General features: G+C 74.5%; 102 protein-coding genes and 1 riboswitch (1 of these 103 cut by a window edge). Of the genes, 56 read left to right on the top strand and 46 right to left on the bottom strand.

Translation table 11 applies throughout. The features are described from left to right. The 3 genes from IE271_RS18060 to IE271_RS18050 form a co-directional block, all read right to left on the bottom strand. Positions 1-310, bottom strand: partial view of an ABC transporter substrate-binding protein gene (locus IE271_RS18060; RefSeq protein WP_190191369.1) — the 5' portion only. It extends 1,061 nt beyond the left edge of the window; only the first 310 of its 1,371 coding nucleotides appear in the window; its start codon is at positions 308-310; its stop codon lies off the left edge, out of view. A gap of 154 nt (positions 311-464) precedes the next feature. Beyond that, positions 465-1,259, bottom strand: coding sequence for a DeoR/GlpR family DNA-binding transcription regulator (locus tag IE271_RS18055; RefSeq protein ID WP_190191408.1), 795 nt, complete (start codon positions 1,257-1,259; stop codon positions 465-467). A 263-nt stretch (positions 1,260-1,522) separates the two neighbouring features. Then, positions 1,523-2,332, bottom strand: coding sequence for an NAD-dependent epimerase/dehydratase family protein (locus IE271_RS18050; RefSeq protein ID WP_190191368.1), 810 nt, complete (start codon positions 2,330-2,332; stop codon positions 1,523-1,525). A gap of 245 nt (positions 2,333-2,577) precedes the next feature. On the opposite strand from IE271_RS18050, the gene IE271_RS18045 reads away from it, so the two are divergent. The 15 genes from IE271_RS18045 (at position 2,578) to IE271_RS17975 (ending at position 19,777) form a co-directional block, all read left to right on the top strand. Continuing rightward, positions 2,578-3,555, top strand: a complete 978-nt coding sequence (locus tag IE271_RS18045) for a 5-dehydro-4-deoxyglucarate dehydratase (RefSeq protein ID WP_190191367.1) — start codon at positions 2,578-2,580, stop codon at positions 3,553-3,555. Beyond that, a complete protein-coding gene (locus IE271_RS18040; protein WP_190191366.1) occupies positions 3,552-4,715 on the top strand; it encodes a hypothetical protein in 1,164 nt (387 codons plus the stop codon). The genes IE271_RS18045 and IE271_RS18040 overlap by 4 nt, the downstream gene beginning before the upstream one ends. A gap of 252 nt (positions 4,716-4,967) precedes the next feature. Beyond that, positions 4,968-5,624 carry a GntR family transcriptional regulator gene (locus IE271_RS18035; RefSeq protein ID WP_190191365.1) on the top strand — a complete coding sequence of 219 codons (657 nt, stop codon included), beginning with the start codon at positions 4,968-4,970 and terminating at the stop codon, positions 5,622-5,624. After that, positions 5,621-6,538 (top strand): dihydrodipicolinate synthase family protein, encoded by a 918-nt coding sequence (locus IE271_RS18030; protein WP_190191364.1) that lies wholly within the window; start codon positions 5,621-5,623, stop codon positions 6,536-6,538. The genes IE271_RS18035 and IE271_RS18030 overlap by 4 nt, the downstream gene beginning before the upstream one ends. After that, positions 6,535-8,265, top strand: coding sequence for an L-arabinonate dehydratase (gene araD, locus IE271_RS18025; protein WP_190191363.1), 1,731 nt, complete (start codon positions 6,535-6,537; stop codon positions 8,263-8,265). Before IE271_RS18030 ends, araD begins: the two co-directional genes overlap by 4 nt. A 126-nt stretch (positions 8,266-8,391) precedes the next feature. Further along, positions 8,392-9,327, top strand: coding sequence for a carbohydrate ABC transporter permease (locus IE271_RS18020; protein ID WP_190191362.1), 936 nt, complete (start codon positions 8,392-8,394; stop codon positions 9,325-9,327). Beyond that, entirely contained in the window at positions 9,324-10,226 is a 903-nt protein-coding gene (locus IE271_RS18015) for a carbohydrate ABC transporter permease (protein ID WP_190191361.1), read from the top strand. The genes IE271_RS18020 and IE271_RS18015 overlap by 4 nt, the downstream gene beginning before the upstream one ends. Then, entirely contained in the window at positions 10,223-11,395 is a 1,173-nt protein-coding gene (locus tag IE271_RS18010) for a Gfo/Idh/MocA family protein (RefSeq protein ID WP_190191360.1), read from the top strand. Before IE271_RS18015 ends, IE271_RS18010 begins: the two co-directional genes overlap by 4 nt. Then, the gene (locus tag IE271_RS18005; RefSeq protein WP_190191359.1) at positions 11,395-12,234 is read left to right on the top strand and encodes a DUF6807 domain-containing protein; all 840 of its coding nucleotides are present in this window, start codon (positions 11,395-11,397) and stop codon (positions 12,232-12,234) included. The genes IE271_RS18010 and IE271_RS18005 overlap by 1 nt, the downstream gene beginning before the upstream one ends. Continuing rightward, positions 12,231-13,841: a glycoside hydrolase family 43 protein gene (locus IE271_RS18000; protein WP_190191358.1), complete on the top strand. Its 1,611-nt coding sequence runs from the start codon at positions 12,231-12,233 to the stop codon at positions 13,839-13,841. The genes IE271_RS18005 and IE271_RS18000 overlap by 4 nt, the downstream gene beginning before the upstream one ends. A 265-nt stretch (positions 13,842-14,106) precedes the next feature. After that, positions 14,107-15,456 (top strand): ABC transporter substrate-binding protein, encoded by a 1,350-nt coding sequence (locus IE271_RS17995; RefSeq protein ID WP_190191357.1) that lies wholly within the window; start codon positions 14,107-14,109, stop codon positions 15,454-15,456. 142 nt (positions 15,457-15,598) lie between these two features. Next, positions 15,599-16,066 carry an SGNH/GDSL hydrolase family protein gene (locus tag IE271_RS17990; protein ID WP_190191356.1) on the top strand — a complete coding sequence of 156 codons (468 nt, stop codon included), beginning with the start codon at positions 15,599-15,601 and terminating at the stop codon, positions 16,064-16,066. Between the two features lie 57 nt (positions 16,067-16,123). Next, positions 16,124-17,452 (top strand): pectate lyase family protein, encoded by a 1,329-nt coding sequence (locus IE271_RS17985; RefSeq protein ID WP_190191355.1) that lies wholly within the window; start codon positions 16,124-16,126, stop codon positions 17,450-17,452. Between the two features lie 2 nt (positions 17,453-17,454). Next, positions 17,455-18,573, top strand: a complete 1,119-nt coding sequence (locus tag IE271_RS17980; protein WP_190191354.1) for a pectinesterase family protein — start codon at positions 17,455-17,457, stop codon at positions 18,571-18,573. A gap of 148 nt (positions 18,574-18,721) precedes the next feature. Further along, entirely contained in the window at positions 18,722-19,777 is a 1,056-nt protein-coding gene (locus IE271_RS17975) for a dienelactone hydrolase family protein (RefSeq protein WP_229919393.1), read from the top strand. Positions 19,778-19,967: 190 nt separating this feature from the next. Here IE271_RS17975 and IE271_RS17970 read toward each other — a convergent pair whose 3' ends face one another. Then, a complete protein-coding gene (locus IE271_RS17970; RefSeq protein WP_190191353.1) occupies positions 19,968-20,564 on the bottom strand; it encodes a SigE family RNA polymerase sigma factor in 597 nt (198 codons plus the stop codon). A gap of 301 nt (positions 20,565-20,865) precedes the next feature. Here IE271_RS17970 and IE271_RS17965 point away from each other — a divergent pair, with 301 nt between their 5' ends. Continuing rightward, entirely contained in the window at positions 20,866-22,317 is a 1,452-nt protein-coding gene (locus IE271_RS17965; RefSeq protein ID WP_190191352.1) for an NCS2 family permease, read from the top strand. Between the two features lie 67 nt (positions 22,318-22,384). Here the strand turns inward: IE271_RS17965 and IE271_RS17960 are convergent, their stop codons facing one another. The 3 genes from IE271_RS17960 to IE271_RS17950 all read right to left on the bottom strand — a co-directional run bounded on the left by IE271_RS17960 (position 22,385) and on the right by IE271_RS17950 (position 25,219). Then, positions 22,385-23,845 carry a peptidoglycan D,D-transpeptidase FtsI family protein gene (locus IE271_RS17960; protein ID WP_190191351.1) on the bottom strand — a complete coding sequence of 487 codons (1,461 nt, stop codon included), beginning with the start codon at positions 23,843-23,845 and terminating at the stop codon, positions 22,385-22,387. Between the two features lie 129 nt (positions 23,846-23,974). Next, positions 23,975-24,442, bottom strand: coding sequence for a GNAT family N-acetyltransferase (locus IE271_RS17955; RefSeq protein WP_190191350.1), 468 nt, complete (start codon positions 24,440-24,442; stop codon positions 23,975-23,977). Between the two features lie 3 nt (positions 24,443-24,445). Then, the gene (locus tag IE271_RS17950) at positions 24,446-25,219 is read right to left on the bottom strand and encodes an IclR family transcriptional regulator (protein WP_190191349.1); all 774 of its coding nucleotides are present in this window, start codon (positions 25,217-25,219) and stop codon (positions 24,446-24,448) included. A 130-nt stretch (positions 25,220-25,349) separates the two neighbouring features. On the opposite strand from IE271_RS17950, the gene IE271_RS17945 reads away from it, so the two are divergent. The 5 genes from IE271_RS17945 to IE271_RS17925 all read left to right on the top strand — a co-directional run bounded on the left by IE271_RS17945 (position 25,350) and on the right by IE271_RS17925 (position 30,844). Further along, positions 25,350-26,882, top strand: a complete 1,533-nt coding sequence (locus IE271_RS17945; protein ID WP_190191348.1) for an aldehyde dehydrogenase (NADP(+)) — start codon at positions 25,350-25,352, stop codon at positions 26,880-26,882. A gap of 135 nt (positions 26,883-27,017) precedes the next feature. Next, a complete protein-coding gene (locus tag IE271_RS17940; protein ID WP_190191347.1) occupies positions 27,018-27,734 on the top strand; it encodes a DsbA family oxidoreductase in 717 nt (238 codons plus the stop codon). Positions 27,735-27,881: 147 nt separating this feature from the next. Beyond that, the gene (locus IE271_RS17935) at positions 27,882-28,931 is read left to right on the top strand and encodes an aminotransferase class V-fold PLP-dependent enzyme (RefSeq protein ID WP_190191346.1); all 1,050 of its coding nucleotides are present in this window, start codon (positions 27,882-27,884) and stop codon (positions 28,929-28,931) included. Positions 28,932-28,998: 67 nt separating this feature from the next. Beyond that, positions 28,999-29,616, top strand: a complete 618-nt coding sequence (locus IE271_RS17930) for an RNA polymerase sigma factor (protein ID WP_190191345.1) — start codon at positions 28,999-29,001, stop codon at positions 29,614-29,616. A 220-nt stretch (positions 29,617-29,836) separates the two neighbouring features. Continuing rightward, a complete protein-coding gene (locus tag IE271_RS17925; RefSeq protein ID WP_190191406.1) occupies positions 29,837-30,844 on the top strand; it encodes a maleylpyruvate isomerase family mycothiol-dependent enzyme in 1,008 nt (335 codons plus the stop codon). 112 nt (positions 30,845-30,956) lie between these two features. Here the strand turns inward: IE271_RS17925 and thpD are convergent, their stop codons facing one another. The 5 genes from thpD to IE271_RS17900 all read right to left on the bottom strand — a co-directional run bounded on the left by thpD (position 30,957) and on the right by IE271_RS17900 (position 35,989). After that, positions 30,957-31,844 (bottom strand): ectoine hydroxylase, encoded by an 888-nt coding sequence (gene thpD / locus IE271_RS17920; protein WP_190191344.1) that lies wholly within the window; start codon positions 31,842-31,844, stop codon positions 30,957-30,959. Between the two features lie 5 nt (positions 31,845-31,849). Further along, positions 31,850-32,248, bottom strand: coding sequence for an ectoine synthase (locus IE271_RS17915; protein ID WP_190191343.1), 399 nt, complete (start codon positions 32,246-32,248; stop codon positions 31,850-31,852). A 151-nt stretch (positions 32,249-32,399) separates the two neighbouring features. Continuing rightward, positions 32,400-33,674, bottom strand: a complete 1,275-nt coding sequence (ectB, locus tag IE271_RS17910) for a diaminobutyrate--2-oxoglutarate transaminase (RefSeq protein ID WP_190191342.1) — start codon at positions 33,672-33,674, stop codon at positions 32,400-32,402. Between the two features lie 111 nt (positions 33,675-33,785). Further along, complete coding sequence (gene ectA, locus IE271_RS17905; RefSeq protein WP_190191341.1) at positions 33,786-34,331, bottom strand: diaminobutyrate acetyltransferase; 546 nt, start codon at positions 34,329-34,331, stop codon at positions 33,786-33,788. A 560-nt stretch (positions 34,332-34,891) separates the two neighbouring features. Continuing rightward, positions 34,892-35,989 carry a pyridoxal-phosphate-dependent aminotransferase family protein gene (locus IE271_RS17900; RefSeq protein ID WP_190191405.1) on the bottom strand — a complete coding sequence of 366 codons (1,098 nt, stop codon included), beginning with the start codon at positions 35,987-35,989 and terminating at the stop codon, positions 34,892-34,894. Between the two features lie 181 nt (positions 35,990-36,170). On the opposite strand from IE271_RS17900, the gene IE271_RS17895 reads away from it, so the two are divergent. The 5 genes from IE271_RS17895 to IE271_RS17875 all read left to right on the top strand — a co-directional run bounded on the left by IE271_RS17895 (position 36,171) and on the right by IE271_RS17875 (position 41,058). Beyond that, positions 36,171-37,010 carry a transporter substrate-binding domain-containing protein gene (locus IE271_RS17895; protein ID WP_190191340.1) on the top strand — a complete coding sequence of 280 codons (840 nt, stop codon included), beginning with the start codon at positions 36,171-36,173 and terminating at the stop codon, positions 37,008-37,010. Beyond that, a complete protein-coding gene (locus IE271_RS17890; protein WP_190191339.1) occupies positions 37,007-37,837 on the top strand; it encodes an amino acid ABC transporter permease in 831 nt (276 codons plus the stop codon). The genes IE271_RS17895 and IE271_RS17890 overlap by 4 nt, the downstream gene beginning before the upstream one ends. Next, the gene (locus IE271_RS17885) at positions 37,834-38,682 is read left to right on the top strand and encodes an amino acid ABC transporter ATP-binding protein (RefSeq protein ID WP_308435185.1); all 849 of its coding nucleotides are present in this window, start codon (positions 37,834-37,836) and stop codon (positions 38,680-38,682) included. The genes IE271_RS17890 and IE271_RS17885 overlap by 4 nt, the downstream gene beginning before the upstream one ends. A gap of 79 nt (positions 38,683-38,761) precedes the next feature. After that, positions 38,762-39,853: an amidohydrolase family protein gene (locus IE271_RS17880; protein ID WP_190191338.1), complete on the top strand. Its 1,092-nt coding sequence runs from the start codon at positions 38,762-38,764 to the stop codon at positions 39,851-39,853. A gap of 305 nt (positions 39,854-40,158) precedes the next feature. Beyond that, the gene (locus tag IE271_RS17875; protein ID WP_190191337.1) at positions 40,159-41,058 is read left to right on the top strand and encodes an SCO1860 family LAETG-anchored protein; all 900 of its coding nucleotides are present in this window, start codon (positions 40,159-40,161) and stop codon (positions 41,056-41,058) included. A 407-nt stretch (positions 41,059-41,465) separates the two neighbouring features. On the opposite strand, the gene cobC is transcribed toward IE271_RS17875, so the two are convergent. From cobC to cobM, 4 genes are all read right to left on the bottom strand, one after another. After that, entirely contained in the window at positions 41,466-42,548 is a 1,083-nt protein-coding gene (gene cobC, locus IE271_RS17870; protein WP_190191336.1) for an Rv2231c family histidinol phosphate aminotransferase CobC, read from the bottom strand. Next, positions 42,538-43,467, bottom strand: a complete 930-nt coding sequence (locus tag IE271_RS17865; RefSeq protein WP_190191335.1) for a sirohydrochlorin chelatase — start codon at positions 43,465-43,467, stop codon at positions 42,538-42,540. The genes cobC and IE271_RS17865 overlap by 11 nt, the downstream gene beginning before the upstream one ends. Before the next feature lie 187 nt (positions 43,468-43,654). Next, positions 43,655-45,346 carry a precorrin-3B C(17)-methyltransferase gene (gene cobJ / locus IE271_RS17860; protein ID WP_190191334.1) on the bottom strand — a complete coding sequence of 564 codons (1,692 nt, stop codon included), beginning with the start codon at positions 45,344-45,346 and terminating at the stop codon, positions 43,655-43,657. Positions 45,347-45,563: 217 nt separating this feature from the next. Continuing rightward, positions 45,564-46,382, bottom strand: a complete 819-nt coding sequence (gene cobM / locus IE271_RS17855) for a precorrin-4 C(11)-methyltransferase (RefSeq protein ID WP_190191333.1) — start codon at positions 46,380-46,382, stop codon at positions 45,564-45,566. A 131-nt stretch (positions 46,383-46,513) separates the two neighbouring features. Here cobM and IE271_RS17850 point away from each other — a divergent pair, with 131 nt between their 5' ends. Beyond that, positions 46,514-47,242, top strand: a complete 729-nt coding sequence (locus IE271_RS17850; RefSeq protein ID WP_190191332.1) for a ZIP family metal transporter — start codon at positions 46,514-46,516, stop codon at positions 47,240-47,242. Positions 47,243-47,319: 77 nt separating this feature from the next. On the opposite strand, the gene cobI is transcribed toward IE271_RS17850, so the two are convergent. The 10 genes from cobI to IE271_RS17800 form a co-directional block, all read right to left on the bottom strand. After that, positions 47,320-48,069 carry a precorrin-2 C(20)-methyltransferase gene (cobI, locus tag IE271_RS17845; RefSeq protein ID WP_373308781.1) on the bottom strand — a complete coding sequence of 250 codons (750 nt, stop codon included), beginning with the start codon at positions 48,067-48,069 and terminating at the stop codon, positions 47,320-47,322. After that, entirely contained in the window at positions 48,054-49,694 is a 1,641-nt protein-coding gene (locus IE271_RS17840; RefSeq protein WP_190191330.1) for a cobyrinic acid a,c-diamide synthase CobB, read from the bottom strand. The genes cobI and IE271_RS17840 overlap by 16 nt, the downstream gene beginning before the upstream one ends. Further along, complete coding sequence (gene cobO / locus IE271_RS17835; RefSeq protein WP_190191329.1) at positions 49,691-50,290, bottom strand: cob(I)yrinic acid a,c-diamide adenosyltransferase; 600 nt, start codon at positions 50,288-50,290, stop codon at positions 49,691-49,693. Before cobO ends, IE271_RS17840 begins: the two co-directional genes overlap by 4 nt. After that, positions 50,290-52,341, bottom strand: coding sequence for a putative cobaltochelatase (locus tag IE271_RS17830; RefSeq protein WP_190191328.1), 2,052 nt, complete (start codon positions 52,339-52,341; stop codon positions 50,290-50,292). The genes cobO and IE271_RS17830 overlap by 1 nt, the downstream gene beginning before the upstream one ends. 169 nt (positions 52,342-52,510) lie before the next feature. Further along, positions 52,511-56,161, bottom strand: a complete 3,651-nt coding sequence (gene cobN, locus IE271_RS17825) for a cobaltochelatase subunit CobN (RefSeq protein ID WP_190191327.1) — start codon at positions 56,159-56,161, stop codon at positions 52,511-52,513. Beyond that, the gene (locus IE271_RS17820; RefSeq protein WP_190191326.1) at positions 56,158-57,678 is read right to left on the bottom strand and encodes a cobyric acid synthase; all 1,521 of its coding nucleotides are present in this window, start codon (positions 57,676-57,678) and stop codon (positions 56,158-56,160) included. Before IE271_RS17820 ends, cobN begins: the two co-directional genes overlap by 4 nt. Beyond that, positions 57,675-58,676: a cobalamin biosynthesis protein gene (locus tag IE271_RS17815; RefSeq protein WP_190191325.1), complete on the bottom strand. Its 1,002-nt coding sequence runs from the start codon at positions 58,674-58,676 to the stop codon at positions 57,675-57,677. Before IE271_RS17815 ends, IE271_RS17820 begins: the two co-directional genes overlap by 4 nt. A 107-nt stretch (positions 58,677-58,783) precedes the next feature. Next, a riboswitch (cobalamin riboswitch) is annotated at positions 58,784-58,904 on the bottom strand. 273 nt (positions 58,905-59,177) lie between these two features. Further along, positions 59,178-59,399, bottom strand: coding sequence for a hypothetical protein (locus IE271_RS17810; RefSeq protein WP_190191324.1), 222 nt, complete (start codon positions 59,397-59,399; stop codon positions 59,178-59,180). Positions 59,400-59,411: 12 nt separating this feature from the next. After that, complete coding sequence (locus IE271_RS17805; protein WP_190191323.1) at positions 59,412-60,653, bottom strand: inorganic phosphate transporter; 1,242 nt, start codon at positions 60,651-60,653, stop codon at positions 59,412-59,414. 178 nt (positions 60,654-60,831) lie between these two features. Further along, positions 60,832-61,569 (bottom strand): lysozyme, encoded by a 738-nt coding sequence (locus IE271_RS17800; protein WP_190191322.1) that lies wholly within the window; start codon positions 61,567-61,569, stop codon positions 60,832-60,834. A gap of 253 nt (positions 61,570-61,822) precedes the next feature. Here IE271_RS17800 and IE271_RS17795 point away from each other — a divergent pair, with 253 nt between their 5' ends. The 6 genes from IE271_RS17795 (at position 61,823) to IE271_RS17770 (ending at position 69,102) form a co-directional block, all read left to right on the top strand. Then, on the top strand, positions 61,823-62,515 hold the full coding sequence (locus IE271_RS17795) for a class II aldolase/adducin family protein (RefSeq protein WP_229919391.1): 693 nt from the start codon (positions 61,823-61,825) through the stop codon (positions 62,513-62,515). Positions 62,516-62,632: 117 nt separating this feature from the next. Next, the gene (locus IE271_RS17790; protein WP_190191320.1) at positions 62,633-63,760 is read left to right on the top strand and encodes an alpha/beta hydrolase; all 1,128 of its coding nucleotides are present in this window, start codon (positions 62,633-62,635) and stop codon (positions 63,758-63,760) included. Positions 63,761-64,117: 357 nt separating this feature from the next. Further along, positions 64,118-65,572: a hypothetical protein gene (locus IE271_RS17785; protein WP_190191319.1), complete on the top strand. Its 1,455-nt coding sequence runs from the start codon at positions 64,118-64,120 to the stop codon at positions 65,570-65,572. A 316-nt stretch (positions 65,573-65,888) separates the two neighbouring features. Next, positions 65,889-67,487 carry an ABC-F family ATP-binding cassette domain-containing protein gene (locus tag IE271_RS17780; protein WP_190191318.1) on the top strand — a complete coding sequence of 533 codons (1,599 nt, stop codon included), beginning with the start codon at positions 65,889-65,891 and terminating at the stop codon, positions 67,485-67,487. A gap of 470 nt (positions 67,488-67,957) precedes the next feature. Further along, positions 67,958-68,179, top strand: a complete 222-nt coding sequence (locus tag IE271_RS17775) for a helix-turn-helix domain-containing protein (RefSeq protein WP_004002281.1) — start codon at positions 67,958-67,960, stop codon at positions 68,177-68,179. Between the two features lie 131 nt (positions 68,180-68,310). Then, entirely contained in the window at positions 68,311-69,102 is a 792-nt protein-coding gene (locus IE271_RS17770) for an enoyl-CoA hydratase/isomerase family protein (RefSeq protein ID WP_190191317.1), read from the top strand. A 163-nt stretch (positions 69,103-69,265) separates the two neighbouring features. On the opposite strand, the gene IE271_RS17765 is transcribed toward IE271_RS17770, so the two are convergent. Then, positions 69,266-70,144 (bottom strand): nucleopolyhedrovirus P10 family protein, encoded by an 879-nt coding sequence (locus tag IE271_RS17765; RefSeq protein WP_190191316.1) that lies wholly within the window; start codon positions 70,142-70,144, stop codon positions 69,266-69,268. An 88-nt stretch (positions 70,145-70,232) separates the two neighbouring features. Here IE271_RS17765 and IE271_RS17760 point away from each other — a divergent pair, with 88 nt between their 5' ends. The 5 genes from IE271_RS17760 (at position 70,233) to amaP (ending at position 72,702) form a co-directional block, all read left to right on the top strand. Beyond that, positions 70,233-70,730, top strand: a complete 498-nt coding sequence (locus IE271_RS17760) for an Asp23/Gls24 family envelope stress response protein (RefSeq protein ID WP_190191315.1) — start codon at positions 70,233-70,235, stop codon at positions 70,728-70,730. 115 nt (positions 70,731-70,845) lie between these two features. Continuing rightward, positions 70,846-71,031, top strand: a complete 186-nt coding sequence (locus tag IE271_RS17755) for a hypothetical protein (RefSeq protein ID WP_190191314.1) — start codon at positions 70,846-70,848, stop codon at positions 71,029-71,031. A gap of 5 nt (positions 71,032-71,036) precedes the next feature. After that, positions 71,037-71,429, top strand: a complete 393-nt coding sequence (locus IE271_RS17750; RefSeq protein ID WP_190191313.1) for an Asp23/Gls24 family envelope stress response protein — start codon at positions 71,037-71,039, stop codon at positions 71,427-71,429. Continuing rightward, positions 71,426-72,118, top strand: coding sequence for a DUF6286 domain-containing protein (locus IE271_RS17745; protein ID WP_190191312.1), 693 nt, complete (start codon positions 71,426-71,428; stop codon positions 72,116-72,118). Before IE271_RS17750 ends, IE271_RS17745 begins: the two co-directional genes overlap by 4 nt. Beyond that, positions 72,115-72,702, top strand: a complete 588-nt coding sequence (gene amaP / locus IE271_RS17740) for an alkaline shock response membrane anchor protein AmaP (RefSeq protein WP_190191311.1) — start codon at positions 72,115-72,117, stop codon at positions 72,700-72,702. The genes IE271_RS17745 and amaP overlap by 4 nt, the downstream gene beginning before the upstream one ends. Before the next feature lie 139 nt (positions 72,703-72,841). Here the strand turns inward: amaP and IE271_RS17735 are convergent, their stop codons facing one another. The 9 genes from IE271_RS17735 to IE271_RS17695 all read right to left on the bottom strand — a co-directional run bounded on the left by IE271_RS17735 (position 72,842) and on the right by IE271_RS17695 (position 84,663). Then, positions 72,842-73,597 (bottom strand): SDR family oxidoreductase, encoded by a 756-nt coding sequence (locus IE271_RS17735; protein ID WP_190191310.1) that lies wholly within the window; start codon positions 73,595-73,597, stop codon positions 72,842-72,844. 4 nt (positions 73,598-73,601) lie between these two features. Beyond that, a complete protein-coding gene (locus IE271_RS17730; RefSeq protein ID WP_190191309.1) occupies positions 73,602-75,386 on the bottom strand; it encodes a glycoside hydrolase family 15 protein in 1,785 nt (594 codons plus the stop codon). A gap of 381 nt (positions 75,387-75,767) precedes the next feature. Next, positions 75,768-76,601, bottom strand: coding sequence for an SURF1 family cytochrome oxidase biogenesis protein (locus IE271_RS17725; RefSeq protein ID WP_190191308.1), 834 nt, complete (start codon positions 76,599-76,601; stop codon positions 75,768-75,770). Between the two features lie 58 nt (positions 76,602-76,659). After that, positions 76,660-76,893, bottom strand: coding sequence for a metallothionein (locus tag IE271_RS17720; protein ID WP_190191307.1), 234 nt, complete (start codon positions 76,891-76,893; stop codon positions 76,660-76,662). A gap of 157 nt (positions 76,894-77,050) precedes the next feature. Further along, positions 77,051-78,073 (bottom strand): DEDDh family exonuclease, encoded by a 1,023-nt coding sequence (locus IE271_RS17715; protein WP_190191306.1) that lies wholly within the window; start codon positions 78,071-78,073, stop codon positions 77,051-77,053. Positions 78,074-78,392: 319 nt separating this feature from the next. Then, positions 78,393-79,529 carry a CopD family protein gene (locus IE271_RS17710; protein ID WP_190191305.1) on the bottom strand — a complete coding sequence of 379 codons (1,137 nt, stop codon included), beginning with the start codon at positions 79,527-79,529 and terminating at the stop codon, positions 78,393-78,395. A gap of 127 nt (positions 79,530-79,656) precedes the next feature. Continuing rightward, entirely contained in the window at positions 79,657-81,132 is a 1,476-nt protein-coding gene (locus IE271_RS17705; RefSeq protein ID WP_373308784.1) for a CoA transferase, read from the bottom strand. Between the two features lie 257 nt (positions 81,133-81,389). Beyond that, entirely contained in the window at positions 81,390-82,937 is a 1,548-nt protein-coding gene (locus IE271_RS17700; protein ID WP_190191304.1) for a S8 family peptidase, read from the bottom strand. 199 nt (positions 82,938-83,136) lie between these two features. Beyond that, a complete protein-coding gene (locus IE271_RS17695) occupies positions 83,137-84,663 on the bottom strand; it encodes a S8 family serine peptidase (RefSeq protein WP_190191303.1) in 1,527 nt (508 codons plus the stop codon). Positions 84,664-85,032: 369 nt separating this feature from the next. On the opposite strand from IE271_RS17695, the gene IE271_RS17690 reads away from it, so the two are divergent. The 3 genes from IE271_RS17690 to moaA all read left to right on the top strand — a co-directional run bounded on the left by IE271_RS17690 (position 85,033) and on the right by moaA (position 88,222). After that, positions 85,033-85,389 carry a DUF485 domain-containing protein gene (locus tag IE271_RS17690; RefSeq protein ID WP_190191302.1) on the top strand — a complete coding sequence of 119 codons (357 nt, stop codon included), beginning with the start codon at positions 85,033-85,035 and terminating at the stop codon, positions 85,387-85,389. Beyond that, positions 85,386-87,023 carry a monocarboxylic acid transporter gene (locus IE271_RS17685; RefSeq protein ID WP_190191301.1) on the top strand — a complete coding sequence of 546 codons (1,638 nt, stop codon included), beginning with the start codon at positions 85,386-85,388 and terminating at the stop codon, positions 87,021-87,023. Before IE271_RS17690 ends, IE271_RS17685 begins: the two co-directional genes overlap by 4 nt. A gap of 209 nt (positions 87,024-87,232) precedes the next feature. After that, a complete protein-coding gene (gene moaA, locus IE271_RS17680) occupies positions 87,233-88,222 on the top strand; it encodes a GTP 3',8-cyclase MoaA (protein WP_190191300.1) in 990 nt (329 codons plus the stop codon). Positions 88,223-88,240: 18 nt separating this feature from the next. Here moaA and IE271_RS17675 read toward each other — a convergent pair whose 3' ends face one another. Next, positions 88,241-88,501, bottom strand: coding sequence for a hypothetical protein (locus IE271_RS17675; protein ID WP_373308783.1), 261 nt, complete (start codon positions 88,499-88,501; stop codon positions 88,241-88,243). Positions 88,502-88,784: 283 nt separating this feature from the next. After that, positions 88,785-89,162 carry a DUF3099 domain-containing protein gene (locus IE271_RS17670; protein WP_190191298.1) on the bottom strand — a complete coding sequence of 126 codons (378 nt, stop codon included), beginning with the start codon at positions 89,160-89,162 and terminating at the stop codon, positions 88,785-88,787. 235 nt (positions 89,163-89,397) lie between these two features. On the opposite strand from IE271_RS17670, the gene IE271_RS17665 reads away from it, so the two are divergent. Continuing rightward, on the top strand, positions 89,398-89,685 hold the full coding sequence (locus IE271_RS17665; RefSeq protein ID WP_190191297.1) for a GlsB/YeaQ/YmgE family stress response membrane protein: 288 nt from the start codon (positions 89,398-89,400) through the stop codon (positions 89,683-89,685). A gap of 233 nt (positions 89,686-89,918) precedes the next feature. Here IE271_RS17665 and tyrS read toward each other — a convergent pair whose 3' ends face one another. The 3 genes from tyrS to IE271_RS17650 form a co-directional block, all read right to left on the bottom strand. After that, a complete protein-coding gene (gene tyrS, locus IE271_RS17660) occupies positions 89,919-91,193 on the bottom strand; it encodes a tyrosine--tRNA ligase (RefSeq protein ID WP_190191296.1) in 1,275 nt (424 codons plus the stop codon). A 107-nt stretch (positions 91,194-91,300) separates the two neighbouring features. After that, entirely contained in the window at positions 91,301-92,695 is a 1,395-nt protein-coding gene (locus IE271_RS17655) for a metallopeptidase TldD-related protein (protein WP_190191295.1), read from the bottom strand. After that, a complete protein-coding gene (locus IE271_RS17650; protein ID WP_190191294.1) occupies positions 92,692-94,215 on the bottom strand; it encodes a TldD/PmbA family protein in 1,524 nt (507 codons plus the stop codon). The genes IE271_RS17655 and IE271_RS17650 overlap by 4 nt, the downstream gene beginning before the upstream one ends. 349 nt (positions 94,216-94,564) lie before the next feature. On the opposite strand from IE271_RS17650, the gene fabG reads away from it, so the two are divergent. The 3 genes from fabG (at position 94,565) to IE271_RS17635 (ending at position 96,575) form a co-directional block, all read left to right on the top strand. Continuing rightward, positions 94,565-95,269, top strand: a complete 705-nt coding sequence (fabG, locus tag IE271_RS17645; protein WP_190191293.1) for a 3-oxoacyl-[acyl-carrier-protein] reductase — start codon at positions 94,565-94,567, stop codon at positions 95,267-95,269. A gap of 5 nt (positions 95,270-95,274) precedes the next feature. Continuing rightward, on the top strand, positions 95,275-96,042 hold the full coding sequence (gene fabI / locus IE271_RS17640; protein ID WP_190191292.1) for an enoyl-ACP reductase FabI: 768 nt from the start codon (positions 95,275-95,277) through the stop codon (positions 96,040-96,042). A gap of 194 nt (positions 96,043-96,236) precedes the next feature. Further along, positions 96,237-96,575 (top strand): hypothetical protein, encoded by a 339-nt coding sequence (locus tag IE271_RS17635; RefSeq protein ID WP_229919390.1) that lies wholly within the window; start codon positions 96,237-96,239, stop codon positions 96,573-96,575. Here the strand turns inward: IE271_RS17635 and IE271_RS17630 are convergent. After that, positions 96,559-97,254 carry a FadR/GntR family transcriptional regulator gene (locus tag IE271_RS17630; protein WP_190191291.1) on the bottom strand — a complete coding sequence of 232 codons (696 nt, stop codon included), beginning with the start codon at positions 97,252-97,254 and terminating at the stop codon, positions 96,559-96,561. The genes IE271_RS17635 and IE271_RS17630 overlap by 17 nt on opposite strands. 106 nt (positions 97,255-97,360) lie before the next feature. Here IE271_RS17630 and IE271_RS17625 point away from each other — a divergent pair, with 106 nt between their 5' ends. The 4 genes from IE271_RS17625 (at position 97,361) to IE271_RS17615 (ending at position 100,521) form a co-directional block, all read left to right on the top strand. Beyond that, positions 97,361-98,767, top strand: a complete 1,407-nt coding sequence (locus IE271_RS17625) for a CynX/NimT family MFS transporter (RefSeq protein ID WP_373308779.1) — start codon at positions 97,361-97,363, stop codon at positions 98,765-98,767. Between the two features lie 302 nt (positions 98,768-99,069). Continuing rightward, positions 99,070-99,186 (top strand): SGM_5486 family transporter-associated protein, encoded by a 117-nt coding sequence (locus tag IE271_RS43330; protein WP_268256198.1) that lies wholly within the window; start codon positions 99,070-99,072, stop codon positions 99,184-99,186. 213 nt (positions 99,187-99,399) lie between these two features. Next, positions 99,400-99,606, top strand: coding sequence for a hypothetical protein (locus tag IE271_RS17620; protein ID WP_190191290.1), 207 nt, complete (start codon positions 99,400-99,402; stop codon positions 99,604-99,606). A gap of 396 nt (positions 99,607-100,002) precedes the next feature. Further along, positions 100,003-100,521: a SixA phosphatase family protein gene (locus IE271_RS17615; protein ID WP_190191289.1), complete on the top strand. Its 519-nt coding sequence runs from the start codon at positions 100,003-100,005 to the stop codon at positions 100,519-100,521. A gap of 99 nt (positions 100,522-100,620) precedes the next feature. Here IE271_RS17615 and serB read toward each other — a convergent pair whose 3' ends face one another. Both serB and IE271_RS17605 read right to left on the bottom strand, forming a co-directional pair. Beyond that, positions 100,621-101,826: a phosphoserine phosphatase SerB gene (gene serB, locus IE271_RS17610; protein ID WP_190191288.1), complete on the bottom strand. Its 1,206-nt coding sequence runs from the start codon at positions 101,824-101,826 to the stop codon at positions 100,621-100,623. Between the two features lie 543 nt (positions 101,827-102,369). Beyond that, entirely contained in the window at positions 102,370-104,571 is a 2,202-nt protein-coding gene (locus IE271_RS17605; RefSeq protein ID WP_190191287.1) for a streptophobe family protein, read from the bottom strand. 241 nt (positions 104,572-104,812) lie between these two features. Between IE271_RS17605 and IE271_RS17600 the strand changes: the two genes are divergently transcribed. Further along, positions 104,813-107,350 carry an ABC transporter ATP-binding protein/permease gene (locus tag IE271_RS17600; RefSeq protein WP_190191286.1) on the top strand — a complete coding sequence of 846 codons (2,538 nt, stop codon included), beginning with the start codon at positions 104,813-104,815 and terminating at the stop codon, positions 107,348-107,350. 92 nt (positions 107,351-107,442) lie between these two features. On the opposite strand, the gene IE271_RS17595 is transcribed toward IE271_RS17600, so the two are convergent. Next, positions 107,443-108,195, bottom strand: coding sequence for a transglycosylase SLT domain-containing protein (locus tag IE271_RS17595; RefSeq protein ID WP_190191285.1), 753 nt, complete (start codon positions 108,193-108,195; stop codon positions 107,443-107,445). 542 nt (positions 108,196-108,737) lie between these two features. Between IE271_RS17595 and IE271_RS17590 the strand changes: the two genes are divergently transcribed. The 3 genes from IE271_RS17590 (at position 108,738) to IE271_RS17580 (ending at position 110,940) form a co-directional block, all read left to right on the top strand. Next, positions 108,738-109,883 carry a GAF domain-containing sensor histidine kinase gene (locus IE271_RS17590; protein WP_190191284.1) on the top strand — a complete coding sequence of 382 codons (1,146 nt, stop codon included), beginning with the start codon at positions 108,738-108,740 and terminating at the stop codon, positions 109,881-109,883. Further along, positions 109,876-110,517: a response regulator gene (locus IE271_RS17585; protein ID WP_190191283.1), complete on the top strand. Its 642-nt coding sequence runs from the start codon at positions 109,876-109,878 to the stop codon at positions 110,515-110,517. The genes IE271_RS17590 and IE271_RS17585 overlap by 8 nt, the downstream gene beginning before the upstream one ends. Before the next feature lie 174 nt (positions 110,518-110,691). After that, positions 110,692-110,940, top strand: a complete 249-nt coding sequence (locus IE271_RS17580; protein ID WP_190191282.1) for a chaplin — start codon at positions 110,692-110,694, stop codon at positions 110,938-110,940. A 152-nt stretch (positions 110,941-111,092) separates the two neighbouring features. On the opposite strand, the gene IE271_RS17575 is transcribed toward IE271_RS17580, so the two are convergent. Then, the gene (locus IE271_RS17575; RefSeq protein WP_190191281.1) at positions 111,093-111,941 is read right to left on the bottom strand and encodes an Rv1486c family protein; all 849 of its coding nucleotides are present in this window, start codon (positions 111,939-111,941) and stop codon (positions 111,093-111,095) included. 123 nt (positions 111,942-112,064) lie between these two features. Here IE271_RS17575 and IE271_RS17570 point away from each other — a divergent pair, with 123 nt between their 5' ends. From IE271_RS17570 to IE271_RS17560, 3 genes are all read left to right on the top strand, one after another. Next, positions 112,065-112,862, top strand: a complete 798-nt coding sequence (locus IE271_RS17570) for an ABC transporter ATP-binding protein (RefSeq protein ID WP_190191280.1) — start codon at positions 112,065-112,067, stop codon at positions 112,860-112,862. 71 nt (positions 112,863-112,933) lie between these two features. Next, positions 112,934-113,362: an NfeD family protein gene (locus tag IE271_RS17565; protein ID WP_190191279.1), complete on the top strand. Its 429-nt coding sequence runs from the start codon at positions 112,934-112,936 to the stop codon at positions 113,360-113,362. Between the two features lie 130 nt (positions 113,363-113,492). After that, entirely contained in the window at positions 113,493-114,440 is a 948-nt protein-coding gene (locus IE271_RS17560; protein WP_190191278.1) for an SPFH domain-containing protein, read from the top strand. Positions 114,441-114,490 lie beyond the last annotated feature (50 nt).

Genomic DNA, 114,490 nt, shown 5'->3' with positions numbered 1-114,490 from the left:
TGCTGAGGGTGGCGACGTCGTACTGGCCGGCCTGGTTGGCGAAGTCCTGGCTGATCTTGTCGCGGACGTCGTTCTCCGGCAGCACGGTGAAGTTCACCTTGATGCCGGTCTGCGCGGTGAAGTGGGCCTTGGTGAGCTTCTGCAGCTCCACCATCTGCGGGTTGTTCACCATCAGGACGTTGATGGAGTCGCCGCCGGAGCCCGCCCCGCCGGCTCCGGTCCAGCAACCGGAGAGCAGAGGGGCGAGCAGCGTCCCTGCGGCGGCCGCGACTAGCGCTGTGCGCGGCCTCCGTCGGCTCTGGGTGCGCATGGATTGCTCCTGGACTTATGGGGATCAAAGGGGCGTGTCGGCGATGCGGGGTGCCCCGGGGGGAGTCGTGCGTGTGTGAGGGGTCGTGCTGTGTACGGTGATCGGCTGATCTGCTTACGGAACCAAAGGGGAGGCGGCGTCCGGGCCGGGCGGCTCAGACCCGGATGACCTGGGGGCCCTGCAGCGAGTAGCGGTGGGCCTCGGACGCCGGGAGGTGGGTGCTGGTGACGATCGCCTCCAGAGCGCTGACCTCGGCGAACCGGCAGAAGCTGACGGCGCCGAACTTGGTGTGCACGCCGGCGAACACGGTGCGCCGGGAGGCCCGGATCGCCTGCGCCTTGACCTCGCTGACGGCCGGGTCCGGGGTCGTCAGCCCGTGCTCGCGGGAGATGCCGTTGGCGCCGATGTAGGCCAGGTCGACGACGAAGCCGGCCAGCATCTTCGTCGTCCAGTGGTCCACCGTCGCCAGCGTGCCGGCCCTGACCCGGCCGCCGAGCAGCAGCACCGTGATGTTGTCCGCCTCCGCGAGCGAGCCCGCGGTGGCGAGGGAGGCGGTGACCACGGTGAGCGGCCGGTCCCGGGGCAGCGACTCGGCGATGAGCTGTGGGGTGAAGCCCTCGTCGACGAAGACCGTCTCGGCGTCGCCGAGCAGGTCGGCCGCGGCGGCCGCGATCCGCCGCTTCTCCGGCACGTGCATGGTGGTGCGGAAGGCGAGGGTCGTCTCGAAGCCCGCGCTCTCCACGGGGTAGGCGCCGCCGTGGGTGCGGCGGACCAGGCCGTGGTCCTCCAGGGCGCGCAGGTCCCGCCGTACGGTCTCCTTGGCGACACCCAGCCGGGCCGCGAGCTCGTTGACGTCGACGGAGCCCGTACGGCGGGCGGTCCGGACGATCTCCCGCTGCCGTTCCTCCGCGCTCACGGCGTCACCCACCCTTGTCTGCCCGCGCACCATTGCCCGTTCGGGCCCGGTCGGGCCCACGGGGGAAGTTCTACCCTGGGTACGCGAGGCTGACCAGGTCTGTTGCACTTCCGATGGTGCCCGTCTGTGCCCGTTCGCGGGCATCGGGGGTGTCGCCGGACCTGGGGCGGGGCGCGATTCGGGCAGACCGCCTGCCCGAACGGCGGGCGGGCGGGCCCGTTCGGTGCCCGCCCGCCTCTTGCGCCGGTCTCGTCGCCGTGCTTGTGCGGCCGCCGTGTCAGGGCGGCGGCCGGACGTCAGTACGGCCAGATCGGCGGGTTCGTGGTGAAGTGGCCGCCGAGGCACGCGTGGTCCGGGTTGTCCGGGTCCAGCTCGCCCTGCTCGGCGATCAGCTTCTCGGCGTACGGCTCGGAGTCGTCCTGCGGCTCGTAGCCGAGCGCGCGGGCGGACGAGAGGTCCCACCACAGGCGGGTATTGGCCGACGAGCCGTAGACGACGGTGTGCCCGACGCCCTCGGCGGTCAGCGCCGCGTGGAAGAGGCGGGCGCCGTCGGCGGGGCTCATCCAGACCGACAGCATGCGCACGCTGGTGGGCTCGGGGAAGCAGGAGCCGATGCGCACGGAGACGGTCTCCAGGCCGTGCTTGTCCCAGTAGAGCTGGGCCAGGTCCTCGCCGAAGGACTTGGACAGGCCGTAGAAGGTGTCCGGGCGGCGCGGGGTGCCGACCGGGATGAGCGGGTCGCCCTCGCGCGGACGGGGCGTGAAGCCGACCGCGTGGTTGGAGGAGGCGAACACGATCCGCCGCACGCCCTCCTCGCGCGCGGCCTCGTAGAGGTTGTACGTGCCCTGGACGTTGGCGGCCAGGATCTTGTCGAAGGAGGACTCCAGGGAGATGCCCGCCAGGTGGACGATCGCGTCGGCGCCGCGCACGGCCTCGCGCAGCGCGTCCCGGTCGGCGAGGTCGGCGGTGATCGCGCCGGGCGCGTCGTCGAGGGGGCGCACGTCGAACAGGCGCAGCTCGTAGCCGTATTCGGGCAGCAGTTCCCGCATCAGGGTGCCGAGTCCGCCGGCGGCGCCGGTGAGCAGGACGGTGCGGGGAGCGGGCATCCTCGGTCTCCTTGCCATTCCAGCTGTATTCATGTACGGCATTCACATCCGTGGACACGCTAGGGAGCGGGGCCCCTGTGCGTCAAGAGGCGCGACGGGGCGGGAAATCCGCTCCTGAAAGGGATGTTTCGCCGCTTGACCCCCCTTGGAGGGGCCCTTAGCGTGGGCGCGTTCAGAAATATGGACATGGATCAGAGACATGCACGGGCGTCCGCCCGTGACCGCCTGCCTGCCCAGGAGGGCCCGTGACGTCAGCCTCCCTCGCCGCCCGGCTCGGCATTCCCAGCGGGCCGCTGTTCTTCCCCGTCACCGCGTACGGACCCGACGGCTCCGTCGACCTCGGCGTCTACCGCGAGCACGTGCGGCGCGGCGTCGCGGCCGGTGCCGCCGCCGTCTTCGCCTGCTGCGGCACCGGCGAGTTCCACGCCCTGACGCCCGAGGAGTTCCGGGACTGCGTCCGGGCGGCCGTGGAGGAGGCCGCCGGGCGGGTGCCCGTGGTGGCCGGCGCCGGCTACGGCACCGCGCTCGCCGTCCGCTACGCGCGGCTCGCGCACGAGGCCGGCGCGGACGGCCTCCTCGCCATGCCGCCCTACCTCGTCGTCGCGGGCCAGGAGGGGCTGCTGCGGCACTACCGCGAACTGGCCGCCGCGACCCCGCTCGACGTGATCGTCTACCAGCGCGACAACGCCGTGTTCACCCCGGGGACCGTCGTCGAACTGGCCCGCACGGACGGGATCGTCGGCCTCAAGGACGGCCTCGGCGACCTCGACCTGATGCAGCGGACCGTGAGCGCGGTGCGCACGGAGGTGCCCGGCGACTTCCTCTACTTCAACGGCCTGCCGACCGCCGAGCTGACCGGACTCGCCTACCGCGGCATCGGCGTCACCCTGTACTCCTCCGCCGTGTTCTGCTTCGCCCCCGAGATCGCGCTCGCCTTCCACCGCGCGCTCAACGCCGGCCCGGCCGGCGACGCCGCGGCGAACCGGCTGCTCGACGGCTTCTACCGGCCGTTCACCGAACTGCGCGCCCAGGGCCGCGGCTACGCCGTCTCGCTGGTCAAGGCGGGCGTACGGCTGCGCGGACTCGACGTCGGGCCCGTGCGCCCGCCGCTGCACGAACCGGCCGAGGGTCACGTCAAGCAGCTGGCGCAGCTGATCGACCGCGGCTACGGACTGCTCGCGGAGCAGGAGCAGGAGCGGAAGACGGCGGGGGAGGGCGCGTGAGGGCGTCGGCGTTCGTCTACCCCTGGGACGTCGACGGCGACCCCGAGGCCCCGGCGCGCATCGCCGGACTCGGCGTGGCGCAGGCGACCCTGGCCTCCGCGTACCACTCCACCCGGGCGCTGACGCCGCGTCATCCGCGCCACCGGGTGGTGACCGCCCCGCACGCGGCCGTGCTCTACCCGGCGGACGGGGCGCGCTGGGCCGGCCGCCGGCTGCGCCCGTACCCGGCGGGGGACTGGGCCCCGGGCGACGCCTTCGGCACCGCCGCCGAGGCGCTGGCCGGAGCGGGCCTGGAGGTGCACACCTGGGTGGTCCTCGCCCACAACTCCCGCCTGGGCGAGGAGTTCCCGGACACCTCCGTCGTCAACGCCTACGGGGACCGCTACCCGTGGGCGCCGTGCGTCGCGCAGCCGGAGACGCGCGAGTACCTGGTCGACCTGGCGGCGGAGGCCGCGGTCCGGCCGGGCGCGAGGGGGACCGAGCTGGAGTCCCTGGGCTGGTACGGCCTGGCCCACCTGCACGCGCACGACAAGATCGCGGGGGTGGGGCTCGGGGAGGCCGGCCAGTACCTGATGTCACTGTGCTTCTGCCCCGCCTGCCGGGACGGGTACGGGCGGCACGGGCTCGACCCGGACGAACTGGCCGCCGCCGTGCGGCGGGCCCTGGAACCGGTGTGGCGCGGCGAGGCGTCCGACGCCGGGTGGGAGACCGTGGAGAAGCTGCTCGGCGCCGGGCCGGCCGCCGCCACCCGCGCGTGGCGGGACGCCGTCGCGCGGGAGCTGCAGACGGACGCCGTCACGGCGGTGCGGGCGGCCGCCCCGGACGGCTTCCGCATCCTGCTGCACGCGGACCCGGTGTCGTACCACTGCGGCGCCAACGCGGGCGTCGACCCCGCGCACGTCCTGTCCGTCGCCGACGGCGTGGTCGTGCCGTGCACGGGGAGCCCCGCCCTGCTGACGCCCTTCGCCGAGCAGGGGCGGGGCATCCTGGCCGCCAACCTCACCGTGGTCCGGGGGATGGGCGGCAGCCCGCACACGCTGGCCGCGGACGCGGCCCGCGCGGCCGCCCTGGGCGCGCGCGAACTGCGGCTCTACCACGCCGGCCTGGCGTCGGACGAGGACCTGGAACAGGTGCGGGAAGCCCTGCGAGAGCTTCGGTAAGCGCTTCCGCGCAGGAGCCGTCCGTCCACTGGTGAGGTGGGCGGACGGCCCTTCGGCATGCCCGTGTATGGGATGCACGGTGATAGCAAGCGCTTTCAAATCATGCGGACTTTTCTTGTCAGAAGCGTTGACGGGGCCTTCGCGCGCTCCTACCTTCGTCGCGTCGTACTTCGTACGTCATATATGAGACGCGATACGCGAGTTCGGGATTCCTCCCCCTTTTGTGCCATCCGTGCCCTTCGAGAGGCCCGTATGACCTCTGTGCCCCTGCCGATCCCCTCCCGCACGCAGTACGTGCTGGAAGGGATCAAACACCGCATCCTGACCGGGCAGCTGACCTCCGGGCAGGCCCTGGTCGAGACCGAGCTGGCCGCCCAGTACGGCGTCTCCAAGACGCCCGTGCGGGAGGCACTCAAGACCCTGGCCGGCACCGGACTCGTCGTGATGAGCCAGTACAAGGGCGCCACGGTGCGCATGGTCGACGCGGACATGGCGCGCGCGGTCTACGACGTGCGGCTGCTGCTCGAACCCGAGGCGCTGCGCCGCTCCGTGCGGCGCGCCGCGTCCCTGGAGGCGGCCCGCACGGCACTGCGGGACGCCGACGACGCCGCGGACACGGCGCGGCGCTCGCTGGCCAACCGCGCCTTCCACCGCGCCCTGTACGCGCCCTGCGGCAACCCGCTGCTGGCCCGGATGCTCGACGAGGTCCGCGACCAGGCCGCGCTGGTCTCGGCGGTGGCCTGGGCGGCCGACCCCTCCTGGGAGCGGGAGGCGGCCGAGCACCGGGAGATCCTGCGGCTGGCGCAGGAGGGCGACGCGGACGGGGCCGCGGGGGCCCTGCACGCGCACATCGCGTCGTTCGTGCGACGGGCCTTCCCCGGGGCCCCCGGAAAGGGTGAGCAGGCATGACCGCGACCACAGCCACGTTCGAGGACCGGCGGACGGCCCTCGCCGACGTGGTGGCCATCCCCGTGACCCCCTTCGCGGCGGACGGGACCGTCGACGCGGACGTCCAGCGCGTCCTGCTGCGCCGGCTGCTCGACGGCGGCGTCCGCGTGCTGACGCCGAACGGGAACACCGGCGAGTTCTACGCCCTGAACCCCGACGAGCGGCGGCTGGTCACCGAGCTGGCCGTCGAGGAGGCGGGCGGCCGGGCCGCCGTGCTGGCCGGCGTCGGCCACGACATCCCCACCGCCGTCGCCTCGGCGCGCCACGCCCGCGAGGCCGGGGCGGACATGGTGATGGTCCACCAGCCCGTCCACCCCTACGTCTCCGACGGCGGCTGGGTCGCCTACCACCGGGCCGTCGCCGAGGCCGTGCCCGAGCTGGGCGTCGTCCCCTACGTCCGCAACGCGCGGCTGCCCGGGGCGCGCCTGGCCGAGCTGGCCGACGCCTGCCCCAACGTCATCGGCGTGAAGTACGCGGTGCCGGACGCCGCGCGGTTCGCGGGCTTCGCCCGGGACGCGGGCCTGGAGCGCTTCGTGTGGATCGCCGGCCTCGCCGAGCCGTACGCGCCCTCGTACTTCTCCGCCGGCGCCACCGGGTTCACCTCGGGCCTGGTCAACGTCGCGCCGGCCGTCTCCCTGGACATGATCGAAGCGCTCCGGTCGGGCGACTACACGGGCGCGATGAAGGTGTGGGAGCAGATCCGCCGCTTCGAGGAGCTGCGCGCCGCCCACGGGTCCGCCAACAACGTGACGGTCGTGAAGGAGGCGCTGGCCTCGCTCGGCCTGTGCCGCCGCGACGTCCGGCCGCCGAGCAGCCCGCTGCCGGACGCCGAGCGCGCCGAGATCGCCGCCATCGCCGCGGGGTGGCCGGCATGAGCGACAGCAAGGAGCCGAGACGGCTGCGCAGCCACCAGTGGTACGGGACCGACGGACTGCGCTCCTTCAGCCACCGCGCCCGCACCCGCCAGCTCGGCTACCTGCCCGAGGAGCACCTCGGCAAGCCGGTGATCGCGATCCTCAACACCTGGTCCGACATCAACCCCTGCCACGTCCACCTGCGCGACCGGGCGCAGGCGGTCAAGCGGGGCGTGTGGCAGGCGGGCGGCTTCCCGCTGGAGTTCCCGGTGTCGACGTTGAGCGAGACCTTCCAGAAGCCGACCCCGATGCTCTACCGCAACATGCTCGCGATGGAGACCGAGGAGCTGCTGCGCTCCTACCCGGTGGACGGGGCCGTGCTGATGGGCGGCTGCGACAAGTCCACGCCCGCGCTGCTGATGGGCGCCGCCTCCGTCGACCTGCCGGCCGTGTTCGTGCCCGCCGGGCCCATGCTGCCGGGCCACTGGCGGGGCGAGGTCCTCGGCTCGGGCACCGACATGTGGAAGTACTGGGACGACAAGCGCGCCGGGCTCATCGGCGACTGCGAGATGGCCGAGCTGGAGAGCGGTCTGGCCCGCTCGCCCGGCCACTGCATGACGATGGGCACCGCGTCCACGCTGACGGCCGCCGCCGAGGCGCTCGGCGTCACCGTCCCCGGCGCGTCCAGCATCCCCGCCGTCGACTCCGGGCACGACCGGATGGCCGCCGCGAGCGGCCTGCGGATCGTGGAACTGGTGCGCGGGGACCGGAGGCTGTCGCAGATCCTCACGCGGGAGGCCTTCGAGGACGCCGTCACCACCGTGCTCGGGCTCGGCGGCTCCACGAACGCCGTGATCCACCTGATCGCGATGGCGGGCCGGGCCGGAGTGAAGCTCACGCTCGACGACTTCGACCGCATCGCGCGCACGGTCCCGGTGCTGGCGAACGTCCGCCCCGGCGGACGGAAGTACCTGATGGAGGACTTCCACTTCGCGGGCGGGCTCCCCGGGTTCCTGTCCCGGATCGCCGACCTCCTCCACCTGGACCGGCCGACGGTGGCGCACGACACGCTGCGCGAGCAGATCCGGGGCGCCCTCGTGCACGACGACGACGTGATCCGCCCCCGGGACAACCCGGTCGCGAGCGAGGGCGGGGTCGCCGTCCTGCGCGGCAACCTCTGCCCGGACGGCGCCGTCATCAAGCACATCGCCGCCGAGCCGCACCTGCTCAGGCACACCGGACCCGCGGTCGTCTTCGACGACTACAGGACCATGCAGCGGACCATCGACGACCCGTCGCTGGACATCACCGCCGACAGCGTGCTGGTGCTGCGCGGCTCGGGTCCCCGGGGCGGCCCCGGCATGCCGGAGTACGGGATGCTGCCCATCCCCGACCACCTGCTCAAGCAGGGCGTACGGGACATGGTGCGGATCTCCGACGCCCGGATGAGCGGCACCAGCTACGGTGCCTGCGTGCTGCACGTGGCGCCCGAGTCGCACGTCGGCGGCCCGCTGGCGCTGGTGCGCGGCGGCGACCTCATCACCCTCGACGTCGCCGCCCGCACCCTGCACCTCCACGTGGACGACGCGGAGCTGGAGCGCCGCCGGGCGGCCTGGACGCCGCCGCCCGAGCGGTACGAGCGGGGCTACGGCGCCCTCTACGACGAACAGATCACCCAGGCGGACACCGGCTGCGACTTCGCCTTCCTGGCCCGCCCCGGCAAGGTCCCGGACCCCTACGCGGGCTGATCCGGCCCGCCCGCCCGACGCACCCGGTCCACGCCTGCCCGTCCGGCCGGCCGCCCCCGGCCGACCCGCCGGACACCACGCGCGAAGCGCTTCACCGCACGCACCCGTACGGAACGGAGAACAGTCATGGCCCAAGCCGCAGCCGTGGCGAAACAGCCCGCGCCACCCCGGCGGCGCCGTGGCTCGGCGACGCCCCGCAGACTCCCGTATCTGCTGATCGCCCCCGCCGGCCTGCTGATGCTCGGCTTCATCGCCTACCCGGTCATCAGCGTCTTCTACTACAGCCTGCGGCACCACAACCCCACCAAGCCCTGGCGCAACGGCTTCGCGGGCCTCGACAACTTCGTGCGCGCCTTCACGGAGGACCCGCGGTTCTGGGGCACGCTCACCTTCAGCGCCAAGTGGGTCCTCGTCGAGGTCGGACTCCAGCTGCTGTTCGGGCTCGCGCTCGCCCTGATCGTCAACCAGACGTTCGTGGGCCGCGCGCTCGGCCGCGCCCTGGTCTTCTCGCCCTGGGCCGTCTCCGGCGTCCTCACCTCCGCGATCTGGGTGCTGCTCTACAACTCCCAGACGGGCATCACCCGCTACCTCGCGGACCTGGGCGTCGGCGAGTACGGCACCAGCTGGCTGTCCGACACCGCCACCGTCTTCCCGGCCGCGGTCGTCGCGGACCTGTGGCGCGGCGTGCCCTTCTTCGCCATCCTCATCCTCGCCGACCTCCAGTCCGTCTCCAAGGACCTGTACGAGGCCGCCGAGGTGGACGGCGCGAGCCGGCTGCGGCAGTTCTTCCACATCACGCTGCCGCACCTGAAGGACGCCATCATCCTGTCCACGCTGCTGCGCGCGGTGTGGGAGTTCAACAACGTCGACCTCCTCTACACCCTCACCGGCGGCGGGCCCGCGGGCGAGACCACGACGCTGCCGCTGTACATCGCCCACACCAGCGTCGACGCGCACGACTTCGGCTACGCCTCCGCCCTGACCACGGTGGCGTTCGTGATTCTGCTGTTCTGCTCGGTCGTCTATCTGCGGCTGAGCAAGTTCGGAGGCGGCGACAAGTGATCACCAAGATCCCCGAGGCCACCGCGCCCGCCCCCGCGCCCGCGCACCGGGCCCCCGAACCGCCGCGCCCGGCCGGGCGCCGCCGTGCCTGGGACGAGGCGCCCCGCTGGCAGATCTACCTGCCGCTGTCGGTGTACCTGGTCTTCACCCTCGTCCCCTTCTACTGGATCCTGCTGTTCGCGCTGCGGCCGCCGGGCTCGACCTCGCTCGTGCCCTGGCCCATGACCTTCGAGCACTTCGAGAAGGTGTGGACCGAGCGGGCCTTCGGCACCTACTTCCAGAACAGCGTGCTCGTCGGCGTCGCCACCCTGGTGACGACCACGCTCGTCGCGCTCGCCGGCGGCTACGCCCTGGCCCGCTTCGACTTCCGGCTCAAGCGCGGCTTCATGCTGGCGCTGCTGTGCTCGCAGTTCGTACCGGGCGCGCTGCTGCTGGTGCCGCTGTTCCAGATCTTCGCCGAGCTGCGGATGATCAACTCGCTGGGCAGCGTCGTCATCGCCGAGACCGTCTTCCAGCTGCCGCTGTCGATGATCTTGATCAGCGGCTTCATCAGGAACGTCCCCTACTCGCTGGAGGAGGCGGCCTGGGTCGACGGCTGCAACCGCTTCAGCGCCTTCCGCGTCGTGGTCCTGCCGCTGCTGCGGCCCGGCCTGGTCGCCGTCGGCTCCTTCGCCTTCGTGCACTCCTGGAACCACTTCCTGTTCGCCCTGATGTTCCTCAGCGACCAGGACCGGCAGACGATCCCCGTCGGCCTCAACACCCTGATGAGCTCCGACAGCGTCGACCTGGGCGCGCTGGCCGCGGGCGGCATCATCGCCGCCGTCCCCGTGGTGATCGTGTTCGCCTTCATCCAGAAGTGGCTCATCACCGGCTTCAGCGCGGGGGCGGTGAAGGGGTGAGCGACACGACCGCCGCAGGGCGGGCCCCGCTGCCGGTCGTCCTCGCGGGCGCCCGCGGGCACGGGCAGTGGCACCTGCGCAACATCCGCCGCCTGCAGGACGCGGGCCTGGTCCGCCTCGCCGGCGTCTGCGAGCTGACGCCGCTCGGCGGGCCGGAGCTGGACGGGCTCGGCGACCCCCTGCAGTCCGCCGACTTCGCCGCGCTGCTCGACGCGACGGGCGCGGCCGCCGCCGTGGTCTGCACGCCCATCCCGACCCACACCGACCTGGCGCTCACCGCCGCCGCGCGGGGCGTGCACCTGCTGCTGGAGAAGCCGCCCGCGCCCTCGTACGCGGAGTTCCGCCGGATGGCCGACGGCGTGGCCGCGGCCGGGGTCGCCTGCCAGATCGGCTTCCAGTCGCTGGGCTCGCACGCCGTGCCCGCGATCCGGGAGCTGCTCGCCGAGGGCGCGATCGGGCGGGTCACCGGCGTCGGCGCGGCCGGGGCCTGGGCCCGTGACGAGGCGTACTACCGGCGCGCGCCCTGGGCGGGCCGGCGCCGCCTCGACGGCGCCGACGTCGTCGACGGCGCGCTGACCAACCCCCTCGCGCACGCCGTCGCCACGGCCCTGGCCCTGGACGGCTCCACCCGCGCCGAGGACGTGGCCGGCGTCGAGACCGAGCTGCTGCGCGCCAACGAGATCGAGTCCGACGACACCTCGTGCGTCCGCGTCACCACCGCGCGCGGCGGGCGCGTCGCCGTCGCCGCCACCCTGTGCGCCGAGGCGCCCGGCGAGCCGTACGTCCTCGTGCACGGCACCAGCGGCCGGATCACCTTCTGGTACAAGCAGGACCGCGTCCTGGTGCAGCGCTCCGGACACGGCCCGTACGAGCTGGAGTTCGGCCGGACCGACCTGCTGGAGAACCTCGTCGACCACCTGGCGGGCCGCGCCGGGCTGCTGGTGACGCCCGAGTCGACCGGCGCCTTCATGCGGGTCGTGGAGGCGGTCCGGCGGGCGCCGGACCCGGTCGCGCTGCCGGACGGCGCCTGGTACGCCGTCCCCGGGGAGAACGCCCCGCGCCGCGTCGTGCGCGGCGTCGACGCGCTCGTCGGGACCGTCGCCGACACCCTCGCCCTCTACTCCGAGCTGGGCGCCTCCTGGGCGCTGACCGACGAGGTGAGCACCTGATGAACGACTCCCCGGTCCTGCGCGTCGCGGGCCGACCGGTCGGCCGCTACGTCACCCGGCCGGAACTGCCGGCCCGGCTCTCGCCCCGCCCCTATCTGCACCCGGTCACCACGCGGGGCGGCACCGCCGTCACGGAGCTGAGCCCGGCCGACCACCTCCACCACCTCGGCGTCGGTGTCGCCGTTCCCGACGTCGAGGGGCACAACTTCTGGGGCGGGCGCACCTTCGTCCGCGACCGGGGCCCCACCGAGCTGGACAACCACGGGGCCCAGCGGCACACCGGCTTCCGGCTGTGCGACCCCGACGGGTTCGTGGCGGAGCTGCGCTGGGTGGCCGGGGGCGGCGAGCTGCTGCGCGAGCGGCGCACGGTCGCGGCCGTCGGACTCACCGACACCGCCTGGGCGCTGGACTTCACCTTCTCCCTCACCAACACCACCTCCGGCCCGCTGTCGATCGGCAGCCCCGCGACGAACGGCCGCCCGGGCGCCGCGTACGGCGGCTTCTTCTGGCGGGCCCGCAAGGAGTCCGCGCCGCCCGGCGTGTTCACCGCGCACGCCGAGGGGGAGGAGGCGGTGCACGGCCGGTGCGCCGACTGGGTCGCCCTGGTCGGCGGCGCGTGGACCCTGGTCTTCGCCGGGGCGACCGACCGCACCCGGCGGGACCCGTGGTTCGTGCGCACCGCCGAGTACCCGGGCGTCGGCTCCTCCCTCGCCCACGACGCGCGCCTGGAGATCCCGGCCGGCGGCACGGCGGTGCGCCGGGTCGTCACCGTCGTCGCCGACGGCCGCCTCGGCAGGGACGAGGCGGCGGCCCTGGCCGGGAAGGCGGTCAGCCCGTGAACGCGTCCTTCTCCGCCGACCTCGGCGACGGCACGTACCGCAACCCGGTCCTGGACGCCGACTGGTCCGACCCCGACGTGATCCGCGTCGGAGAGGACTTCTACCTCACCGCCTCCAGCTTCGGGCGCGCGCCGGGGCTGCCCCTGTTGCACTCCCGCGACCTGGTGAACTGGACCCTCGTCGGGCACGCCCTGGACCGCCTCGAACCGGCGCGGGAGTTCGCCGTCCCGCGCCACGACCGCGGGGTGTGGGCGCCGTCCCTGCGCCACCACGGTGGCCGCTTCTGGATCTTCTGGGGCGACCCCGACCACGGGATCTTCCAGGTCAGCGCCCCGGACGTACGGGGTCCGTGGACCGCGCCGCACCTGGTCAAGGAGGGCAGGGGGCTCATCGACCCGTGCCCGCTGTGGGACGGGGGGACGGGCGAGGCGTACCTCGTGCACGCCTGGGCCCGCTCCCGCTCCGGGATCAAGAACCGGCTCACCGGCCACCGCATGCGGCCCGACGCCACCGGCCTGCTCGACGACGGCAGGGTGATCGTCGACGCCGACCGCATCCCGGGCTGGTTCACGCTGGAGGGCCCGAAGCTGTACCGGCGCGACGGCTGGTTCTGGATCCTCGCGCCCGCCGGAAGCGTGGAGACCGGCTGGCAGGGCGCCTTCCGCTCGCGGGAGTTCTTCGGCCCGTACGAGGAGCGGATCGTCCTGGAGCAGGGCGGCACCGACGTCAACGGCCCGCACCAGGGCGCCTGGGTGGACACCCCGTCGGGCGAGGACTGGTTCGCGCACTTCCAGGCGCGGGGTGCGTACGGGCGGGTGGTGCACCTGCAGCCGATGCGCTGGAGCGGAGCCGGGGACGGCGGGGACGGCGAGGGCGGCTGGCCGGTGATCGGGGACGCGGGCGAACCCGTCCGCACGCACCGCAAGCCGGACCTGCCGGCGCAGCCGCCGGCCGCGCCCGCCACCGACGACGACTTCCCCGGCGGCCGGTTCGGGCCGCAGTGGCAGTGGACCGCCAACCCCCGCGACGGCTGGACCGTCCCGCACGCGGGCGACGGCCTGCGGCTGGCCTGCGTACGGACCGGGGGAGCGGACGACCTGCGCGCGCTGCCGCACGTCCTGACCCAGCGGCTGCCCGGCGTCCCCGCCGTGGTCACGGTGGACCTGAGCCTCGGCGGCACCGCGCCGGGCGCCCGGGCGGGGCTCGCCGTGCTCGGGGACGCGTACGCCTGGATCGGGCTGCGGCGGGAGGCGGACGGGTCCGTGCTGCTGGTGCACCGGTTCGCCGAGTCCGCGGCCGGGGCGCCGCCCGCGCCCCCGGAGCGGGACGCGGCGCCCCCGGTGGCGGCGCCCGCCGGACGGGCCCGGCTGTGGATCGAGACCGGCCCCGGCGCGCGCTGCCGCTTCTCCTACGACGTCGGGGACGGGCGCAGGCCGTCGTCAGGACCCGTCTTCGCCGCCACCCCCTGGCGCTGGGTCGGCGCCCTGCTCGGCCTCTTCGCCCGCGCGCCGGGCGACGGCCCGGGCGGGGCCGGAGAGGACGGCGGGGGCGCGGGTCCGGCCACCTTCACGCGGTTCCGCGTCACCCCCGCACCACGGGCCCGCTGAGGGCCCGCCGCACCCCGTCCCCGTACGGCGTCCGGGAGCCGCCATGACGCAGCACCGTCGTAGCAAGCGCTTGCCAGGGCCGGGCGGGACCCCGGCAGCCGACAGGACCGCCGACGACAGGACCGCTGACGGCGGGACCGCCGACACCGGCAGCGGGACCACCGGCGGCACGACCCCACCGCGCCGCGGGCTCCGGCCCCGCGCACGCACCCGCACCACCGTTCACCACGCCGCATCCGGAACGACCGGAAGAAGAGAGCCGACCATGAAGAGCAGCATTCGCAGGAGCAGCAGAGGCGGGCGACGCCCGGCCGCCGTCGTCCTGGGCGCCGTGCTCGCGCTGACCGCCACCGCCTGCGGCGACGACGGCAGCGGCGCCGCGGGCGACAAGGGAGGCGAGGGCTCGGGCAAGGGCGAGATCACCTTCTGGGACAACAACACCGCCGTCCGCCGCGACATCTGGATGGAGGTCATCGAGGACTTCGAGAAGAAGTACCCGGACATCGAGGTCAAGTACGTGGGCATCCCCGCGGCGGACGCCCAGTCCAAGTACGACACCGCCATCCAGGGCGGCGGCCTGCCCGACGTCGGCGGCGTGGGCACCGCGATGCTCGCGGGGATGGCGGCGCAGAACGCGCTGGAGCCGCTGGACGACCGGCTGGGAAAGAGCTCCCTGAACGGCAGGCTGAACGAGAACCTGGTCGACAGCAGCCGGGCCGCGGGCGGCGGGGACGAGCTGTACCAGATACCGACCTCCGCCAACAACGGCACGCTCTGGTACCGCACGGACCTGTTCGAGAAGGCCGGCCTGGACGCGCCGACCACCTGGTCGAAGTTCTACGAGGCCGCCGAGAAGCTCACGGACAAGGGGAAGAACGCGTTCGGCTTCACCATCCGGGGCGGCGAGGGGTCCATCGCGCCCGCCCTGGACGCGGTGTACGGCCAGACCGGCATCACCTCGTTCTGGGACGGCGACAAGACGACCGTCAACGACCCGAAGAACGTGGCGGCCCTGGAGAAGTACGTCGCCCTCTACAAGAAGAACACCCCGTCCGCGGACGTCAACAACGACTTCACGAAGATGGTCGCCCAGTGGGACAGCGGCACCATCGGCATGCTGAGCCACAACCTGGGCTCCTACCAGGACCACCTGAAGGCGCTGGGCGAGGGGAAGTTCAAGGGCATCCCCAACCCGACGCTGGACGACGGCACCCGCGTGCAGGTCTCCAACCCGGTCGACGGCCTGAGCGTCTTCAAGTCCAGCAAGAACAAGGCGGCCGCCTGGAAGTTCGTCGAGTTCGCCGTCTCGGCCGCGGAGAACTCCAAGTTCAACGAGTCGGCGGGCCAGGTCCCGGCGAACACCGACGCCGCCGGGGACGCCTGGATCCAGAAGGCGGAGCCGACGAAGCTCGCGGCCGAGGCGTTGAACAGCGACAGCACCGAGATCGTGCAGCTGCCGTACTACCTGCCGGACTGGAACACCATCTCCAAGGCCGACAACGAGGCCGACTTCCAGAAGGTCCTGCTGGGCAAGATGTCCGCCAAGAGCTTCCTGGACACGATGGCCGAGCAGCTCAACGAGGCCCAGGCGGAGTGGAAGGAACAGCAGGGCTGATCACCGGCCCGCTCCCCCCGGCGTACCCCACCGCCGCGTGCACGCCCCCACCGTGCACGTCCCGGGTGCGTGCGCGTGTCCCCGCGCGCGCACGCACCCTCCGCACCGGTCCGCTCCGCCCCCGAAAGCGAGACACACCGACGTGTCCCCCACCCGCAGACAGGTCACCGCGGCGACCGCCGCGTCCCCCGCGCCCGAGGCCGCGCGCGGCGCCCGCCGCCCGCGCACCGTCCACATCGCGGGCGACTCCACCGCCGCCCGGAAGTACGCCGACGCCGCCCCCGAGACCGGCTACGGCACCGCGCTGCCGACCCACGGGGAGTACCCGGCCGCGATGCGCGCCCTCGCCGAGGAGGAGCACGTCGCGCTGCTCGACGTCCAGGCACTCCCGCTCGCCCTGTGGCAGCGGCTGGGCCCGGAGGGGACCAAGACCTACTTCAACCGGACCGCCACCGAGCAGGACAACACCCACTTCGACCCGCCGGGCGCGATCGCCGTGGCCCGGCTCGTCGCCCGCGCGCTGCGGGACCGGCGGGTCCTCGCGCCCCACGACGTGCGCCGCCTGGGCGCCGAGGTCCCCGAGTCCTGGATCACCTGGCCCGAGGCGTAGGCCCGTACCGCCGCCCCGGCCCTTCTCACCCCTCAAGCTCCGAGAGGACCCCGTCTCATGCGTATCCATGCATGGCATGTACCTGCCACTCGCGTCACCGCCCTCGCCGGCTGCACCGCGCTCGTCCTCGCGGTCACCGCCACCACCGCCTCCGCCACCGGTCACGGCCGCTCCCGCGACCTCGCCCGGCAGACCCTCGCCGCGCACGACGGCTGGGCCTCCGAGGGCACCGGGACCACGGGCGGCGCCGCCGCCGGCAAGGACCACGTGTACACGGTCACCACCTGGGCCGGGTTCAGGGCCGCGCTCGCCGCCGGCGGCGACGCCCCGAAGATCGTCAAGGTGAAGGGCGTCATCGACCCCGTCGCCGAGGGCTGCGCCTCCTTCGAGGCCGAGGGCTACGACTTCGACGCCTACCTGGAGAAGTACTCCCCGGAGAACTGGGGCCTGGACGAGGACCTGTCCGGCGAGCCCGCCGACAGTCCCGAGGGCCTGCGCGCGGCCTCCGCCGCCGCCCAGGACGAGGCCATCAAGGTCGACGTCCCCTCCAACACCACCGTCGTCGGCGTCGGCAGGGGCGCGGGCATCAGAGGCGGCAGCCTCCAGATCAGGGACGCGGACAACGTCATCGTCCGCAACCTCACCGTCGAGGCGCCCCTCGACTGCTTCCCCCAGTGGGACCCGACCGACGGCGACGGCGGCGCCTGGAACTCCGAGTACGACGCGGTCGTCGTCCACGGCTCCACCCACGTGTGGATCGACCACAACACGCTCACCGACGGCCGCTACCCGGACAGCACGCTCCCCACCTACTTCGGCCGGACCTACCAGCGGCACGACGGCCTGCTCGACGTCGTACGCGGCGCGAACCACGTGACCGCGTCCTGGAACTCGTTCGAGGACCACGACAAGACGATGCTCATCGGCAACAGCGACGGCGCCGGTGCCACCGACGCCGGCAAGCTCAAGGTGACCCTGCACCACAACCGCTTCGAGGGCATCGTCGAGCGCGGCCCCCGCGTCCGCTTCGGCCAGGTCGACGCCTACAACAACCACTATGTGGTCACCGAGGACCAGAAGTACGGCTACTCCTTCGGCGTCGGCGCCTCCTCGCAGCTGTACGCCGAGAAGAACGCCTTCTCCCTCCCGGCCGGCGTCAGCGCCGCCAAGACGCTGAAGAAGTGGAGCGAGGCCCCGCTCACCGCGAAGGACAACCACGTCAACGGCAAGCGGACGGACCTCATCGCCGTGCACAACGCGGAGATCCCGGAGGAGACCCTCCGGCCGGGCGCCGGCTGGACGCCCACGCTGCGCACCAGGGTCGACCCGCCCCTGCTCGTGCCGGTGGTCGTCGCCCTGGGCGCGGGCGCCGGGAAGGTGAGGTGACCATGGAGCGGCCCTCCGTGAGCAGGAGGTCGTTCGTCGGCGCGGCCGCCGGTGCCGGCGCCGCGCTCGCGGTGGGACTCGCCCCGCCCGCCCGGGCCCGCGGACGGCGCTCCCCCTTCGGCCGGTACGGCTCCCCGCGCGCGCGGCTGAACGCGCGCACCCTGTACGTCCACCCCGGCGGCCTCGGCGACCACACCACCGTGCAGGCCGCCGTGGACGCGGCGGGCAGCGGGTACACGCTGGTCGTCGCGCCCGGCACCTACCGCGGGACGGTCGCGGTGGACGCCGCCCGCACGGAGATGACCTGGATCGGGGCCTCGGACGACGCCCGGGACGTCACCCTCGTGCACGACAACGCGGCGGGCACGCCGAAGCCGGACGGCTCGGGCACCTACGGCACGTCCGGGTCGGCCACCGTCACCCTGGCCGCGGACGGGTTCACCGCCCGGCACCTCACCTTCGCCAACGACTGGCTGCGCGCCGACCATCCGGGAGTGAGCGGCACCCAGGCCGTCGCGCTCAAGGCACAGGGCGACCGGTCCGCCTTCCACCACTGCCGGTTCCTCGGCCACCAGGACACCCTGTACGCCGACACGCGGGCGCTCTCCGCCTTCGCCCGGCAGTACTACGCGTACTGCCATGTCGAGGGCGACGTGGACTTCGTGTTCGGCCGGGCCACCGCCGTGTACGAGCACTGCCACTTCCGCACACTGACCCGCACGGACCTGGCCGGCGCCCCGTACGGCTTCGTCTTCGCGCCGTCCACCGCGGGCGCCAACCCGCGCGGCTACCTGGTGACCCGCAGCCGGGTGACGAGCGGGGCCCCCGACGGCTACTACAAGCTGGCCCGCCCCTGGGTGCCCAGCTCGGACACCACCGCCCGTCCGATGCTGACCGTGCGCGAGACCCGCCTCGGTCCCGGCGTCGACGCGGTGGCGCCGTACACGAACATGGCGTCCGGGTATCCGTGGCAGGACCAGCGGTTCGCCGAGTACCGCAACACGGGCCCGGGCGCGGTCGTCACCGTCCCGGAGAACCGGCCGCAGCTCACGCGCGCGGAGGCCGGAGCCCACACCCGGGAGGCGTACCTCGGTGACTGGACGCCCTGGAAGGGGCGCTGAGGTGCACCGGCGCGCCCTCCTCACCGGGCTCGCCGGCGGCCTGGCGGCGGCCGGCGCCACCCCCGCCCCGGCGGCGTCGCCGGGGCAGGGGGAGCCGGTGGTTCCGGCGGTCCCGGCCGCCGCGGCCGGCGGGGCGGCGTACGGCGTCGTGGAGGGCGACCTGCCCGCCTTCCACCAGCTCCTCAAGGACGAGCTGCGCTTCCCGCTCGCCTGGGGCACCTCGCCCGTCCGCGACTTCCGCGCCTGGCGGCGCACCGCCCGCGCCAAGGTCGAGGAGCTGCTGGTCGCGGGGGAGGACGACACCCCGTACGCGCCGGAGTACGGCGAGCGCGCGGAGGCCGACGGGTACACGCGCGAGCTGGTGACCTTCGCCCTGACCCGCTACGGCCGGGTGCGCGGCGCCCTGCTGACCCCGCACGGCCGGGGCCCCTTCCCGGCCGTGCTGCTCCTCCACGACCACGGCTCCAGGTTCGACATCGGCAAGGAGAAGCTGGTCGCGCCCTGGTACGACGACACGCGCCTCGCCTCCGCGCGGGAGTGGGCCGCGCGGTGCTTCAGCGGGCGGTTCGTCGGCGACGAGCTGGCCCGGCGCGGCTACGTCGTCCTCGCGGTGGACGCGCTGGGCTGGGGCGACCGTGGCCCCCTGACGTACGAGCGGCAGCAGGCGCTGGCGAGCAACCTCTTCCACCTCGGGTCCTCGCTCGCCGGGCTGACGGCCCGCGAGGACGTGCGGGCGGCCCGGTTCCTTGCCGGGCTCGGCCGGGTGGACCGGCGCCGGGTGGCCGCCGTCGGCTTCTCCATGGGCGCCCACCGCGCCTGGCAGACGGCCGCGCTCAGCGACGACGTGGCGGCGGCCGCGAGCGTGTGCTGGATGACCGGGCTCAAGGAGATGATGGTGCCCGGCAACAACACGCTGCGCGGGCAGTCGGCGTACTACATGCTCCACCCCGGCCTCGCCCGGCACCTGGACATCCCCGACGTGGCGAGCATCGCCGCGCCCCGGCCGATGCTGTTCTTCCACGGCGGCCGGGACACCCTGTTCAGCACCGAGGGCGTCAGGGCGGCGTACGGGAGGTTGCGCGCCGTGTGGCGCTCGCGCCGCGCCGGGGACCGGCTGGTCACCGAGGTGTGGCCGGATCTCGGCCACGTCTTCGCGGACCGCATGCAGGACGAGGTCTTCGCCTGGCTGGACGCCGTCCTGTGAGGCCCGGCCCTCCCCGGCCCCGGTGAGCCGTCGGTCCCGGCGAGCCGTCGGCGCCGGGCCGGGGAGCGCCGGGACGAGCGGCCCCGGGGCGGCAGCGTCACCCGGTGCCGACGGGACGCGGACCCGGCGGGGCACGGACCCGGCGGGACGCGGTCGCGGTCGGCACCGCGTCCCGGCCGCGACCGCGGTGTCAGCCGTGGCCGCGACGGGCCGGGCCGCCCTGCCGGGCCCGGCCGCTCCGCGCGGCCGGGCCGTCCGGCGCCGGGGGGCGCGGGGGCTCCTCCTCCGCGCGGAGCAGCAGCCGCCGCAGCTCGACGACCCCCTTCGACGTCTGGCTCTTGACCGTGCCGACGGTCACCCCCAGGGTCAGCGCGGTCTCCTTCTCCGAGAGGTCGCAGGCGTGGCGCAGCACCACGCACACCCGCTTGCGGAACGGCAGTCTGCGCAGCGCCCCCTGGACGTCCACCACCGCCGGCACGTCCGGGTCCTCGGCCCGCTCGCCGCGCCGCGCGCAGAACAGGGCGATCCGCCTGCGCTCGCGCGCGGCGCCGCGGATCCGGCTGCGGGCCAGGTGGGCGACCACGCCGCGGGCGTACGCCACCGGGTGCCGGGCCGCGCGCACCCGGTCCCAGTGGAACCACAGCGCCAGCAGCGCGTCCGCCGCCAGGTCGTCCGCGCCGTCCGCCCCGCCCGTCAGCAGCCGGGCCTGCCGGGCCAGTTCGGCGTGGTGCCGTGCGAAGAAGGCGTGGAACTCCGCGCGGACGGAGTCCTCCTCGACCGTGTCCACGGAGCGCCCCTCCCTGTCGGAACCGGTTGCCGCGCCGGACCGGCGGCCCGTGCGGTGGCGCGTACGACGGCCGTGCACAGCCCCTCCGGACACCGGCGGACGCCCCGGAACGGGCGGACGGACGGGAGCCGGGAGAAGTATCGGTGCGCGTGCGGTCCCTCGGACACCGTCTGGCAAGCCGAACTTCATTCCGTAACACGGGGAAAACCCGAAACCCGTTCACCACGGGAACAATCCAGCCAGCACACGCGCACCCGTACGCCCGGTACGACGGGCACGTCAGCACGGAGGAGCATCCGCCATGTCCGCAGCGCAGGAGACGGCCGGCCGCCCGGGGGGCGGGCCGCCCGCGGCGAGCCGCGTCGACCGGTTCTTCAGGATCTCCGAGCGGGGGTCGACCCTGGGCCGTGAAGTGCGCGGCGGCTTCGCCACGTTCTTCACGATGGCCTACATCCTCGTCCTGAACCCCCTCGTCCTCGGCAGCGCCGAGGACAGGTTCGGGCAGCGGCTCGACAGCGTCCAACTGGTCACCGCCACCGCCCTCGTGGCCGCCGTGACGACGGTGGCCATGGGCGTCGGCGGCAACCTGCCGCTCGCGCTCGCCGCGGGCCTCGGCATCAACGCCGTCGTCGCCTTCCAGATCGCCCCGCTGATGAGCTGGGACGACGCGATGGGCCTGATCGTGCTGGAGGGCCTGCTGATCTGCGTCCTGGTGGTGACCGGGCTGCGCGAGGCGGTCATGCGCGCGATACCGCAGCCGCTGAAGCAGGCGACCGGCGTCGGCATCGGCCTGTTCATCGCGTTCATCGGCTTCGTCGACGCGGGCTTCGTCACCCGCGTACCGGACGCCGCGCACACCACCGTGCCGGTGCAGCTCGGCGGGAGCGGCGCGCTCACCGGCTGGCCGGCCCTCGTCTTCTGCCTGGGCGTGCTGCTGACCGTCGCCCTGCTGGCCCGCGGGGTCAAGGGCGCCCTGCTCATCGGCATCGCCGCCATGACGGCCGTCGCGATCGCCGTCGAGGCGGTGGCCGACGTGGAGAGCTGGGGCCTGACCGCTCCGAAGCTCCCCGACGACGTGGTGGCCGCGCCGGACTTCGGGCTGCTCGGCGACTTCAGCCTGTTCGGGGCCTTCGGGCGGACCGGCGCGATCACGGTCGTGCTGCTGGTCTTCACCCTGCTGCTGTCCGACTTCTTCGACACCATGGGCACGGTCGTCGGCGTCAGCGCCGAGGCCGGGCTGCTCGACGAGGACGGCCGGGTGCCGAACCTCGGCCGCGTGCTGCTCGTCGACGGCGCCGCGGCGGTCGTGGGCGGCGCGGCCTCCGCCTCCTCCGCGACCTCCTACGTCGAGTCGGCGGCCGGCGTCGGCGAGGGCGCGCGCACGGGCTTCGCCAACCTCGTCACCGGCGGCCTGTTCGCCCTCGCGCTGTTCCTCACCCCGCTGCTGACCGTCGTCCCGCTCCAGGCCGCCGCCCCCGCCCTGGTCGCGGTCGGCTTCCTGATGATGACCCAGGTCAAGCACATCGACTGGGACCGCTACGAGATCGCCGTCCCGGCCTTCCTCACCATCGCCGTGATGCCGTTCACCTACTCGATCACCAACGGCATCGGCGCCGGCTTCCTGTCCTACGTGCTCCTCAAGACCGTCCTCGGCCGGGCCAGGGAGGTCCACTGGCTGCTGTGGGGCACCTCGGCGCTCTTCCTGGTCTACTTCGCGATCGACCCCGTGGAGCAGCTGCTCGGGGTGCGGTGACCGCGGAGCCGCACGCGGCGGAGGGCCGCCCCGGCGCACCGGGGGCGGCCCTTTGCCGCGCCGGGGGTCAGTCCCGCAGCGCCGCCTGCATCATCGCCCTGGCCACCGGCGCCGCCAGGCCGTTGCCGCTGACCTCGGATCGCGCCGCGTCGGACTGCTCGACCACCACCGCGACGGCGACCTCCGCACCGGTGGAGTCGGAGGTGGCGTAGGAGGTGAACCAGGCGTACGGCGTCTTGCTGTTGTTCTCGCCGTGCTGGGCCGTGCCCGTCTTGCCGCCGACGGTGGCGCCGGAGATCCGCGCGTTCGTGCCCGTGCCCTCCTCGACGACCGTTTGCATGGCGGACCTGAGCTGCTCCGCGGTGCCGGAGCGGACGACGCGTGTGGTCTTCGCCGCGTCGTCGTAGTCCTCCAGGGTCGTGCCGTCCGCGTCCTCGATCGTGGACACCATGTGGGGCGAGACCAGCTCGCCGCCGTTGGCGAGGGCGGCGGAGACCATGGCCATCTGCAGCGGCGTCGCCGTCACGTCGAACTGGCCGATGCCGGTCAGGCCGACCTGCGACTCCTCCATGTCCGAGGGGTAGACGCTCGCGTACGCCCGCACCGGCACGTCCTGCGTGCCGTCGTTGAAGCCGAACTTCTCCGCCATCGCCCTCAGCCTGTCCTCGCCCAGCTCGACGGCCATCTTCGCGAAGACGTTGTTGCAGGAGTACTGCAGCGCCACCCGGATCGTGGCGTTCTCGCAGGGCGCCGACGCGCTCTCGTTGCGCAGCACGGTCGTCGTGCCCGGCAGCGTGTACGGGTTCTCGCTGTCGGTCCTCTGGTCCACGGACGTGTACAGCCCGTCCTCCAGCGCGGCGGCCGCGACCACCAGCTTGAACGTCGAGCCCGGCGGCAGCGGCCGGCGCAGCGCCCGGTTCGTCATCGGCTTGTCGGAGTCCTCGGTCAGCTCCTTCCAGGCGGCCGCGTCCGAGCTCGTGGTCCCGCTGATCCGCGAGGGGTCGTACGACGGGGTGGAGACGACCGCGAGGATCCTCCCGGTCCTCGGGTCGATCGCGACGGCCGCGCCCTTCTTGCCGCCCAGCGCCTCGTACCCGGCCCTCTGCACGGCCGGGTCGATCGTGGTGACCACGTCGCCCGGGTCGGCGCGCTCGTCGGTGAGGACCCCGAGGGGGTCGCGCAGCCGGTCGTCCGTGCCGTCCAGCAGGTCCTTGTAGATGCCCTCCAGCTGCGTCGCCCCGTACACCTGCGAGCTGTAGCCGGTCACGGCCGCGTAGAGGCCGCCGTCCGGGTACGAGCGCCGGTAGGCGAGGTCGCCGCCGCTGGTCCGCTCGGAGCCGGTGACGGCGTCCCCGGCCACGATGATGTCGCCCAGCGGGTGGGCGTACCGCTCGATCGCCACCCGGCGGTTGTCCGTGTCGTCCGCGAGTGCCCGGCCCTCGTAGAACTGCACCCACGTCGCCCTGACCAGCAGGGCGAGCACGAGCAGCAGCGTGAAGACCGATGCGCGCCTGATCGTCTTGTTCATCCCGACGGAAGGACGAGCCGAGGGGGACGGATCGTTCCCTTCCGTCCGTTTTCTCATGTGCCCTTCATGAAACCGGCCGGTCCCCGGGGACGGTGGGCTCCCGGGGCGCCGGATTCCGGGCCCGTGGGGTCACCGCAGCGCCAGGACGACCTCGTCGATCTCCTCGCCGCGCGCCTCGGCGTACCCCCGGGCCCGCGCGGTGAGGCGGAACCCGCACTTCTCCAGGACCCTGCGCGAGGCGGCGTTGTCGGCCGCCGCGCGCGCGTACAGCGGGCGCTCCGGGACGGCGGCGAGCAGGGCGCGCAGCGCGGCGGTGGCGATGCCGCGGCCCCAGTAGGCGCGGTCGATCCAGTACGTGACCTCGCGTTCGCCGGGCTCTCCGTACACCGCGGCGCTGCCCACCACGTCGCCGTCGGCGAGGACCGTGCGGACCACGTCGCGGGAGGCGCGCAGCCGCTCCCAGTGGGCGTCGAAGGCGGTCCGGTCGGCCGGGTCCGGGGCGGTGAAGGCGGCCATGCGGACGGCCTCGGGGTCGTTCATCTGCCGGTAGAACACCGGCAGGTCGCTGTCGTGCACCTCGCGCAGCTCGACCTCCACGGCTCACAGCCTCCGGGTCGCCAGGGTGAGCCGGTCGCGCGCGTCGAACAGCGCGTCCTTGACCGTCTGCTCGTGGGCGGGCGTCAGCCGCGCCACCGGCACCGAGCAGCTGACGGCGTCCCGGGCGGGCGTGCGGTAGGGGATCGCGACGCCGAAGCAGCGCAGGCCGAGCGTGTTCTCCTCGCGGTCCACGGCGAAGCCCTGCTCGCGCACCTGGTGCAGCTCCTCGATGAGCTTCTCGCGGTCGGTGATGGTGTGCTCGGTCAGCGCGGGCAGCGTCTCCGGGAGCAGCTTGCGCACCTGCTCGTCGGTGTGCGTGGCCAGCAGCGCCTTGCCCAGGGAGGTCGAGTGGGCGGGCAGCCGGCGCCCGACGCGGGTGAAGGGGCGCAGGTAGTGCTGGGACTGGCGGGTGGCGAGGTAGACCACGTTCGTGCCGTCGAGGCGGGCGAGGTGGATGGTCTCGGTGGTGTCGTCGGAGAGCCGGTCCAGGGTCGGCCGGGCCGCCGCGACCACCTCGTCGCCGTCGATGTAGGAGGTGCCGACCAGCAGCGCGCGCACGCCGATGCCGTACCGGGTGCCGGTCGCGTCCGTCTCCACCCAGCCCAGGTCGACCAGGGTGCGCAGCAGCATGTAGAGGCTGGACTTCGGGTAGCCCACGGCCTCCTGGACGGAGGCCAGCGAGTGCATGCCGGGCCGGCCCGCGAAGTACTCCAGCAGCTCCACGGTCCGCACCGCGGACTTGACCTGCGAACCACTGCCCGTCTCGACTGCCGCCATCGCCCTTGACCCCTTCGCTCGACGGGAAATAGTCTCCCTGGACATTCACCCATGGAGACAGCGTTCAGCATATCGAACACCGCTGGTGGGTGACACGAGAACTGCGGCATCACATCTGGAGGGACCCGCGGTGGCAGCAGCACCAGTCTGGAGTGTCGACCCCCGTACCGGGAAGCAGCGCGAGCAGGTTGCGGTGGAGGCCACGGCCCAGGAGGTGGACTCCGCCGTCCGCGCGGCCCACGCGGCCCGGTCCGCCCTCGCCGACCGCACGGTCCGCGCGGCCTTCCTGCGCACCGCGGCGGACCGCCTGGAGGGGGCGAAGGAGCAGCTCGTGGAGGTGGCCGACGCCGAGACCGCGCTCGGCCCGGTCCGGCTCACGGGCGAGCTCGCCCGTACCTGCTACCAGCTGCGGGCCTTCGCGGACATCGTCGACGAGGGCGCCTTCCTCGACGTCGTCATCGACCACCCCGACGACACCGCGACCCCGCCGGTCCCGGACCTGCGCCGCTACAAGGTCCCGCTGGGCGTCGTCGCCGTGTACTCGGCCTCGAACTTCCCCTTCGCCTTCTCGGTCGCGGGCGGCGACACCGCGAGCGCGCTCGCCGCGGGCTGCCCGGTCGTCGTGAAGGCCCACCCGGACCACCCGGGGCTGTCCGAGCTGGTCGCGGCGCTGCTGCGCCGCGCCGCGACGGAGCACGGCGTCCCCGAGGGCGTCGTCGGCCTGGTCCACGGCTTCGAGGCGGGCGTCGAGCTGGTCGAGCACCCGCTCGTCGCGGCGGCCGGCTTCACCGGCTCGGTCCGCGGCGGCCGCGCCCTGTTCGACGCGGCGGCCGCCCGGCCCGTGCCGATCCCGTTCCACGGCGAGCTCGGCTCCCTCAACCCGGTCGTGGTCACCGAGGCCGCGGCAGCCGAGCGCGCCGAGGCGATCGGCTCCGGCCTCGCGGGCTCGATGACGATGGGCGTCGGCCAGTTCTGCGTGAAGCCCGGCCTGGTCCTGGCCCCGGCGGGCGCGGCCGGCGACCGCCTGGTCAAGTCCCTCACGGAGGCCGTCAGCGACACCGACGCCGGGGTCCTGCTCGACCACCGCATGCGCGACAACTTCCTCGCCGGCGTCGCCGAGCGCGCCGCACTCCCCGACGTGGAGTCCCCGGTGACCCCGGGCGCGGGCGGCGAGCACAGCGTCAGCCCCGGCTTCCTGACCGTCCCGGCCGACCGCCTGGCCACCGGGGGCGGCGCGCACGACCTGCTCCTGGAGGAGTGCTTCGGCCCGATCACGGTCGTCGCCCGCTACGAGGACGACGACCAGGCCAAGGCGGTCCTGTCCCGCCTGCCCGGCAACCTCACCGCGACCGTGCACCTGTCCACCGAGGAGGCCGCGGGCGAGGGCCGCGGCGCCGAGATCCTCGCCGAGCTGACCCCGCTCGCGGGCCGCGTCCTGGTCAACGGCTGGCCCACCGGCGTCGCCGTCGCCCCCGCCCAGCACCACGGCGGCCCGTACCCGGCGACCACGTCGACCTCCACCTCGGTCGGCGGCACGGCCATCGAGCGCTGGCTGCGCCCGGTCGCCTACCAGAACGCGCCCGAGGCCCTGCTCCCGCCGGAGCTGCGCGACGACAACCCGCTGGGCCTGCCGCGCCGCTACGACGGCCGCCTGGAGCGCTGACCCGGTCCGGTCCGCGGACGACCACGGCTCGTTCCCCGGCCGCGCGCCGGCCGGGGAATGAGCCATGCCGCTTGAACGTTCACGTACTCGGCGGAGGGTGTCTCCGCACCCGTACGAGCCGAGAGAAGCCGAGGAATGCGCGTCGAGATCTGGAGCGACATCGCCTGCCCGTGGTGCTACGTGGGCAAGGCCCGCTTCGAGAAGGCCCTGGCCGCCTTCCCGCACCGGGACGACGTCGAGGTGGTGCACCGCTCCTTCGAGCTCGACCCGGGCCGCGCCAAGGGCCGCACCGAGGCCGTCCTGCCGATGCTCGCCAAGAAGTACGGCATGAGCGAGGAGCAGGCCCGGGACGCCGAGCGCAACCTCGGGCGGAACGCCGCCTCCGAGGGCCTGGAGTACCGCGCCGAGGGCCGCGACACCGGCAACACCTTCGACATGCACCGGCTGCTGCACTTCGCCAAGGAGCAGGGCCGCCAGGACGAGCTGCTCGGGCTGCTGTACCGCGCCAACTTCGCCGAGGAGCGCAGCGTCTTCGACGGCGACGAGCGCCTCGTGGAGCTGGCCGTGGCCGCCGGGCTCGACGCGGACGCCGCCCGCGCGGTCCTCGCCGACCCCGCCGCGTACGCCGACGCCGTGCGCGCCGACGAGCGCGAGGCCGCCGAACTGGGCGCCACCGGCGTGCCCTTCTTCGTCCTCGACCGCCGCTACGGCGTCTCCGGCGCCCAGCCCGCCGAGGTCTTCGCCCAGGCGCTGGAGCAGGCGTGGGGCAGCCGCTCCCCGCTGCAGCTCCTCCAGGACGGCGGCGCGGACGCCTGCGGCCCGGACGGGTGCGCGGTGCCGGAGCGGGGCTGACCCGGTGCGCGGCCGGGGAACCGCCCCGGCCGCGCCCCTTCTTCGAGGACAACGCCGCAGCTCAGGACCTGTCATAAGCGTTCCTTGGCTGTATTGCGCAGATATATGTGATGGACCGGCGCCGGGCCGGAACCGCACAGTGGGGGCATGGAGACTCCGGAGAACCTCGTCCGTACCGAGTTCGCTCCCCAGACCACCTACCTGAACAGCGCCAGCGTCGGGCTCCTGCCCGCCCGCACGGTCGCCGCGCTGCACGACGCCGCGCAGTCCGTGGCCGACGGGCGGCCGCTCGACATGTTCGCCGACGTCGAGGCCGCCCGCGCCGCCTTCGCCCGGCTGCTCGGCGTGCCCGCGCACCGCGTCGCGGCCGGCGCGTCCGTCGCCGTCTACACCGGCCTGCTCGCCGCGTCCCTGCCCCCGGGCGCCGAGGTCCTCACCGCCGAGGGCGACTTCAGCTCGACCGTGAACCCCTTCCACGTCCGCGGCGACCTCAAGGTGCGCGCCGTGCCGCTGGAGGAGGTCGCGGAGTCCGTGCGGCCCGGCACCGCCCTGGTCGCGGTCAGCGCCGCGCAGTCCGCGGACGGCCGGGTCGCCGACCTGGCCGCGATCGCGTCGGCGGCCCGCGCGCACGGCGCGCGCACCTACGTGGACGCCTCCCAGGCCGCCGGCTGGCTCCCGCTCGACGCCGGCGCGTACGACTACGTGGCGTCCGTCGCCTTCAAGTGGCTGCTCTGCCCGCGCGGCGTGGCCTTCTTCGTGGTCCCGGAGGACCTCGGCGGGATCACCCCGCTGTTCGCCGGCTGGGTGGCGGGGGAGCGGCCGTGGGACAGCTGCTACGGCCCCGTGGAGGAACTCGCCCGCTCCGCGCGGCGCTTCGACGAGAGCCCGAGCCTGCTGGCGTACGCGGGCGCCCGGCACTCCCTGGAACTGGTCGAGCGGATCGGCGTCGAGACCGTGCACGCCCACGACCTGGCGCTCGCCGAGCGCTTCCGCGCGGGACTGGCCTCCCTGGGCGCCGAGCCGGTGCCCGCGCCCGGCTCGCCGATCGTGTCGGTGCCCGGCCTGGGCCGGCGGCAGCCGGAGCTGAGCCGCGCCGGGGTGGAGGTCTCCGACCGCGCGGGCAACCTGAGGGCGGCGTTCCACCTGTACAACACGGACGCGGACGTGGACCGGCTGCTGGACGTCCTGTCCGGCTGACACCCGATGCCCCGTCCGGCCGCCCTCTGGCGCCCGCACCCGCGGGGCGCTAGGAAGGCACCACGAGGTGGTGGTGCCGGTGGAGTCGACCGCCGAGATGTCCGTGGGACCGCCCTCCGACGCGGAGTTGCATCGGCGGCTGGTGTACGGAGACGAGACCGCGCTGGCCGAGGCGTACACCGCGTACGGCGCGCTCGTGCGGCGCGTGGCGGCCCGGGTCACGCGCAGCCCGGGCGGCGCAGAGGACGTGGCACAGGAGGTCTTCGCCCAGTTGTGGAGCAGGCCGTACGCCTTCGACCCGCGGCGCGGATCGCTGCGCACCTGGCTGTCCATGCTCGCCCACCGGCGGGCCGTGGACTGGGTGCGCAGCGAGGCCCGGCACCACAAGGACGTGCGCGCCGACGACTCCGCGCTGCAGACCATCCCCGAGCCGGGACCGGGGCCCGACGAGGAGGTCGTCGACCGCGAACGGTCCCTGCTCCTGCACTCGGCCCTGGCCGACCTGCCGCAGCCGCAGCGGGAGGTCGTGCATCTGGCGTATTTCGCCGGCCGCACCTACCGGCAGGCCGCCGTGGAGCTGGGCATCCCGGAGGGCACGGCCAAGACCCGGCTGCGCACCGCGCTGCGCACGCTGGCCCGGTCCCTGGCCGACCCGCCGGACCCGGCGTTCGGGAGGGGCGGATGACGGCCGCGCCGGGCGGGTGGCCCGGACACCGCACCGGGCACGGCACGCGCGTGCCGGCCCCGGCGGCGCGCGGTACGGAGCGGCCCCGCGGGGGTACGGGTCGGACGGACGGCACCGGCACGGCGGCGCGCCCCCCGGCCACGGGCGGACGGCGCGGGCGCCGGGCCGGGGACGCGGCGGTGAGGGGAGGCGCGCGGTGAGCACCGGGCACCACGACGGCATGCGCGACCTCCTGACCGCCCGGGCCCTCGGGGCCCTGACGCCCGCGGAGGAGACGGCGCTCGCCCCGCACCTCGTCTCGTGCGAGCGCTGCGCCGCCGAGGCGGAACGGCTGCGCGAGACGGTGCGGCTGCTGGACGGGCCCCCGGGAGCGGCCATGGACGACGACACCCCTCCGGAGTCCGGCGGCACGCTGGCCCTCGCCCTGCGCACCCGGCCCGCCGCGCCGCGGGTCGCCGAGCACGCGGCCCCGTACGCCGCCGCGGTCGCCGGACTCCAGGCGCTCCTGGAGGAGCTGGAGGGCGACGGCCCCTGGCACACGCCGGTCGTCCACGACTGGGACGTCCACGACACCGTCGGCCACCTGCTCGCCGCCGACGAGCCGCTCGCCCGCCACCTCGGCATCGCCCCGCGGGTGCCGCCCTCGTGCGTCGCCGGGGACGCGCCGTGGGAGGAGGCGTGGAACGCGCGCACCGCCGCCGTCCTCGCCCACGAGCGGCGTCGCCCGCCCCGCGAGACCGTCGCCGCCTGGGCCGCGCAGGCCGGGGACGTGCTGGCCGCGCCCGAGGCCGCCGACCCGGCGCGGGCCGCGGACGTCACCTCCCTGATGGGGCTGCCGCTGCCGCTCGCCGACCACTTCGTCGTCCGCGGCTTCGAGACCTGGATCCACACCGACGACATCGGGCGCGCGCTCGGCCTCGCCGTCCCGCCGCCCCCGGACCCGCACCTGTGGCAGATGGTGCGCCTGGCCGTGCGCATCCTCGGCGCGGCCCTGGGACCGGACGCCCCGCCGGTGCTGTTCGCGGTGTCGGGCGGGGACCGCGACGCCCAGTGGGTGCTGGGCGCGGAGAACGAGCCGGTCCGGGGCGAACTCGTCCTGGACAGCGTCGACTTCTGCCTCCTCGTCGGCGGCCGCTACGCGCCCGACGAGGTGCCCCGCGTCACCACGGGCGACAGGACGGCCGTCGGCGGCGTCCTGGACACGGCGGCGTCCCTGGCCTGGCTGTAGCCCCGAGGCCGGCACACGTCCCGCGAGCTCCCCGACCGGCCGCGGGCACGCCGCGGGCCCGGCCCCCCGCACGGGGTGCCGGGCCCGACGGACCGCGTCGGCCCCGCGCGGCTCACCCCACCGGGGTGAAGTCCCGCGCGCCGATGAACTCGGGGCGGCGCACCGGCGCCGCGAACGGCTCCACCGCCGTGTTCTCCACGCTGTTGAACACGATGAAGACGTTGCTGCGCGGGAACGGCGTGATGTTGTCGCCCGAGCCGTGCATGCAGTTGCAGTCGAACCAGGTCGCCGAGCCGGCCCTCCCCGTGAACAGCCTGATGCCGTGCTCGGAGGCCATGGCCGTCAGCGCCTCGTCGGACGGGGTGCCCGCGTCCTGCATCTGCAGCGACTTCTTGTAGTTGTCCTTCGGCGTGGCCCCCGCGCACCCCAGGAACGTCCGGTGCGACCCCGGCATGATCATGAGACCGCCGTTGGTGTCGAAGTTCTCGGTCAGCGCGATCGACACGGACACCGTCCGCATGTTCGGCAGGCCGTCCTCGGCGTGCCAGGTCTCGAAGTCCGAGTGCCAGTAGAAGCCGGAGGCGCCGAAGCCGGGCTTCACGTTGATCCGGGACTGGTGGACGTAGACGTCCGAGCCCAGGATCTGGCGGGCGCGGCCCACCACGCGCTCGTCGCGCACCAGCTCCGCGAACACCTCACTGATCCGGTGCACCTCGAAGACCGAGCGGATCTCCTGCGACCTCGGCTCGACGACCGAGCGCTCGTCGGCCCGGACCGCGGGGTCGGCGACCAGCCGCTCCAGCTCCGCGCGGTACCGCGCGACCTCGTCGTCACCGATGAGCCGCTCGACGGCCAGGAAGCCGTCGCGCTCGTACGCCTGCAGGTCCGCGGAGGCGATGGGGCCGGGGGTGCCGGGCGCGCCCCAGACGACCGGGTCCTTGCGGGGGACGGTCACCTCGGCGGTGCCGCGCGTCGGGTACAGGTCGGTGAGCGTGGCCATACGGTTCAGACCTCCTCGGTCAGCAGAGGGTAGACGCCGTTCTCGTCGTGGTCCTCCCGTCCGGTGACGGGAGGGTTGAAGACGCAGATGCACCGGAAGTCGGTCCTGGGCCGCATGGTGTGGCGCTCGTGGCCGTCCAGCAGGTACATCGTCCCCGGTGTGATCAGGTACTTCTCGCCGGTCTCCTCGTCGGTCAGCTCGGCCTCGCCCTCGACGCAGAGCACGGCCTCGATGTGGTTGGCGTACCACATCGACGTCTCCGTGCCCGCGTACATGGTCGTCTCGTGCAGGGAGAAGCCGACGCCCTCCTTGGCCAGGACGATGCGCTTGCTCTCCCAGGTGCCCCCGGCGGCCTTCACGTGCCGGTCGGTGCCCTCGATGTCCTTGAACGATCGGACGATCACGGTGGTTCGACGCCTTTCTGTCGTGGTGGTCGTGCGTGCCGCGGCCGGTGCGGCCGCGGCGCTCCGGCGGGCGCGGACGCCGCGCGGGCCCGCACGGCCCCGACGGCCCGGGGCCGCGCGGGCCCGCCGGTGCGGCGCCGCGCCCGCGGGATCAGACGGCCGTCTCGCGGACGGCGCGGGCGAGGGTGCGCAGACCCTCGTCCAGTTCCTCGGGCGTGATCGTCAGTGCCGGCAGCAGCTTGACGACCTCGCTCTCCGGGCCCGACGTCTCGATGAGCAGGCCGAGTTCGAAGGCGCGCCTCGCCACGCGGCCCGCGCGCTCCTTGTCGTGGAACTCCATGCCCCAGACCAGGCCGCGGCCCCGGTACTCCTTGACGTCGGCGAGGTTCTCCTCGGTGACGGCGATCAGCGCCTGCTCGACCTGCTCGCCGCGGGCGCGGGTCTGCTTCTCCATCGCCGAGCCGTCGGCCCAGTACGTCTCCAGGGCCGCGGCGGCGGTGACGAACGCCGGGTTGTTGCCGCGGAAGGTGCCGTTGTGCTCGCCCGGCTCCCAGATGTCCAGCTCGGGCTTGAACAGGCACAGCGACATGGGCAGTCCGTAGCCGCTGATGGACTTGGACACCGTGACGATGTCCGGGACGATGCCCGCCTCCTCGAAGGAGAAGAAGGCGCCGGTGCGCCCGCAGCCCATCTGGATGTCGTCGACGATGAGCAGCATGTCGCGGCGCTCGCACAGGTCGGCCAGGGCGCGCAGCCACTGCGGGCGCGCGACGTTGATGCCGCCCTCGCCCTGGACCGTCTCGACGATGACGGCCGCGGGGGTGTTCAGGCCGGAGCCCTGGTCCTCCAGCAGCCTCTCGAACCACAGGAAGTCCTGGACCTGGCCGTCGAAGTAGTTGTCGAACGGCATGGGCGTGCCGTGCACCAGCGGGATGCCGGCGCCCGCCCGCTTGAAGGCGTTGCCGGTGACCGCGAGCGACCCCAGCGACATGCCGTGGAAGGCGTTCGTGAACGACACGATCGCCTCGCGGCCCTTGACCTTTCTGGCCAGCTTCAGCGCGGACTCCACGGCGTTGGTGCCCGTCGGGCCCGGGAACATGACCTTGTAGGGCAGGTCGCGCCGGCGCAGCACGATGTTCTGGAACGACTCCAGGAACGCCCGCTTCGCCGTCGTCGACATGTCGAGGCCGTGGGTGACGCCGTCGCGCTCCAGGTAGTCGATCAGGGCGCGTTTGAGGACGGGGTTGTTGTGCCCGTAGTTGAGCGACCCGGCCCCGGCGAAGAAGTCGAGGTACTCGTGGCCGTCCTCGTCGTACATGCGGCTGCCCTGCGCGCGGTCGAAGACGGTGGGCCAGCCGCGGCAGTAGCTGCGCACCTCCGACTCCAGGGTCTCGAACACACTCAGGTCGGGCTGGGTGATGGTCACGTCGGATCTCCTCCTGCGAGGTCAGGGCGTGGGAGAGGCTTCTCGGAAGAGCGGGCGGACGCGCGGCGGCGCCCCGGGTCGGCGGGGCGGCGGCACGGTCCGGGCGGCGGGTCAGCGGGGCAGGGGCGCGATACGGTGGAGCACCTCGGCGTCGTGCGCTCCGTCCGGGAACAGCCCGGCGGCGAACAGCACCTCGCGCTCCAGCCGCGCGCCGTGCCGCCGGGCGTACGAGGCGAAGAGGCGCTCGGAGGCGGTGTTGCCCGGGGTGACGGTGGTCTCCAGGACGGTGGGGGCCGGGCCGCCCCCGCGCGCCAGACGCGCGGTCAGTCCGTCCAGGAGCGCGGCGGCCAGGCCCCGCCCCCGGTACGCGGCGTCGACGGCCACCTGCCAGACCACGAGCGTGTCCGGGCGCTCGGGGCGGAGGTAGCCGGTCACGAAGCCGACCGGCCGGCCCCGGCCGTCGCGGGCCACGGCCGAGGTGCCGGCGAAATCACGGCACCACAGGAGATAGCTGTACGACGAGTTCAGGTCGAGCGTCCTCGAATCCCTGGCGATACGCCAGAGCGCGGCCCCGTCCGCCACCTCCGGACGGTCGATGCGCAGGCCTTCGGGCATTTCCAGGAAGCGGTCTTGCAGGTCTGCTTGTGCGGCGGTCATGCAAATTGAACTTACCCAGGAAAATAAAATATCGCACCGGGGCGCGGGGTTACATGAAAGCGTGATCTGTGTTATCACGCGGGCGCGTACGGTCACCAAGCGTGGTGGCGTAATGGGCGTTATGTGCCGGTAATTACACCGCAAATTGGACACTTTGTGTAGTGTGTCACACGTCCGTAACGACTGCGAGACCTGCTTGAATTACGCTCGTACGGGTTCGCCGAATCTCTGTGTTTAACCTCGCCGGAATCGGGCAGGAGAACTGGGGAAGGCTTTGCGAATACGAATTCGGCAATTGTGTACAGCGTAGTTATGTGAAGACGTGCACAGAAGATGTGCACGGGAATTCACGTACCGGGTCGCGCATTCCCGGCCCCGTAGTCCTCGGACGGCTCCGCGCGGCAGGACGCCGCGCGGGCGCGGACCGGTCCCGCCCGCCTCGCTCCGTCCGGCGCCGGACGGCCGGACCCCGGCCGGCGCGCCGACACGGCGGAGCGGGCCGTCCGGCTCCCGCGCCCGGCCCGCTCCGTCCCGCCCTGTTCCGCTCCGTCGCCGGCGGGTCAGCTCCAGGCGTCCTGTGCCGCGCGGCGGGCCGCGTCCGTGTCCGCCGCGCGGCCGCTCTCGCGCAGGGCCGCGCCGAGCGCGGCCAGGCACGCCTGGACCGTCGCGAGGGTCGCGTCCGGGCCGTAGTGGTTCACCCGGATCATCTCCTTGGCCAGCGCGCCGCCGCCCGCGGCCAGCGGCAGCGCCGGGTCGGCGGCCAGCGCCCGCCCCACCAGCCCGGCGGCGTCCAGCCCCGCCGGCGCCCGCAGCGTCGTGGCGACCGGGGCCGCGTGCGCCGCCTCGTGCACGTACGGCTCGAGCACGCCCAGCGCGAGCGCGCCCGCGCGCGTGGCCGCCGCGGCCGCCGCGTGCCGCGCCATCACCGCCTCCAGGCCCACCTCGTTCAGCCGGTCGACGCACGCCTGAAGGGCCAGCATCTCCAGCTGCGCGGGCGCGTGCAGCAGCGCCTTGCGGCCGGCGTCGATCCAGCGCTCCTTCCAGTCCAGGAGGGAGAGGTAGGAGTGCCGGGGCGCATGCGGGTTCGCCCGCATCCGCTCCCAGGCGCGGTCGCTCACCGACACCGCCGACACCCCGGCCGGGCCGCCCATCGCCTTCTGCGCGCCGATGACGCACAGGTCCACGCCCCACGCGTCCGGCAGCACCGGCTCGGCCGCCACCGACGCCACCGCGTCCAGGTAGAGCAGCGCGCCGTGCTCGCGCACGACCGCGCCGATCTCCGCGACCGGGTTGGTGTTGCCGGTCGCCGCCTCGGCGTGCACGAGCGAGACGAAGTCGGTCTCCGGGTGCGCGGCCAGCGCCTCCCGCACCTGCGCGGCCGTGACCGCCGTGTGGAACGGCACCGCCAGGTCCACCACCGTCGCCCCGCAGTCCCGCAGCCAGTCGCCGAAGGTCTGCCCGTACGGGCCGGTGATGATGTTGAGCGCGGCCGTGCCCGGGCCCGCGCAGCCGCGGATCGCGCCCTCCAGGGGAAGCAGCGCCTCGCCCTGCGTGATCACGACGTCCTGCCGGGTGCCGAGCAGCCGGGCCACGCGGTCCTCGATCGCGGCGAAGCGCTCGGCGCTCAGCGGAGCCAGGTCCAGAAGGGGGTGGGTCACGGCGGTGCTCTCTTCGTTCACGGGTACCGGGTACGGGACTCCGAGCCTATCCGGCGGTCCGCGGCCCGCCCGGAGGGACACTTCCCAGGCCGGGCGGCCCGCCGACCAGCGGAATACTGGGGAGTCACCCAAAGTTCTCCTTATACTCTGCCGACACAGTTCTCCCACAGGAGGTCACCCCGTGAAGCTCGTCCCCGGGCGCCGGACCCGTGCTCTGGCCGCCACCACCGCGACGGCCGGACTGCTGCTCGTCGCCGGCTGTTCCTCGGGCGACGGGGGAGGGGAGAAGGCCACGGCGAACGGCGTGGACATCGTCAAGGCCGGACAGCTCACCACGTGCACCCACCTGCCGTACCCGCCGTTCCAGTCGGAGATCGACGGCAAGGTCCAGGGCTTCGACGTCTCCCTGATCGACCTGGTCGCGAAGGACCTGGGCGTGAAGCAGGAGTTCGTCGACACGCCCTTCGAGAACTTCAAGACCGGCGCGTTCCTCAACTCCGGCCAGTGCGACCTCGCCGCGGCCGGCATGACCATCACCGAGGAGCGCAAGAAGAACGTCGACTTCTCCGACCCGTACTTCGACGCCACGCAGGCCGTCCTGGTGGAGAAGAAGAGCGGCCTGTCCTCCCTCGCCGACGTGAAGGCCAAGGGCAAGAAGCTGGGCAGCCAGGCGGAGACCACCGGCGAGGAGTACGCCCGGGACAAGGGCTACGACCCGATCTCCTTCGAGTCCTCCGACGCCGTCCTCAACGGCCTGCGCAGCGGCCAGGTCCAGGCCGTGATCATCGACTACCCGGTCGTCCAGGGCTGGCTGAAGGACAAGGCCAACGCGGACGCCTTCGAGCTGGTGGACAACCTCGACACCGGCGAGCAGTACGGCTTCACGGTGAAGAAGGGCAACAAGAAGCTCCTCGACGCCATCAACGAGGCCATCGAGGAGGCCAAGGCCGACGGCACGTACCAGAAGCTGTACGAGAAGTGGATCGGCCCGTTCGACGAGAGCGCGGTCTCCGGTTCATGAGCGAGGCGGACACCGGGCTCCGGCCCCGCAGGTCGGGGCTGAGCCGGCGGCAGAAGCGGAGCATCTCGCGCGGCGCCCAGTACGCCGTCTTCCTCGCGGCCGTGGCCGCCCTCGCGGCCACGGCCGACTGGGGGCGGCTGCGGAACCAGTTCGCCCAGGTGGAGCTGGCCAAGCAGCTGTTCCCTGACATCATCACGCTGGCCCTGAAGAACACCGTGCTCTACACGCTGTCCGGCTTCGTCTTCGGACTCGTGCTCGGCATGGTGATCGCCCTGATGCGGCTCTCCTCCGTGGGCCCCTACCGCTGGCTCGCCGGCGTCTACATCGAGATCTTCCGCGGCCTGCCCGCCCTGCTGATCTTCGTCTTCGTGGGCGTCGCCGTGCCGCTGGCCTTCCCCGGCACGGAGATCCCCGGCGGCACGTACGGCAAGGTCGCCCTGGCACTCGGCCTGGTCTCCGCCGCGTACATGGCGGAGACGATCCGGGCCGGCATCCAGGCGGTGCCCAAGGGGCAGATGGAGGCGGCCCGTTCGCTGGGCTTCTCGCACGCCCGGGCGATGGTCTCGGTCATCGTCCCGCAGGCGTTCCGCATCGTGATCCCGCCGCTCACCAACGAGCTGGTCCTGCTCTTCAAGGACTCCTCGCTGGTGCTGTTCCTGGGCGTGACGCTCCAGGAGCGGGAGCTGGCCAAGTTCGGCCGGGACCTCGCCAGCCAGACCGCCAACTCCACTCCGATCCTGGTCGCGGGCCTGTGCTACCTGCTGGTCACCGTCCCGCTCGGGTTCGTCGTCCGCCGTCTCGAGGCGAAGGCCGGGGAGGCCAAGTGAGCACGCCGACCGAGAAGAGCGCGCGGCCCGCGCGCAGCGGCACCCCGGAGATCCGGGTCTCCGGGCTGCACAAGTCCTTCGGCGACAACGAGGTGCTGCGCGGCATCGACCTGGAGATCGGCGCCGGCGAGGTCGTCTGCGTGATCGGCCCGTCCGGCTCCGGCAAGTCGACCCTGCTGCGCTGCGTCAACCTCCTGGAGGAGCCCACGAGGGGCCAGGTGTTCGTCGGCGGCACGGAACTGACCGACCCCGACGTGGACATCGACGCCGTGCGCCGCCGCATCGGCATGGTCTTCCAGCAGTTCAACCTCTTCCCGCACCTGTCGGTGACCGAGAACCTGACGCTGCCGCAGCGCCGCGTGCTCGGCCGCGGCAAGGCCGAGGCGGCGAAGGTGGCCGCCGAGAACCTGCGGCGGGTGGGCCTCGCGGAGAAGGCCGACGCCTTCCCCGCCTCGCTCTCGGGCGGCCAGCAGCAGCGCGTGGCGATCGCCCGCGCGCTCGCCATGGGCCCGGAGGTGATGCTCTTCGACGAGCCCACCTCGGCCCTTGACCCCGAGCTGGTCGGCGACGTGCTCGCGGTGATGCGCAGGCTCGCGCACGAGGGCATGACGATGATGGTCGTCACGCACGAGATGACGTTCGCGCGCGAGGTCGCCGACCGCGTCGTCTTCATGGACGGCGGCGTGATCGTCGAGGACGGCACGCCCGAGCAGGTCATCGGCAACCCCTCGCACGAGCGCACCCGCCACTTCCTGTCCCGGCTCCTCGACCCGGCGATGGCCGACGTCGAGGAGGGGACGGACGGGGCCGGCGCGCCCGGCGGCGGGGCCGCGAAGACCCTCTGACCGGCGGGGAGCGCGGTGGGTGCGGCGCCGGCGGGAGGCCCCGCTGACGCCGCACCCGGCACGAACTAGGGTGCCGTCCATGAGCGATCGGCCGGTGCTGCACGTGAAGGGGCGGGTCCTCGTCGGGCCCGACGACGTCCGCGACGAACTCTGGGTCGTCGGCGGCAGGATCGCCCACGAGCGGCCCGCCGGCGCCCGCGACGTCCGCACGGTCGAGGGCTGGGCGCTGCCCGGCCTCGTCGACGCGCACTGCCACGTCGGCCTGGACGCCCACGGCCCGGTGCCCGACGACGTCTCCGAGAAGCAGGCGCTGACCGACCGCGACGCCGGCGCCCTGCTGCTGCGCGACGCGGGCTCGCCCTCCGACACCCGCTGGACCGACGACCGCGAGGACCTGCCGAAGATCATCCGTGCGGGCCGGCACATCGCCCGCACCCGCCGCTACATCCGCAACTACGCGCACGAGATCGAGCCCGAGGACCTCGTCGCGTACGTCGGCGGGGAGGCCCGGCGCGGCGACGGCTGGGTGAAGCTGGTCGGCGACTGGATCGACCGGGGCACCGGCGACCTGTCCGCCTGCTGGCCCCGGGACGCGGTCGAGGCGGCGATCGCCGAGGCGCACCGGCTCGGCGCCCGCGTCACCGCCCACTGCTTCGCCGAGGACTCGCTGCGCGACCTGGTCGAGGCGGGCATCGACTGCGTCGAGCACGCCACCGGGCTCACCGAGGAGACGATCCCGCTCTTCGCCGAGCGCGGCGTCGCCATCGTGCCCACGCTCGTGAACATCGCGACGTTCCCGCGGCTCGCGGCGGGCGGCGAGGCCAAGTTCCCGCACTGGGCGGCCCACATGCGGCGGCTGCACGAACGGCGGTACGACACCGTGCGCGCCGCGTACGACGCCGGCGTCCCGGTGTACGTCGGCACGGACGCGGGCGGCTCCCTCGCGCACGGCCTGGTCGCGGGCGAGGTGGCCGAACTCGTCACCGCCGGCGTCCCGCCCGTCGAGGCACTGTCCGCCGCGGCCTGGGGCGCGCGGAGCTGGCTGGGCCGCCCGGGCCTCGACGAGGGCGCCCCCGCCGACCTCGTGGTCTACGAGGCGGACCCGCGGGCCGACGTACGCGTCCTCGCGGCTCCGCGCCGGGTGGTGCTGAACGGGCGGATCGTGGGCTGAGGGGCCCTTCCCGCTCCGCGGGGCGCACGCCGCCCGGCACCGTCCGCCGCGGTCCGCGCGGGACGGGATCCCGCCACGCCGGTGACCAGGGTGACGCGCGGGAACAGACGTGCCTCGCCATTCGAAGAAACGCGCGAAAAAGCCCCGTAGGGGTGAAGTCCGCACGGAACGCTGACGTCTCGCCCGCGCGCCGACCAGGATTCCCGCATCGACGTCGTCGGCGCGCTCCCCCACAGGTCCCCGTGGGCGGAGCGCGCCGACGGCGCCGCGTTCCCTGTTCTGTCTCTCGTGGGGGTCCCACCACCTTGAACGGCAACTCCTTCCGCACGCCCGTACGCCGTGTCGCCGCCACCGTCGCGGCGACGGCCCTGGCCGCAGGTCCCGCGGCCCTGGCCGGCGCAAGCCCGGCCGCCGCGACCACCGACCACGGTCGCGCGAGCGCCGTCGTGCTCCGCACCGGGCTCGACGTCTCCCTGCTCGACAAGACCGTGAACGTCCCGCTCGCGGTCTCGCTCAACGAGGTGCAGGCGCCGCGGAGCGAGGAGAGGACGGCGCTGACCGCACGGCTGGACGGCGTCGACGGCGGCCGCCCGTTCAGCGTGCTGCGCGCGGACGTCGCCACGGCGCGGGCGACGGCGGACGGGGCGAAGGCGGAGGGGTACACCAACCTCGCGCACGCCAAGGTGCACGTGCCGGGCCTGCCGCTGCTGTCGCTGATCGAGGTCGAGGAGGTGACCTCCAAGGCGGTGTGCGAGGCCGGGAGGAAGCCGGTCGCGGAGTCCGACCTGCTGGGCGCCGTCACCGTACTCGGCAGGAAGACCACGCTCACCGCCGGCGGCACCACGCGGGTCGAGGTCCCCGGGGTCGGCGAGGTCCGGCTCGACCTGTCGCGCACGCGGACCACCTCGCGCACCGCCGCGGCCACGGCGCTCGAACTGAAGGTGTCCGTCGACCCGCTGAAGCTGAACGTGGCCGAGGTCGAGGGCACGGTCACCCTGGCCGAGGCCACCTGCGAGGCGCCGGCGGCGGCCGAGGAACCCACGGAGCCCGCGACGGACGTGGAGCCGCAGGGCGGCGCCGCGCCCGAGCAGAACCTCGCGGAGACCGGCGGCGACTCGACGACGCCGTACCTCGCGGCCGGCGCCGTCGCGCTGCTCGCGGCGGGCGGCGGCGCACTGGCCCTGACGCGCAGGCGCCGCGGCTGACGACCGACCGTACGGACATGGCCCACGGGGCACGGACCATGGCTCACGGCTCACGGCTCACGGCTCACGGCCCACGGCCCATGGCCCACGGGTCACGGGTCACGGGTCACGGCCCCAGGGTCCTCGGCCTCCTGCTCGCCGCGTCCCGGACACCCGGGGCGCGGCGAGAAGCGTGTCCGGCCACCGGCCGTGAGTCACCGGCCGTGAGCCACCGGCCGTGAGCCACCGGTCATGGGCCGCTGGGCGCGTGTCCGGCCGTCCGCCGTCCGCCCCTCTGCCGCGTGTCCGGCTGCCGGCCACTGACCGTGCGTTCCGGCTGTCGGCCACCGGCCATGTGCCTGGCCGTCTGCCGTGTGCTCGGTCGCCTGCCACGTGCCCGGCTGTCGGCCGTCCGCCGCGTGTCCCGGTCAGGCGTCCGTGGTGGCGGTCGCCTCCCGCAGTGCCTTCAGGAAGCCGTCCGTCGTCTCCCGGTCGCGCACCGCCAGGCGCAGCCACCGCCCGTCCAGGCCGGGGAAGGTGTCCCCGCGGCGGACCGCGTAGCCGAGGGTGCGCAGACGGGCGCGTACGGCCGCGGCGCGCGGAAGCCTGACCAGGACGAACGGGCCCCGCGCCGGCTCCAGGACGCGCAGGCCCGCCACCCCCGACTCCCGCAGGCCGGTGACCAGGTGGTCCCGGTCGGCGGCGACGGCGCGGGCCGCCCGGTCCGCCTCCGCGAGCGCGCGGGGCGACACGCACGCCTCGGCCGCCGCCAGCGCCGGGGTGGACACCGGCCACAGCGGCTGCGCCCGCTCCAGGTCCGCGACCGTCTCCGGGGCGGCGAGCACGTAGCCGATGCGCAGGCCCGCCAGGCCCCAGGTCTTGGTCAGGCTGCGCAGCACCACCAGGCCGGGCACGTCCGTGCGCCCGGCCAGCGCCTCGCGCTCGCCCGGCACCGCGTCCATGAACGCCTCGTCGACCACCAGCGTCCGCCCGGGACGGGCGAGCCCGGCGAGCGCGGCGGCCGGGTGCAGCACGGAGGTCGGGTTGGTCGGGTTGCCGACCACCACCAGGTCCGCGTCCTCGGGCACGGCCGCCGGGTCGAGCCGGAAGCCGTCCTCCTCGCGCAGCAGTACCCGGTCCACGGTGTGCCCGGCGTCCCGCAGCGCCGCCTCCGGCTCGGTGAACTGCGGGTGCACCACCACCGGGCGGCGCACCCGCAGCGCGCGGGCCAGCAGCACGAACGCCTCCGCCGCGCCCGCCGTCAGCAGCACGCGCTCCGGCGGCAGTCCGTGCCGCGCGGCCACCGCCGCCCGCGCCGTCCGGCCGTCCGGATAGGCGGCGAGAGAGGCCAGCGACCCGGCGATGCGCTCGCGCAGCCAGGCCGGGGGCGTGCCGGTCCGCACGTTCACGGCGAGGTCGACGAGGGCCGAGCCGTCGTCGCGCACCTCCGCGTCCCCGTGGTGGCGCAGGTCGTGCGCCACCACGTCCAGGACCTCGTCCTCAGTGCGCATGGGAGTGCGAGTGGCCGCCGTGGTGGTGCCCGTGGCCGTGGTGGTGGCCGTCGTCGTCCGGGTGGAAGTGCGGCTGCTGCGGCGCCCCCACCTTGTCCTCGAAGCCGGGCAGCGCGATGCGGTACACGCACGAGTCGCAGTTCATGCGCACGTCGCCCGCCACCGCCTCGCGGTAGCGCTCCATGACCAGGTCCATCAGCTCCGGCTCCGGGCCGATGACGTCGGCCGCGCGCACCTCGACGTCCGGGTGCGCGGCGGCCCACTCCTCGGCCTGGTCCCGCACACGGTCCGGCAGGACGCCGGTGAACAGGAAGTACGGCAGGACGACGATCCGCCGGGCGCCCAGCTTCGCGCACCGGTCCAGGCCGGCGGGGACGTCGGGCGCGGCGAGCGAGACGAACGCGGTCTCCACGCCCGCGTAGCCGCGGCCCTCCCACAGCAGCCGGGCCGCCTTGTGCACCTCGGCGTTGGCGTCCGGGTCGGTCGAGCCGCGCCCGACCAGCAGCACGGTGACCTCGGCCCGCTCCTCGGGCGTGGCCGCCCCGCCCAGCGCCTCGTCGAGCCGCCGCTCCAGGACGGCCAGCAGCGACGGGTGCGGGCCGAGCGGGCGCCCGTAGGAGTACGAGATGCCGGGGTGGCGCTCCTTCTCGCGGGAGAGCGCGGCCGGGATGTCGCCCTTGGCGTGCCCGGCGGACACCAGCATCAGCGGCACGGCGGCGAAGCGGCGCACGCCGCGCTCCACCAGCTCGGTGACGGCCTCGCCGAGCGGCGGCGGGGACAGCTCGATGAAGCCGCCCGCGACGGGCATCTCGGGGTGGCGGCGGCCCAGCGCGCGGACGAAGTCGCGGAACGCCTCGGCGCCCGCGTCGTCCCGGGTGCCGTGGCCGGCGATGAGCAGGGCGGGGGGCGGGGTGGTCACGCTTTCTCCTTGGTGAGGGGGTGGTGGTACGACGGGATGCCGGACGCGGCGGCGCGGGGGCGCAGCGGGAGGCGCGCGGCGCCCGGGCGGGGCCGCGGACGCCGGCAGGGCCTTCGCGCGGCGGGGCGGGCGCTCCGGCCCGCCGGGGGAGGGGGCGGGCAGCAGGCGCCCGCGCGGCGTCCCGCGCTCACTCGGGCTCCTTCTGCCAGCGGTAGCCGCGCGGGGTGACCATGCGGCCGGCGATCTCGCGGGTCGCCGTGTTGCCCACCGTCACGACCGTCATCATGTCCACCGTCGCCGGATCGAGGTCCGCGAGGGTGGTCAGACGGCTGGACTCGTCCGCGCGGGAGGCGTTGCGCACGACGCCGACCGGCGTCGTCGGCTCCCGGTGCTCCGCGAGGACCGCGAGCGCCTTGGGCAGCTGCCAGTCGCGGCCCCGGCTGCGCGGGTTGTAGAAGGTCACGACGAGGTCGGCCTCGGCCGCCGCGCGCACCCGCCGCTCGATGACCTCCCACGGCGTGTGCAGGTCGGACAGGCTGATCGACACGTGGTCGTGGCCGAGCGGGGCGCCGAGGACCGCACCGGCCGCGAGCGCCGCCGTGACGCCGGGGACGCCGACCACGTCGATGTCGCCGGAGGCCTCGGCCAGCGCGGGCGACGCCATCGCGTACACGCCCGCGTCACCGCTGCCGATCAGCGCGACGGCCTGCCCCTTCCCGGCCTCGGCGACGGCGGTCCGCGCCCGCTCCTCCTCGGCCCCGAGACCGGACTCCAGGATCCGGGTGCCGGGCCGCAGCAGGTCGCGGATCTGGTCCACGTACTGGTCGAGCCCGACCAGCACCGAGGCGCGGCGCAGCTCCTCGCGGGCGCGCGGCGTCAGCAGGTCCCGCGCGCCGGGCCCGAGGCCGACGACGGCGAGCCGCCCGCGCGCCGCCCGGCGCGCCACGGCGCAGGTCGCCATGGCGGGCCGGCCGTCCGCGCGCTCCGACTTCCGCTTGGGGACGAGGAGCTCACCGCCGCGCACCAGGGCGGCGGCCTCCGCGACGGACGGCGTGCCGACGGCGGCGAGCGGCGCGCCCGAGGGGTTGGGCACGTCGACGGCGGCCAGCTCGTCCGCCGGGTGCGCCACCAGCGGTACGCCGAGGCGCTCGGCCGCCGCGACCAGGCCCGGCTCGCCGGCCTTGGCGTCGACGGTGGCCAGTTCGGCCACGGACGCGGGGGAGAGCCCGGCGTCGCGCAGCGCCGCCCCGATCAGCTCCAGGACCTCCTCGGCGGGGACGTCCCTGGACGCGCCGACCCCGACGACCAGGGTCGGCGGGCGCAGGACCGCCTCCCGTCCGGCGGGCTTCACGGCGCGGTCGGTCACGCGCAGCGTGTACCGGCCCTCCGTGCCGACCGGCAGCGGCGGCAGCGGCCAGGCGGTCTCCGCCGCCAGCGCGACGGGCTCGCCGTCCAGCAGCGCCCGGGTCACCCCGGCGACGTCGCCCTCCACGGGCAGCCCGAGCGTGTCCAGGCCCGGCAGGTCCACGGCGTCGGTGGCGGTCGTGACGACCGGCTCGGCCCCCAGTACGGCGCCCACCTCGCGGGCGAGGTCGTTCGCCCCGCCGCCGTGCCCGCCGACGAGCGAGACGGCGAACCGCCCGGCCTCGTCGACGCAGACGATCCCCGGGTCCGACGCCTTGTCGCCCAGCAGCGGCGCGACCAGCCGGACGACGGCACCGGTGGCGAGGAAGCAGACCAGCCGCTCGCACTCGCCGAAGGCCCGCCGCACCGCGTCCCCCACGGGCCCCTCGTACACCCGGACCCGCTCGGGCCAGGCGGCGGCCAGCCGGTCCCGGGCCGCGGCGCCCGCCGCCGTGGCGGAAATCAGGCCGATCACTGCAGTACTCCTTCGGTGTGCGCCGGGGGCCGCTCGCCCCACGGCGTAAGGACGGGGTGGGTCGCCGCGCACCGGGCCGCGCCGCCGCCGGGCGGCGGCGCGACCCGGGACGGCCGGGGCCGGACGCCGCCGCGCGCGGACCCGGCACCGGCCGGTGCCGCCGCGCGCGGACGAAGGGGCGCCCCCGTCCCCGTACCGGCGACGCTGATCGCGGCGGTCACGGCGTGGCACCCCGCGCGCGCAGCGCCCTGCGGGCCTCCGGGTCGGCCCTGCGGAAGCCGTGGAAGTGGCCGGGGTGGTACAGGTGCGAGCGCGTGCCGTGCGCGTCGAGCGCCGGGCCGACCAGGAACAGCGTGTGCTTCCACAGCTTGTGCTCCTTGACGGTCTCCTCCAGCGTGCCGATCGTGCACCGCACGACCAGCTCGTCCGGCCAGGTCGCCCGGTAGGCGATCACGACCGGGGTCGAGGTCGGGTAGCCGCCCTCCAGCAGCTCCCGCACGAGCTGGCCGCTGCGGGCCGCCGACAGGAACAGCGCCATGGTGGTGCCGTGCCGGGCGAACTCGCGGACCTCCTCGCCGGGCGGCATCGGCGTCTTGCCGCCGCCGAGCCGGGTGAGGATCACCGACTGGGCGACCTCGGGGATCGTCAGCTCCCGCCCGGCCAGCGCGGCGACGGCGGAGAACGCGGACACGCCCGGGACGATCTCGGTCTCGACGCCGATCTCCGCGCACCGGTCCAGCTGCTCCTGCGTACCGCCCCACAGGGCCGGGTCGCCGGAGTGCACGCGGGCCACCTTCAGGCCCTCGGCGGCGGCCCGCCCGTAGACGGCCACCACCTCCTCCAGGGACATGGCCGCCGAGTCGAGGATCTCGGCGTCCTCACGCGCGTGCTCCAGCACCTCGGCCTGCACCAGGCTGGCCGCCCAGATCACGACGTCGGCCTCGGCGATGGCGCGGGCGGCCCGGAACGTCAGCAGATCGGCGGCGCCGGGCCCGGCTCCGACGAAGGTCACCTTGCCTGCGGGGGCATCGGCCATGGGACGGGGTCCTCTCCTGGAAGTCGGCGCGGTCGGCGCGGTCGGCGAAGTCATCGGCGCACCCGCCGCGCAAGCGGTCCGGCGGGGGTGCGGACATGCGTGAACACGGGGTGATCGGTTAGCAAGAACGTATGGCGGTGTTCGTCGCGCTCGGCGCGTTCCTGATGACGCTGGCCGGCGGCTGGACGGCGCAGCGCGTCACCGACCGGCGCCACCTCGTGCTGGGGCTGGCCGGCGGCCTGATGCTCGGCGTGGTCGGCCTGGACCTGCTGCCCGAGGCGCTGGAGGCCGCGGGCGGCGAGGTGTTCGGCGTCCCGGCGGCGCTGCTGCTGTTCGTCGCCGGGTTCCTCCTCGCCCATCTGGTGGAACGGCTGCTCACCGGCCGCCGGGCGGGCCACGGCGGCGACGAGCACGGCCACCGCGCGCCCGAGGTGGGCCTCACCGCGGCGGCCGCCATGGTCGCCCACAGCGCCATGGACGGCATCGCGATCGGCGCGGCCTTCCAGGTGGGCGAGAGCATGGGCGTCGCGGTGGCGCTGGCGGTGGTCGCCCACGACTTCGCGGACGGCTTCAACACGTACACGCTGGCGAGCCTGTACGGCAACGCGCGGCGCAAGGCGCTGGTGATGCTGGCCGCCGACGCCGTCGCACCCGTCGCGGGCGCCGCCTCGACCCTGGCGTTCACCATCCCGGAGCAGTGGCTCGGCGGCTATCTCGGCCTCTTCGGCGGCGCGCTGCTCTACCTCGCGGCCGCCGAGATCCTGCCCGAGGCGCACCACGAGCACCCCGCCCGGTCCACCCTGCTGTGCACGGTCGCCGGGGCGGCGTTCATCTGGCTGGTGGTGGGCGTGGCCCACTGAGCCGCCCGCGGGACGGTGCGGGCCGGGGCCGCGGACGGCTCCCGCGGCCCCGCGCCGTGCCGGCCGGGCCGGGGCGCTCACAGCTTCCCGCCCCGACTCCCGTCGCGCCGCGCGGGCGCGATCAGCGTCGACAGGTACGGCAGCGGACCGCCGTCGAGCTCCGCCGCCGGACGGATGTCCTCACCGTCCAGGCCGAGCGCCGAGCCCCACACGGCGTCGTCCAGGCGCCCGGTCTCGCGCAGCGCCGCGGCGACGTCCTCGGCGAGCCGCCCGAACTTGTACGCGACCACGGTGCCGGGCCCGTTCAGCGCGTCCTTCAGGACGGCGGCCCCGGCGGTGACCGGGACCAGCGTCAGGGGCTCGGTGCCCTCGGTCAGCACGGCGCCGGAGCGGGCGGCCAGGTCCTGCATCGCGGTGATGCCCGGTACGGTCGCGACCTCGGTGCCCGGCACCAGCCGGGCGATCGTGTGCGCCAGGTAGGTGAACGTCGAGTACACGTTGGGGTCGCCGATGGTGGCGAAGGCGACCGTGCCGTGGGCGCGCAGCAGCGCGGCGACACGCTCGCCCGCCGCGTCCCAGGCGGCCTCGCGGCGCGCCCGGTCGGACCGCTCGTTGAGCGCGAAGACGACCCGGACGATCCTCTCCTGCGGTACGTAGTGCAGCACGGTCGCCTCGGCGCGCCCGCGCTCGCCGGTGTCCATGACGGGCACGACGACGACGTCCGCCGCGCGCAGGGCGTTGACGCCCTTGACGGTCACGAGCTCGGGATCCCCGGGCCCGACACCGACCCCGACCAGCCTGTAGCCCTCGCTCATGACGTGACACACCTTTCGGTAAGACGGCGGGCGGCGCCGGGCGCGGAGGCCCAGTGCGTGTGCAGGTAGCTCGCGTGCACACCCCGCTGGACGAAACCCTCGGTCCGCGGCCGGGGCGTGCGCACGCCCCAGGCGGGGGCCGCGCCGGCGCCGGGCTCGACGGCGGTCCGGTGGAACTCGTGCCCGCGCATCCGGGTGCCGGCGGCGGCCAGCACGCTGTCGCCGACGGCCACGGCGTCGCGGTAGCCGAGCGTGAGCCGCCCGGTCATGCGCGCGGTGGCGTCGAGCACCCCGCACATGGGGTGCCCGTCCAGTTCGCGGGTGAGGTAGAGCAGGCCGGCGCACTCGGCGGCGACGGGCGCGCCGGCCGCCGCCAGGTCGGCCACCGCCTTGCGCAGCGGCTCGTTGGCCGACAGCTCGGTCGCGTACACCTCGGGGAACCCGCCGCCGATCACCAGCCCGCGCGTGCCCTCGGGCAGCGCCTCGTCGCGCAGCGGGTCGAAGACGGCGACCTCGGCGCCGGCGGCGGCCAGCAGCTCGGCGTGCTCGGCGTAGGAGAAGGTGAAGGCGGGCCCGCCGGCGACGGCGACGACGGGACGGCCCGCGGACCCCGGCCGTCCGCCGGCCACGGGCTGGTACCCGCCCGCGCCGGCCGGCCCGGCGTACGCCGGGAGCCCGTCCGCGCCTGCCGGACGTCCGCCCGCGGACCCCGGCCGCCCGCCGCCCGCCGCCGGACGGCCCTCCGTACGCGCCGGACGCCCGTCCGCGGCCGTGCAGGGCCCGCCGTCGGCGCCCGGGCGCCGCTCACCGGCGTGCGCCGGGCCGGGCCCGGCGGCCCCGCGGTCCTGTGCTCCGGGCCCGGCGGCCGGGTCCCCTGCGCCGGGTGCCGGGAACGCCCCGGCGACCGCCGCAGCCGGGTCCCACGGCGCGTCCGGCAGCGCGGGCGCGCTGCGCGCCAGGGCCAGCAGCGCGTCCAGGTCGCATCCGGCCCGCACCCGCTCCGCCAGCTCCGCCACGGCCGCCACGGCCTCGCCGTGCCGCTCCGCGGCCGGGACCAGGCCCAGGTGGCGCGACGGCGTGTGCACCCGCTCCGCGCGCCGCAGCACGCCGAGCACCGGGACACCGGACTCGTCCAGCGCCTCCCGCAGCAGCTCCTCGTGCCGGTCGGACGCCACCTTGTTCAGGATCACCCCGGCGACCCGCACCTGCGGGTCCCAGGACGCGAAGCCGTGCACCAGCGCGGCGACCGACCGCGACTGCGACGAGGCGTCGACGACGAGCACCACGGGCGCCCGCAGCAGCTTCGCCACGTGCGCCGTGGACGCCAGCCCGCCCTGGCCCGCGGCCCCGTCGAACAGCCCCATCACGCCCTCGACCACGGCCAGGCCGCAGCCGCGCGCGCCGTGCGCGAACAGCGGCGCGACCAGCTCCGGCCCGCACAGGTACGCGTCGAGGTTGCGCCCGACGCGCCCGGTGGCGAGAGCGTGGTACCCGGGGTCGATGTAGTCCGGTCCGACCTTGTGCGGGGACACGGCGAGCCCCCGCGCGGCGAACGCGGCCATCAGCCCCGTGGCGACGGTGGTCTTGCCGCTGCCCGAGGAGGGCGCGGCGACGACCAGCCGGGGGACGGACGTCACCACTCGATGCCCCTCTGGCCCTTCTGGCCGGCGTCCATCGGGTGCTTGACCTTCGACATGTCGGTGACGAGGTCCGCGAAGTCCACCAGCTTCCCCGGCGCGTTCCGACCGGTGATCACCACGTGCTGGGTGCCGGGCCGGTCGCGCAGCACGTCGATCACCTCGTCGGTGTCGACCCACCCCCAGTGCATCGGGTACGCGAACTCGTCCAGCACGTACAGCCGGTACGTCTCGGCGGCCAGGTCGCGCTTGACCTGCTCCCAGCCCTCGCGGGCCTTCTCCTCGTTGTCCATCTGCGCGTCGCGCTGGACCCAGGACCAGCCCTCGCCCATCTTGTGCCAGTCGACGGTGCCGCCCTCGCCGGAGGCCCCGAGCACGCGCAGCGCGTTCTCCTCGCCGACCTTCCACTTCGCCGACTTGACGAACTGGAACACCCCGATCGGCCACCCCTGGTTCCAGGCGCGCAGCGCGAGCCCGAAGGCGGCCGTCGACTTGCCCTTGCCGACGCCGGTGTGCACGACGACGAGCGGGCGGTTGCGCCGCTGACGCGTCGTCAGACCGTCGTCCGGCACGACGCTCGGCTTCCCCTGCGGCATTACGCGGCCCTCTTCGACACGCCCTGCGCGTCCCGTACGTCCCTCACGAGCCCGGCGATCGAGTCCGCCCGCAGTTCGTCCAGCGTCACGGCGGTGCCGCCCAGCTCGCCGGCGAGCTTCCCGGCGAGGCCCAGGCGCACCGGCCCCGACTCGCAGTCCACGACGACCGAGGCGACCCCGTCGGCCGCGAACAGCCGTGCCGCGCGTCCGGCGAGCGCGACGGGCTCCGGCCCGCCGGTGGCCCGCCCGTCCGTCACCACGACCACCAGCGGGCGGCGCGCCGGATCGCGCAGCCGCTCCACCCGCAGCACGTCGTGGGCCTTCAGCAGCCCCGCCGCGAGCGGCGTCCGGCCGCCCGTGGGCAGCGACTCCAGGCGGGTCGCCGCCGCGTCCACCGAGGAGGTGGGCGGCAGCGCCACGTCGGCCGCCGAGCCCCGGAAGGTCACCAGACCCACCTTGTCCCGCCGCTGGTAGGCGTCGAGCAGCAGCGACAGCACGGCGCCCTTGACCGCGCCCATGCGCTGCCGGGCCGCCATCGACCCGGACGCGTCCACGACGAACAGCACGAGATTGGACTCGTGCCCCTCCCGCACCGCCTGCCGCAGGTCGTCCCGGCGCACCACCAGGCCGCGGCCCGACCGGCCGCGCGCCCGCTGGTGCGGGGCCGCGGCCTGCACGGTCGCCGCCAGGTGCAGCTTGGTGAGCGCGCCGCGCGGCCGCCGGGCGCCCGTGGTCCGGCCGTGCTCGGTGCGCGCGCGGGAGCGCCGCCCCGCGGTGCCCTCGCCCAGGCCCGGCACGGTCAGCACCTTCGTACGGAAGGGGTCCGCGGCCCGGGCGGGCTGCTGCTCGCCGCCGGAGGCCTGCGGGGACCCGCCCTCGCCGGCCTCGGGCCGCGCGCCAGTGTCACCGTCCGCCGGGGCGTCGGCCGCGTCCTGTCCGTCCTGCGGTCCCCCGGACGTGTCGGGACCGTCCTGCGGCGGCCGCCCGCCGCCACCGGGCCCGTCCGGGTCCGGGTCGTCGTCCCCGTCCCCGTCCTCGCCGGAGCCGAACTGCTCCAGCGTCTCGTCGAGCTTGTCCTCGTCCAGGCCGGGCGCGTCGAAGGGGTTGCGGCGGCGCCGGTGCGGCAGCGCCAGCAGCGCGGCCTGCCGGACGTCCTCGGCGAGCACGTCCGTACGCCCCGCCCAGGCGGCCAGCGCGGTCGCCGTGCGCGCCATCACGATGTCCGCGCGCATGCCGTCGACCTCGAAGGCCGCGCAGGTCGCCGCGATCTGCCGCAGCGCGCCGTCGCCGAGCCGCACGGACGGCAGCAGCGCGCGGGCCGCCACGATCCGCGCCCGCAGCGCCGACTCGTCCGCGCCGAAGCGCGCGGCGAAGCCCTCCGGGTCGTCGTCGTACGCGAGCCGCCGCCGGACGACCTCCACCCGCTGGTCGGGCTCGCGCGAGGCCGCGACCTCGACGGTCAGCCCGAACCGGTCGAGCAGCTGCGGGCGCAGCTCGCCCTCCTCCGGGTTCATGGTGCCGACCAGCAGGAACCGGGCGGCGTGCCGCACGGAGACGCCCTCGCGCTCGACGTAGGAGGCGCCCATGGCGGCCGCGTCGAGAAGCAGGTCGACCAGATGGTCGTGCAACAAGTTGACTTCGTCCACGTAAAGGATGCCGCGGTGCGCGTCGGCCAGCAGGCCCGGCTCGAAGGCCTTCACGCCCTCCGAGAGCGCCCGCTCGATGTCGAGCGCGCCGACGAGCCGGTCCTCGGAGGCGCCGACGGGCAGCTCGACCATGCGGGCGGGGCGGATGGCGCCGGGACCGGCCTCGTGGGGCCCGTCCGGGCACGCCGGGTCCGGCGCCGCGGGGTCGCAGGAGAACCGGCACCCGGGCACGACGTCGACCGCGGGCAGCAGCGCCGACAGCGCGCGCACGGCGGTGGACTTCGCGGTGCCCTTCTCGCCGCGCACCAGCACGCCGCCCACCGCGGGCGAGACGGCGTTCAGCAGCAGCGCCAGCCGCAGGTCGTCCTGTCCGACGACGGCCGTGAACGGATAGGGCGTGCTCACGCTGCGATCACTCCTTCGGGTGACTTGGGGAAGAGCGGCTCGTGGTCGGACCGAAGGCCGATCAAGGTGGTGGTCTGTTCCCCGCCGACGCGGGGATGATCCGAAGTCGAACCCGTGGGCTCTGCGTGGGATGACTTGCTCCCCGCCGACGCGGGGGTTTGCGGGAAGGTCACTCGTCCCCCTCCAGGTCTCCCTCGAGTTCGAGGTAGGTCGCCCGGAGCCGGTCCAGGGTCTCCTGGTCCGGTTCCGCCCACAGCCCGCGGTCCGCCGCCTCCAGCAGTCGTTCGGTGATGCCGCGCAGCGCCCAGGGGTTGGACTTCCGCATGAACTCCTGGTTCTCGGGCGAGAACACGTACTCGGCCGACAACTTCTCGTACATCCAGTCGTCGACCACGCCCGCCGTGGCGTCGTAGCCGAAGAGGTAGTCCACGGTCGCCGCCATCTCGAACGCACCCTTATAGCCATGCCTACGCATCGCGTTCATCCAGCGCGGGTTGACCACGCGCGCGCGGAACACGCGGTGGGTCTCCTCGCCCAGGGTGCGGGTCTTGACCTGGTCCGGTGTGGCCGAGTCACCCACGTAGGCCTCGGGACTCTCGCCCGTCAGGTGGCGCACCATCGCCACCATGCCGCCGTGGTACTGGAAGTAGTCGTCGGCGTCCGCGATGTCATGTTCTCTCGTATCGACATTCTTCGCGGCCACCGCGATCCGCCGGAACGCCGTCTCCATGTCGCCGCGGGCCGCGCGCCCGTCCAGGCCGCGCCCGTAGGCGTAGCCGCCCCACACCGCGTACACCTCGGCCAGGTCGGCGTCCGAGCGCCAGTTGCGGGCGTCGATCAGCGGCAGCAGGCCCGCGCCGTACGCGCCCGGCTTGGAGCCGAAGATACGGGCGGTCGCGCGCCGCCGGTCACCGTGCTCGGCGGTGTCCTCGTCGGCGTGCTTGCGGACGTAGTTCTGCTCGGCGGGCTCGTCCAGCTCCGCCACCGCCCGCACCGCGTCGTCGATCAGGCCCACCACGTGCGGGAACGCGTCGCGGAAGAAGCCGGAGATGCGGACGGTGACGTCGATGCGGGGGCGGCCCAGCTCCTGGAGGGGCACGACCTCGAAGCCGGTGACGCGGCGCGAGGCGTCGTCCCACACCGGGCGGCAGCCCAGCAGCGCCAGGATCTCCGCGATGTCGTCGCCCTGGGTGCGCATCGCGGAGGTGCCCCAGACGGTCAGGCCGACCGACTTCGGGTACTCCCCGGTGTCCTGCAGGTACCGCTGGACCAGCGAGTCCGCGAGGGACTGGCCGACCTCCCAGCTCAGTCGGGACGGGATGGCCTTGGGGTCGACGGAGTAGAAGTTGCGGCCGGTCGGCAGGACGTTGACCAGGCCGCGGGTGGGCGATCCGGACGGCCCGGCGGGGACGTAGCCGCCGTCGAGCGCCCGCAGGACGTTGCCGATCTCGTCGGTCGTCCGCTCCAGGCGGGGCACGACCTCGGTGCAGGCGAACTCCAGCACGGCGACCGCGTCCGGCAGCTCGGTGCCGAACACCTCGCGGACGAGCGCGGGGACGGCGGCGGCGTCCCACCCGCGCTCCTCCATGCCCTCCGCGACCCGCCGGCACAGCTGCTCCAGCAGGTCGATCGCGTCGGCGGCCGTACGGGACGGGCCCTCGACCAGGTCGGACAGCTCGACCGGTACCTTCACCGGCGCGCCCGGCTCCGCGAGCAGCTCCTTCTCCACCAGCCCGAAGTGCTCGGCGAGGGAGGCCCGCAGGCCCGGCAGCGCGTTCGCCTGCCCGCCCCACACCTGCGAGGCGCGCAGCACGGCGAGGACGAGGTTGACGCGCGGTTCGCCGACCGGGCCGCCGCCCAGGACGTGCAGGCCGTCGCGGATCTGCACGTCCTTGATCTCGCACAGGTAGCCGTCGATGTGCATGACGAACTCGTCGAAGTCGTCGTCGTCCGGCTGGTCGTCGACGTGCAGGTCGTGGTGGAGTTCCGCCGCCTTGACCAGCGTCCAGATCTGGGCGCGGACCGCCGGGGCCTTCGTCGGGTCCAGGTCGGAGACCAGCGCGTACTCGTCGAGGAGCTGCTCCAGCTTGGCCAGGTCGCCGTAGGTGTCGGCGCGGGCCATCGGTGGCACGAGGTGGTCGACGACGGTGGCGTGGCCGCGGCGCTTGGCCTGGGTGCCCTCGCCGGGGTCGTTGACGATGAAGGGGTAGACGAGCGGCAGGTCGCCGAGGACGGCGTCCGGGGCGCAGCCGCCGGACAGGCCGAGGCCCTTGCCGGGCAGCCACTCCATCGTGCCGTGCTTGCCCATGTGCACGATGGCGTCGGCGCCGAAACTGTTTTCCAGCCACCTGTACGCGGCCATGTAGTGGTGCGACGGCGGCATGTCGGGGTCGTGGTAGATCACGATGGGGTTCTCGCCGAAGCCGCGCGGCGGCTGGATCATCACCACGACGTTCCCGAACTGCAGGGACGCCAGCACGATGTCGTCGCCGTCGACGTACAGGGAGCCCGGCGGCTCGCCCCACGCCTGGAGCATCGCGTCCTTCAGCTCCGGGTCGAGCTCGTCGAACCAGGCCCGATAGTCGGCGAGCGGCACGCGCGCGGGGGCCGCGGCGAGCTGCTCCTCCGTCAGCCACTCCACGTCGTGGCCGCCGGCCTCGATCAGCCGGTGGATCAGCTCGTCGCCGTTGTCGGGGTACCCCTCGACGGAGTACCCGGCGCCCCGCAGGGCGTCGAGGACCCGCACCGCCGAGGCGGGCGTGTCGAGCCCGACCGCGTTGCCGACGCGCGAGTGCTTCGTCGGGTACGCGGTGAAGACCAGGGCGAGCCTCTTGTCGGCGTTCGGCTTGTGCCGCAGCCGGGCGTGGCGCACGGCGATGCCCGCGACGCGCGCCGCCCGCTCGGGGTCGGCGGCGTACACCGGCACGTCGTCGGGGCCCTGCTCCTTGAAGGAGAAGGGAACCGTGATCAGCCGTCCGTCGAACTCCGGGATGGCGACCTGCATCGCCGCGTCCATGGGGGACAGGGCGGCGTCCGACTCCTCCCACGCGGCGCGCGAGGAGGTCAGGCACAGGCCCTGGAGCACGGGGACGTCCAGCTCGGCGAGCGCGCCGACGTCCCATGCCTCCTCGTCGCCGCCCGCGGAGGCGTCCGAGGCGTGCGTGCCGCCCGCCGCGAGCACGGTGGCGACCAGCGCGTCGGCCCGGCCGAGGAGCTCGTACAGGCCCGGGTCGGCGCCGCGCAGCGAACCGCAGTACACGGGCAGCGCGTTGGCGCCCTTCTCCTCGATCGCGTCGCACAGCGTGTCGACAAAGGCGGTGTTGCCGCTGAGTTCGTGGGCGCGGTAGAAGAGCACGCCGACGGTGGGGCGGCCGTCCAGGACGGCGCGCCCGCCGTGGACGCCGTACTCCGGCATCTTCCGCGGCTCCTCGAAGCCCTCGCCGGTCAGCAGCACGGTGTCGGAGAGGAACCGGGCCAGCTCGGCGAGGTTGTCCGGGCCGCCCTCGACGAGGTACCGCAGCGCCTCGGCGACCACGCCCGCCGGGACCGACGACTCGGCCATCAGTTCGGCGTCGGGCACGGCCTCGCCGCCCAGCAGCACGGTCGGGACGCCGGACGCCTTCAGCGCGGCGAGCCCGTCCTCCCAGGCGCGTTTGCCGCCCAGGAGCCGTACGACGGCCAGGTCGGCGCCCTCGACCAGCGCGGGCAGCTCCTCGGCGACGTCCACCCGGGTCGGGTTGCCGATCCGGTAGGCGGCGCCGGAGGCACGGGCCGCCAGCAGGTCCGTGTCGGCGGTCGACAACAACAGCACAGTGCTCATGCGGGCGCTCCCGGTGCGATGAAGGGCAGTCCTCGCGGCGCGCCCGACTCGATGAGCCGCCACAGCGCGTCCGTGTCCGCGTGTTCCTCGATCAGGTCGCCGAGCCGGTCCAGCCGCTCCTCGCGCAGCGCGGCGAACGACGTGTCGGCGGCCGGCACGAAGCGGCGGCCCGCGGCGGCCGCCACCTCGCGCAGGAAGGCGCGCCGGAATCCGTCGGACTCCAGCGAGCCGTGCCAGTGCGTGCCCCAGACGGCGCCGACCCGGCAGCCGTCCAGGAAGGGCTCCCCGCCCAGCACGTCGGCGAGGCCGTGGTGGATCTCGTAGCCCTCGACGCGTTCGCCGAGCGCCTCGCCCACCGGCCTGGTCAGGGTCTTCTCACGGGCGAACCGCACCCGCACGGGCAGCAGGCCGAGCCCGTCGACGTGGCCGGCGCGCGACTCGACCTCGTCCTCGATGTGCTCGCCGAGCAGCTGGAAGCCGCCGCAGATCCCGAGCACGGGCCGCCCCTCGGCGGCGCGCCGCAGGATCGCGTCCGCGAGGCCCCGCTCGCGCAGCCACGCCAGCGCGCGGACGGTCCCGCGGGTGCCGGGGACGACGACGAGGTCGGCGTCGGCCAGCTCCTCGGGCCGGTCCACGAAGCGCACGAGCACGCCCGGCTCGGCGGCCAGCGCGTCCACGTCCGTGAAGTTGGACATCAGCGGGATCGCGCAGACGGCGACGCGCAGGACGTCCTCGCCGGCCGGCGGGGCGGTCTCCGACTCGCGCACGGCACCGCGCAGCGACACCGCCATCCCGTCCTCCTCGTCGATGCCGAGGCCGTGCCGGAAGGGCAGCACGCCGTACGAGGGGCGGCCGGTGAGGTCCTCCAGCATGTCCAGGCCCGGCGTCAGCAGCGACACGTCGCCGCGGAACTTGTTGACCAGGAACCCGGAGACCAGCGCCTGGTCCTCGCGGCTCAGCAGCGCGAGGGTGCCGAAGAAGGAGGCGAAGACGCCGCCGCGGTCGATGTCGCCGACGACGAGGACGGGCAGGCGCGCGTTCCGGGCGATCCCCATGTTCACGATGTCGGTCCGGCGCAGGTTGATCTCGGCCGGTGAGCCCGCCCCCTCGCAGATCACCGCGTCATACGTGCCCCGCAACTCGGCCAGGCACTCCAGCACCGTCCCGAGCAGCTTCTCCCGGCGCCCGCCGTGGTAGCCGCGCGCGCTCATCTCGCCCACGGGCCTGCCCATGAGCACGACCTGGCTGCTGTGGTCGCTGCCGGGCTTGAGCAGGACGGGGTTCATCAGCGCGGTGGGCTCGATCCGGCACGCCTGGGCCTGCATGGCCTGGGCCCGCCCGATCTCGGCGCCCTCGCGCGTGACGAAGGAGTTCAGGGACATGTTCTGCGCCTTGAAGGGCGCCACCTTGACGCCCCGGCGCACCAGCCACCGGCAGATCCCCGCGGTGACCACGCTCTTGCCCGCGTCGGACGTCGTCCCCGCGACCAGCAGGCCGCCGCCGCTCTCGCCGCTCATGCTCCCCCTCCTCGTGCTCCTCGTGTTCCTCGCACCGCTCCGGACCGTCCGGCGGTCCTCCTCGCGTACGCGCCCGCGGCGAGCCGCGCGCCGGCGCTCGCGGCGAGGGCCAGCCAGCCCACGCGGCGCGAGAGCCGCACGGCCCGCTCGATGTCCGCCACCTCCACGGCGCGGCCCCCGCCGTTGAGCACGGGCCGGTGCTCGACGCGGCCCCCGTAGGAGAGGGTGCCGCCGAGCCGTACGCCCAGCGCGCCGGCGAAGGAGGCCTCGACCGGGCCCGCGTTGGGGCTCGGGTGCCTGCGGGCGTCGGCCCGCCAGGCGCGCACGGCGCCGAGCGGGTTCCCGCCGGCCGCGGCGGCGAGGGCGGCGGTGAGCCGGGCGCCCGGCCAGCCGGCCACGTCGTCGAGGCGGGCGGAGGCCCAGCCGTAGCGGCGGTACCGGGGCGACCTGTGCCCGACCATGGCGTCGAGCGTGTTGACGGCGCGGAAGGCCGCGAGCCCCGGCACGCCGCCCACGGCGCCCCAGACGAGGGCGCCCACGACGGCGTCGGAGGTGTTCTCGGCGACCGACTCCACGACGGCCCGCGCGATCCCGGCCTCGTCCAGCGCCTGCGGGTCCCGCCCGCACAGGTGCGGCAGCCGCGCGCGGGCGGCCTCCACGTCCCCGGCGGCGAGCGCGGCGCCCACGGCCCGCGCCTCGCGGCCCAGCGAGGTCCCGCCGACGACGGCCCAGGTGGTGGCGGCGGTCAGCGCGACGGACGCTACGGGGGAGGTGCGGACGGCCCGCGCGGCGAGCGCGGCGCTCCCGGCGGCGGCGCCCACGCACACCGCGGTGTGCAGCGCGCCCCATCCGCGGTGGTCCCGCCACAGCTCTCGTTCCACGGCGCCCGCGGCACGGCCGAACACGGCGACCGGGTGGCCTCGGCGGGGATCGCCGAGGAGCAGGTCCCCGAGGAGGCCGGCGGCGGCACCGTACGCGTAGACGCGATCGGCACGCACGGCGTCAGCCCGCCGCTGGTCCGGGCCGTGCTCCGGTGCTCGGCGAACTGGTCCGTGGCAGGTGGCCGCACATGGCGATATGTCCTCACTCAGGGTGTCCGCGCCCTGGTTCGACGAGACCGGCGGCGAGAGTTCCTGGCTCCCGGGGACCGGTGTCCCCGGTGACAGTGGCGGGACCGCGCCGGACTTCCACCGGCTTCCTCTCCTGCCGCCGTACTTGGCCCCGGAAGTCCACCACGCCCGCCACCCCCCGTCAACTTGCCGTTGACCTGCGACGGAGGAGTGTGCTGATGCCCACACGAAACACCGGCCGTCCGGCTGTCCGGTACGCCTCCCGCGTGGCCCGGCTCACAGGCGGGACGGCCGGAACGCGCGGGCCGGCGGGACGGGGCGGGGCGCCGGAGCGGGGCGGGAACGCCTGTGGGCGGCGACCGGGGAGGCCGCCGCCCACAGGGTGTGCGGAAGGGGTCCGCGGCGAGGAGGTCCGGCCGGTGCCGGGCCTCAGGCCACGATCAGGTAGATCCCGTACGCCACGGCCGCCGCGCAGGCGGCGAAGCAGGCGTACGCGCCGGTCGCGGCCGCCGCGGCGGAGCCGCCCCGCGCCGCGGCGGTCTCCCGCTTGGCGAGGGCGACGATGCCGAGGGTGAACAGGCCCACCAGGGCCACCGTGACCACGAGGCTCACGCCGAAGACGGAGCCGAGGGCCGCCCAGTCGATTTTCATGCCGTTCGTTCCTTAGACCGTGGCCGGGCGCTGGGGCTCCGCGTCCGGGGAGGAGATGGTCGCCTTGAGCCCGCCGTCCGCGACCACGCCCGCGGGCGGCGGGGTGACCGCGGCGACCGCGGAGGTCACGACGCCCGCCGGCTCGGCGGCGGCGCCGGTGTCGTTGACGTTGTCCACCGTCACCGGCTTGCGCCGGGACAGGACCCAGATGGTGCCCGAGCCCGCCACCAGCAGCGCGCCGGTGAGGACGACGCCCCACGTGCCCTGCTTGGTGAGCAGCTCGGCGCCCGCGCCGACGAGGCCGGCGGCCGGCAGGGTCAGGCCCCACGCGGCGAACATCCGGGTCGCGGTCGACCAGCGGACCACGCCGCCCTTGCGGCCCAGGCCCGCGCCCATGACGGCGCCGGAGCACACCTGGGTGGTGGAGAGCGAGAAGCCGATGTGGGAGGAGGCCAGGATGGCGGTCGCGGCGCTGGTCTGGGCGGCGAAGCCCTGCTGCGGCGCGAGGTCGGTCAGGCCCTTGCCCATGGTGCGGATGATGCGCCAGCCGCCCAGGTAGGTGCCGAGCGCGATGGCGAGGCCGGCGGAGACGATCACCCACAGCGGCGGGTCCGAGTCCGGGACGAGCACGCCGCCGGTCACCAGGGCCAGCGTGATGATGCCCATGGTCTTCTGCGCGTCGTTGGTGCCGTGGGCGAGGGAGACCAGGCCCGCGGAGGCGATCTGGCCGGCGCGGTAGCCCTTGGAGGTGGCCCGCTCGTCGGTGCCGCGGCCGATCCGGTACGTCAGCCGGGTGGCGAGCGCGGCGGCCGCACCGGCGACGAGCGGCGCGGCGACGGCGGGGATGAGGACCTTGGTGACGACCGTCGAGCCGTTCACGGAGTCCCAGCCCGCGGACATCACGGCGGCGCCGATCAATCCGCCGAACAGGGCGTGCGAGGAGCTGGACGGCAGGCCGAGGAGCCAGGTCAGCAGGTTCCAGAGGATGGCGCCGACGAGTGCCGCGAAGATGACCTCGGGCTGGATGCCCGCTTCGTCGATGATGCCGCCGGAGATCGTCTTGGCGACCTCCACGGAGAGGAACGCGCCGACGAGATTCAGCACGGCGGACATCGCCACCGCCGTCTTGGGCTTCAGTGCGCCGGTCGAGATGGTCGTGGCCATCGCGTTGGCGGTGTCGTGGAAACCGTTCGTGAAATCGAACACGAGAGCGGTGACGATCACGATCCCGAGGAGAAGCGTGATGTGTTCCATTTACCCAGGCTTCTGTTGGACGTCAGTGGCATGTGGACCGTAGGCAGCCTGGGTGAACGGCAGATGAACTGGGGCGGGCGAGAGGGTGACCCCATGGGCGTGCCGCCACTCCGCTTGTGGGGGGAGTGGCGGCCCCGAGGCTCGAACGCAGGCGGAGCGGTCACTTCCGCCTGCGGGTTCAGCCCCGGGCGAACGCCTTGAGCCGCTTCATGGAGCCGTTGAAGAGATTCTGGTCACCCGGCAGCCGCCCGCCGTTGTCGTACTGCCAGATCGTCCAGTACTTCCAGCCGGCCGGCAGCGGGCCGGGCGACGAGCCGTAGCGGGCGAGCCACAGCGCGTGGTCCGCGCCGAACACCTTGCTGCGGCCGGTGCACGTGTTCCACCAGTGGGTGGTCGTGTAGATCACCGGGCGCCGGCCCGTCCGCCGCTTCACCTCGTCGCTGAAGCTCTTGATCCAGTGGACCATCCCGGCCTTGCTCAGGCCGTAGCACTTCTTGCGGCCGTACGGGTTGTACTCGATGTCGAGCGCGGGCGGCAGGGTCCGGCCGTCCGCGCTCCAGCCGCCGCCGTTGCGCACGAAGAACGCGGCCTGCTTCTTGCCCGACGACCGGTTCGGCACCGCGAAGTGGTAGGCCCCGCGGATCAGGCCCGCGTCCCGCGACCCGGTGTACTGCCGGCCGAAGTGCGGATTGCGGTACGTGTGCGACTCCGTCGCCTTCACGTACACGAACGACGCGCCCTTGCTCTTCGCGCTCTTCCAATTGATCTTCTTCTGGTGCGAGGAGACGTCGTGCCCCCGCGGCGGGCCCGCCGCCGCGGCCGGCACCTCGGCGAGCACGGTCCCCAGGACGAGCGCCGCCGCGGAGGCAGCGGCGACCCGGGCACGGTGACGGGACGATTTGTGATTACAAGCCATGTTTCCCCCCGGAATGACGGCGTGCGTGAAAAATCGTCCAGAGATTACTGGAATCTTCATGCACTCGCGTCCCGTGCCGAGCACGGGTGTCCGGCATCGGCCAAAACGCTCAACAACCCGTGCAAGCGCCCGCGCGCCCTTACGGACCTGCCGCCTCCGCCCTAGAGTGCGCGCGCCCGGGCCCCTCGGCGGCCCGGTCCGGCGGGAGGGCGGAACGGCCGGGCAGAGACGGAGCACGAGGGACGGTGGGGGCGTGGGGGACGGGCGGCGCGGGGGCGCGCAGGGCGCGCGTGACGCGCACGAGGCGGAGGCAGCGGCGGGGGAGGACCTCGTCGCCAAGGCCCGCCGCACCGTCCGCGACGGACTCGTGGTCGGCACGTCCGGCAACGTCTCCGTACGGGTCGGCGGCACCGTCCCGGTCACGCCGACCGGCGTGCCGTACGACCGCCCGGGGCCGTCGGACGTCCGCGGGGCCGGCCTCCCGGACGGGCGCCGGGTGCCCGGCCGGCTGCGCCCGACCGGTGAACTCCCCCTGCGCCTCGCCGTGTACCGGGCCGCGGACGCGCGGGCCGCCGTCCACGCCCACGCCGTGCACGTCGCCGCCGTCTCCGCGCTCGTGCCGAAGCTGCCGCCCGCCCACTGCGTGACCGCCGCCCTCGGCGGGCCCGTCCGCGTCGCGCCCTGCGCGGCCCACGGCGCCGGGAAGTTGGCCGAGAACGCGCTGCGGGCCCTCGCCGCCCGCACCGCCCGCCCCCTGCGGAACCACGGCACCCTCGCGTACGGCGCCACGCTCGCGCAGGCGTACGACCGGACCGCGCAGCCGGAGTGGATGTGCCGCCTCCGGCTCACCGCCTCCTCCGTGCCCGGCCGCTCCCCGGCGCTGCTGTCCCCGGAGCAACCGGCGGAGGCGGCGGAGCGGCTGCGCGATTGCGGACAGCCGGGCTAGCCGCGCGGGAACGGGGCACCCTCCTGTGTGACCAGGGACCCCGGCCCGGCGGGGGACCATCACCCCGAGCCCGCCCCCCGCTGGCCGACCGCGGGCCCCGTCAGGAGACTGTTATCCGTGCGTACCGTGAAAGCGACCGCCGCAGCCGTCACCGTCGCCCTCGCCGCCGGGGCGGCCTCCGTCGCGGCCGGCCGGCTCGCCAGCGACGCCGCCCTCAAGGCACCCCCGAACGGACCGCTGCCCGGCGACTCCCGGCTCACCGTGCACGCGACCGCGGCCGGGCAGATCACGCTCACCCGGGACCTGGCCTCCCTGCGCTCCGGGGTGTACGGCCTGGCGGGTGACGACCTGCACGCCGTCGTGGGGCCCGTGCTCGAAGCGGTGCCGCACACCGCCGACACGGTCGTGCGCCGCCTGGAGCGCGTCACGTACGGCACTCCGGCGTGCGGCGACACGGTGTGGTTCACCCCGCAGGTGTACAGCGGCGACCCGCGGACCGCGCTCGGCCTGGACTTCGAGGACGTGGAGATCCCGGGCGAACTCGGCCCGCTGCCCGCCTGGCACGTGCCCGCCGCCCGCAATCTGTGGGTCATCGCCGCGCACGGCCTCGGCACGACCCGCGAACTCTCCCTCAACGTGATGGAGTTCCTGCACCGGCAGCAGTTCCCCGTCCTCGCCCTGGCCCACCGGGGCGACGCCGGCGCGCCCCGGTCCCCCGACGGCCTCGGCCACCTGGGCGAGACGGAGTGGCGCGACCTCGACGCGGCCGTGCGGTACGCCGTGCGCAACGGCGCGGAGCGCGTGGTCCTGCACGGCTGGTCCACGGGGGCCACGATGGCGCTGCGCACGGCCGCGTACTCGGCCCGGCGGGACCGGATCGCCGGAGTCGTCCTGGACTCGCCCGTCCTGGACTGGGAGGCGACGCTGCGGGCGCTGGCCCGGGCCCGCCGGACGCCCGGCGTCCTGCTGCCGCTGGCCGTCCGCGCCGCGCAGGGGCGCACCCGGATGCGCGGCGACCGCCCGGACGCGGCCGCCGACCCCGCGGACGTCAAGGTCCCGACGCTGGTGCTGCACAGCCCGGACGACACCGTCGCCGCCTACGGACTGTCCCGCCGGCTCGCCGACCGCCGGACCGACCTGGTCAGCCTGCGCACGGTCCCGGACGCCCCGCACGGTGCCACGTGGAACGCCGACCCGGCCGCCTACGAGGAGGCGCTGCGCCGCTTCCTCGTACCGCTGATGTGAGCACGGGGGCGGAGGCGCGGGTTCGCCGTCCCCACGGGGCGCCGCGGACCCGCCGCCCCGGTGGCCGGGGTCCGCGGACACGGCGGCCGGGGTCGCGGACATGACGGCCGGGGTCGCGCCCCGGTGGTGCCGGCGGGGCAACGGTGTCGGAGGGGTGGTGGCCGTCCGCTCCCGGATGCGCCCGCGCACGCTCCGGAAGCGCCCTTTCCGTCGCGGTTGGGGAGGGTTCCGTTCGGGGGTGGACCGGCTCCGGCAGGGCGGCGCGCACCTGCGTCGACACCGGTTCGCGGACCCCTCTGACAGCCCGCCACAGCGTTCCGTTTGGGTTTTCGGACCGTCAACCGGAAGACTGCACCCGTGACGTCCCGTATCCCGCGCGACTCCAGGCTCCGACTCGTCCGCCCGCGACCCCTGGCCGCCGCCCCACGAGCCATGACCCCACGGCCCTCGCGCCGCCCCGCGCCCCGGCCCCCCGAGGGCACCCCGGCACCCGCGGAGCTGGCCAGGACGGCGCGAGCCCAGCTGGCCGGCGCGGTGCGCGTCGCCCGCTGGGCCGACGCCGCCCTCAACCCGGGACGCGGCCGCATCGGCGCGGCCCCCGACGACAAGGGCACCCTCTCCGACGCGACCGCCCTGCGGGCCGCCGGGGAGCTGGGCCTGACCCCGGCTCAGGTCCGCGCGGACTGGGACACGGCCCGCCTCGCCGGGCTCATCGAGGTGCACGGCGACAGCGCCCGCCCCGGCTGGCGGCTGCGCGCCTGGGACCGCGACGACAGCGCCGTGCTGCGCGGCTGGGTCGCCCTCTTCGACGCCTGGTCGATCGCCCACCCCGGCCCCGACGGCCGCGAGCCCGCCGCCGTCGCCGAGGTCGTCTCCGCGATGCCGCAGGTGCTCTCCTTCCTCCAGCTCTCCGCGGGCCCCGTCCCCGTCGAGCAGCTGCTGGACCTGCTGGAGCAGCGCGTCACGGAGCTGCGCACCGAGCGCTGCGAGGTGCCCTACGGCCCCCGCGCCGAGCCCGCGTCCGCGGACGAGGCCGCGGCGGCGGCCGGGACCGGCGGGGGCGCGGACGCCGAGCCCGGCGCCGACGAGGCCCCGCTCCCGGTCCTGCTCGACTGGGCCCTGGGCGCCCTGGCCGCCGTGGGTGCTCTCACCTGCGCCGACGGCCACGCCGAACTCACCCCGCTGGGCAGCTGGGCGGTGTGGGTCAAGCTGGAGCAGATCTGCGTGGCCGCGCAGAGCCCCGCCGGGAACATCGAGCAGTCCGCCGAGGACATGCTCCGCGGCTGCGCCCGGCTCCGCCCGAACGCCGCCCGCGCCGAGTACCGCGCCTGGCTCGCCGCCCGCCCGGTCGGCAGCGCGGTCACCGAGCTGATCGAGGCCGCCCGCGGCGAGGACGCCCTGCTGCGCGGGCTCGCCTTCGAGGCGCTGCGCGTGGTCGGCGCCCCCGCCGAGCCCGACGTGCGCGCCGTGGTGACGGAGACGCCGCTGCGCCCGTACGCCCTGCTGTGGCTCGCCGAGCACGACGGCCACGACCCCGAGGACGCCCACGAGGTGCTCACCCGGGAGGAGGCCACCTGGCTCTGGGTGGACACGGCCGCCGCCGTCGCCGACCACGGCGAGGCCCCGCTGCTCGTGCGCCACCTGGAGGCCGCGGTCCAGCCCACCGTGCCCGCGCTGCTGGAGGAGGTCCGCGCCGTCGGACACCCCCGCACCGTGCAGGTCCTGGTCGCCCTCGCGGCCGCCCACCCCGACCCGGCCCTCGCCAAGGCCGTGCGGCGCGCGGCCTTCCAGGTGCACACCGGGGGGAGCTGAGCGGCGGGCCTCGCCGGCCTTGCCGAGCGGGAAGCGGCGGTGCCCGCCGGGCACCGCCTTCCCCTTCCGGCCCGCTTCCCCCGCCCGCCCCGCCTCTCCCTTGCAGCCCCGCTCCCCCCTTCCGGCCCCGGCGCCCGCGGACCGGCCCGCCCGAGGGCAGAAAAAGTGGTTGCAGTACCCCGTTAGACTGGCTCCATGGCCATTCTCCTCGCGCATTAGACGGCGGGAACGTCCGCCCGCGCCGCCCGCAGGCGGCGCGCCGAGCGCCCCGCGCTCCTCCCGTCCACCCCGCCCCATCCCGCCCTGGAGTCTGTCCGTGATTTCCGCCTCCGGTATCGAGCTGCGCGCCGGTGCCCGCGTCCTCATCGAGTCCGCCACCTTCCGCATCGCCAAGGGCGACCGCATCGGCCTGGTCGGCCGCAACGGCGCCGGCAAGACGACCCTGACCAAGGTCCTCGCCGGCGAGGGCATCCCGGCCGCCGGCACCGTCACCCGCTCCGGCGAGGTCGGCTACCTCCCGCAGGACCCGCGCACCGGCGACCTCGACGTGCTCGCCCGCGACCGCATCCTCTCCGCGCGCGGCCTGGACACCCTGATCCGCAAGATGCGCGAGAACGAACAGCGCATCGCCAACGGCCAGGGCGCCACCCGCGAGAAGGCGCTGCGGCAGTACGAGCGCCAGGAGACGGAGTTCCTCACCAAGGGCGGATACGCCGCCGAGGCCGAGGCCGCCACCATCGCCGCCGCGCTCAACCTCCCCGACCGTGTGCTCGGCCAGCCCCTGCACACGCTCTCCGGCGGTCAGCGCCGCCGCATCGAGCTGGCCCGCATCCTCTTCTCGGACGCCGACACACTGCTGCTCGACGAGCCGACCAACCACCTCGACGCCGACTCGATCACCTGGCTGCGCGACTACCTCAAGACCTACCGCGGCGGCTTCATCGTCATCTCCCACGACGTCGACCTCGTGGAGACGGTCGTCAACAAGGTGTTCTACCTGGACGCCAACCGCTCGACGATCGACATCTACAACATGGGCTGGAAGCTCTACCAGCAGCAGCGCGAGGCCGACGAGAAGCGCCGCAGGCGCGAGCGTCAGAACGCCGAGAAGAAGGCCGCCGCCCTGAACGCGCAGGCCGACAAGATGCGCGCCAAGGCCACCAAGACCGTCGCCGCGCAGAACATGGCCCGCCGCGCCGAGCGCCTGCTGTCCGGCCTGGAGGACGTCCGCCAGTCCGACAAGGTCGCCAAGCTCCGTTTCCCCGAGCCCGCGCCCTGCGGCAAGACCCCGCTCATGGCCGAGGGGCTGTCGAAGTCGTACGGCTCCCTGGAGATCTTCACCGACGTCGACCTGGCGATCGACAAGGGCTCGCGCGTCGTCATCCTCGGCCTCAACGGCGCGGGCAAGACGACCCTGCTGCGGCTGCTCGGCGGTGTCGAGAAGCCCGACACCGGCCAGGTGATCCAGGGCCACGGCCTCAAGCTCGGCTACTACGCCCAGGAGCACGAGACCCTCGACCCCGACCGCACGGTCCTGGAGAACATGCGCTCGGCCGCGCCCGACATGGACCTCGTCGAGGTCCGCAAGGTGCTCGGCTCCTTCCTGTTCTCCGGCGACGACGTCGACAAGCCCGCCGGGGTGCTCTCCGGCGGCGAGAAGACCCGGCTCGCCCTGGCCACGCTCGTCGTGTCGTCCGCGAACGTGCTGCTCCTCGACGAGCCGACGAACAACCTCGACCCCGCCAGCCGCGAGGAGATCCTCGGCGCGCTGCACACCTACAAGGGCGCGGTCGTCCTGGTCACCCACGACGAGGGCGCCGTCGAGGCGCTGCAGCCCGAGCGCATCATCCTGCTTCCCGACGGGGTGGAGGACCTGTGGGGCTCGGACTACGCGGACCTCGTCGCCCTGGCCTGACCGCGGAGCGCCGGTGCCCGTCCGGTCACCGGACGGGCACCGGCGGCCCCGGAACGGGCCGCGCGGGCGGCCGAACGGGCGCCTCCGGCGGCCCGCCGCGCCTCCGCCGGACGGTGGACGATCATCCGCGCGTGATCGAATGACTGATCCACTGCGTATGGATCATTCGGCCGATCCGTGATCCGCCATCTGCGTGAGATCTCCTCATACCGAGGTGTGTCATACACGGATTTCGCGGCCGCGTCCCTTCTTCTCGAAGGTTCGGCCGGTGTACGCCGCTGACCTGGAAGTTCGCCCGCGGGCCCGTCCGCCGCAGGCTCCGGGGCGCGCCCGGAAGGAATTGTTCCGCCGGGCGGGACGCGCCGTCGCGGCCCGAATACAGTGCGACGTACCTTGCCGAATGGGTGGCCAGGAAGCTCATGAGGGGTGATCATGAGAGTCCAGAGCGCACTTCCCATGAGGAGGCACGGGTGGCCGAGACTCTGAAGAAGGGCAGCCGGGTGACCGGCGCCGCGCGCGACAAGCTCGCGGCAGACCTGAAGAAGAAGTACGACTCCGGTGCGAGCATTCGGGCACTGGCCGAGGAGACCGGCCGCTCGTATGGCTTCGTCCACCGGATGCTCAGCGAGTCGGGTGTCACGCTCCGAGGGCGTGGCGGAGCGACCCGCGGCAAGAAGGCCGCCTCGTCCTGAGCGGGGCGGTCCTGATGTACCTCCACGGGTGACCACCCGGTCGGTCATCACGCCGACCGGGTGGTTACTGTGCAGTCACTTACGGGTGCCCGACACGGCACCCGCCCGACCGCACGCATCGGAGGCGCCGTATGGCTTCGCTCGACCCGGTACTCGACAAGGACGGCGTACGGCTCGTCGTCGACGAGGCGATCGCCACGGTGACGCTGACCAATCCGGCCAAGCGCAACGCCCAGAGCCCCGCCCTGTGGCGGGCCCTGGCCGAGGCCGGGCGGCTGCTGCCGGGCACGGTGCGGGTCGTCGTGCTGCGCGGCGAGGGCAAGTCCTTCTCCGCGGGGCTCGACCGGCAGGCGTTCACGCCCGAGGGGTTCGACGGCGAGCCGTCGTTCCTCGATCTGGCGCGCGGCTCGGACGAGGCCCTGGACGCCACGATCGCCGAGTACCAGGAGGCCTTCACCTGGTGGCGGCGCAGCGACATCGTCTCCGTCGCCGCCGTCCAGGGGCACGCCATCGGCGCCGGCTTCCAGCTGGCGCTCGCCTGCGACCTGCGCGTCGTCGCCGACGACGTGCAGTTCGCGATGCGCGAGACCAGCCTGGGCCTCGTGCCCGACCTCACCGGCACGCATCCGCTCGTCGGCCTCGTCGGTCACGGCCGCGCGCTGGAGATCTGCCTCACCGGCCGGTTCGTCCACGCCGAGGAGGCGGAGCGCATCGGCCTGGCCAACCTCGCGGTGCCCGCCGGGCAGCTCGACGACGCCGTACGCGATCTGACGGCCGCTCTGCTCGCGGCGCCGCGCGACGCCGTCGTCGAGACGAAGGCGCTGCTCCAGGGCGCGCGGGAGCGCACGTACGAGGAGCAGCGGGCCGCCGAGCGCGCCGCCCAGGGACGCCGGCTGCGCGACCTGGCGGGCCTCGGCGACTGAGCCGGGGTGCGGAGGGACGGGACCGGGCGGGTGACGCACGGCCCGTGCGTCACCCGCCCGGTCCCGTACCTCCGCTGTCGTCGCCCGGCCCTTGGCCCCTGCGCCCGCCCCCTCCGCTCCGGCCTCCGCGGTCCTCCGCTCCCGCCTCCGCCGTCGCCGGTTCTCACCGGTCCGGGGACGCCTCGTCGCCCACCTCGGTCACCAGCACGGCCACCGAGGGGTGGTCCGGCAGCGCCGCGGTGACCGCCGAGCGGACCGCGCGGGCCACGTCCAGCGTGCGGATGTCCGCGGCGACGGCCGCCTCGACGCGGACGTGACGGCGCGGCAGGGCCGTGCCGGCGGGCCGCTGCTCGATCTGCACGGCCCGGCCCCGGCCGCCGAGCACGCCGGTCAGCCGGACCACGCCGGGTACGGCGCGCGCGGCGGCCGCCACCCGCGCCTCGTCCCCGGAGGGACCCCCGCCGTCGCCGGGGCCGTCGTCCTCCCCGGCGTCCCCGTCGGCGGCCGGTCCGTCCGGCGGCCCGGACCGCGTCGCCCGTTCGGACCCGTGGAGCCCGTTTTTCCCACCGGGCCGCCCGGGCCCCGCGCCGCCTCCGTGCGCGCCCGTGCCCGCCGCCTCGCCCTCGTCCTCGGTCCCGTCCCCGCCGAGCAGGCCGGTCACGCGCAGGTCCAGCTCCGCGACCGTCAGCCCGAGCCGCTCCGCCGCGGCGCCGGCCAGGGCGGCGCGCAGCCGGGCCGCGGTCGACGGGAGCGGCTCGCCGTGCGCGAGGACCGCGTCGAAACCGGCGTCCAGCCGCAGCGGGCCGGGCGGCAGCGCGCCCGGCGGCCGGGGCACGGCGTCGTCGTACGGGCCGTCCGGTTCGGCGGGCGAGAAGCGCAGCGCGCCCAGGCGCACGCCCGGCAGGTGCCGGACCGCGCGGCGCAGCACCGCCTCGGCCGCCGACTCGGTGAGCCACGCGCCGTCGCGCGGTCCGCCCAGGGGGAGGAGCCGGCCGAGGCCGAGTTGTCGCCGAACCGCCCGTGTCCATCCGTCCGCCGTCATTGCTCCAGCCTGCCGCATCCACGGGGCGTATCGGGGCAACCCCGCATAGTGTGGACGAAGAAACAGCGACCGGAAGGGGCGTAGGGCGATGACCGAACCCACGCAGCGCAAGCGGTCCGAGGCTTCCGGCGAGACGGACCCCGCCGAGACCTCGCAGACCCGGAAGGCCGGCGGAGCGCGGCACAGCGGCGGAGACCCGGGCACCCGCGGGCGGACCACCATCGCCGACGGCGTGGTCGAGAAGATCGCCGGCCTCGCCGCCCGGGACGTGCTGGGCGTGCACGCCCTGGGCAGCGGTCTGTCCCGCACCTTCGGCGCCGTGCGCGACCGGGTGCCCGGCGGTGGCGCCAAGTCCGTCACGCGCGGGGTGAAGGCCGAGGTCGGCGAGGTGCAGACGGCCCTCGATCTGGAGATCGTCGTGGAATACGGCGTGTCGATCGCGGACGTGGCCCGCGCGGTGCGGGAGAACGTGGTGACGGCAGTGGAACGGATGACGGGCCTGGAGGTCGTCGAGGTCAACATCGCCGTGAGCGACGTCAAGCTGCCCGAGGAGGAGGAAGAGGAGCAGGAGTCCCGGCTCCAGTGACGCCCCCGCGGTGCCGCCGTTCGCACCGCGGGCGTCCAGGGGCCCGTACGTCAGCCGTGCCGTGTCACCGGGGCAAGAGGGGTGACGGCACGCCGGTTCCGCCGAGGAGCGCAACATGAGCATGGCCGTGGTCGGCATGATCGCCGGGATGGCGCTGGGCTTCGCCGGGTACTTCGGCGGATTTGGCGCCTTCCTGCTGGTGGCGGCGCTGGGCGCCATCGGCTTCGTCGTGGGCCGGTTCCTGGAGGGGGACCTGGACCTCGGCGACCTCTTCCGCTCCCGTGACGACCGCCGGCGGTGACGCGGGTGACCGGTGAGCCCTCCGGGGCCGGCGACGCCGGGTCCGCACGCTCCGCGGGCGGGGTCGTCCCGCCGGCCGAGCGCGGTGCGACCCGGATCGCCGACCGGGTCGTCGCGGGGATCGCCGCGCAGGCCGCGCGGGAGGCGCTGGGGCACCTGCCGCCGGACGTGGCGCGGCCGCACACCGGCGTGGAGGTGCGCCACGGCACGGCGCGCGTCCGCGTCGTGCTCGAACTCGACTACCCCTGCGACGTGGGCGGACGGTGCGCCGCCGTGCGCCGCCGGGTCGCCGAGAGGGTGGAGGAACTGGCGGGCCGGAGGGTGACCGAGGTCGCCGTCCGGGTCGAACGGCTGCACCTGGTACCGCCGCACGGCGCGGCACAGGGGAGGACGCGATGAGCGAGTCCCAGGGCTTCCAGGGGCCCGAGGACGCCGGGAGCACCCGGCAGATGTCCGCCGCCGAGCGGCCGGCGGGCGGCGAACTCGGCCAATCCGTGTCGGCCGCGGCCTACGAACCGCGGCCGGTTCCCGACGTGCCGCCGCGGGGCGGCGGCCGCTTCTGGTCCGTCCGGCGCGTTCCCGCGGGCGTGCTCGCCCTGCTCCTCGCGGCGGGCGCCGGGCTTCTGCTGTACGACGTCGTCGCCGTGCGCGCGGGCCGGACGGCGGGCGGCTGGCGCCGGGCCGCGGCCGACGCGCTCGCCGAGCGGCCCCTCGACGACGTGTGGGTGCTCGCCGGGGCCGCGCTCGCCGCCGCCCTCGGCCTGTGGCTGCTGCTGCTCGCCGCGACGCCCGGCCTGCGGCGGCTGCTGCCGATGCGGCGCACCCACCCGGAGGTGCGGGCCGGCCTGTACCGCGGCGCGGCCGGGCTGGCGCTGCGCGACCGGGCCATGGAGGTGCCGGGGGTGCGCTCGGTCCGGGTGCGGATGCGGCGCAGGAGGGCCGACGTGCGGGCCGTCTCCCACTTCCGCGAACTGGACGACGTACGGGCGGACCTGGACGCCGCGCTCGCCGACGGCGTACGGGGGCTCGGGCTGGCGCGGCCGCCCCGGCTCTCGGTGCGCGTCGCGCGGCCGGGCCGGAAGGGGTGAGGACCGTGCTGAGGGTGGTCAACCGGGTGCTGCTGGGACTGGCCGGGCTGGTGCTCGTCGTGCTGGGCGGGTCGGTGCTCGCCGTCGGCCTCGGCGTGCGGCCGCCGTCGTGGTGGGTCCACGACGGGCCGCGGGACGTGCTGCTGAGCGACGCGGACCGGACCCGGTGGCGGGCCGAGGGCTGGTGGTGGCCCACGGTCGTCGCCGTCCTCGCCGTCTGCCTGCTGCTGGCGCTGTGGTGGCTGGTGGCCGTGGTGCGGCGGCGCCGGCTCGGCGAGGTGCTCGTCGACACGGGCGACGGCGAGGGGGCGCTGCTGCGCGGCCGGGCCCTGGAGGGCGTCCTGATCGGGGAGGCCACGCGGCTCGACGGCGTGGCGGCGGCCCACGGGCTGCTGACCGGGCGGCGCAGGGCCCCGCGGGCGCGCCTGCGGCTGGCGCTGGAGCCGCACGCCAGTCCCGCGGACACGCTGGACCGGCTCACCGGCGGCGCGCTCGCCCACGCCCGCGACTCGGCCCGCCTGCCCGCGCTGCCCGCGGAGGTCCGGCTGCGCGAGGTGAGCCACCGCGCGCGCCGGGTGAGCTGAGCCCGCGGGCCCGCGACCGCCGCGGCCCGCGGACCGGTGCGGACCCGCGGGCCGGACTCGCGGCCCGTGGACCGGGCGGACCCGCGGGGCGTGGACCGGTGCGGGCCCGCGGCCCGTGGGCCGGGGTGGGCTGCCGGGGTCAGAAGCCGTGGCGGAAGCCGCCGTCCACCGGGAGCATGACGCCCGTCAGGTACGACGCCGCGGGGGAGAGCAGGAACGCGGCCGTGCGGCCGAACTCCTCCGGGGTGCCGTAGCGGCGCAGCGGGATACGGGACTCGTGGGCCGCGCGGGCGGCCTCGGGGTCGGGGGACAGGCCGTCGAGCTCCCGGACGCGGTCGGTGTCGATGCGGGCCGGGAGCAGGCCGACCACGCGGATGCCGCGCGGGCCCAGCTCGTCCGCGAGGGACTTGGCGAAGCCCGCGAGGCCGGGGCGCAGGCCGTTGGAGATGGTCAGGCCGGGGATCGGTTCGTGCACCGAGCCGGAGAGCACGAAGCCGATGACGCCGCCCTCGCCCAGCTCCGCCGCGGCCGTGCGGGCCAGCCGCACCGCCCCCATGAAGACCGACCGGAACGCCGCCTCCCACTGCTCGTCGGTGGTGTCGGCGACGAAGCCGGGCGCGGGACCGCCGACGCTCACCAGCACGCCGTCGAAGCCGCCGAAGTGCTCGCGCGCGGCCGCGACCAGCCGCTCCGCGGCCCCGGGGTCCGCGTTGTCGGCGGCGACGCCGACGGCGTCCGGGCCCAGCGCGGCCGCCGCGTCGGCGACGGTCCCCTCGTCCCGGCCCGTGACGACCACCTTGGCGCCGTCCGCGACCAGCGCGCGGGCGGTGGCGTTGCCCAGGCCCCGGGTGGCGCCGGTGACGACGTAGACACGGTCCTTCAGTCCAAGATCCATGGCCTTATCCTGCCTGGTCCGTGCCGTACAGGGCGAGAGCGGTGCCGACCAGGCCGATGTGGCTGAACGCCTGCGGGAAGTTGCCGAGGTGGCACTCGGCCACCGGGTCGTACTCCTCCGCGAGCAGTCCCACGTCGTTGACCAGCCCCACCAGCCGCTCGAACAGCTCGCGCGCCTGGTGCGTACGGCCCGTCAGGTGCAGCGCGTCCGCGAGCCAGAACGAGCACACCAGGAACGTGCCCTCGCCGCCCGGCAGTCCGTCGACGGACGCGCGGTCCTCCGAGTAGCGGCGCAGCAGGCCCTTGTGGCCCAGCTCCTCGCGCACCGCGTCGACCGTGCCGACGACGCGCGGGTCGTCCGGCGGCAGGAAGCCGATCTGCGGGATGAGCAGCAGCGCCGCGTCCAGGTCCGCCGAGCCGTAGTACTGGGTGAAGGTGTTGCGCTCCGCGTCGTAGCCCTGCTCGCACACCTCGCGGTGCACCTCGTCGCGCATCGCCCGCCAGCGGTCCACGTCACCGGGCAGCCGGGGGTCCTCCTCCATCGCGCGGACCGTGCGGTCGGCGGCCGCCCACGCCATCACCTTGGAGTGCACGAACTGGCGGCGGGGGCCGCGCACTTCCCACAGCCCCTCGTCGGGCTCCCGCCAGTTCTCGTGCAGGAACTCCATCAGGGCCAGCTGGAGCTGCCACATGTGCGGCTCCAGCGGCAGGCCCGCGGCGCGCGCCAGCGACAGGGAGTCGATCACCTCGCCGTACACGTCGAGCTGGAGCTGGCGCGCGGCCTCGTTGCCGGACCTGACCGGCTTGGACCCGGCGTAGCCCGGCAGCCACGACAGCTCCTCCTCGGGCAGCCGGCGCTCGCCCGCCAGGCCGTACATGATCTGCAGGTCCGCCGGGTTGCCGGCGGCGGCCCGCAGCAGCCAGTCGCGCCAGGCGGCGGCCTCCTCGCGGTAGCCGGCCGCCAGGAGGGCGCCGAGGGTGAGCGTGGAGTCGCGCAGCCAGCAGTAGCGGTAGTCCCAGTTGCGCACGCCGCCGATCTCCTCCGGCAGGGAGGTGGTCGGGGCGGCCACGATGCCGCCGGTCGGCTCGAAGGTCAGGGCCTTGAGGGTGATCAGGGAGCGGACGACCTCGTCCCGGTACGGGCCGTCGTAGCGGCAGCGCGCCGCCCACGCACGCCAGTCGTCGAGGCTGTGGCGCAGCGCCTCGTACGGGTCCACCAGCGGGGGGCGCGGTTCGTGCGAGGGGTGCCAGGTCAGCACGAAGGCGACCCGCTCGCCCTCGGCGACCGTGAACTCCGCGTGCGTGCCGAAGTCCTCGCCCCACGTGCGGACCTGGGGCTCGCTGCGCAGCCACACCGAGTCGGGGCCCGCGACGGCCACCCGGTGGCCGTCGGCCCTGCGCATCCACGGCACGACCGAGCCGTAGTCGAAGCGGAGGCGGAGGGTGCTGCGCATGGTCACCCGGCCCTCGACCCCCTCGACGATGCGGACGACGTCGGGGGCGCGGTCGCGCTGGGGCATCAGGTCGGTGACGCGCACCGTGCCCTCGTCGGTCCGCCAGATCGTGTCGAGGACGAGGGAGTCCTTCCGGTAGGCGCGGCGCGTGCAGTCGCCGGCGCCGTCGGGCGCGAGCCGCCAGTGGCCGTTCCGCTCGTCGCCGAGCAGGGCCGCGAAGCAGGCCGCCGAGTCGAAGCGGGGCAGGCAGAGCCAGTCGATGGACCCGTCCCGCCCGACGAGGGCGGCGGTCTGGTGGTCGCCGATGAGCGCGTAGTCCTCAATGGGTCGGTGCACGGTTCACGGGTTCCCGGCCGGTCCGGGGGGCAATCCGGGTCGGCCGTGGGCGAACGGCAAGACAGCGACTGGTGAACGGTTTTGGGGTTTTTGCGCACCTTGGGGCGAAGCCCGGACGGGGCACGGGGGGCGGTCGCCGAACGCGCCGAGCGCGGGCGGCTCCGCGCCCGGCCCCCGCACGGGCGGTGCCCCGGCCCCGCATGGGCGAGGGGCGGCCGCGCGCGGGCGGGCGGCCGTACGCGGACGGAGGCGGGACCCCGCGGACGTACGAGGGCAGGACCTCATGGGCGTACGGAGACAGGACCCGGTGGGCGTCGGAGGTGCGGGCCGTGGGCGGGCGCGGGCGGGGACCGTGCGCGGGTGCGCCGGACCGGTCCCGGGTCACGCCGGTGCGGTGGCCGCCTCGGAGGAGTCGGACTCGGACTCGGAGCCGGCGCCGGCATCGGCCTCCGCCTCGGCCGCGGCGGCCGCCTCCGCCCGGTCGCGGCGCTCGCGGCGGACCAGGATCACCCAGCCGACGGGGACGCCCGCGGCGAACAGCCACCACTGGACCGCGTACGCCATGTGCGGTCCGATGCCGCTGTGGTCGGGCTCGGCGATCAGCTGCGGGGAGCCGTCGGCGGGCTCGGGTGCCGTCATCTCGATGTAGCCGCCCAGGACCTCCTTGCCGAGGAGCTCGGCCTGCTGCTCGCTGTTGATCAGCATGACCTGCCGGTCGGGCAGGCCCTTGAGGTCCTTGATGCCGCTCGCCGCCGTCGTCTGGTCGGCCATCAGCCGGCCGGTGACGGTGGTCTCGCCCCGCGCGGGCGCGGGGATCCGCGGGAACTCGGTCTGCCGCTCGTCCGCGGGGATCCAGCCGCGGTTGACCAGCAGCACCCGGCCGTCGTCCAGGACGAACGGGGTCAGGACGTGGTAGCCGACCTTGCCGTCGTTGTCGGTGCGGCGCCGCACCACGACCTCGTGGCCGGTGTCGAAGCGGCCCTTCGCGGTCACTCTCCGGTACAGGTCCTCACGGGCGACCTCCCGCCCGGGCGCGGTGAGCGACTCGGCCGGCACCGGCTCCGCCGCGAGCGACTCCGAGATCAGCTCGTTCTGCGCGACGCGGTGCTCGTGGCGGTGCAGCTGCCAGAAGCCCAGCTCGATCATCGTCGGGATGAGCGCGAGGGCGAGGAGGGTGAGGATCACCCACTGCCGGGACAACAGGAAGCGGTACACCCCACGACCGTACAACTCGGTCACGGGGTGCCGGCGCCCAGGGTGCCCCGGGCGTGGCTCAGACCCGGTCGACGATGCCCGTCCTCCCCTCCGAGCGGGCGCAGTGCGCCCCGCAGTACCAGTGGCCCTCCGCCTCGACCCCCTGGCCGATGATCTGGACGCGACAGTGCTCGCAGAGGGGCGCCATGCGGTGGATGGCGCAGGCGAAGCAGTCGAAGACGTGCACCGCGTCCTGCGCGTGCACCTCGAACGTCATGCCGTAGTCGTTTCCGCAGACCTCACAACGTGCCATGCGCCACAGGGTGGGGCGTCCGGGCGCGTCCGGGCGAGCGGGCGGCGGGCGAGTCGCCCGGCAATCACCCGTACGTACCGGAGCGCCGACCGGGGCACCGGACGGCCCGGTGATCGCCGCGGTTCCCGCGGGGGGCGTCCGCGCGCCGCGCGGACCGTCAGGCCTCCGGGGACCCCGCGGCCGGCTCCACGTTTCCCAGGAGCTGCCCGAACGCGGCCTCGTCGACGACCGGCGTCCCGTACTGGCGGGCCTTGACGGCCTTCGAGGTGCCGGAGTCCGGGTCGTTGGTGACGAGCAGGGAGGTCAGCCGGGACAGGCTGGTCGCGATGTGCAGCCCGGCCTCGACGGCGCGGTCCTCCAGCAGCTCGCGGTCGACGGAGGTGTCGCCGGAGAAGGCGACCCGCATGCCCTGCTTGAGGGGCTTGCCGGGCTCGTACCGCCCCGGGTTGGGGTAGGGGCAGGCGGGGCGCTTGCGCGAGGGGCGCCAGCCGCCGGAGCGCCAGCCTCCGGAAGCACCGGAGCCATAGCCCCCGTATCCGCCGCCCGCCCGCCCGGCGGCCGTCGCGGGGGAGTCCGCCCACTCCCTCAGGGGCCGGCACTCCAGCAGCGGCAGCCGTACGCCGTCGCGCGCCGCGGCGTGCAGGCTGGGTCGGAACGCCTCCGCCAGCACGCGCGCGTCGTCCAGCGCGTGGTGCGCGCGCTGCTGGACGACGCCGAAGTGGGCGGCGAGGGTCTCCAGCTTGTGGTTGGCCAGGGGCAGCCGCAGCTCCTTGGAGAGCGCGATGGTGCACAGCCGCTGGCGGACCGGGGCCTCGCTCTCCGCGCGGGCGTACTCCCGCGCGATCATGGACCAGTCGAAGACCGCGTTGTGCGCGACGAGCACGCGGCCGTCCAGCCGCGCTGCGAACTCCTCGGCGATGTCGCGGAAGAGCGGCGCCCCGTCGAGCACCTCGCTCGTCAGGCCGTGGATCCACACCGGGCCGGGGTCGCGCTCCGGGTTGACCAGCGTGTACCAGTGGTCCTCGACCTCGCCGCGCGCGTCCAGCCGGTAGACGGCGGCCGAGACGATCCGGTCGTCCCGGGCCAGTCCGGTGGTCTCCACGTCGACGACCGCGTACCCCTTCGGATACGCGGCCGGCCAGGCGGCTGCGGACGCTGCGGTCGTACGGTCTTCGAGCATGGTCACCGAGGATACGGGCCGCGACTGACAGATCCGACCCGGGGACTCCGCCTCCGGGCCACGGGAGCCCGGCCGGAATCCGCCTCCGCCTCCCCTCTCCGGAGCCTCGCGGTTCATGCCCGTCCCGAACCCTTTCGCCGTCCCGCGTATTCCGTCTCCGGGCCTCCGCGCCGGTCACCCGGCTCCCGCTCCCCGGCCTCCTGCCCCTGGTTTCCGGGCTCCCGCTTCCCGGCTCCTGCCCCTGGTTCCCTGGCTTCCGTTCCCCGTTCCCCGTTCCCCGCGTTCCCGTTCCCGGCTCCTGCCCCCGGCGGTCCCGCCGTCACCAGCGAATCGGCACCGGTACCGCGGTGAGCAGGGCCGACACCGCCACGACCGCGCCGAGCACCACCACCTCCGCGCGTGCGGGGACGTACGCGGCCGACGGGTCGGCGGCGCGGCGCAGCCCGCGGCGCGCCCTCAGGGCGAGGACGGCGACGACGGCCACGAACAGCACCTTGGCGAGCAGGACGCGCCCGTACGCGGTCGTCGTGAGCTGCTCCAGGACCGTCTCGGGCGGCATCCGGCGCAGGGTGCTGCACACGCCCGTCGCGGTGACGGCGGCGAACAGGACGGCCGCCACGCGCGCGTAGAGGCCCAGCAGGGCCGCGCCCGCCGGACCGCGCCACAGCCGCGACAGGCGCAGCGCGTGCAGCAGGCCGCCCGTCCACAGGACGGCGCACGTCACGTGGACGAGCGTCAGTGCGGAGCCGACGAGCGGACTGTGCTCGTTGACGGGATGGGCCCGCAGCGCCTCCGCGACGGCCACCGCGGCGAGCGGCCACACCTGGGCCGCCGGGCGCCGCGAGAGCGCGCACAGGCCCGCCACGACGAACGCGTTGACCTCCAGGAGCGCCAGCGCCCCGTCCCGGGTCCGGTAGAGGCCGCCGATGTCGATGTCGGACAGCCGGTCCGGCAGCAGGTTGCCGGTGGCGACGACGGAGGCGAGGCCCAGCGCGGCCACGCACCCCGCGGCCGCCGCGGCGGGCGCCCGACTGCGCGGCCGCTTTGGTGCGGCGCCGGGCACCCGGCGGGCCAGCCGGCCGACGAGCAGCTCGCCCGCCGGGACGCACAGCGCGGCGAACAGGACCGTGCGCAGCAGGGTGATGCCGCCGGTCCCGGGCGCCTCCGCCTCGCCCGTGCCGCTGAGCGCGGCCGACGGGCCGAGCAGCGGCACGAGCGCGGCGACGGCGACCAGGACGAGCACGGCGGCGGACCGGCCGGCCGCGGCCCGCCGCCCCGGTATGCGGTCGGGGTCCGCGGTCCCGGCGGCCTCGCTCCCGGCGGCCTCGGCCCCGGCCCCGGCCGCCTCTTCTGCCCCTCCTGCCGGACCTGCCGGACCTGCCGGACCGGTCGGTCCCGTGGGGCGTGCCGGGCTCGGCGCGCTCGTCGTGTCGGCGGTCGGTCTCGTCGGACTCATCCCAGGATCCTCGCGAAGCGCCCGAGAACCGGGCAAGTCGAGGACGACAAACGGGAGAACGGAATTCCGGAACGTCGTCGCGTCCACGGCGGGACGCGACGAACGGGGGAGGGCACGGGGACCTCGTTCACTCCCAGCGCGCGGGCTGCGCGCCCCAGGGACCCGGCGGCCGCGACCAGTCGGCCGGGCCGCCGGCGAAGGAGACGGGCGGCAGCGCGTACCGCAGCCGCCCGAGCGGGCTGCCGGTCTCGCCCAGCCAGGCGTCCGGACCGGTGTACGGGGCGTCCGCGGCCACGGCCACGGGCGCGACGGCGCCGGTGTCCTCCTCCGGCCGGCCGCGGCCGCCGTCCCGGCCCCGTCCCTTCCCGCCGCCCCCGGTGCCGCCGAGCCCCCGTGTCAGCCACGTCGCCGTACGGGCCAGCGCCAGGCGGGCGTACCGCGTGCCGCCCTCCTCCGCCTGCTCGGTGAGCGCCCGCAGGACCGCCGCCGCCAGGAGGTGCCCGGTGCCGTGGTCCAGGGCCTGGGCGGGCAGCGCGCCCGGCCGGTCCGGGCCGCCCTCGACGCTCGCGATGCCGGTCGCCACCTGCACCAGGCTGTCGAAGCCGCGCCGCCCGGCCCACGGTCCGCCCCCGCCCCACGCCGACACCTGGGCCACCACGATTCCGGGCCTGCGCGCGGCCAGCGCCTCGGGGGTGAGCCCGAAGCGGTCCAGCGCGCCGGGCCGGTAGCCGGTGACGACCACGTCCGCCGAGGCCAGCAGCGACGCGAAGGCGTCCCGGTCGGTACCGAGGTCGAGCGTGGCGGACCGCTTGCCGAAGCCGGTGTCCGCGTGCTGGTCGGGGAGTTCCGGCAGCCAGGGGGCGTCCAGGCGCAGCACGTCGGCGCCGAGCAGGGCGAGGGTGCGGGTGGCGACCGGTCCGGCGATCACCCGGGTGAGGTCCAGCACGCGCAGCCCGGCCATGGGCAGCAGGGGGCCGCCGGCGAGGGGCGGAAAGACGCGCGCGGGGGCGGAGTCCAGCCGGCCGCGCTCCAGCAGGTCCTGCCCGGCCACCGCCGCGCCGTGCGGGTGCACGGCCCACTCCCCGGGCGTGCGCAGGGCCACCGCGAGCCCGCCCGCCGCGTACACCTCCTCCTCCACCGCACGGGCGGACCGCCCGGCGAGCTCCGCGGCGACGGCGTCCGCCGACGCGTCGGGCGGGAGCCCCAGCGCGCCGAGGAACCTCGCGCGGTGGTGCGGGTAGTTGGCGTGCGTGCGCAGCGTGCCGTCCGCCGTCCGCCAGAACCGGGACAGGGGCGCGAAGTTCACGGGCGCCCTGCCGTCCACGAGCAGATGCCGTTCGCTGGTGAACGCCGTGGCCACGGCCCCGTCGTCCACCCGCACCGCGGGCACGTCGCGCCCGGTGCGGCGGGCGGTCAGCTCCGCGGCCGCCAGCGCGCAGGCCGCCACGCACGCCCGCGCCAGCTCCCGTACGGGCAGCCGCGCGGGCAGCGCCCCCTCGCGGACGACCGCCGAGACGCGGGAGAGGAGGGCGGGGTCCCCGCCCAGCCGCTTCCACGCGTACTCCGCCCCCACGTACTCCGCCCCCGCGGCCGCCTCGTCCACCGCACCGTGCGCCGCCTCGTCCGCTTCCCGGCCCGTCCCGGTCACGCGCCTCTCCCGTCCGTCTCTCCGCCGTCCCGGCCGCACGCCTCCCGCGTCTCCGGCCAGGGCGTACGGCCCGCCTTCCGTCCCGGCCCCGTCGTACGGCTTTCCGGCCGTCCCCGTCCCCGTCCACGACGCGCCGGGGCCGGACGCGTCACGCGTCCGGCCCCGGTCGTGTGCGCGCAGAGGACCGTCCCGGGTCCCCGCGCGGCGTGCGCCTACTTCGTCACCGCGTCCAGCGCGTCGGCGGTGCCCCAGCCGTAGAAGCCGTTGCGGAGCTTGGAGCCCTCGCAGACCGCGTCCGTCTCGCCGTCGCCGTCGATGTCGTACGGCTCGGTGCACGGCGTGGCGTCGGCCTCCGCGTACAGCAGGGTCTTCACCAGCGCGGGCGTGGCGTGCGGGTGCGTCGACCTGATGAGCGCGGCGACGCCCGCGACGTGCGGCGACGCCATCGACGTACCGGCCATGTAACCCCACGAGCCGCCGGGCAGCGTGCCCAGGATCAGACCGCTGGTGGCCGGGGGCGCCGGCGTCTGGTAGGCGGTCGAGTCGCCGCCGGGGGCCGCGATGTCGATGACGCCCAGACCGTAGTTGGAGAAGGACGACTTGATGCCCTTGGCGCCGGTCGAGGCGACCGTCACGACACCCGGGAGCTGGGTCGGGATGTCGAGGCACTTCGACGGGTCGATCTCGCGGTCCGAGGGGGTGGTGTCGTTGGGCGAGGACGGGTCGGTGATCGAGTCGGCCGCCAGGTCGTAGTTCTCGTTGCCCGCCGCCGCGACGTTGACGGTGCCCTTCCTCTCCGCGTACGACGAGGCGCGCTCGACCGCCTCGACCAGGGCCTTCTGGTCGGGGTCGTTCTTGCAGTTGAAGTACCACGGGTCGGTGTAATAGCTGTTGTTCGTCACGTCGACGTCGTGCTCGGCGGCCCACATGAAGCCGCAGACGACCGCCTCGGTGTAGAAGAAGCCCTCCGTGGTGGAGACCTTGATGCCGGAGACCTTCACGCCGGGCGCGACGCCCGTCATGCCGACGCCGTTCTTGGCGGCGGCTATCTCGCCCGCCACGTGCGTGCCGTGCGGGCTCTCCGCCGCGCCGGGCCGCCAGGCGCCGTCGGTGGTGTCCGGCTTGCCCGACACGCAGTTGACCGAGGCCTCGCGGTCGAAGTTCGGCGCGATGTCCGGGTGGGTGTCGTCGACGCCGGTGTCGATCACGGCGACGGTGACCTTGCTGCTGCCGAGCGACTTCTGGTGCGCCTTGTCCGCCTTGATGGCGGGCAGGTCCCACTGCAGCGACTCCAGCGGGTCCTGGCCCCCGGCCGCCTCGGCGTCGGCGGAGGCGACCTCCTCGGCGCTGAGCACCTTCGGCGTGCCCATGTCGGCCGTGGCCGCCGAGGGCAGCGGCGCGGTGCGGGTGGCGCCGGCCGACTCCACGCCGCGCACCTTGCGGATCTTCTTCGCGAAGTCGGCGTCCGAGGAGTGGACGACGATCACGCCGATCTTGTCGTACGACGTCACGATCGTGCCGCCGGCCGCGGTGACGGCCTTCTTGATCTGCGGGGACACCGTGCCGGCGCGGACGTTGACCACGTAGCTGAGCGACTCGGCGTCGGCGGAGGCGGTGGCCGCCGCGGTGCCGGCGGCCAGGGAGGCGTCGGTGTCGGCGGCGGAGGCGGTGGCGTTCGGCAGGAAGGCCAGGGCCGTGGCGAGGGCCATGCCGAGCGGGACGGCCGCGGCGCGGCGGGAGCGCGGGAGGGACGCGGTCATGGGATCTCCAGTTCGTTCGTCGGAGGAAGGGGTCCGTGCGGGCGGCGCCGCGGGCGCGGGGCGCCGGACGTCCGGGACGTGCGGGGGTCCGGGGGAGGGGAGGAGGGGTACGGCGCGGTGCCTCCCCGCGGCCCGCCCCCGCGCGCCGGTGCTCCGTGCCGGCGGGCGGCAGGGGCGCGGCGCGCGGCGGACGGCCGGGCTACTTGACGGCCTTCAGCGCGTTCACGACGCCGGCGCCGTAGAAGCCGTTCGCGCGGGGACCGCCCTCGCAGGTGGCGTCCACGACGCCGTCGCCGTCGCCGTCGTAGGGCTCGCTCGGGCACGCCTTCGCGTCGGCCTGGGCCTTGAGCAGCGCCTGCAGCTGCGCCGGGCCGGCGTGCGGGTGCGTGGACTTCAGCAGCGCGGCGACGCCCGCGACGTGCGGCGAGGCCATGGACGTGCCCTGCAGGAACCCGTACTCGCCGCCCGGCAGCGTGGACAGGATGCGGCCGTTGGCCGACGGGGTGTCCGGGATCTGGTACTTGTCGCCGCCCGGCGCCGCGACGTCGACGACGCCCCTGCCGTAGGTCGAGTAGTAGGACTTGGCGCCCTTCACGCCGGTGGCGCTGACCGTGACCACGCCCGGGAGCTGGGTCGGCACGTCGAAGCACGTGTGCGGGTCGATCGTGCGCGTGACCGCGGTGGAGTCGTCGGGGCTGGTGTCGTCGACGATCGCGTCGGAGTCCAGGTCGTGGTTGGAGTTGCCCGCCGAGGCGACGTTGAGGGTGCCCTTCTTCTGGGCGTACAGCTGGGCCCTGTTGACCGCGTCGACGATCGCGCGCTGGTCCGGGTCGTCCAGGCAGTTGTAGAGCCAGGGGTCCACGTAGTAGCTGTTGTTCGTGATCTCCACGCCGTGGTCGGCGGCGAACACGAAGGCGCAGACGACGTTCTCCGGGTAGAAGAGGCCGTTGTCCGGGTCGCTCACCTTGATGCCGGCGACCTTGACGCCGGGGGCGACGCCGGCGACGCCGACGCCGTTGCGGGCCGCGGCTATCTCACCGGCCACGTGCGTGCCGTGGTAGTCCTCGGCCGGGTCGTACGGGCGCCAGGCGCCCTCGCTGGTGTCGGCCTTGCCGCCGACGCAGTTCGCGGACTGCGCCGCGGAGAAGTTGGGGGCCAGGTCCGGGTGGGTGTCGTCGACGCCGGTGTCGATCACGGCGACGGTCACCCCGCGGCTGCCGGGGTCGATCCTCGCGGCCTTGTCGGCGCCTATCGCGCGCAGGTCCCACTGGTCGGCCTCCAGGGGCTCCGCGCCCTCGGCGCCGCGCGCGGCGGTCCGCTTCGCCTCCGCCGCCGTCAGGCGCTGCACGGCGCCCTCGTCCGTCGTGCCGGCGGCGGTCAGCGGCGCCGTGCGGGTCGCGCCCGCCGACTGCACCCCGCGCACCGCGCGGATGCGCTCCGCGAAGTCCGTGGCGGCCGAGTGGACGACGATCACGCCGATCTTCTCGTACGTGGTGACGACCGTCCCCCCGGCCCGGGCTATCGCCTTCTCCACCGTCGCTGTCGTGCGGTGGTCCGTCCGGGTGTTGACCACGTACGCCAGGGACGGTCCGTCCGCGGCCGCCGTCGCGGGCGCGGTGCGCTCGGCGGCCGAGGCGACGCCGGGCAGGAAGCCGAGCGTGGCCGTCAGGGCCAGCGCGGCCGGCACGGCGAGGGCAGCCCGGCGTCTGGAACGCAGATGAGCCATGGGGTCTCCACATCATCCTGAGCGACACCCGCCCGGGCACAGGTGGTGTCGGGCAGGTACATGACGGGGTGGTGCAGGGCGACGCTATATCCCGTTCTTCCTGGCCAGCAACGTTTTCCGGAAATGACTTCGAAAAGAGCGGCGGGGAATTGAACCGCTCCCCGGGCTGCGCCGTGCCCTTGTGCAGGAAGCGCGGACCCGGCCCGGCCCCCTGTCGGATCTCGGCCCGTGGCTCTACCATCGCGACCCGATCCGCGTGATCCACGTCACGACCGGGCCGTTGTCCCGTGCTGCCCGCCGTCCGTGCTTCCCGGTCCCTGTCCGCCGCCGTCCACCACCGACACCGCACCCGCACCGCGAGGAGACCCCGTGGCCACCGACGCACCGCCACCCTCGAAATCACAGCCCCCGCTCCCCTCCACCGAGGAGTTCGTCGAGGTCCAGCAGAGCGCGGAGTTCGGTGAACTGCGCCGCGCGCACCGCTCGTTCGCCTTCCCGCTGACCGTCGCCTTCATCGCCTGGTACCTGCTGTACGTCCTGCTGTCGAACTACGCGGGCGGCTTCATGGGCACCAAGCTGTTCGGCAACATCAACGTGGCCCTGGTCCTGGGCCTCGCCCAGTTCCTCACCACCTTCCTCATCGCCTGGTGGTACTCGCGGCACGCCGCCACGAAGCTCGACCCCAGGGCCGAGGCGATCAAGTCCCGGATGGAGGGCGGCGCATGAGCCCCGCGATCACCCAGGTCCAGCAGCTCCAGCTCGCCGCGGGCGAGGCGAGCGAGCACCGGCCGCTGATCATCACCCTGTTCTCGGTCTTCGTGGTGGCCACCCTCGTCATCACCGTGTGGGCCGGCCGGCAGACCAAGGACGCCGCCGACTTCTACGCGGGCGGACGCCAGTTCTCCGGCTTCCAGAACGGCCTCGCCGTCTCCGGCGACTACATGTCCGCCGCGTCGTTCCTCGGCATCGCGGGCGCCATCGCCCTGTTCGGGTACGACGGCTTCCTGTACTCCATCGGCTTCCTCGTCGCCTGGCTGGTGGCGCTGCTGCTGGTCGCCGAGCCGCTGCGCAACTCGGGGCGCTACACGATGGGCGACGTCCTCGCGTACCGCATGCGCCAGCGCCCGGTGCGCACCGCCGCCGGCGCCTCCACCATCGTCGTGTCGATCTTCTACCTGCTGGCGCAGATGGCGGGCGCGGGCGTCCTCGTCTCGCTGCTCCTCGGCATCACCAGCGACGGCGGCAAGATCGCCATCGTCGCCCTGGTCGGCGTCCTGATGATCGTCTACGTCACCATCGGCGGCATGAAGGGCACCACCTGGGTGCAGATGGTCAAGGCCGTCCTGCTGATCTTCGGCACCCTCCTGATCACCTTCCTGGTGCTGCTGAAGTTCGACTTCAACGTCTCCGACCTGCTGGGCTCGGCCGCCGAGAACAGCGGCAAGGGCGCGGCCTTCCTGGAGCCGGGCCTGAAGTACGGCCTCACCGCGACGTCCAAGCTGGACTTCCTCTCGCTGGGCATCGCGCTGGTCCTGGGCACCGCGGGCCTGCCGCACATCCTGATCCGCTTCTACACCGTCCCGACGGCCAAGGCCGCCCGCAAGTCGGTGAACTGGGCCATCGGCATCATCGGCGCCTTCTACCTGATGACCATCGCCCTCGGCTTCGGCGCGGCCGCGCTGATCAAGCCGGACGAGATCATCGCCTCCAACAAGGCGGGCAACACGGCCGCGCCGCTGCTCGCCCTGCACCTGGGCGGCGTCGACTCCAGCTGGGGCGCCATCCTGCTCGCCACCATCTCGGCGGTCGCCTTCGCCACCATCCTCGCGGTGGTCGCGGGCCTGACCCTCGCCTCGTCCTCGTCGTTCGCGCACGACATCTACGCCAACGTCATCAAGAAGGGGCAGGCCACCGAGAAGGAGGAGGTCAGGGCCGCGCGCTGGGCGACCGTCGCCATCGGCGTCGTCTCCATCGCCCTGGGCGCCCTCGCCCGCGACCTCAACGTCGCCGGCCTGGTGGCCCTCGCCTTCGCCGTCGCCGCCTCCGCGAACCTGCCGACCATCCTCTACAGCCTGTTCTGGAAGCGGTTCACCACCCAGGGCGCGCTGTGGTCGATCTACGGCGGCCTGGCCTCGGCGGTGCTCCTGGTGCTGTTCTCGCCGGTGGTCTCGGGCAAGGAGACGTCGATGTTCCCCGACGTCGACTTCCACTGGTTCCCGCTGGAGAACCCGGGCCTGATCTCCATCCCGGTCGGCTTCCTGCTGGGCTGGATCGGCACGCTGCTGTCCAAGGAGGAGCCGGACGCCGGCAAGTACGCCGAGCTGGAGGTCCGTTCCCTCACGGGCACCGGGGCGCACTGACGCCCCGTCGGGGCGCGGGCACCGCGGTGCCCGCGCCCCGGCCCCGCGGCCGCGCCGTGGCACCCTGCGACGCGGCCGCGCGGCGTCCCGTGCGACCGGACCGCACACGTTGTCGGTGACGTCGCGTAGGCTCGCCGGAGCAGGGAACCGGACAAGCGGGCCGTCCCGGCGCGGACGGCCGGAGCCCGACGAAGGGGAGAGGGGGCCAGGTGCTCGTCGACACCTACGGCCGCGCGGCCACGGACCTCCGTGTCTCGCTGACCGACCGGTGCAATCTGCGTTGCACGTACTGCATGCCGGAGGAGGGCCTGCAGTGGCTGGCCAAGCCCGACCTCCTGACGGACGACGAGATCGTCCGCCTCGTCGGCATCGCCGTCCGCGACCTGGGGATCACCGAGGTCCGCTTCACCGGCGGCGAGCCGCTGCTGCGCCCCGGGCTGCCCGGCATCGTGGAGCGCGTGGCCGCCCTGGAGCCCCGGCCGCAGATCTCCCTGACCACGAACGGCATCGGCCTGCGGCGCACGGCCGCCGCCCTGAGGGCCGCGGGCCTGGACCGGGTCAACGTCTCGCTGGACACGCTCCGTCCCGACGTCTTCAAGACCCTCACCCGCCGCGACCGCCACAAGGACGTCCTGGAGGGCCTCGAGGCCGCCCGCGACGCGGGTCTGACCCCCGTGAAGGTCAACACCGTCCTGATGCCGGGCCTGAACGACGACGAGGCCCCCGACCTCCTGGCCTGGGCCGTCGAGCACGACTACGAACTGCGCTTCATCGAGCAGATGCCCCTGGACGCCCAGCACGGCTGGAAGCGCGAGGGCATGGTCACCGCCGGCGACATCCTCGCCTCGCTGCGCACGCGCTTCACGCTCACGCCCGAGGGCTCCGAGGAGCGCGGCTCCGCCCCGGCCGAGCGCTGGGTCGTGGACGGCGGCCCGCACCGCGTCGGCGTGATCGCCTCGGTCACCCGCCCGTTCTGCGCGGCCTGCGACCGCACCCGGCTGACGGCCGACGGGCAGGTGCGGACGTGCCTGTTCGCCCGCGAGGAGACGGACCTGCGCGCCGCGCTGCGCTCGGACGCCCCCGACGAGGAGATCGCCCGGATCTGGCGGCTCGCGATGTGGGGCAAGAAGGCCGGCTCGGGCCTCGACGACCCGACGTTCCTCCAGCCCGACCGGCCGATGTCGGCGATCGGCGGCTGACCGCCCGCCCGGGGCCCGTCAGTCCGTACGGTCGGCGGGGTCCAGGGAGGCCGCCTGTGCCGCCTCCCACTCCGCGAGCGGCACGACGTCCTTGAGGAAACCGCGTACGCCGAGGAACTGCGACAGGTGCTCGCGGTGCTCCTCGCAGGCGAGCCAGGTCTTGCGGCGCTCGGGCGTGTGCAGCTTCGGGTTGTTCCACGCCAGCACCCACACCGCGTCGGCACGGCAGCCCTTGGCGGAGCAGACGGGGGAGGAGGGCTCGGTGCCGGGGACGTTCAGGTTCACGCACCGACCCTAACGCGTGCGCGGGGACGCGAGGACGCCGCGTCGGGGCGCGCACAAGGCGACGCCGAGCAGCCACGGGGGGAGCTGCCCGGCGTCGGTCCGTCGCTCCGACGGGGGATGCGGAGCGCGTACGCAGTATGTCACGGGGGACCCGTCGACCGGCACCGGAACAACATGATTGATCTGAGCTTTTACCCGCCGCCGTACAACCTTCCCGGCGGCCGCCGCGTCGGACGGCCCGCCGCCCGGCCGCCGGACCGGGTCACGCCCCCCGGGATCAGGCCCGCTCGTGCGGTCCGCCCCCCGCGGGACCGGCCGCGTCCTCCGGGACGGATTCCGCGGAGCCGTCCTGCCGCGGCGCGGTCAGCATGGGGCGGACCGGCGCGGTGACGAAGGTGGACGGCAGCGACGGCGCGTTCTCCCGCCCCGCGTTGGCGATCACGACGGCGATGTAGGGGAGCACCATGCCGAGGGCGAGCGCGACGATCGCCACGTGCCGCTCGACGTTCCACAGGACGGCCGCGAGGACCACCGACACCGTGCGGATCGACATCGAGATGACGTACCGGCGCTGCCGGCCGCGCACGTCCTCCGCGAGCCCCTGCCGGGCCCCGGTGATCCGGAACACCTGGGCACCGCCGGCCTGCTTGCGCATCACGTTCCACCATCCGCCCGTACGGCACGCTCCCCTGCCCCGCACCCGGTCGGGGGGCGAGGCCCGAACACCCCCACGGTACGCCGTGGCCCGGCGGCCTTCGAGACCGGGGGCGGAGGCGGACCGGAGCACGGCGGCTGCGCCGTCCCCCGTACGGACGCCTCGACGTGCGCCGTATGGCGGACGGACCGAGACTGGGCGTACTGCTCGTGTAGGGCCGTTCAAGGAGGCAGCCATGGGCTGGTTGTGGGCAATCATCGTCGGTTTCGTGCTGGGCCTGCTGGCCAAGGCCATCATCCCGGGCAAGCAGCACAGCCCGCTGTGGCTGACGACGATCTTCGGCATCATCGGCGGCATCGTCGGCAACGCGCTCGCCCGGGCCTTCGGCATCGAGGCCACCCCGGGCATCGACTGGGGGCGGCACGTCCTCCAGGTCGTGGCGGCCGTGGTGATCGTCTTCATCGGTGACATGCTCTACACGGCCATGCGCGGCAACCGGGGGGAGCGCAGGCAGCGCGCCTGACGGCGGTCGCGCCCGCCGGACGTGCGAGACGTGCGAGACGTGCGAAGGGGCGGTGACCGCGACGTGTCGCGGTCACCGCCCCTTCGCACGCACCGTCCCGCGGCGGCCGTACGCCACCGGAGGCCGTACGCCGCCGGCGGGCACGGCCGTCCCGGGCAGCCGCCCGGCCGGGCCGCCGGATGACCGGTCCGCCCGGCCGCCGAGCGGCCGGGAAGTCCGGGCCCCGGCCCGGCTCAGCCCTCGGCGCCGGTGACCTCCACCGCCGCCAGGTTCTTCTTGCCGCGGCGCAGCACGAGCCAGCGGCCGTGCAGCAGGTCCTCGGCGGCGGGGACCGTGTCCTCGGCGGCGACCTTCACGTTGTTCACGTACGCGCCGCCCTCCTTGACCGTGCGGCGCGCGGCGGACTTGCTGGCCACCAGGCCGGCCTCCGCGAACAGGTCCACCACAGGCCCGAGTTCGGCGACCCGGATGTGCGGCACCTCGGAGAGGGCCGCCGCCAGCGTCCGGTCGTCGAGCTCCGTGAGGTCGCCCTGGCCGAACAGGGCCTTGGACGCGGCGATCACGGCGGCCGTCTGGTCGGCGCCGTGCACCAGCGTCGTCAGCTCCTCGGCGAGCGCGCGCTGCGCGGCCCGGGCCTGCGGGCGCTCCTCGGTCTGCCGCTCCAGCTCCTCCAGCTCCTCGCGGGACCTGAAGGACAGGATGCGCAGGTAGCGCGAGACGTCCCGGTCGTCCGTGTTCAGCCAGAACTGGTAGAACGCGTACGGCGTCGTCATCTCCGGGTCGAGCCAGACGGCGCCGCTCTCGCTCTTGCCGAACTTGGTGCCGTCCGCCTTGGTCATCAGCGGCGTCGCCAGCGCGTGCACGGTGGCGTCCGGCTCCAGCCGGTGGATCAGGTCCAGGCCGGCCGTGAGGTTGCCCCACTGGTCGCTGCCGCCCTGCTGGAGCGTGCAGCCGTACCGCCGGTACAGCTGGAGGAAGTCCATGGCCTGGAGGAGCTGGTAGCTGAACTCCGTGTAGCTGATGCCCTCGGAGGACTCCAGGCGCCGGGCGACCGACTCTTTCGTCAGCATCTTGTTGACGCGGAAGTGCTTGCCGATGTCGCGGAGGAACTCGATCGCGGAGAGGCCCTGCGTCCAGTCGAGGTTGTTGACCATGACCGCGGCGTTCTCGCCCTCGAAGGACAGGAACGGCTCGATCTGGCTGCGCAGCCGCCCGACCCAGCCGGCGACCGTCTCCGGCGAGTTCAGCGTGCGCTCCGCGGTCGGGCGTGGGTCGCCGATCTGCCCGGTCGCGCCGCCCACTAGCGCCAGCGGCCGGTGGCCGGCCTGCTGGAGCCGGCGCACGGTGAGCACCTGCACCAGGTGCCCCACGTGCAGGGAGGCCGCGGTCGGGTCGAAGCCGCAATAGAACGTGACGGGACCGTCCGCGAGCGCCTTGCGCAAGGCGTCCTCGTCGGTGGACTGGGCGAAGAGCCCGCGCCACTTCAGGTCGTCGACGATGTCCGTCACGGTTCTCGTTCTCCTTGAATGATCTTCGAGGCGGTCGGCATGACCACCGTCTACGAGGTTATACGTCCCCGCCGGCAGCGCTCACGGCGTTTCCGGCGAGGCTCGCCTCACACGCCCTGGCTCACCGAGCTCATGTTGAAGTCCGGCACCCGCAGCGGCGGCATCGCGGCCCGCGTGAACCAGTCGCCCCACTCGCGCGGCAGCGTCCTCTCCGTGCGGCCCGCCTCGGTCGCGCGGCCCAGCAGGTCGACCGGCGACTCGTTGAAGCGGAAGTTGTTCACCTCGCCGGTGACCTCGCCGTTCTCGACGAGGTAGACACCGTCCCGGGTCAGCCCTGTGAGCAGCAGCGTCGCCGGGTCGACCTCGCGGATGTACCACAGGCAGGTCAGCAGCAGCCCGCGCTCGGTGCCGGCGACCATCTCCTCCAGGGAGCGGTCCGTGCCGCCGTCGAGGACGAGGTTGTCGATCGCCGGGGCCACCGGCCGACCGGTGAGGGCCGCGCTGTGCCGGGTCGTGGTCAGCCGCTCCAGGGTGCCCTCGCGGATCCAGTCGGTGGCCGTGAGCGGCAGCCCGTTGTCGAACACCGACGTGTCGCCCCCGGAGGAGTGGGCCAGCACGAACGGGGCGCTCTCCAGGCCCGGCGCGTGCGGGTCGCTGCGCAGGGTCAGCGGCAGCGCGGAGAGCCGGTCGCCGACGCGGGTGCCGCCGCCCGGCCGGGAGAACACCGTCCGGCCCTCGGCCGCGTCCCGCGCCGACGCCGACCACGTCTGGTAGATCAGCAGGTCCGCGACCGCGGTCGGCGGCAGCAGCGTCTCGTAGCGGCCCGCGGGCAGCTGCGTGCGCCGCTCGGCCCAGCCGAGGCGGACCGCCAGCTCCGCGTCGAGCGCCGCCGGGTCGACGTCCTTGAAGTCGCGCGTGGCCCGCCCGGCCCACGCCGAGCGCGTGCGGTCCGGCGACTTGGCGTTCAGCTCCAGCGTCCCGGTCGGCTGGTCGTGGCGCAGCCGCAGCCCCGTCGACGTGCCGAGGTAGCTGGAGACCAGCTCGTGGTTGGCGAAGCCGTACAGCTCGCGCCCGCCCGCCCGGGCGCGGGCGAAGGACTCGCCGAGCGCCGGCGCGAAGTCCGCGAAGACGGCCGAGGAGGTCTCGGCGGGCGCGTCCGTGAAGTCGGGCGACGGCTCGACGCCGGTCACCAGGGGCTGCGCGTCCTCGGCCGGACCGGCCCCGCGCGCGGCGGCCTCGGCGGCCCGCACCAGCGGCTCCAGCTCGTCCGCCGTCACCGCGGACCGGGACACGACGCCGGACGCCGTGCCCTCCTTGCCGTCGACGGTCGCGATCACGGTCAGCGTCCGTCCGCGGGTGACGCCGTTGGTGGTCAGGGCGTTGCCCGCCCAGCGCAGGTTGGCGGTCGAGCGCTCGTCCGCGATCACCACGCACCCGTCGGCCCGGGACAGCGCGAGGGCCCGTTCGACGATCTCGTGCGGCCTGGTCGTACGCGCGCTCATCGGCCCGCCTCCTGCGTGGTGTTCAGAATGTTGACGCCCCGGAAGAGGGCCGAGGGGCAGCCGTGCGAGACCGCGGCCACCTGGCCCGGCTGGGCCTTGCCGCAGTTGAAGGCGCCGCCCAGGACGTACGTCTGGGGGCCGCCGACCGCGGCCATCGAGCCCCAGAAGTCCGTGGTCGTCGCCTGGTACGCGACGTCCCGCAGCTGGCCCGCGAGCCGCCCGTTCTCGATCCTGAAGAAGCGCTGCCCGGTGAACTGGAAGTTGTAGCGCTGCATGTCGATCGACCAGGAGCGGTCGCCGACGACGTAGACGCCGCGCTCGACGCCGCCGATCAGGTCCTCGGTCGACAGGCCGCCCGGGTCGGGCTGGAGCGAGACGTTGGCCATGCGCTGCACGGGCACGTGCGCGGGGGAGTCGGCGTACGCGCAGCCGTTGGACCGCTCGAAGCCGGTCAGCCGGGCGATGCGCCGGTCCAGCTGGTAGCCGACGAGGCGGCCGTCCCTGACCAGGTCCCAGGACTGCCCGGCCACGCCCTCGTCGTCGTAGCCGACGGTGGCGAGCCCGTGCTCGGCGGTCCGGTCGCCCGTCACGTTCATCAGCTCGGAGCCGTACTTCAGCTTCCCCAGCTTGTCGAAGGTGGCGAAGGAGGTCCCGGCGTACGCGGCCTCGTAGCCCAGCGCGCGGTCCAGCTCGGTGGCGTGCCCGATGGACTCGTGGATGGTCAGCCAGAGGTTGGAGGGGTCCACGACCAGGTCGTACACCCCGGCCTGCACGCTCGGCGCGCGCATCTTCTCGGCGAGCAGCTCCGGGATCTGTTCGAGTTCGCCCTCCCAGTCCCAGCCGGTGCCCGTCAGGTACTCCCAGCCGCGCCCCACCGGCGGCGCGAGGGTGCGCATCGAGTCGAACTCGCCGCTGGAGGAGTCGACCGCGACGGCCGTCAGCTGCGGGTGCAGCCGCACGCGCTGCTGCGTGGTCACGGTGCCCGCCGTGTCCGCGTAGAACTTGTTCTCGTGCACGGTGAGCAGCGAGGCGTCCACGTGGTCCACGCCGTCGGCCGCCAGCAGCCGCGCGCTGAAGTCCGCCAGCAGTCCCGACTTCTCCTCGTCCGGCACGGAGAAGGGGTCCACCTCGTAGGAGGAGACCCAGGTCCTGTCGCTGTGCACGGGCTCGTCGGCCAGCTCCACGCGCTCGTCGGACCCGGCCGCCCTGATCACCTGCGCGGACAGCTTCGCCATGGCGACCGCCTGCGAGGCGACCCGCGCGGCCGCGTCCATGCTCAGGTCCACGCCGGAGGCGAACCCCCAGGTGCCCCCGTGCACGACCCGGACCGCGTACCCGAGGTCCGTGGTGTCCGAGGAGCCCGCCGGCCTGGCGTCCCGCAGCCGCCAGGAGGCGCTGCGCACCCGCTCGAACCGGAAGTCCGCGTGCTCGGCGCCGAGCGCACGGGCCCGCGCGAGCGCCGCGTCGGCCAGGGCCCTCAGCGGCAGCGCCAGGAACGACTGATCGATGTCATGGGGCACGGGTGGGGTTCCCTTCGCGGTGTCCGCCTCTTGCGACCGTCTCCTGTGACCGTCGCGGGCAGTGAATCATCTCCCGCGGACCGGGCCCACCGGAAATGCGTACGAGCCGCGTGCCGGGTCCGTCCCGCCCGGGCGGGCGCGGCGGCCACCGGCCCGTACGGTCTCCCGGCGCCCCGGCGCGGCGCTCCGGGCCGGGACGCGACTGTAGGGACCCGACAGAGAGGCCCGTGTGCCACTGTCGGTGCCCGATTGCCCGACCGGAGACACGGACCGATAGGTTTTCGGGGAAGCCCGCCTGTCCCGCAGGAGTCGCGCAGGGGGTTCCGACCGCTATCGAAAGGGTGATCCGTTGAGCCGCTCGGTTCTCGTCACCGGAGGAAACCGGGGCATCGGCCTCGCCATCGCCCGCGCTTTCGCCGACGCGGGCGACAAGGTCGCGATCACGTACCGCTCGGGGGAGCCCCCGGAGGGGTTCCTCGCCGTCAAGTGCGACATCACCGACGCCGAGCAGGTGGAGCAGGCCTACAAGGAGATCGAGGAGACCCACGGTCCCGTCGAGGTCCTCGTCGCCAACGCCGGCGTCACCAAGGACCAGCTCCTGATGCGCATGTCCGAGGAGGACTTCACGTCCGTCCTGGACACCAACCTCACCGGCACCTTCCGGGTCGTGAAGCGCGCCAACCGCGCCATGCTGCGGGCCAAGAAGGGCCGCGTCGTCCTGATCTCCTCGGTGGTGGGCCTCCTCGGCTCGGCCGGGCAGGCGAACTACGCCGCCTCCAAGGCCGGCCTCGTCGGCTTCGCGCGCTCCCTCGCCCGTGAGCTGGGCTCGCGCAACATCACCTTCAACGTCGTCGCCCCCGGCTTCGTCGACACCGACATGACCAAGGTGCTCAGCGACGAGCAGCGCGCCGGCATCGTGTCGCAGGTGCCGCTCGGCCGGTACGCGCAGCCGGAGGAGATCGCCGCGACGGTGCGGTTCCTCGCCTCGGACGACGCCTCGTACATCACTGGAGCCGTCATTCCCGTTGACGGCGGACTGGGAATGGGTCACTGATCACCATGAGCGGAATTCTCGAGGGCAAGCGCGTCCTGATCACCGGTGTGCTGATGGAGTCCTCCATCGCCTTCCACGCCGCCAAGCTGGCCCAGGAGCAGGGCGCGGAGATCATCCTGACCGCGTTCCCGCGGCCCACGCTGACCGAGCGCATCGCCAAGAAGCTGCCGAAGCCCACGAAGGTCATCGAGCTGGACGTCACCAACGACGAGCACCTCGCGCGCCTGGCCGACGTGGTCGGCGAGGAGCTGGGCGGCCTGGACGGCGTCGTGCACTCCATCGGCTTCGCGCCCCAGGACGCCCTCGGCGGCAACTTCCTGAACACGCCGTTCGAGTCGGTGGCCACCGCCATGCACGTCTCGGCGTTCTCCCTGAAGTCGCTGACCATGGCCTGCCTGCCGCTGATGCAGAACGGCGGCTCGGTCGTCGGCCTCACCTTCGACGCCCAGTACGCCTGGCCGCAGTACGACTGGATGGGCCCGGCCAAGGCCGCCCTGGAGGCCACCAACCGCTACCTCGCCCGCGACCTGGGCAAGCAGAACGTGCGCTCCAACCTCATCTCCGCCGGGCCGATCGGCTCGATGGCCGCCAAGTCCATCCCGGGCTTCTCCGAGCTGGCGTCCGTCTGGGACACCCGTGCGCCCCTGGAGTGGGACCTGAAGGACCCCGAGCCGGCCGGCCGCGGCATCGTCGCCCTGCTGAGCGACTGGTTCCCGAAGACCACGGGCGAGATCATCCACGTGGACGGCGGACTGCACGCGATCGGCGCGTGACCGCCCGCGCGCCGTCCGGGTGACGGCCGCGCACGCCGGACGACCCTGGTGACGTCCCGTCCCCCGCCGCGGCGCGGGGGGCGGGACGTCACCCGTTCGGCCCACCCGCCGGGCGCGGCGGACGGGTGACCGCGCACTGTGGAGTACGCGTCCCGTACGCGCCGCCGCCGAGCACGGCCGAGGAGGTCTTCCTTGTGCGCCTGTTCACCCGCTTCGTCCTCGTGCCGGTCGCGCTGGCCCTGCTGGTCGCGCTGCCCGGCGACGCCGCCTCGCACCCCGCCGGCGTCCGGGCGCCCGCGCCGCAGCCCTTCGGCGCGGCCTGCCGCACCGCGGTCGAGGGATCGCGTGTCACCGTGTACTGCCACAACCCCTATCCGGCACCGGACCGGCTCCGGCTGCACGTCGAGTGCGTCCGGTGGTGGGACATCGACAGCGACGGCGCCCCCGTCACGGCGGGACCGGCCGAGACCGTACGGCTGACCGCACGGTGCTGGAAGGAGGTCCAGGGTGCGTGGATCACCCACCGGCGCTGACGTCGGCGGGGCGGCCGGGGCGGCACACCACCGGGTAGTCCGCGGCCTCCGCGGCGGCCGCCGCGGCGTCGCCCGCGCGGATCGCGTCGACGAGCGGCGCGTGGTCCATGTACGTCTCCGGGGTCAGCTCCTCGCCGACGTCGCCGCGCAGCCAGTCGCGCAGCACCTCGCCCAGGTCCGCGTACATCGCCGTCATCACGTCGTTGTGGGACGCCGCCACCACCGCCAGGTGGAACGTCGCGTCGGCGGCCACGAAGGCCTCCTTGTCGCCCGACTCCCAGGCCTCCTCGCGGCGCAGGAGGAGCGCGTCCAGCTGCTTCAGGTCGCGCTCGGTGCGCCGCAGGGCGGCCAGCTTGGCGGCGCCCGACTCCAGCGTGGAGCGCAGCTCGGCGACGTGCCGCGGGGCGGCGTCGGCGAAGCGCCGGTGCATCACGCCCGCCAGCTCGCTCGTCGCCACGACGTACGTGCCCGAGCCCTGGCGGATGTCGAGCAGGCCGTTGTGCGCGAGCGCGCGCACGGCCTCGCGGACGGTGTTGCGGGCCACGCCCAGCTGCTCGACCAGCTCGGGCTCGGTGGGGATGCGGGAGCCGACCGGCCACTCGCCCGAGGTGATCTGGGTGCGCAGCTCGTTGATGACCTGCTCGGACAGCACCGAACGGCGGGGGTGGCTCAGCGGCATGACGGTCCTTCGCGCCGGGACGGGGGCGGATGTCAGTGGATTGTGCCCCATGGCACTCCACGAGGACGTGGACAGCCAATCATCCCATGATTCTATGATGGGGCTCATGAGTGGCGAGGAGACGCGGACGGCGACGTCCGCACCGATACGTGCGGCCGACGGCCCCGGCCGGAGCACCGGCGACAGGCCCCGTCCCCGGGGCGCGGCGTCCGTGACGGCCGCCCCGCGCGCGTGGGCGACGCGGCTGGTCGTCGCCGGCATCGTGCTCTCGGCCCTGAACCTGCGCCCCGCCATCACGAGCCTCGGTGCACTCCTGGAGGACGTGCGCGACGGGCTCGGCATGAGCGGCAGCGTCGCCGGGCTGCTCACCTCCGTGCCGTCGCTGTGCTTCGCCCTCTTCGGCGTCATGGCGCCGCGGCTGGCCCGCCGCTTCGGGCCCGCCGCGGTCGTCTGCGCGGGCATGGTCGCGATCACCGCCGGCCTGCTGATCCGGCCGTACGCCGGCGGCACCCCCGTCTTCCTGGTGGCCAGCGCGCTGGCCCTCATGGGCATCGCGGTCAGCAACGTCCTGATGCCGGTCATCGTCAAGCGCTGGTTCCCCGACCGCGTCGGCTCCATGACCGGCCTGTACTCGATGGCGCTCGCCCTGGGCACCTCCGTCGCGGCGGCGGTCACCGTGCCGGTGGCCGACGCGCTGGGCGGCTGGCGGCCCGGCCTGGCCGTCTGGGCCGCGCTCGCCGCGGCGGCGGTCCTGCCGTGGCTCCCGCTCGTCCGCGACCGGGGGCGGACGCCGGCCGGGAGGTCCGTGGCCGGGACGGCCCCCGCGGGCGAGGAACAGGCACCGGCGCAGGCGGCCTCCGGCCCCGCGGGTCCTGAGGAGACCCCCGAAGGGCCGGGCGGCACCTCCGCGCACGCGGAGACCGCGAGGCTCCGCATCACCCGCAGCCGCACCGCCTGGGCGCTCGCGGTCTTCTTCGGGCTCCAGGCCACCGCCGCGTACATCACGATGGGCTGGATGGCGCAGATCTTCCGGGACGCGGGCGTCCCGGCGGGCACCTCCGGGCTGCTGCTGGCGCTGACGATGGTCGTGGGCGTGCCGCTGGGGTTCGTGATCCCCCGGGTCGCCGGCCGGCTGCCGCACCAGGGCCCGGTCGTCGTCCTCATCGGCCTGTGCGGCCTCGCCGGGTACGCGGGCCTGTACTTCGCGCCGGAGGGCGGCGCCTGGCTGTGGGCGCTGCTGCTCGGCATCTCCAACTGCGCGTTCCCGCTGGCGCTCACCATGGTCGGCATGCGGGCCAGGACCGGGGCGGGCGTCGCCCAGCTGTCGGCCTTCGCGCAGAGCACCGGCTATCTGATCTCGATCCCCGGCCCGCTGCTGGTGGGCGTGCTCTACCAGCACAGCGGCGGCTGGGGGCTGCCGATCGCCCTCATGGCCGCCCTGATGGTCCCGCAGATCGTGGTGGGCTTCCTCGCCGGACGCAACCGGGTGGTGGAGGACGAGGCGGCGGCCTGAGCGCGGCACGGTACCGGGGGCACGCACACGGCGTACGGCCCGGACGAGGCGTGCGGCGCTGCGCACGGCGTACGGCTCGCGCAGGGTGCACGACGTACGGCCTACGGCCCGGGCACGGCCTACGGCCCGGGCACGGCGTACGGCCCGGGCACGGCGTCGCGGCGCCGACCGGGTACTGCCGCGGCGCCGGCCGGGTGCGGCGTCGCGGCGACGGGTGGCGCGAGTCCGCCGGCCGTGCGCGACGCGCGGGCTCAGACGACCCCTGCGGCCCGCGGAGGGGCGGAGGGTGCGAGACTGTCCGCATGCCTGTGCTCGACCCGAACCCCCAGAACGGCCAGAAGAAGATGCTGCTCGTCTTCGGCGCGATGCTGGCCATCACCGTGGTCATCGGAGTGATCGCATCCATCGCCGCCCCCTGACCCGTGCCCTCCGCCACGGCCCCGCCCGTCCCGCGGACGGGTACGGCCGCCCGGGTACGGAGGGTGGGGTTAACCCCCCTGCCCCCTAGGGGGTGAGACTCAGGGTCAAGTGGGTGGATCACCGGATGGGGTGGGCGGCGGGGAGTCCGTACCTTCGAGATGTGGCCGGGGCGGACGGGGGCCACGGACCACTCGAGGACCCACGGAGGCACCATGTCGGCCGGCACGGACACCCGGTTCCATCCCGCGACCACGGGCGGCGCGGAGACCCGGCTGCGCTGGTGGGCCCTGGCCCTCCCGGCCCTGGCCTTCGCCGTGCTCCTGCTGCTGATGGCCCACCCCGCGGACGCCCCGGCGGCGGGCGCGGAGCCGGCGCTCGCCCACTTCCTGGAGCGCGTGCAGCAGGCGATGGCGCGGTGAGGGACGGCGACGGGGTCTGAGGACGGTCGCGGGGCTCTGGGAGACGGGTGGCGCGGCCCCTGGGACCCCGGCCTTTTCCGCCCTGCCCCGCCCCTCAGGCACGCCGCCCGCGCCGGGCCTCTCCGCCGTCCGGCCCCGGCGCGTCCACGGACACCGCCCTCGCGCCGGAACCTCCCGCCGTCCGGCGCCCGCCCCGCCCCTCGTGGCCGCCGTTCCCGCCGGCCCCTCCACCGTCCGGCCCCCGGCCCGTCACCCCTGCACCGCGGGCGGTCGACCCGTTTTCCGTACCGCCTCCGGGCGGCCCCCGCTCCCGTCGGTGCCGCCGTCACCGGCTTCGCCGGATCGGCCCGTCAACTCCCTGCGCCCTGTGGCGTGTTTCATGCGAAGCTGGGACCCATGAGCGTCGCAGAACCCCGCAGGATTGTCCTTTTCCGGCATGCGAAGGCCGACTGGCCCCAGGTCGCCGACCACGAGCGGCCGCTCGCCGACCGGGGCCGCAAGGACGCCGCCGTCGCCGGGCGCAGGCTGGCCGACACCGGCATCCCCTTCGACCTGGCCCTCTGCTCCACCGCGACCCGGACCCGCGAGACCTGGAAGCTCGCCGTCCAGGAGTTCCCGCAGCGGCCGAAAACCGTCTACGAGGAGCGGATCTACGAGGCCACGCCGGGCGAGCTGATCGCGCTGCTGAACGAGATGCCGGACGACGTCCAGAACGTGGTCCTCATCGGCCACAATCCCGGCATCCAGGGCCTCGCGGAGATCATTCCGGGCAGGGCCGAGGGCGACGCGCGGGACCGGATGGGCCGTCGCGGTTTCCCCGCCGCGGCCTTCGCCGTGTTCTCCCTCGACGGCTCCTGGAAGGCCCTGGAGCCCGGGACGGCCACCCTGCTCGACTACTGGGCGCCGACCGAGTAGCGGTCGCGGTCGCATCCTTGTACGAGAAAGGCCCGGCGCCGTGGGGTGCCGGGCCGCCCCGCCCGGTGCGGGTCGCGCCCCGGGTCGCGACCCGAGGGCTCAGTTCTCCTGGGAGTCCGCCGCCTCGACCTCTTCGCGGGAGATGCCCAGCAGGTACAGGACCGTGTCGAGGAAGGGGACGTTCACCGCGGTGTGGGCGGCCTGGCGGACCACCGGCTTGGCGTTGAAGGCGACGCCGAGCCCCGCGGAGTTCAGCATGTCGAGGTCGTTGGCGCCGTCGCCGATCGCCACGGTCTGCGCGAGCGGGACCCCCGCCTCGGCCGCGAAGCGACGCAGCAGCCGGGCCTTCCCGGCCCGGTCCACGATCTCGCCGGTGACCTTGCCGGTGAGCTTCCCGTCCACGATCTCCAGCGTGTTGGCCTGCGCGAAGTCGAGGCCGAGCCGCTCCCGTAGATCGTCCGTGACCTGGGTGAACCCGCCCGAGACGACGCCCACCTGGTAGCCGAGCCGCTTCAGCGTACGGATCAGGGTGCGGGCGCCCGGCGTCAGCCGGACCTCGCTGCGCACCTTGTCCACCACGGAGGCGTCGAGCCCCTCCAGCAGCGCCACGCGCGCGTGCAGCGACTGCTCGAAGTCCAGCTCGCCCCGCATCGCCGCGGCCGTCACCTCGGCCACCTGCTCCTCGCACCCGGCGTGGGCGGCGAAGAGCTCGATCACCTCGTCCTGGATGAGGGTGGAGTCCACGTCCATGACGACCAGCCGCTGGGCGCGCCGGTGCAGGCCCGCCGAGACCACCGCGATGTCGACGCCGAGCGCCGCCGCCTCGGTCGCCAGGGCCGTGCGCAGCGCCTCGGTCTCCGTACCCGACACCGCGAACTCCACCGCCGTCACCGGATACTTGGCGAGCCGGAAGACGCGGTCGATGTTGCCGCCGGTCGAGGTGATCCGCGCGGCGATCGCGGCCGTGGACTCCGCGGTCAGCGGGTGCCCGAGCACGGTGACGAGCGACCGCCCGTGGCCGCGCGGGCGGTTGTCGCCGATCCCGGAGATGATCTCCGCCTGCAGCCTCATCGAGTCCGCCCAGCTGTGGACGGTGGCCCGCAGGTCGCCCTCGAGGCCCGCCGACGGCTGGGTCACGAGCGCGCACAGCACGATCCGGCCACGGGTGACGACCTGTTCGATGTCGACCACGTCGACCGAGTAGGCGGCGAGGGTGTCGAAGAGCCCGGCGGTGATCCCGGGACGGTCCTTGCCGAAGATCTTGACGAGGAGAGTGGGGACGTCAGAGGTCTGCGAAGCGCTCATGATGCTCCAACCGTATCCGGCGCCCCAGGCGGTCCGCCCCTGTGGTCCGCCTGGCGGACAGCGAACAGCGGGTGTCCGTCCGGTGGCCGGTTCCCGTGTCCGCGGCCTTCCTCGTGTCCCGCCCGGGAGACTCGGGGCGGGCGTGTGCCCGCCGGCCTCCGGAACGTGTCGTTCCACCGGCGGGCCGGCAACCGCGTCCTCGGCCTCGGCCGGCCGGGGCGAGCGGCGACGGCCCCGGCGGGTCATGAGGTGAGAGCGGGCGGTGCCGTGAGGGGGAGGGGCCGCGCCCGCGCTCGCGGTCCGTCCGGGCGGATGCCCCGAGCGGTGCGCGCACTCGGTGCGCTCCGCGCGGTACGGCTGCTCCGTGAGGCGTCACGGTGCGCCGGCCGGGGACCCGGTCGCCGTCCCGGGCGGAGCCGCCCGACCCGCCCCGGCCGGACCCTTATGACCCGGGTCACCGGGCCTTCACGACCGGGGCCGCCCGGACCCTCACGACCTGGATCACCGGACCTTCGGAGCGAGCCGGCTCCGCTGCCCCTCGTCTCATCGCCGCCCGCGCGGTGTCCCCGGCGGGGGCGGCCCCTCCCCGGACGGCGGAGGCGGCGGCTTCGGTCGGGGCCGCGGGCGGGGAGTCCGCGGCGGCGTCAGCGGCCCGGCCACCGTGGGCGCCCCGTGCACGTCGGGCGGCCGCCCCTCCCCGGGCCGCCCGGGAGCCTCGGGGGGCCGGGCGTCCTCAGGTTCTTCGGCTTCCTCCGGTTCCTCCGGCTCCGGCGGCGGTGCCTGCGGCGGGCGCAGCCCTTCGGGCAGGCGCAAGTAGGGGTTCGTGTCCGGGTTCACCGGACGGTAGGGAGTCGTCGGCCGGTACGGGCCCGCCCCACCGGACGGCGCCGGTCCCGGCACTGAAGCGTTCGGCACCGAGGCGTTCGGCACCGAAGCACCGGCCACCGGAGTGTCAGCCGCCCCGGGCGCCTGCCCCGCCCCGCCCGGGATCCCCGCCCCCGCACCTCCCGTCCTCGGAATTCCCGGCCCCGGAACCGGAGCCCCCGGCCCCGGAGCCGCCCGCCCTGGCGCCCCCGCAGGGAGGATCTCCGTACCCGTGTCCCTGGGCACCGCTCCCGGACCCGGAGCCGCCCGACCCTGAGCCCCTGCATGGAGGACCGCCGTACCCGTGTCCCCGGGCACCGCTCCCGGACCGCCTCGCGTCCCACCCCGTGCCGCAGGCGCCGCCCGCCGTCCCGCGGCTCCGCACGCGTACGCGAGCAGCGCACCCGCCGCCCCCGCGCCCGCGCCCCACACCGCGCCGAGCAGCAGGGCCGCGCCGGGGTGTCCGTGCAGGTCGAGCCCGGCGCCGAAGGCGTCGAAGCCGAGGACCGACAGCGAGGCGGTCGCGGACACGTCCGTCAGCCGGACCAGCAGCGGGAGCGTCAGCGCCGTCAGGACGCCGAGCCGCAGCGCGCAGCGCCCCGCGAAGCCGAGCGGCCCGTCGCCCCGCGCCCCCGCCGCTCCCGGCGGCGCCCCTCCGCCTCGCGCGTGCAGGTCTCCCCGTGCGTACAGGTCCGCGCCCCCCGCGTACGGACCGCCCGCGTCCCGCCCGAGGGGATACCCCGCGTCCCGTGTGCGCGCAGCCCGTACGAACGGCGTCCGCACCGCCGTGAGCACCCCCGCGTACAGCATCGTCAGGGCCGCCGCGGCCGCCAGCAGCCAGACCCGGCCGTCCAGTTCGGCGAGCCGGCCCACGGTGACGGGCCGCTCGGCGCCGGCGCGCAGGAGGTCGTCGAGGGGGTCGGGCAGAAGCGCTCCCAGCGTGCCGGTGGCCCGGCCGTCCCAGGGCACGAGGAGTCCGAGGAGAACGCCCAGCCAGGCGCCATTGGGCGCGCCGAGGAGCGCGGCGCCCACGACGCGCCGCGGGTGCGCGTCGCCGATCGCCGCGTACGCCGCCGCCGCGAGTGCCGCGACGACCGCCACCAGCACCGCCGTGACCAGCGCGGACGCCGCCGGGCGCACCACGCGGTGCACCGCGTCCCAGCCGCGCGGCAGCGGTGTGCGGCGCGAGGCCAGCAGCGCGACCACCAGCACGCCGGCCACCCAGACCAGGCCGCCGAGCAGCGTGGGCACCAGGTCGACGGTGAACCCGACCGTGGCCTTCGCGTCGGCGAGCTCCCCGAGCCGGTCCGGCAGCAGCCCGCCGATGTCACCGACGCCGCCGATGTCGCCGAGTCCGCCGGGCAGGTCGCCGGTGAGGCCGGAGCCGCCGCCCGGCCCCGCCGCGCCGTCGAGCCCGAGCGCCGCTCCGTCGAACGTGATCACGTCGTGCCCGGCCCGGGCCAGGCCGCCCAGCGTCGCCACGAAGAGCCCGGCCACCGCGCAGGCGCGGGCGGCGAGTTCGGCGGGCGCGACCACCGCGCCCGCGCCCCGCAGCGAGCGCAGGAAGAAGGCGGAGAGCAGGAGCGCACCCACCAGCCCCACGCCCAGTGGCGTGATCCTGAGGGCGGTCGCCGCCTCCATGTCCGACAGGCCGAACGCCGAGAGGTCGCCGGAGGGCGTCACCGAACCGCCCGCCCCGAGCGCCACGACCGCCGCCGCCATCGGCCCGAGCGCGCCCGCCGCGTCCGCGTCCAGCAGGTGCAGGCCGAGCGCCGCCGTCCCGGCCATCCCGATCAACGCCCAGCTCACGGCGGCGATCGCGGTGAGCAGCACATCACCCCAGGGAATCCGCCGGCCCCGGCTCGCGGTCTCGTCGCTCATCCTCGGCCCCCCGGTCCGCGCCGCGGTCTCGCCACCGAGGATGTCCTCCTCGTGTGGGATTACCACTCTCCGGGCCGGTTTCGGGCGCGTCAACGGCCACGGGCGAGCAGCCCCTGCCCGCCCGTCGCAAGGCCCGGATTTCAGTCAGGGGGCCGAGCCTGAAATAGTTCCCCCCGATGTTCGACATCCCTAGACTCCCTGCGACGGGGGTAACTCGGGGGACAACTCAGTGGGGCATGGAGTGCCGGAACTCGTACTGGAATTGAATGGACGGACCTGGACGCTCGACGCGTCCAGGTCGTACGCCCTGGGACGCGATCCGCAGGGGGACATCGTGCTCGACGACGCCAGGGTGTCCTGGCGGCACGCCACCATCGGCTGGGACGGCCGGAGCTGGATCGTCGAGGACCACGGCAGCACCAACGGCACGTTCGTGCAGGGCCGCAGGGTGAGCCGGACCGAGATCGGCCCCGGTGCGGCCGTGCACTTCGGCAACGCGACCGACGGCCCGCGGCTGACCGCCTCCGGCGCGGGCGCGCCCGCCGCCGCCGGTGCCGGTGCGAGCGCCGCCGCCGTCGCCGCGCCGCAGCAGGCGCAGCAGTACGCCCAGCCCCAGCAGCCGTACGCGGCGCAGGGCGCGGACGCCGGCCGGTACGCGCAGGCGCAGCAGCAGCAGACCCCGTACCCGCCGCAGGGCCACGTCCCGCAGCAGTACGCACCCGGTGAGGGCGCGGGGGCGCCGCCGGTCTACGGCGACCGCAGCCCCACAACGTTCCACCAGCTCGCCCTCGGCCGCGTCATGCGCATCGGCCGCGCCCTGGAGAACGAGCTGGTCGTCTCCGACCTCCAGGTCTCGCGCCACCACGCCGAGTTCCACGCGACGCCCGACGGCCGCTTCGAGATCCGCGACCTCGGCTCGCACAACGGCACGTACGTCAACGGCCAGCCGATCGCCAAGGGCGGCACGCAGCTGCTCGGCCCGACCGACATCGTCGGCGTCGGCCACTCGACGTTCCGGATCGTCGGCGACCGGCTCGAGGAGTTCGTCGACACCGGTGAGGTCTCCTTCTCGGCCAGACACCTCACCGTCACGGTCGACGGCGGCAAGCAGATCCTCAAGGACGTCTCCTTCGGCGTCCCGGAGAAGTCGCTCATCGCGGTCATCGGTCCCTCCGGCTCCGGCAAGTCGACGCTCCTGAAGGCCCTCACGGGCTACCGCCCCGCCAACCAGGGCGACGTCCTCTACGACAACCGGAACCTCTACAAGCAGTTCGCCGAGCTGCGCCAGCGCATAGGCCTGGTCCCGCAGGACGACATCCTGCACAAGGAACTGACCGTCAAGAAGGCGCTCAAGTACGCGGCCAAGCTGCGCTTCCCCGCGGACACCACGGCCGCCGAGCGCGAGGCCCGCATCGACGAGGTGCTGCGCGAGCTGAAGCTGGACATCCACAAGGAGAAGAAGGTCACCTCCCTCTCCGGCGGCCAGCGCAAGCGCGTCTCGGTGGCCCTGGAGCTGCTCACCAAGCCGTCGCTGATCTTCCTGGACGAGCCGACCTCCGGCCTCGACCCGGGCATGGACCGCGACGTCATGCAGCTGCTGCGCGGCCTCGCCGACGACGGCCGCACGGTCCTCGTCGTCACGCACTCCGTGGCCGAGCTGGCGATCTGCGACAAGCTCCTGGTGATGGCGCCGGGCGGCTCGGTCGCCTACTTCGGCCCGCCGGAGGAGGCGCTGAACTTCTTCGGCTACGAGACCTGGGCCGACGTCTTCTCCGCCTTCGAGAACTACCGCGACTACGACTGGGCGGGCCGCTGGAAGGGCTCGCAGCACTACCAGATGTACGCCGCGGACATCGACGCCGTCGCCCCGCAGTCCGCGCCCGTGGCCCCGCCGCAGGCGATCAGGCCGCCCAAGCCGCAGGGCTGGGGCTCGCAGCTGATGACGCTGATCCGGCGGTACGTGTCGGTCATCGCCTCCGACAAGGGCTTCCTGGCGCTGACGGTGATCCTGCCGGCGGTGCTGGGCGCGGTGAGCCTGCTCATCGACCCGGACCGCGGCCTGCTGGTGAACCCGCCGAACCCCAAGACGGGCATCAGCACCCCGAACGGAACGGCCACCACCGTCCTGCTGATCCTCGCGGTCGGCGCCTGCTTCGCGGGCGCGGCCAACTCCGTCCGTGAGCTGATCAAGGAACGGGTGATCTACGAGCGGGAGCGCGCGACCGGTCTGTCCCGGTCCGCGTACCTGATGTCGAAGGTGATCGTGCTCGGCACCATCACGGTGCTGCAGGGCCTCATGGTCGGCGCCATCGGCTTCTCCAGCCGGGAGATCCCCGAGGAGGGCCTCGTCCTCGGCAACGCCGTGCTCCTGGAGCTGTCCCTGCCGATCATGGCGCTCGGCTTCACCTCGATGATGTTCGGCCTGATCATCTCCTCGCTGGTGAAGACCGCCGAGAAGACCATGCCGCTGCTGGTGATGTTCGCGATCATCCAGGTCGTCTTCACGGGCTGCCTGTTCATCCTGCACGGCACCGCCGGCGTCAACGAGTTCTCGTACCTGATGCCGTCGCGCTGGGCGGTCGCGGCCGCCGGCACCACGCTGGACTTCAACAGGATCAACCCGAACACCGACGACCCGGCCAGCACGGACCCGCTGTGGGACCACGAGGCCTCGGCCTGGGGCATCGACATGGCGGCCCTGCTCGCACTCGGCGCCCTGTGCGGCTTCTTCGTCGCCCGCTTCCTGCGGCGCCACGAGCCGGAGGTCATGCGCAAGTAGGCTCCGCGCGCACACGCGAAGGGCGGCACCCCGAGGGGGTGCCGCCCTTCGCCGTCCCCACCGGCGAGACCGCGAGAGGTCCGCGCGGGATCTCAGTAGGCGCTGTTGACGTTGTCGATCGAGCCGTACCGGTGGGCCGCGTAGTTGGCGGCGGCCGTGAGGTTGGCGACCGGGTCGTACTGGCTCCAGGCCGTGCCCGGGACGTGGTACGCGTCGAAGGTCGGCTTGATGATCTGCAGCAGGCCGATCGAGGGGACGCCGTTGATCGCGTTGATGTCCCAGTCGTTGATCGCGTTCGGGTTGCCGGAGGACTCCCGCATGATGTTGCGGTGCAGGCCCTCGTAGGTGCCCGGGATGTCGTGCCGCTTCATGATGTCGAGCGCCTCGCGGATCCAGCCGTCGAGGTTGTTCGCGTAGGTCTTCGCGGCCGCCTGCTCGACCCGGGGGCGCTGCGCGGACCGGCTCGCGGCCTCCTCGGCCGCCCGCTCCTGCGCCGCCTTCCTCGCCGCGGCGTCCCGTGCGGCCCTGGCCTCGGCGGCCTTCTTCGCGGCGGCGGCGTCGGCGGCCTTCTTCTTCGCCTCGACGGCCTCGGCCTTGACCATGGCGCCGGCGGCCTGGTCGGTGATGCTCGCCCTGACGTCCTGGACCGGCTCGGAGTGGATCCGCTGGGCGTAGGTCGACGCGGTGGCGGCGGAGAGCTCCGTGGTGGAGCTCGCCTCGGCGCCGCCGGGCACGAGGGAGAAGGTCAGGGCGGCGGTGCCGAGGGCGGCGACGCCGGCGAGGGAGAGCCGGTGGGTCCTGGTCAGCGCGAGACCAGGGCGGGTGATGCGGTGGTACTTGGGCATGGCTGAATGGACCTCTTCGAAGTGCGGGAGGCCGCCGTGGCCGGTGGGGGACGGGCGTCGGTGGGTTCGACGTTTCCGGCACGGACGCCGCGGGAAGACTGCGGCACCAGGCGACGGTTGCAATTCTTAGCGGCCGCAAAAAACCGTGGCAAAGGTGTGACGTACGATCCGCGATAGTGGATCAGGGACGGGCGAAGCGGAACGAATTGCCCATCACTCCCGCTCACGCTGTCGTTATCTGTCTCCTATGCCCTTTCGTACGTGACCTGTGCCCTATGCGCGGGCTCACACGGGCCGCGCTTCGGTGTCACGTCGTGTTGCACGAGCAATGCGCTGGGTGACGCCCCGTGCCGGCCGTCGCGACGGGGCGGAGCGGACGCCCGGACCCGCGTCGAGGACGGCGCGGCCGGCCCCGCCCGTCCGGAAGCGGGCCGGGCCCGTCGCACCCGGGACCCGGGCCTTCCGTCCTAGGTCCCCGGACCCGGGCACCACCGCCCCCGGCCGGATACGGGGTGTCACGACCCGCCGGTACCGTGAGGGACATGAGCCACGGCCCCCGGTCCGGCCTGTCCGCGGTGAGCGCCGCGCTGCTGGCCATGAGCAGGCACCTGGAGGTGCGCGACGTCCTCAAGACGATCGTCGCCTCGGCCCGCGAGCTGCTCGACGCGAAGTACGCGGCGCTCGGAGTGCCCGACGACCACGGGGGCTTCGCCCAGTTCGTCGTCGACGGCGTCAGCGACGAGCAGTGGCGGGCCATCGGCCCGCTGCCCCGCCAGCACGGCATCCTCGCCGCGATGCTGCACGAGGCGAAGACGCAGCGCCTGGCCGACGTGCGCAAGGACCCGCGCTTCGAGGGCTGGCCGAGCGCCCACCCCGAGATGTCCGACTTCCTGGGCCTGCCCGTCCGGGACGGCGAGGAGGTCCTCGGCGCCCTCTTCCTCGCCGACAAGCAGTGCCCCAGGCCGGACGGCGGCTGCGGTTTCACCGAGGACGACGAGGAGCTGCTGTCGATCCTCGCCCAGCACGCCGCGATCGCCCTCACCAACGCCCGCCTCTACGAGCGCAGCCGGGAGCTGACGATCGCCGAGGAGCGCTCGCGTCTGGCCCACGAGCTGCACGACGCCGTCAGCCAGAAGCTGTTCTCCCTGCGCCTGACCGCCCAGGCCGCCTCCGCCCTGGTCGACCGCGACCCCCGCCGCGCCAAGAGCGAGCTGCAGCAGGTGGCCGCGCTCGCCGCCGAGGCCGCCGACGAACTGCGCGCCGCCGTCGTGGAGCTGCGCCCCGCGGCCCTCGACGAGGACGGTCTGGTCGCCACCCTGCGCACCCAGGTCCAGGTCCTCGACCGCGCCCACTCCGCGCGCGTGACGTTCGAGAGCCGGGGCGTGCGCGCCCTGCCCGCCGCCCAGGAGGAGGCCGTCCTGCGCGTCGCCCAGGAGGCGCTGCACAACGCGCTGCGCCACTCCGGGGGCGCCCGCGTGGAGGTCGTCCTCGACCGGCGCGGCTCCGGGGCGGTCCTGCGCGTGACCGACGACGGCGAGGGCTTCGACCCGGAGGCGGTGCGCAGCGCGGGACGCCACCTCGGCCTCGTCTCCATGCGGGACCGGGCCGGCGGGGTCGGCGGCCGGCTCACGGTGGAATCGGCGCCCGGCAGGGGCACCACGATCGAGATGGAGGTTCCCGGTGGCTGACGCGGTCAAGGTGCTCCTGGTCGACGACCACCAGGTCGTCCGCCGGGGCCTGCGCACCTTCCTGGAGGTGCAGGACGACATCGAGGTCGTGGGCGAGGCGGCGGACGGCGACGAGGGGGTCGCCCGCACCGAGGAGCTGCGGCCCGACGTCGTCCTCATGGACGTCAGGATGCCCGGCACGGACGGCGTCGAGGCGCTGCGCCGGCTGCGCGCGGCCGGCAACCCCGCGCGCGTGCTGATCGTCACCAGCTTCACCGAGCAGCGCACGGTGGTCCCCGCCCTGCGCGCGGGCGCCGCCGGTTACGTCTACAAGGACGTGGACCCCGACGCGCTCGCCGCGGCCATCCGCTCGGTGCACGCCGGGCACGTCCTGCTGCAGCCCGAGGTGGCCGACGCGCTGCTGTCCCAGGAGGTGCCCCAGCCGGGCCAGGGCAGGGGCGGCTCGCTCACCGACCGGGAGCGCGAGGTGCTCGGCCTGATCGCCGACGGCCGGTCCAACCGCGAGATCGCCCGCGCCCTCGTCCTGTCCGAGAAGACCGTCAAGACGCACGTGTCGAACATCCTGATGAAGCTCGACCTCGCCGACCGCACCCAGGCCGCCCTGTGGGCCGTACGGCACGGGGTGGCGGACTGATCCGCGCAGGCCGGCGCGCCGGAATGATGTGATCACCGAATGGTTGCATGAAGGACCGAGATTCATACCGTCGTGGGAATGTCCCCCGAACGGCGCATCCTCCGCGGGGCTCCGCCGTTCTCCAGTGCGTGCTGCGGCGCCTGCCGCAGTGATCACGAGGAGGGCTCAGAGACAGTGATGAACCTGAAGAAGGCCGCAGCCGTCACGATGGTGGCCGGTGGCCTGGTCGCCGCCAGTGCCGGTTTCGCCTCCGCCACCGAGGGCGGCGCGCACGCCGGGGGCACGGCCGTGAACTCGCCCGGCGTCGGTTCGGGCAACGTCGTCCAGGCCCCGGTGCACATCCCGCTGAACGTGGTGGGCAACACGGTGAACGTGGTCGGCGTGCTGAACCCGGCCTTCGGCAACCTCGGCCTCAACCACTGACGCGACCCCGGTCCGGCAGAGACCACCGGCCCCTCGGAGCCCCAGGGCCTCCGAGGGGCCGTTCCGCGTGCCGGGGGAGTCCGCGGTCCTCACCGCCGGACCCGCGGTCCTCACCGCCGGACGATCGCCGGGCAGGGGCGCCGTACGCCCCGTCAGGCCCGCCACCCCCGCTGCCGCTCGCGGTCCCGCTCCTCCACGAACGCGTTGTACGCCGCCACCTGCGCCCGCCTGGCGGTCCGCTCGACCGGCCGCAGCGCCTGCGCCCGCGCCGCCATCTCCGAGGCGCTCACGGCCCCGCCGTGCCCGCTCTCGTACGCCAGGGAGACGAGCAGCCCCACGCGCTGCGCCATCTCCAGCACCCGCACGGCGCGCGGCGGGTACCCGGGCGCCAGCAGCTCCCGCCCGCCCGTCGCCCGGCCTCCACCCGCCGGTGAGGCGCTCCGCGCCGCCCCTTCGGTCCGCGCCCGGTACGCGTCGATCGCTGCCTCCGCGACCGGCCCGGACGCCGCCACGTCCAGCCGCGACAGCACCTCCGTCGCCTCGCGCAGCGCCTCCGCCAGCTCCCGCTCGGCCTCGCCCAGGGACGGCACGTCGGCCGGCGGCGCCTCGCGCACGGGCAGGCAGTGCCAGACGACCTCCACGTGCACGTCGCCCTCGGGCCCCGCCTCGTGCACCTCCGGCACGAGGCCCAGCGCGGCCCCCTCGCAGACGACCGCCTCCTCGGCCTCCAGGGCGCGGGCGTTGAACTCCGGCGGCCCGCTCAGCCCGAGCGGGTGCCCCGGCGCGGGCAGCGCGACCCGCAGGCCCCGGGCCCCCAGGGAGCGCAGCCGCCCCAGGGCGAGCGTGAGCCCGACCGGCCCCTCCTCGCCGGGCATCCCCTCCACCCGGTGCACCGCGTCCCCGCCGGTGACGGCGTGCACGGCGTCGTCGGGGGACACAATCCCGGCCAACAGGGCGTTCCCCCATGCGGCCAGCCGTCCTGAGCGTGGTTCCGAGAGCATGCCCCCACCCTAAAAGCACCGGCCGATGGACGGGACCGCCGGGCCGGTGGCGTAGATTTCCTAGGGGACTGCGCCCACCGGCGTACGCGACGGCCGACATGCACAAGGGGAGACAACACGCTCATGAGCGATGTTCTGGAACTGGAGGACGTATCCGTGGTCCGGGAGGGCCGCGCTCTGGTGGACCAGGTCTCCTGGTCGGTCAAGGAGGGCGAGCGCTGGGCCATCCTCGGCCCGAACGGCGCGGGCAAGACGACCCTCCTGAATGTCGCGTCCAGCTACCTCTTCCCCAGCCAGGGGAGCGTCAGCATCCTCGGCGAGACCCTCGGCAAGCCGGGGACCGACGTGTTCGAGCTGCGCCCGCGCATCGGCATGGCCGGCATCGCCATGGCCGAGAAGCTCCCCAAGCGGCAGACGGTCCTGCAGACCGTGCTCACCGCCGCCTACGGCATGACCGCCGGCTGGCGCGAGGACTACGAGGACGTCGACGAGCAGCGCGCCCGCGCCTTCCTCGACCGCCTCGGCATGAGCGAGTACCTGGACCGCCGCTTCGGCACCCTCTCCGAGGGCGAGCGCAAGCGCACCCTGATCGCCCGCGCCCTGATGACCGACCCCGAGCTGCTGCTCCTCGACGAGCCCGCCGCCGGTCTCGACCTCGGCGGCCGCGAGGACCTCGTGCGCCGCCTCGGCCGGCTCGCCCGCGACCCCATCGCCCCCTCGATGATCATGGTCACCCACCATGTCGAGGAGATCGCCCCGGGCTTCACGCACGTCCTGATGATCCGCCAGGGCAAGGTGCTCGCCGCCGGCCCGATCGAGCTCGAGCTGACCTCCCGCAACCTGTCGTTGTGCTTCGGCCTCCCCCTCGTCGTCGAGCAGATCGGCGACCGCTGGACCGCCCAGGGCCTGCCGCTGTCCTGACCCGGGGCGCGGCGCCGCGGAGTCGATCTGCGCCCTGTCGTACGGGGGGTCCGCCGACCTACGATGACGAGGTGGACATCGACGCATGGGTGTGGTGGCTGATCGCTGCCGTCGGGCTGGGCATCCCGCTCGTCGTGACGGCGATGCCGGAGTTCGGGATGCTGGCCGTGGGCGCCGTCGCCGGCGCCGTCACCGCGGGGCTCGGCGGCGGCGCCGTCCTGCAGGTGGTGGTCTTCGCCGTCGTCTCGTCCGCGCTCATCGCCGTGGTGCGCCCCATAGCGGCCCGGCAGCGCTCGGAGCGCCCCCGGCTCGCCACGAACGTGGACGCGTTGAAGGGGCGCACGGCCGTCGTCCTGGAGCGGGTCGACGGCACCGGCGGCCGCATCAAGCTCGGCGGGGAGATCTGGTCGGCCCGCTCCTTCGACGCCACCCAGTCCTACGAAGTGGGCCGCGAAGTGGACGTCGTGGAGATCGACGGCGCCACCGCGGTGGTCATGTGACATCCCGTCACTTCAAGTGGCCGGAAGGACTGCCGTGGCGCGCCACGGTCTGTCAGACTCGACCAGCAAGATCTTCCGCAATCATGAGATCTTCCTACAGCCGAGGCGGAGAAGGGTACGGGGAGCCACGATGGAACCGATCATCATCGTCCTGATCATTCTGGTGGTGTTGGTCTTCATCGCGCTGATCAAGACCATCCAGGTCATCCCGCAGGCGAGCGCCGCCATCGTCGAGCGCTTCGGGCGCTACACGCGGACGCTCAACGCCGGCCTCAACATCGTCGTCCCGTTCATCGACACGATCCGCAACCGCATCGACCTCCGCGAGCAGGTCGTGCCCTTCCCGCCCCAGCCGGTGATCACCCAGGACAACCTGGTGGTCAACATCGACACGGTCATCTACTACCAGGTGACCGACGCGCGCGCGGCCACGTACGAGGTCGCCAGCTACATCCAGGCCATCGAGCAGCTCACCGTCACCACGCTGCGCAACATCATCGGCGGCATGGACCTGGAGCGCACCCTCACCTCCCGCGAGGAGATCAACGCGGCCCTGCGCGGCGTCCTCGACGAGGCCACCGGCAAGTGGGGCATCCGCGTCAACCGCGTGGAGCTCAAGGCCATCGAGCCGCCCACCTCCATCCAGGACTCGATGGAGAAGCAGATGCGCGCCGACCGTGACAAGCGCGCCGCGATCCTCACCGCCGAGGGCATCCGCCAGTCGCAGATCCTCACCGCGGAGGGCGAGAAGCAGTCCGCGATCCTGCGCGCCGAGGGCGAGGCCCGCGCCGCCGCCCTGAGGGCCGAGGGCGAGGCCCAGGCCGTCCGTACGGTCTTCGAGGCGATCCACGCCGGCGACCCGGACCAGAAGCTGCTCTCCTACCAGTACCTCCAGATGCTGCCGAAGATCGCCGAGGGCGACGCCAACAAGCTCTGGATCGTCCCCAGCGAGATCGGCGACGCCCTCAAGGGCCTGTCGGGCGCCGTCGGCAACTTCGGCGCCATGGGCGGCGGTTCGGGCGGCGCGGCGTCCGGCGTCGGTACGGAGCGCCGCGAGAAGCCGTCCGTCACGGACTGACCGCACACCCCGGACAGGGCGAGGGCCCGTCCCCCTCGGGGGACGGGCCC

Source organism: Streptomyces minutiscleroticus (genome assembly GCF_014650875.1).
GTDB classification, from domain to species: domain Bacteria; phylum Actinomycetota; class Actinomycetes; order Streptomycetales; family Streptomycetaceae; genus Streptomyces; species Streptomyces minutiscleroticus.
The sequence above is the reverse complement of the archived record's forward strand: the minus strand, read 5'-3'. Positions and strand labels throughout refer to the sequence as shown.

Bases quoted from the DNA above. Each gene is read 5' to 3' on its own strand.
- IE271_RS18055 (WP_190191408.1), bottom strand. From the start codon at position 1,259: ATGGTGCGCGGGCAGACAAGGGTGGGTGACGCCGTGAGCGCGGAGGAA.
- IE271_RS18050 (WP_190191368.1), bottom strand. From the start codon at position 2,332: ATGCCCGCTCCCCGCACCGTCCTGCTCACCGGCGCCGCCGGCGGACTC.
- IE271_RS18035 (WP_190191365.1), top strand. From the start codon at position 4,968: ATGACCTCTGTGCCCCTGCCGATCCCCTCCCGCACGCAGTACGTGCTG.
- IE271_RS18030 (WP_190191364.1), top strand. From the start codon at position 5,621: ATGACCGCGACCACAGCCACGTTCGAGGACCGGCGGACGGCCCTCGCC.
- araD (WP_190191363.1), top strand. From the start codon at position 6,535: ATGAGCGACAGCAAGGAGCCGAGACGGCTGCGCAGCCACCAGTGGTAC.
- IE271_RS18020 (WP_190191362.1), top strand. From the start codon at position 8,392: ATGGCCCAAGCCGCAGCCGTGGCGAAACAGCCCGCGCCACCCCGGCGG.
- IE271_RS18005 (WP_190191359.1), top strand. From the start codon at position 11,395: ATGAACGACTCCCCGGTCCTGCGCGTCGCGGGCCGACCGGTCGGCCGC.
- IE271_RS17995 (WP_190191357.1), top strand. From the start codon at position 14,107: ATGAAGAGCAGCATTCGCAGGAGCAGCAGAGGCGGGCGACGCCCGGCC.
- IE271_RS17985 (WP_190191355.1), top strand. From the start codon at position 16,124: ATGCGTATCCATGCATGGCATGTACCTGCCACTCGCGTCACCGCCCTC.
- IE271_RS17980 (WP_190191354.1), top strand. From the start codon at position 17,455: ATGGAGCGGCCCTCCGTGAGCAGGAGGTCGTTCGTCGGCGCGGCCGCC.
- IE271_RS17965 (WP_190191352.1), top strand. From the start codon at position 20,866: ATGTCCGCAGCGCAGGAGACGGCCGGCCGCCCGGGGGGCGGGCCGCCC.
- IE271_RS17960 (WP_190191351.1), bottom strand. From the start codon at position 23,845: ATGAACAAGACGATCAGGCGCGCATCGGTCTTCACGCTGCTGCTCGTG.
- IE271_RS17950 (WP_190191349.1), bottom strand. From the start codon at position 25,219: ATGGCGGCAGTCGAGACGGGCAGTGGTTCGCAGGTCAAGTCCGCGGTG.
- IE271_RS17940 (WP_190191347.1), top strand. From the start codon at position 27,018: ATGCGCGTCGAGATCTGGAGCGACATCGCCTGCCCGTGGTGCTACGTG.
- IE271_RS17935 (WP_190191346.1), top strand. From the start codon at position 27,882: ATGGAGACTCCGGAGAACCTCGTCCGTACCGAGTTCGCTCCCCAGACC.
- IE271_RS17925 (WP_190191406.1), top strand. From the start codon at position 29,837: ATGCGCGACCTCCTGACCGCCCGGGCCCTCGGGGCCCTGACGCCCGCG.
- thpD (WP_190191344.1), bottom strand. From the start codon at position 31,844: ATGGCCACGCTCACCGACCTGTACCCGACGCGCGGCACCGCCGAGGTG.
- ectA (WP_190191341.1), bottom strand. From the start codon at position 34,331: ATGACCGCCGCACAAGCAGACCTGCAAGACCGCTTCCTGGAAATGCCC.
- IE271_RS17890 (WP_190191339.1), top strand. From the start codon at position 37,007: ATGAGCGAGGCGGACACCGGGCTCCGGCCCCGCAGGTCGGGGCTGAGC.
- IE271_RS17880 (WP_190191338.1), top strand. From the start codon at position 38,762: ATGAGCGATCGGCCGGTGCTGCACGTGAAGGGGCGGGTCCTCGTCGGG.
- cobC (WP_190191336.1), bottom strand. From the start codon at position 42,548: ATGCGCACTGAGGACGAGGTCCTGGACGTGGTGGCGCACGACCTGCGC.
- cobM (WP_190191333.1), bottom strand. From the start codon at position 46,382: ATGGCCGATGCCCCCGCAGGCAAGGTGACCTTCGTCGGAGCCGGGCCC.
- IE271_RS17850 (WP_190191332.1), top strand. From the start codon at position 46,514: ATGGCGGTGTTCGTCGCGCTCGGCGCGTTCCTGATGACGCTGGCCGGC.
- cobO (WP_190191329.1), bottom strand. From the start codon at position 50,290: ATGCCGCAGGGGAAGCCGAGCGTCGTGCCGGACGACGGTCTGACGACG.
- cobN (WP_190191327.1), bottom strand. From the start codon at position 56,161: ATGAGCACTGTGCTGTTGTTGTCGACCGCCGACACGGACCTGCTGGCG.
- IE271_RS17820 (WP_190191326.1), bottom strand. From the start codon at position 57,678: ATGAGCGGCGAGAGCGGCGGCGGCCTGCTGGTCGCGGGGACGACGTCC.
- IE271_RS17810 (WP_190191324.1), bottom strand. From the start codon at position 59,399: ATGAAAATCGACTGGGCGGCCCTCGGCTCCGTCTTCGGCGTGAGCCTC.
- IE271_RS17805 (WP_190191323.1), bottom strand. From the start codon at position 60,653: ATGGAACACATCACGCTTCTCCTCGGGATCGTGATCGTCACCGCTCTC.
- IE271_RS17800 (WP_190191322.1), bottom strand. From the start codon at position 61,569: ATGGCTTGTAATCACAAATCGTCCCGTCACCGTGCCCGGGTCGCCGCT.
- IE271_RS17770 (WP_190191317.1), top strand. From the start codon at position 68,311: ATGGCTTCGCTCGACCCGGTACTCGACAAGGACGGCGTACGGCTCGTC.
- IE271_RS17765 (WP_190191316.1), bottom strand. From the start codon at position 70,144: ATGACGGCGGACGGATGGACACGGGCGGTTCGGCGACAACTCGGCCTC.
- IE271_RS17760 (WP_190191315.1), top strand. From the start codon at position 70,233: ATGACCGAACCCACGCAGCGCAAGCGGTCCGAGGCTTCCGGCGAGACG.
- IE271_RS17755 (WP_190191314.1), top strand. From the start codon at position 70,846: ATGAGCATGGCCGTGGTCGGCATGATCGCCGGGATGGCGCTGGGCTTC.
- IE271_RS17745 (WP_190191312.1), top strand. From the start codon at position 71,426: ATGAGCGAGTCCCAGGGCTTCCAGGGGCCCGAGGACGCCGGGAGCACC.
- IE271_RS17735 (WP_190191310.1), bottom strand. From the start codon at position 73,597: ATGGATCTTGGACTGAAGGACCGTGTCTACGTCGTCACCGGCGCCACC.
- IE271_RS17720 (WP_190191307.1), bottom strand. From the start codon at position 76,893: ATGGCACGTTGTGAGGTCTGCGGAAACGACTACGGCATGACGTTCGAG.
- IE271_RS17715 (WP_190191306.1), bottom strand. From the start codon at position 78,073: ATGCTCGAAGACCGTACGACCGCAGCGTCCGCAGCCGCCTGGCCGGCC.
- IE271_RS17710 (WP_190191305.1), bottom strand. From the start codon at position 79,529: ATGAGTCCGACGAGACCGACCGCCGACACGACGAGCGCGCCGAGCCCG.
- IE271_RS17700 (WP_190191304.1), bottom strand. From the start codon at position 82,937: ATGACCGCGTCCCTCCCGCGCTCCCGCCGCGCCGCGGCCGTCCCGCTC.
- IE271_RS17695 (WP_190191303.1), bottom strand. From the start codon at position 84,663: ATGGCTCATCTGCGTTCCAGACGCCGGGCTGCCCTCGCCGTGCCGGCC.
- IE271_RS17685 (WP_190191301.1), top strand. From the start codon at position 85,386: ATGAGCCCCGCGATCACCCAGGTCCAGCAGCTCCAGCTCGCCGCGGGC.
- IE271_RS17670 (WP_190191298.1), bottom strand. From the start codon at position 89,162: ATGCGCAAGCAGGCCGGCGGTGCCCAGGTGTTCCGGATCACCGGGGCC.
- IE271_RS17665 (WP_190191297.1), top strand. From the start codon at position 89,398: ATGGGCTGGTTGTGGGCAATCATCGTCGGTTTCGTGCTGGGCCTGCTG.
- IE271_RS17655 (WP_190191295.1), bottom strand. From the start codon at position 92,695: ATGAGCGCGCGTACGACCAGGCCGCACGAGATCGTCGAACGGGCCCTC.
- fabI (WP_190191292.1), top strand. From the start codon at position 95,275: ATGAGCGGAATTCTCGAGGGCAAGCGCGTCCTGATCACCGGTGTGCTG.
- IE271_RS17630 (WP_190191291.1), bottom strand. From the start codon at position 97,254: ATGCCGCTGAGCCACCCCCGCCGTTCGGTGCTGTCCGAGCAGGTCATC.
- IE271_RS17625 (WP_373308779.1), top strand. From the start codon at position 97,361: ATGAGTGGCGAGGAGACGCGGACGGCGACGTCCGCACCGATACGTGCG.
- IE271_RS43330 (WP_268256198.1), top strand. From the start codon at position 99,070: ATGCCTGTGCTCGACCCGAACCCCCAGAACGGCCAGAAGAAGATGCTG.
- IE271_RS17620 (WP_190191290.1), top strand. From the start codon at position 99,400: ATGTCGGCCGGCACGGACACCCGGTTCCATCCCGCGACCACGGGCGGC.
- IE271_RS17615 (WP_190191289.1), top strand. From the start codon at position 100,003: ATGAGCGTCGCAGAACCCCGCAGGATTGTCCTTTTCCGGCATGCGAAG.
- serB (WP_190191288.1), bottom strand. From the start codon at position 101,826: ATGAGCGCTTCGCAGACCTCTGACGTCCCCACTCTCCTCGTCAAGATC.
- IE271_RS17605 (WP_190191287.1), bottom strand. From the start codon at position 104,571: ATGAGCGACGAGACCGCGAGCCGGGGCCGGCGGATTCCCTGGGGTGAT.
- IE271_RS17595 (WP_190191285.1), bottom strand. From the start codon at position 108,195: ATGCCCAAGTACCACCGCATCACCCGCCCTGGTCTCGCGCTGACCAGG.
- IE271_RS17590 (WP_190191284.1), top strand. From the start codon at position 108,738: ATGAGCCACGGCCCCCGGTCCGGCCTGTCCGCGGTGAGCGCCGCGCTG.
- IE271_RS17575 (WP_190191281.1), bottom strand. From the start codon at position 111,941: ATGCTCTCGGAACCACGCTCAGGACGGCTGGCCGCATGGGGGAACGCC.
- IE271_RS17570 (WP_190191280.1), top strand. From the start codon at position 112,065: ATGAGCGATGTTCTGGAACTGGAGGACGTATCCGTGGTCCGGGAGGGC.
- IE271_RS17560 (WP_190191278.1), top strand. From the start codon at position 113,493: ATGGAACCGATCATCATCGTCCTGATCATTCTGGTGGTGTTGGTCTTC.